This is a genomic window from Planotetraspora mira (genome assembly GCF_016863275.1).
In the GTDB taxonomy this organism is placed as follows: Bacteria; Actinomycetota; Actinomycetes; order Streptosporangiales; family Streptosporangiaceae; genus Planotetraspora; species Planotetraspora mira.
In genome coordinates this window covers 112784-226775 of sequence record NZ_BOOO01000004.1, presented here as the reverse complement: position 1 = coordinate 226775, position 113992 = coordinate 112784, and the positions used below count along the sequence as shown (strand labels likewise).

Annotated in this window: 104 protein-coding genes, 1 pseudogene and 1 riboswitch (2 of these 106 cut by a window edge); of the genes and pseudogenes, 53 read left to right on the top strand and 52 right to left on the bottom strand. The window is 70.0% G+C overall.

All coding sequences use genetic code 11. From position 1 onward, the window contains the following. Positions 1-111 carry the 3' portion of a MarR family winged helix-turn-helix transcriptional regulator gene (locus tag Pmi06nite_RS04580; RefSeq protein ID WP_203951549.1) on the top strand. The gene continues 375 nt to the left of window position 1, outside the view, so only the last 111 of its 486 coding nucleotides appear in the window; the start codon falls outside the window, past its left edge; the stop codon is at positions 109-111. A 22-nt stretch (positions 112-133) separates the two neighbouring features. On the opposite strand, the gene Pmi06nite_RS04575 is transcribed toward Pmi06nite_RS04580, so the two are convergent. After that, the gene (locus Pmi06nite_RS04575) at positions 134-1183 is read right to left on the bottom strand and encodes an NADP-dependent oxidoreductase (protein ID WP_203951548.1); all 1050 of its coding nucleotides are present in this window, start codon (positions 1181-1183) and stop codon (positions 134-136) included. 72 nt (positions 1184-1255) lie between these two features. After that, positions 1256-1993 (bottom strand): SDR family NAD(P)-dependent oxidoreductase, encoded by a 738-nt coding sequence (locus tag Pmi06nite_RS04570; protein WP_239113639.1) that lies wholly within the window; start codon positions 1991-1993, stop codon positions 1256-1258. Positions 1994-2059: 66 nt separating this feature from the next. Here Pmi06nite_RS04570 and Pmi06nite_RS04565 point away from each other — a divergent pair, with 66 nt between their 5' ends. After that, positions 2060-2926, top strand: a complete 867-nt coding sequence (locus Pmi06nite_RS04565) for a LysR family transcriptional regulator (RefSeq protein WP_239113701.1) — start codon at positions 2060-2062, stop codon at positions 2924-2926. A gap of 211 nt (positions 2927-3137) precedes the next feature. Here Pmi06nite_RS04565 and Pmi06nite_RS04560 read toward each other — a convergent pair whose 3' ends face one another. The 4 genes from Pmi06nite_RS04560 to Pmi06nite_RS04545 all read right to left on the bottom strand — a co-directional run bounded on the left by Pmi06nite_RS04560 (position 3138) and on the right by Pmi06nite_RS04545 (position 6444). After that, positions 3138-4373, bottom strand: coding sequence for an RNA polymerase sigma factor (locus tag Pmi06nite_RS04560; protein ID WP_203951547.1), 1236 nt, complete (start codon positions 4371-4373; stop codon positions 3138-3140). Next, positions 4370-4693 (bottom strand): YciI family protein, encoded by a 324-nt coding sequence (locus Pmi06nite_RS04555; RefSeq protein ID WP_203951546.1) that lies wholly within the window; start codon positions 4691-4693, stop codon positions 4370-4372. The genes Pmi06nite_RS04560 and Pmi06nite_RS04555 overlap by 4 nt, the downstream gene beginning before the upstream one ends. A 53-nt stretch (positions 4694-4746) precedes the next feature. Then, positions 4747-5370, bottom strand: a complete 624-nt coding sequence (locus tag Pmi06nite_RS04550) for a dihydrofolate reductase family protein (protein WP_203951545.1) — start codon at positions 5368-5370, stop codon at positions 4747-4749. Positions 5371-5997: 627 nt separating this feature from the next. Beyond that, entirely contained in the window at positions 5998-6444 is a 447-nt protein-coding gene (locus tag Pmi06nite_RS04545; protein WP_203951544.1) for a universal stress protein, read from the bottom strand. A gap of 339 nt (positions 6445-6783) precedes the next feature. Here Pmi06nite_RS04545 and Pmi06nite_RS04540 point away from each other — a divergent pair, with 339 nt between their 5' ends. Beyond that, complete coding sequence (locus Pmi06nite_RS04540; RefSeq protein ID WP_203951543.1) at positions 6784-7053, top strand: hypothetical protein; 270 nt, start codon at positions 6784-6786, stop codon at positions 7051-7053. A gap of 152 nt (positions 7054-7205) precedes the next feature. On the opposite strand, the gene Pmi06nite_RS04535 is transcribed toward Pmi06nite_RS04540, so the two are convergent. Beyond that, complete coding sequence (locus Pmi06nite_RS04535; protein ID WP_203951542.1) at positions 7206-7964, bottom strand: class I SAM-dependent methyltransferase; 759 nt, start codon at positions 7962-7964, stop codon at positions 7206-7208. Between the two features lie 251 nt (positions 7965-8215). Between Pmi06nite_RS04535 and Pmi06nite_RS42930 the strand changes: the two are divergent. The 4 genes and pseudogenes from Pmi06nite_RS42930 to Pmi06nite_RS04520 form a co-directional block, all read left to right on the top strand. Next, positions 8216-8428, top strand: a pseudogene (locus Pmi06nite_RS42930) (class I SAM-dependent methyltransferase); the annotation flags it as partial. A 31-nt stretch (positions 8429-8459) separates the two neighbouring features. Further along, a complete protein-coding gene (locus tag Pmi06nite_RS42525; RefSeq protein WP_203951837.1) occupies positions 8460-8669 on the top strand; it encodes a class I SAM-dependent methyltransferase in 210 nt (69 codons plus the stop codon). 196 nt (positions 8670-8865) lie between these two features. After that, positions 8866-9276: an SgcJ/EcaC family oxidoreductase gene (locus Pmi06nite_RS04525; protein WP_203951541.1), complete on the top strand. Its 411-nt coding sequence runs from the start codon at positions 8866-8868 to the stop codon at positions 9274-9276. 392 nt (positions 9277-9668) lie between these two features. Further along, complete coding sequence (locus Pmi06nite_RS04520) at positions 9669-10133, top strand: hypothetical protein (RefSeq protein ID WP_203951540.1); 465 nt, start codon at positions 9669-9671, stop codon at positions 10131-10133. Positions 10134-10299: 166 nt separating this feature from the next. Here Pmi06nite_RS04520 and Pmi06nite_RS04515 read toward each other — a convergent pair whose 3' ends face one another. Continuing rightward, positions 10300-10764 carry a hypothetical protein gene (locus Pmi06nite_RS04515; RefSeq protein ID WP_203951539.1) on the bottom strand — a complete coding sequence of 155 codons (465 nt, stop codon included), beginning with the start codon at positions 10762-10764 and terminating at the stop codon, positions 10300-10302. A gap of 81 nt (positions 10765-10845) precedes the next feature. Next, positions 10846-11343 (bottom strand): FBP domain-containing protein, encoded by a 498-nt coding sequence (locus Pmi06nite_RS04510; protein WP_203951538.1) that lies wholly within the window; start codon positions 11341-11343, stop codon positions 10846-10848. A gap of 74 nt (positions 11344-11417) precedes the next feature. On the opposite strand from Pmi06nite_RS04510, the gene Pmi06nite_RS04505 reads away from it, so the two are divergent. Further along, positions 11418-11987, top strand: coding sequence for a TetR/AcrR family transcriptional regulator (locus Pmi06nite_RS04505; RefSeq protein WP_203951537.1), 570 nt, complete (start codon positions 11418-11420; stop codon positions 11985-11987). On the opposite strand, the gene Pmi06nite_RS04500 is transcribed toward Pmi06nite_RS04505, so the two are convergent. Further along, positions 11965-12888 (bottom strand): bifunctional 5,10-methylenetetrahydrofolate dehydrogenase/5,10-methenyltetrahydrofolate cyclohydrolase, encoded by a 924-nt coding sequence (locus tag Pmi06nite_RS04500; RefSeq protein ID WP_203951536.1) that lies wholly within the window; start codon positions 12886-12888, stop codon positions 11965-11967. The two genes, Pmi06nite_RS04505 and Pmi06nite_RS04500, sit on opposite strands and share 23 nt — an antisense overlap. A gap of 19 nt (positions 12889-12907) precedes the next feature. After that, positions 12908-12995, bottom strand: a riboswitch (ZMP/ZTP riboswitch). 37 nt (positions 12996-13032) lie between these two features. On the opposite strand from Pmi06nite_RS04500, the gene Pmi06nite_RS04495 reads away from it, so the two are divergent. Next, positions 13033-13509: an HIT family protein gene (locus tag Pmi06nite_RS04495; protein WP_203951535.1), complete on the top strand. Its 477-nt coding sequence runs from the start codon at positions 13033-13035 to the stop codon at positions 13507-13509. A 75-nt stretch (positions 13510-13584) separates the two neighbouring features. Here Pmi06nite_RS04495 and Pmi06nite_RS04490 read toward each other — a convergent pair whose 3' ends face one another. Beyond that, positions 13585-14052, bottom strand: a complete 468-nt coding sequence (locus Pmi06nite_RS04490; RefSeq protein WP_203951534.1) for a MarR family winged helix-turn-helix transcriptional regulator — start codon at positions 14050-14052, stop codon at positions 13585-13587. Positions 14053-14136: 84 nt separating this feature from the next. On the opposite strand from Pmi06nite_RS04490, the gene Pmi06nite_RS04485 reads away from it, so the two are divergent. After that, a complete protein-coding gene (locus tag Pmi06nite_RS04485; RefSeq protein ID WP_203951533.1) occupies positions 14137-14784 on the top strand; it encodes an FMN-dependent NADH-azoreductase in 648 nt (215 codons plus the stop codon). A gap of 203 nt (positions 14785-14987) precedes the next feature. After that, a complete protein-coding gene (locus tag Pmi06nite_RS04480; protein WP_239113638.1) occupies positions 14988-16508 on the top strand; it encodes an MDR family MFS transporter in 1521 nt (506 codons plus the stop codon). A gap of 20 nt (positions 16509-16528) precedes the next feature. Here the strand turns inward: Pmi06nite_RS04480 and atpB are convergent, their stop codons facing one another. Beyond that, the gene (gene atpB / locus Pmi06nite_RS04475; protein ID WP_239113637.1) at positions 16529-17320 is read right to left on the bottom strand and encodes a F0F1 ATP synthase subunit A; all 792 of its coding nucleotides are present in this window, start codon (positions 17318-17320) and stop codon (positions 16529-16531) included. 172 nt (positions 17321-17492) lie between these two features. Between atpB and Pmi06nite_RS04470 the strand changes: the two genes are divergently transcribed. After that, positions 17493-18218 (top strand): TetR/AcrR family transcriptional regulator, encoded by a 726-nt coding sequence (locus tag Pmi06nite_RS04470; RefSeq protein WP_203951530.1) that lies wholly within the window; start codon positions 17493-17495, stop codon positions 18216-18218. A 6-nt stretch (positions 18219-18224) separates the two neighbouring features. On the opposite strand, the gene Pmi06nite_RS04465 is transcribed toward Pmi06nite_RS04470, so the two are convergent. From Pmi06nite_RS04465 to Pmi06nite_RS04445, 5 genes are all read right to left on the bottom strand, one after another. Beyond that, positions 18225-18755, bottom strand: a complete 531-nt coding sequence (locus Pmi06nite_RS04465) for a type II toxin-antitoxin system PemK/MazF family toxin (protein ID WP_203951529.1) — start codon at positions 18753-18755, stop codon at positions 18225-18227. Between the two features lie 25 nt (positions 18756-18780). After that, on the bottom strand, positions 18781-19797 hold the full coding sequence (locus Pmi06nite_RS04460; protein WP_203951528.1) for an NAD-dependent epimerase/dehydratase family protein: 1017 nt from the start codon (positions 19795-19797) through the stop codon (positions 18781-18783). A gap of 85 nt (positions 19798-19882) precedes the next feature. Further along, the gene (locus Pmi06nite_RS04455) at positions 19883-22144 is read right to left on the bottom strand and encodes a SulP family inorganic anion transporter (RefSeq protein ID WP_203951527.1); all 2262 of its coding nucleotides are present in this window, start codon (positions 22142-22144) and stop codon (positions 19883-19885) included. A 52-nt stretch (positions 22145-22196) separates the two neighbouring features. Next, positions 22197-24143: a hypothetical protein gene (locus Pmi06nite_RS04450; protein WP_203951526.1), complete on the bottom strand. Its 1947-nt coding sequence runs from the start codon at positions 24141-24143 to the stop codon at positions 22197-22199. Positions 24144-24326: 183 nt separating this feature from the next. Then, positions 24327-24869 (bottom strand): YbhB/YbcL family Raf kinase inhibitor-like protein, encoded by a 543-nt coding sequence (locus tag Pmi06nite_RS04445; RefSeq protein ID WP_203951525.1) that lies wholly within the window; start codon positions 24867-24869, stop codon positions 24327-24329. Between the two features lie 188 nt (positions 24870-25057). Here Pmi06nite_RS04445 and Pmi06nite_RS04440 point away from each other — a divergent pair, with 188 nt between their 5' ends. Beyond that, positions 25058-28333, top strand: coding sequence for an AfsR/SARP family transcriptional regulator (locus Pmi06nite_RS04440; RefSeq protein WP_203951524.1), 3276 nt, complete (start codon positions 25058-25060; stop codon positions 28331-28333). Between the two features lie 17 nt (positions 28334-28350). Here Pmi06nite_RS04440 and Pmi06nite_RS04435 read toward each other — a convergent pair whose 3' ends face one another. Continuing rightward, the gene (locus Pmi06nite_RS04435) at positions 28351-29163 is read right to left on the bottom strand and encodes an ABC transporter permease (RefSeq protein WP_203951523.1); all 813 of its coding nucleotides are present in this window, start codon (positions 29161-29163) and stop codon (positions 28351-28353) included. Positions 29164-29287: 124 nt separating this feature from the next. Then, on the bottom strand, positions 29288-30250 hold the full coding sequence (locus Pmi06nite_RS04430; protein WP_203951522.1) for an ATP-binding cassette domain-containing protein: 963 nt from the start codon (positions 30248-30250) through the stop codon (positions 29288-29290). A 156-nt stretch (positions 30251-30406) separates the two neighbouring features. On the opposite strand from Pmi06nite_RS04430, the gene Pmi06nite_RS04425 reads away from it, so the two are divergent. Further along, on the top strand, positions 30407-30889 hold the full coding sequence (locus tag Pmi06nite_RS04425; protein ID WP_239113636.1) for a PH domain-containing protein: 483 nt from the start codon (positions 30407-30409) through the stop codon (positions 30887-30889). Then, a complete protein-coding gene (locus Pmi06nite_RS04420) occupies positions 30886-32697 on the top strand; it encodes a PH domain-containing protein (RefSeq protein ID WP_239113635.1) in 1812 nt (603 codons plus the stop codon). Before Pmi06nite_RS04425 ends, Pmi06nite_RS04420 begins: the two co-directional genes overlap by 4 nt. Positions 32698-32929: 232 nt before the next feature. Here Pmi06nite_RS04420 and sepH read toward each other — a convergent pair whose 3' ends face one another. From sepH to Pmi06nite_RS04405, 3 genes are all read right to left on the bottom strand, one after another. Next, positions 32930-34885 carry a septation protein SepH gene (sepH, locus tag Pmi06nite_RS42520; protein WP_203951520.1) on the bottom strand — a complete coding sequence of 652 codons (1956 nt, stop codon included), beginning with the start codon at positions 34883-34885 and terminating at the stop codon, positions 32930-32932. 542 nt (positions 34886-35427) lie between these two features. Then, on the bottom strand, positions 35428-36753 hold the full coding sequence (locus tag Pmi06nite_RS04410; RefSeq protein WP_203951519.1) for a D-arabinono-1,4-lactone oxidase: 1326 nt from the start codon (positions 36751-36753) through the stop codon (positions 35428-35430). Positions 36754-36852: 99 nt separating this feature from the next. Further along, positions 36853-38043 carry an MFS transporter gene (locus tag Pmi06nite_RS04405; RefSeq protein WP_203951518.1) on the bottom strand — a complete coding sequence of 397 codons (1191 nt, stop codon included), beginning with the start codon at positions 38041-38043 and terminating at the stop codon, positions 36853-36855. Positions 38044-38268: 225 nt separating this feature from the next. Between Pmi06nite_RS04405 and Pmi06nite_RS04400 the strand changes: the two genes are divergently transcribed. Then, a complete protein-coding gene (locus Pmi06nite_RS04400) occupies positions 38269-39420 on the top strand; it encodes a lytic transglycosylase domain-containing protein (RefSeq protein WP_239113634.1) in 1152 nt (383 codons plus the stop codon). Positions 39421-39520: 100 nt separating this feature from the next. On the opposite strand, the gene Pmi06nite_RS04395 is transcribed toward Pmi06nite_RS04400, so the two are convergent. Continuing rightward, entirely contained in the window at positions 39521-40492 is a 972-nt protein-coding gene (locus Pmi06nite_RS04395; protein WP_203951517.1) for a ferrochelatase, read from the bottom strand. Between the two features lie 89 nt (positions 40493-40581). Between Pmi06nite_RS04395 and Pmi06nite_RS04390 the strand changes: the two genes are divergently transcribed. Together Pmi06nite_RS04390 and Pmi06nite_RS04385 are read left to right on the top strand one after the other, a co-directional pair. Further along, complete coding sequence (locus Pmi06nite_RS04390; protein WP_203951516.1) at positions 40582-42552, top strand: alpha/beta hydrolase family protein; 1971 nt, start codon at positions 40582-40584, stop codon at positions 42550-42552. 348 nt (positions 42553-42900) lie between these two features. After that, the gene (locus Pmi06nite_RS04385; RefSeq protein WP_275409549.1) at positions 42901-43731 is read left to right on the top strand and encodes an inositol monophosphatase family protein; all 831 of its coding nucleotides are present in this window, start codon (positions 42901-42903) and stop codon (positions 43729-43731) included. A gap of 65 nt (positions 43732-43796) precedes the next feature. Here the strand turns inward: Pmi06nite_RS04385 and Pmi06nite_RS04380 are convergent, their stop codons facing one another. Beyond that, positions 43797-43961 carry a hypothetical protein gene (locus tag Pmi06nite_RS04380; protein ID WP_203951515.1) on the bottom strand — a complete coding sequence of 55 codons (165 nt, stop codon included), beginning with the start codon at positions 43959-43961 and terminating at the stop codon, positions 43797-43799. A 240-nt stretch (positions 43962-44201) separates the two neighbouring features. Between Pmi06nite_RS04380 and Pmi06nite_RS04375 the strand changes: the two genes are divergently transcribed. The 5 genes from Pmi06nite_RS04375 (at position 44202) to Pmi06nite_RS04355 (ending at position 49271) form a co-directional block, all read left to right on the top strand. After that, positions 44202-44855, top strand: coding sequence for a response regulator transcription factor (locus Pmi06nite_RS04375; RefSeq protein WP_203951514.1), 654 nt, complete (start codon positions 44202-44204; stop codon positions 44853-44855). A gap of 52 nt (positions 44856-44907) precedes the next feature. After that, on the top strand, positions 44908-46350 hold the full coding sequence (locus Pmi06nite_RS04370) for a sensor histidine kinase (RefSeq protein WP_308442482.1): 1443 nt from the start codon (positions 44908-44910) through the stop codon (positions 46348-46350). 260 nt (positions 46351-46610) lie between these two features. Continuing rightward, positions 46611-46910 (top strand): DUF4193 domain-containing protein, encoded by a 300-nt coding sequence (locus Pmi06nite_RS04365; protein WP_030505490.1) that lies wholly within the window; start codon positions 46611-46613, stop codon positions 46908-46910. Positions 46911-46931: 21 nt separating this feature from the next. Beyond that, on the top strand, positions 46932-47684 hold the full coding sequence (locus tag Pmi06nite_RS04360) for a hypothetical protein (protein ID WP_239113633.1): 753 nt from the start codon (positions 46932-46934) through the stop codon (positions 47682-47684). Between the two features lie 210 nt (positions 47685-47894). After that, positions 47895-49271 (top strand): alpha,alpha-trehalose-phosphate synthase (UDP-forming), encoded by a 1377-nt coding sequence (locus Pmi06nite_RS04355; protein ID WP_203951513.1) that lies wholly within the window; start codon positions 47895-47897, stop codon positions 49269-49271. Here the strand turns inward: Pmi06nite_RS04355 and Pmi06nite_RS04350 are convergent. Next, the gene (locus tag Pmi06nite_RS04350) at positions 49268-49567 is read right to left on the bottom strand and encodes a DUF4235 domain-containing protein (RefSeq protein WP_203951512.1); all 300 of its coding nucleotides are present in this window, start codon (positions 49565-49567) and stop codon (positions 49268-49270) included. The genes Pmi06nite_RS04355 and Pmi06nite_RS04350 overlap by 4 nt on opposite strands. Before the next feature lie 629 nt (positions 49568-50196). Here Pmi06nite_RS04350 and Pmi06nite_RS04345 point away from each other — a divergent pair. From Pmi06nite_RS04345 to Pmi06nite_RS04325, 5 genes are all read left to right on the top strand, one after another. Then, positions 50197-51465, top strand: a complete 1269-nt coding sequence (locus Pmi06nite_RS04345; RefSeq protein WP_239113631.1) for an AI-2E family transporter — start codon at positions 50197-50199, stop codon at positions 51463-51465. An 11-nt stretch (positions 51466-51476) separates the two neighbouring features. Further along, on the top strand, positions 51477-51914 hold the full coding sequence (gene dut / locus Pmi06nite_RS04340; RefSeq protein ID WP_203951511.1) for a dUTP diphosphatase: 438 nt from the start codon (positions 51477-51479) through the stop codon (positions 51912-51914). A 53-nt stretch (positions 51915-51967) separates the two neighbouring features. Then, positions 51968-52633 (top strand): DUF3710 domain-containing protein, encoded by a 666-nt coding sequence (locus Pmi06nite_RS04335; protein WP_203951510.1) that lies wholly within the window; start codon positions 51968-51970, stop codon positions 52631-52633. Positions 52634-52780: 147 nt separating this feature from the next. Beyond that, entirely contained in the window at positions 52781-53173 is a 393-nt protein-coding gene (locus Pmi06nite_RS04330) for an OB-fold nucleic acid binding domain-containing protein (protein ID WP_203951509.1), read from the top strand. 16 nt (positions 53174-53189) lie between these two features. Next, positions 53190-53873: a DUF3159 domain-containing protein gene (locus Pmi06nite_RS04325; RefSeq protein WP_203951508.1), complete on the top strand. Its 684-nt coding sequence runs from the start codon at positions 53190-53192 to the stop codon at positions 53871-53873. 45 nt (positions 53874-53918) lie between these two features. On the opposite strand, the gene Pmi06nite_RS04320 is transcribed toward Pmi06nite_RS04325, so the two are convergent. Next, positions 53919-54578 carry a potassium channel family protein gene (locus Pmi06nite_RS04320; RefSeq protein ID WP_203951507.1) on the bottom strand — a complete coding sequence of 220 codons (660 nt, stop codon included), beginning with the start codon at positions 54576-54578 and terminating at the stop codon, positions 53919-53921. Beyond that, positions 54578-55246, bottom strand: coding sequence for a potassium channel family protein (locus Pmi06nite_RS04315; RefSeq protein WP_203951506.1), 669 nt, complete (start codon positions 55244-55246; stop codon positions 54578-54580). The genes Pmi06nite_RS04320 and Pmi06nite_RS04315 overlap by 1 nt, the downstream gene beginning before the upstream one ends. Positions 55247-55353: 107 nt before the next feature. Between Pmi06nite_RS04315 and Pmi06nite_RS04310 the strand changes: the two genes are divergently transcribed. Together Pmi06nite_RS04310 and Pmi06nite_RS04305 are read left to right on the top strand one after the other, a co-directional pair. Then, positions 55354-57399, top strand: a complete 2046-nt coding sequence (locus tag Pmi06nite_RS04310) for an APC family permease (protein ID WP_203951505.1) — start codon at positions 55354-55356, stop codon at positions 57397-57399. 30 nt (positions 57400-57429) lie between these two features. Continuing rightward, positions 57430-58671 (top strand): class I SAM-dependent RNA methyltransferase, encoded by a 1242-nt coding sequence (locus tag Pmi06nite_RS04305; protein WP_203951504.1) that lies wholly within the window; start codon positions 57430-57432, stop codon positions 58669-58671. Between the two features lie 68 nt (positions 58672-58739). On the opposite strand, the gene Pmi06nite_RS04300 is transcribed toward Pmi06nite_RS04305, so the two are convergent. Then, positions 58740-59813, bottom strand: coding sequence for a glycoside hydrolase family 18 protein (locus Pmi06nite_RS04300; protein WP_203951503.1), 1074 nt, complete (start codon positions 59811-59813; stop codon positions 58740-58742). A gap of 93 nt (positions 59814-59906) precedes the next feature. Here Pmi06nite_RS04300 and Pmi06nite_RS04295 point away from each other — a divergent pair, with 93 nt between their 5' ends. The 4 genes from Pmi06nite_RS04295 (at position 59907) to mug (ending at position 65988) form a co-directional block, all read left to right on the top strand. Beyond that, entirely contained in the window at positions 59907-60824 is a 918-nt protein-coding gene (locus Pmi06nite_RS04295; protein WP_203951502.1) for an LLM class F420-dependent oxidoreductase, read from the top strand. A 95-nt stretch (positions 60825-60919) separates the two neighbouring features. Then, the gene (locus Pmi06nite_RS04290) at positions 60920-62428 is read left to right on the top strand and encodes a 3' terminal RNA ribose 2'-O-methyltransferase Hen1 (protein WP_203951501.1); all 1509 of its coding nucleotides are present in this window, start codon (positions 60920-60922) and stop codon (positions 62426-62428) included. Positions 62429-62838: 410 nt separating this feature from the next. Then, positions 62839-65322, top strand: a complete 2484-nt coding sequence (locus Pmi06nite_RS04285) for a polynucleotide kinase-phosphatase (RefSeq protein WP_203951500.1) — start codon at positions 62839-62841, stop codon at positions 65320-65322. Between the two features lie 75 nt (positions 65323-65397). After that, entirely contained in the window at positions 65398-65988 is a 591-nt protein-coding gene (gene mug / locus Pmi06nite_RS04280; RefSeq protein WP_203951499.1) for a G/U mismatch-specific DNA glycosylase, read from the top strand. Here mug and Pmi06nite_RS04275 read toward each other — a convergent pair. The 6 genes from Pmi06nite_RS04275 to Pmi06nite_RS04255 form a co-directional block, all read right to left on the bottom strand. Beyond that, positions 65931-66545: a DUF6879 family protein gene (locus Pmi06nite_RS04275; protein ID WP_203951498.1), complete on the bottom strand. Its 615-nt coding sequence runs from the start codon at positions 66543-66545 to the stop codon at positions 65931-65933. The genes mug and Pmi06nite_RS04275 overlap by 58 nt on opposite strands. A gap of 106 nt (positions 66546-66651) precedes the next feature. Beyond that, positions 66652-66777, bottom strand: a complete 126-nt coding sequence (locus Pmi06nite_RS42515) for a hypothetical protein (protein ID WP_275409548.1) — start codon at positions 66775-66777, stop codon at positions 66652-66654. A gap of 103 nt (positions 66778-66880) precedes the next feature. Next, on the bottom strand, positions 66881-67984 hold the full coding sequence (locus tag Pmi06nite_RS04270) for a HesA/MoeB/ThiF family protein (RefSeq protein WP_203951497.1): 1104 nt from the start codon (positions 67982-67984) through the stop codon (positions 66881-66883). A 151-nt stretch (positions 67985-68135) separates the two neighbouring features. Then, positions 68136-68672: a DUF1707 SHOCT-like domain-containing protein gene (locus tag Pmi06nite_RS04265; RefSeq protein ID WP_203951496.1), complete on the bottom strand. Its 537-nt coding sequence runs from the start codon at positions 68670-68672 to the stop codon at positions 68136-68138. A 5-nt stretch (positions 68673-68677) separates the two neighbouring features. Then, the gene (locus Pmi06nite_RS04260; protein ID WP_239113629.1) at positions 68678-69400 is read right to left on the bottom strand and encodes a PadR family transcriptional regulator; all 723 of its coding nucleotides are present in this window, start codon (positions 69398-69400) and stop codon (positions 68678-68680) included. Positions 69401-69499: 99 nt separating this feature from the next. Further along, positions 69500-70036, bottom strand: coding sequence for a CGNR zinc finger domain-containing protein (locus tag Pmi06nite_RS04255; protein WP_203951495.1), 537 nt, complete (start codon positions 70034-70036; stop codon positions 69500-69502). Between the two features lie 87 nt (positions 70037-70123). On the opposite strand from Pmi06nite_RS04255, the gene Pmi06nite_RS04250 reads away from it, so the two are divergent. From Pmi06nite_RS04250 to Pmi06nite_RS04240, 3 genes are all read left to right on the top strand, one after another. Further along, a complete protein-coding gene (locus Pmi06nite_RS04250) occupies positions 70124-71485 on the top strand; it encodes an MFS transporter (protein WP_239113627.1) in 1362 nt (453 codons plus the stop codon). A 190-nt stretch (positions 71486-71675) separates the two neighbouring features. Further along, positions 71676-72392 (top strand): metal-dependent hydrolase, encoded by a 717-nt coding sequence (locus Pmi06nite_RS04245; RefSeq protein WP_239113625.1) that lies wholly within the window; start codon positions 71676-71678, stop codon positions 72390-72392. Between the two features lie 169 nt (positions 72393-72561). Further along, positions 72562-75333, top strand: a complete 2772-nt coding sequence (locus tag Pmi06nite_RS04240) for an aconitate hydratase (protein ID WP_203951493.1) — start codon at positions 72562-72564, stop codon at positions 75331-75333. 52 nt (positions 75334-75385) lie between these two features. On the opposite strand, the gene Pmi06nite_RS04235 is transcribed toward Pmi06nite_RS04240, so the two are convergent. Both Pmi06nite_RS04235 and Pmi06nite_RS04230 read right to left on the bottom strand, forming a co-directional pair. Beyond that, on the bottom strand, positions 75386-75724 hold the full coding sequence (locus Pmi06nite_RS04235) for a type II toxin-antitoxin system PemK/MazF family toxin (protein WP_203951492.1): 339 nt from the start codon (positions 75722-75724) through the stop codon (positions 75386-75388). Continuing rightward, positions 75690-76013 (bottom strand): hypothetical protein, encoded by a 324-nt coding sequence (locus Pmi06nite_RS04230; protein WP_203951491.1) that lies wholly within the window; start codon positions 76011-76013, stop codon positions 75690-75692. The genes Pmi06nite_RS04235 and Pmi06nite_RS04230 overlap by 35 nt, the downstream gene beginning before the upstream one ends. Positions 76014-76178: 165 nt before the next feature. On the opposite strand from Pmi06nite_RS04230, the gene Pmi06nite_RS04225 reads away from it, so the two are divergent. The 7 genes from Pmi06nite_RS04225 to Pmi06nite_RS04195 all read left to right on the top strand — a co-directional run bounded on the left by Pmi06nite_RS04225 (position 76179) and on the right by Pmi06nite_RS04195 (position 85397). After that, on the top strand, positions 76179-76904 hold the full coding sequence (locus Pmi06nite_RS04225; RefSeq protein WP_203951490.1) for a TSUP family transporter: 726 nt from the start codon (positions 76179-76181) through the stop codon (positions 76902-76904). 248 nt (positions 76905-77152) lie between these two features. Next, positions 77153-78268 (top strand): sugar ABC transporter substrate-binding protein, encoded by a 1116-nt coding sequence (locus Pmi06nite_RS04220; RefSeq protein WP_203951489.1) that lies wholly within the window; start codon positions 77153-77155, stop codon positions 78266-78268. 66 nt (positions 78269-78334) lie between these two features. Further along, positions 78335-79111, top strand: a complete 777-nt coding sequence (locus tag Pmi06nite_RS04215; protein WP_239094847.1) for an ATP-binding cassette domain-containing protein — start codon at positions 78335-78337, stop codon at positions 79109-79111. Beyond that, complete coding sequence (locus Pmi06nite_RS04210) at positions 79108-80358, top strand: sugar ABC transporter permease (protein WP_203951488.1); 1251 nt, start codon at positions 79108-79110, stop codon at positions 80356-80358. Before Pmi06nite_RS04215 ends, Pmi06nite_RS04210 begins: the two co-directional genes overlap by 4 nt. Positions 80359-80444: 86 nt before the next feature. Further along, entirely contained in the window at positions 80445-81650 is a 1206-nt protein-coding gene (locus Pmi06nite_RS04205) for an ROK family transcriptional regulator (protein WP_203951827.1), read from the top strand. Positions 81651-81894: 244 nt separating this feature from the next. Beyond that, on the top strand, positions 81895-83799 hold the full coding sequence (gene dxs / locus Pmi06nite_RS04200) for a 1-deoxy-D-xylulose-5-phosphate synthase (protein WP_203951487.1): 1905 nt from the start codon (positions 81895-81897) through the stop codon (positions 83797-83799). A 122-nt stretch (positions 83800-83921) separates the two neighbouring features. After that, on the top strand, positions 83922-85397 hold the full coding sequence (locus Pmi06nite_RS04195) for an amino acid permease (RefSeq protein ID WP_275409547.1): 1476 nt from the start codon (positions 83922-83924) through the stop codon (positions 85395-85397). Here Pmi06nite_RS04195 and Pmi06nite_RS04190 read toward each other — a convergent pair. Then, positions 85369-85983, bottom strand: coding sequence for a LysE family translocator (locus Pmi06nite_RS04190; protein WP_203951486.1), 615 nt, complete (start codon positions 85981-85983; stop codon positions 85369-85371). The genes Pmi06nite_RS04195 and Pmi06nite_RS04190 overlap by 29 nt on opposite strands. Before the next feature lie 85 nt (positions 85984-86068). After that, positions 86069-87499 (bottom strand): sensor histidine kinase, encoded by a 1431-nt coding sequence (locus Pmi06nite_RS04185; RefSeq protein WP_203951485.1) that lies wholly within the window; start codon positions 87497-87499, stop codon positions 86069-86071. Positions 87500-87724: 225 nt separating this feature from the next. Between Pmi06nite_RS04185 and Pmi06nite_RS04180 the strand changes: the two genes are divergently transcribed. Beyond that, positions 87725-90595 (top strand): helix-turn-helix transcriptional regulator, encoded by a 2871-nt coding sequence (locus tag Pmi06nite_RS04180; protein WP_203951484.1) that lies wholly within the window; start codon positions 87725-87727, stop codon positions 90593-90595. Positions 90596-90628: 33 nt separating this feature from the next. Here Pmi06nite_RS04180 and Pmi06nite_RS04175 read toward each other — a convergent pair whose 3' ends face one another. Further along, a complete protein-coding gene (locus Pmi06nite_RS04175) occupies positions 90629-92737 on the bottom strand; it encodes a 3-hydroxyacyl-CoA dehydrogenase NAD-binding domain-containing protein (RefSeq protein WP_203951483.1) in 2109 nt (702 codons plus the stop codon). After that, entirely contained in the window at positions 92734-93918 is a 1185-nt protein-coding gene (locus Pmi06nite_RS04170; protein WP_203951482.1) for a thiolase family protein, read from the bottom strand. The genes Pmi06nite_RS04175 and Pmi06nite_RS04170 overlap by 4 nt, the downstream gene beginning before the upstream one ends. A 133-nt stretch (positions 93919-94051) precedes the next feature. Here Pmi06nite_RS04170 and Pmi06nite_RS04165 point away from each other — a divergent pair, with 133 nt between their 5' ends. Then, entirely contained in the window at positions 94052-95050 is a 999-nt protein-coding gene (locus Pmi06nite_RS04165) for a LacI family DNA-binding transcriptional regulator (RefSeq protein ID WP_203951481.1), read from the top strand. A 54-nt stretch (positions 95051-95104) separates the two neighbouring features. Here Pmi06nite_RS04165 and Pmi06nite_RS04160 read toward each other — a convergent pair whose 3' ends face one another. The 6 genes from Pmi06nite_RS04160 to Pmi06nite_RS04135 all read right to left on the bottom strand — a co-directional run bounded on the left by Pmi06nite_RS04160 (position 95105) and on the right by Pmi06nite_RS04135 (position 101508). Then, a complete protein-coding gene (locus tag Pmi06nite_RS04160; protein WP_203951480.1) occupies positions 95105-95869 on the bottom strand; it encodes a class I SAM-dependent methyltransferase in 765 nt (254 codons plus the stop codon). Between the two features lie 142 nt (positions 95870-96011). Continuing rightward, a complete protein-coding gene (locus Pmi06nite_RS04155; protein ID WP_239113622.1) occupies positions 96012-96878 on the bottom strand; it encodes a sugar phosphate isomerase/epimerase family protein in 867 nt (288 codons plus the stop codon). Positions 96879-97229: 351 nt separating this feature from the next. Beyond that, entirely contained in the window at positions 97230-98405 is a 1176-nt protein-coding gene (locus Pmi06nite_RS04150; protein WP_275409546.1) for a dihydrodipicolinate synthase family protein, read from the bottom strand. Beyond that, on the bottom strand, positions 98402-99547 hold the full coding sequence (locus Pmi06nite_RS04145) for a Gfo/Idh/MocA family protein (protein WP_203951479.1): 1146 nt from the start codon (positions 99545-99547) through the stop codon (positions 98402-98404). Before Pmi06nite_RS04145 ends, Pmi06nite_RS04150 begins: the two co-directional genes overlap by 4 nt. Before the next feature lie 123 nt (positions 99548-99670). After that, positions 99671-100894, bottom strand: a complete 1224-nt coding sequence (locus tag Pmi06nite_RS04140) for an HRDC domain-containing protein (RefSeq protein ID WP_239113620.1) — start codon at positions 100892-100894, stop codon at positions 99671-99673. A gap of 17 nt (positions 100895-100911) precedes the next feature. Further along, positions 100912-101508 (bottom strand): DUF3000 domain-containing protein, encoded by a 597-nt coding sequence (locus Pmi06nite_RS04135; protein WP_203951477.1) that lies wholly within the window; start codon positions 101506-101508, stop codon positions 100912-100914. A 530-nt stretch (positions 101509-102038) separates the two neighbouring features. On the opposite strand from Pmi06nite_RS04135, the gene hemE reads away from it, so the two are divergent. Continuing rightward, a complete protein-coding gene (gene hemE / locus Pmi06nite_RS04130; RefSeq protein ID WP_203951476.1) occupies positions 102039-103076 on the top strand; it encodes a uroporphyrinogen decarboxylase in 1038 nt (345 codons plus the stop codon). A gap of 3 nt (positions 103077-103079) precedes the next feature. Here hemE and Pmi06nite_RS04125 read toward each other — a convergent pair whose 3' ends face one another. Then, positions 103080-104171, bottom strand: a complete 1092-nt coding sequence (locus tag Pmi06nite_RS04125) for a DUF4349 domain-containing protein (RefSeq protein WP_203951475.1) — start codon at positions 104169-104171, stop codon at positions 103080-103082. Positions 104172-104324: 153 nt separating this feature from the next. Here Pmi06nite_RS04125 and hemG point away from each other — a divergent pair, with 153 nt between their 5' ends. From hemG to Pmi06nite_RS04110, 3 genes are all read left to right on the top strand, one after another. Then, on the top strand, positions 104325-105764 hold the full coding sequence (gene hemG, locus Pmi06nite_RS04120; RefSeq protein ID WP_203951474.1) for a protoporphyrinogen oxidase: 1440 nt from the start codon (positions 104325-104327) through the stop codon (positions 105762-105764). An 18-nt stretch (positions 105765-105782) separates the two neighbouring features. Further along, on the top strand, positions 105783-106484 hold the full coding sequence (hemQ, locus tag Pmi06nite_RS04115; RefSeq protein WP_203951473.1) for a hydrogen peroxide-dependent heme synthase: 702 nt from the start codon (positions 105783-105785) through the stop codon (positions 106482-106484). A gap of 79 nt (positions 106485-106563) precedes the next feature. Beyond that, complete coding sequence (locus Pmi06nite_RS04110) at positions 106564-107130, top strand: hypothetical protein (protein ID WP_203951472.1); 567 nt, start codon at positions 106564-106566, stop codon at positions 107128-107130. Between the two features lie 45 nt (positions 107131-107175). Here the strand turns inward: Pmi06nite_RS04110 and msrB are convergent, their stop codons facing one another. Next, the gene (gene msrB / locus Pmi06nite_RS04105) at positions 107176-107577 is read right to left on the bottom strand and encodes a peptide-methionine (R)-S-oxide reductase MsrB (protein WP_203951471.1); all 402 of its coding nucleotides are present in this window, start codon (positions 107575-107577) and stop codon (positions 107176-107178) included. A gap of 431 nt (positions 107578-108008) precedes the next feature. Here msrB and ligD point away from each other — a divergent pair, with 431 nt between their 5' ends. Next, positions 108009-109010, top strand: coding sequence for a non-homologous end-joining DNA ligase (gene ligD / locus Pmi06nite_RS04100; RefSeq protein WP_203951470.1), 1002 nt, complete (start codon positions 108009-108011; stop codon positions 109008-109010). A gap of 18 nt (positions 109011-109028) precedes the next feature. On the opposite strand, the gene Pmi06nite_RS04095 is transcribed toward ligD, so the two are convergent. From Pmi06nite_RS04095 to Pmi06nite_RS04085, 3 genes are all read right to left on the bottom strand, one after another. Then, positions 109029-109265, bottom strand: coding sequence for a hypothetical protein (locus tag Pmi06nite_RS04095; RefSeq protein WP_203951469.1), 237 nt, complete (start codon positions 109263-109265; stop codon positions 109029-109031). 179 nt (positions 109266-109444) lie between these two features. Beyond that, the gene (locus tag Pmi06nite_RS04090; RefSeq protein WP_203951468.1) at positions 109445-111505 is read right to left on the bottom strand and encodes an acyl-CoA dehydrogenase family protein; all 2061 of its coding nucleotides are present in this window, start codon (positions 111503-111505) and stop codon (positions 109445-109447) included. A gap of 32 nt (positions 111506-111537) precedes the next feature. Further along, positions 111538-111939, bottom strand: coding sequence for a hypothetical protein (locus Pmi06nite_RS04085; protein ID WP_203951467.1), 402 nt, complete (start codon positions 111937-111939; stop codon positions 111538-111540). A gap of 140 nt (positions 111940-112079) precedes the next feature. On the opposite strand from Pmi06nite_RS04085, the gene Pmi06nite_RS04080 reads away from it, so the two are divergent. Together Pmi06nite_RS04080 and Pmi06nite_RS04075 are read left to right on the top strand one after the other, a co-directional pair. After that, entirely contained in the window at positions 112080-112817 is a 738-nt protein-coding gene (locus tag Pmi06nite_RS04080) for a pyrimidine reductase family protein (RefSeq protein WP_203951466.1), read from the top strand. Further along, positions 112801-113877 (top strand): ATP-dependent DNA ligase, encoded by a 1077-nt coding sequence (locus Pmi06nite_RS04075; RefSeq protein ID WP_203951465.1) that lies wholly within the window; start codon positions 112801-112803, stop codon positions 113875-113877. The genes Pmi06nite_RS04080 and Pmi06nite_RS04075 overlap by 17 nt, the downstream gene beginning before the upstream one ends. A gap of 5 nt (positions 113878-113882) precedes the next feature. Here the strand turns inward: Pmi06nite_RS04075 and Pmi06nite_RS04070 are convergent, their stop codons facing one another. After that, positions 113883-113992, bottom strand: partial view of an AzlD domain-containing protein gene (locus Pmi06nite_RS04070; protein ID WP_203951464.1) — the final stretch only. 196 nt of this gene lie beyond the right edge of the window; only the last 110 of its 306 coding nucleotides appear in the window; the start codon falls outside the window, past its right edge; the stop codon is at positions 113883-113885.

Genomic DNA, 113992 nt, shown 5'->3' with positions numbered 1-113992 from the left:
TTCTCCGACGCGGAATTGGACACGGTGCGGCGGTTCCTGCTTGCCATGACCGAGGTCGTACTCGCGACCCGACTGGCCCCGAATGTGGGATCGGCAACCAGCCAGGAGTGATCACCGGGAACGGCAGCGGCTGTCACGGGTCTCTACGGCACTGTTCAGGCCGGGCTCGCCGTGACAAAGACCGACGGGACTGCCTCGCCTCTTGCGCCTGCGGAACACCGTGCAGGAAAGGCTTGTCGGAAGGCGAAGTCCTCGTCGGGTCAGGTCTCAGTACGATTTTGCCGTGGGTGTGTCTGCGTTCGAGTTCGGTGTAGGCCTGACGAACCTGCGTCAACGGGTAGACGTTCGCGATCGGGACTTCGAGGTGTCCGTCGGCAATCAGGCCGGCCAGTTCGGCGAGCACCTCGGCGCCCGGCCTGGCCTTGGTCCCGGGTTCAGTCTTGACCCCATACTTTGCGGCTGCTGCGAAATCGGCGATGGTGTCGATCCGCTCGATTGCGACGCCGAGAGCGAGGGCCAGTTCGACGTACCCGCCGCCGTAGGTGTCGATGAAGGCATGGATGCCGTTGGGTGCGGCGGCCTTGATTCGGTCCGTGACGCCGTCACCGTATGCGACGGGGATCACGCTGTGGCTTTGCAGCCACTCGTGGTTGCTGTCGCTCGCCAGTCCGATGACCGTGGCTCCGGCACGGCGCGCGAGCTGAACGGCGAGCGAGCCGACTCCTCCGGCTGCTCCGGAGATGACGACGCTCTCGCCCTTCTCGAGCTGTACGGAATGCACTGCCCCCCATGCAGTCACGCCGGCGACGTATAGGCCGCCCGCCACCTCCCATGAGACGTTCTTCGGTTTGGGTGTGAGGTTGTCGACGTCGACCAGGACCAGCTCGGCCTGGGCGGCCCGCAGCTCGGAGAATCCGATCATCTCGTCGCCGACCGAGAATCGGTCGGCTCCGGCGCCGATCTCGACGACAACTCCGGCGAGATCGCTGCCCTGCCCGGACGGAAAGGTCGAGGGAAAGATGTCCGCCATCGCGCCGGTGCGTATGGCCGCCTCACCGGGGTTGATGCCTGCCGCTCTTACCTGCACGAGGACCTGCCTGTCCTCGGGCACGGGGCGGTTGACCTCGTCGATCCGCAGGACGTCGATTCCGCCGAATTCGTCGTACCTGACTGCCTTTGTCATTGTCTTGCTTCTCCTCCGGCGCGCGATGCGCGGCTGACTTCGAGAACGGGAGTGGTTCGCACGGTGTGCCCGTCACCAGGGCACTGTTCCGGCGTCGTCGAAGAATCCGCCGGTCGGTCCGTCGTCGGGCAGGGTCGCGAGGTGAATCGCGATCGCCGCCCCCTGTTGTGGTGTGCGGACGCCTCGGAAGCCGTTGAGGTCGGTGGCGGTGAAACCGGGGCAGCCGGAGTTGATCAGGATGTTGGTGCCGCTCAGTTCCTTGACGTATTGGATGGTGACGGCGTTGAGGAAGGTCTTCGACGCCAAGTACGCAGCGGGAATCGGGCCCATGTCGATGCCGGGCGTGGTCTGCAGGGCGAGCGAGCCCACGCTGCTGGACATGTTGACGATTCGCGGTGATGCCGAGCCGCGCAGCATGGGCAGCATCACGTTGGTGACCCGGATGACGCCGATCACGTTGGTTTCCACGACAGCTCGCACGGTCGCGGGATCGACCGTGGTGGGTGTCTGTGGCATACCGCCGGTGATCGCGGCATTGTTGACCAGGACGTCGAGCCCTCCGGCATGGTCGGCGATCAGCTCGGCCGCGGCGGCGACACTCGCGTCGTCGTCCACGTCGAGCGGCACGCCGAACGCATCGGTCCCGGCCGCGCGCAGCTTCTCCACCGCCGTCTCGCGGCGTTGTTGATCCCTCGCGCCCACACCGACTCGCCAGCCAAGGGCGCCCAGGCCCGCCGCGATCTCGTATCCGATTCCTTTGTTCGCGCCGGTCACCAGCGCGATCGTCCGATCACTCATGCCGTCGATCATGCTGCGGACTCGGGTGGGGCGTCCAAGATCGATTGGGTGGGCGGCGATACCGTACGGGTATTGTTCGTGGTAAGCGCCGGATACGATGACATGGTGGAGACGCGGGAGTTACGATACTTCGTCGCCGTCGCCGAGGAGTTGCACTTCGGGCGGGCGGCACAACGGCTCGCGATGGCGCAACCACCGCTGTCGCGGGCGATCCAGCAGCTCGAACGGCGGCTCGGAGTCGTTCTGCTGCACCGCACTGCTCGCGCAGTCACCTTGACCGAGGCCGGGTCGGTGCTTCTGCGGGAGGCCCGGGTCGTCCTCGAAGCGGTCGAAGCCGCCGAGCGCCGCACCCGCCGCGCCGCGGCCGACCGGCCCGGTGTGGTGCTGGCCACCAAGGCAGGAGCATCCAGCGAACTGTTGTCGAAGCTGCTGGACGCCTACGCCGCCGACCCCTGCGCTGTCGCAGTCGAGGTGGTGCTATGCGGGCCCGGCGAACCGGAAAGCCTGCTCCGCAACGGGCGTGCCGACGTTGCTCTGCTCCACCGGCCCTACGACTCGACGGCCGGATTCGACACCGAGGACCTGCACACCGAACAGCAGGTCGTGGTCCTGCCCGCGGGGCACCCCCTCGCCAACCGACCCCACATGTCGATGGCCGAGGTCAACGCCCTGACGGACCTGCCCCTGCCGCGCTGGCCTCGACGGGATGGAAGTTATCCGGACGGCCCCGGCCCGCAGGTTCGCGACTATACGCAGTTGACCCAGCTGATCACGCTCGGACGGGCCTGCGCGGTCATGCCCGAGTCGCTCCGAGCCCAACTACGCGACGATCACGCCATCGTGCCGGTGCCGGACGCACCGGCCGTCACGACCGTCATCGCCTGGCCACCACACAGCAGATCCAAGGCCGTCGCCGACCTCGTCCGTACGGCGACACGCCTCTAGCCGATAACATCCGCAGATGCCGCTGACCGGGCGGAGCATGCACAGGTGCGCGACTCTGTCGAGATGAGTGCGGTGCGCGGGCTGTTGCACCAGGGATGCCCGTCGGTATACATGGCCCTGATCCCGATGCTTACCTTCCTCTGGCCCGCGCGAGTGTTCCACCGCGGCCGGCCGCCGCTGCGCGCGGGGTTTCGATCGGGATCCGTGGGCGCTACCGCAGTTGGTCGCGGCGGCGGGTCAGGTAGGCGGTCTCGGCGGTGTTGCCTGCCAGTTCGATGGCCTTGTCGTAGGCCGCGCGTGACTGCTGGCTTTGGCCCAGCCTGCGCAGCAGGTCGGCGCGGGTGGCGTGGTAGGCGTGATAGCCGGCCAGCTTGTCCTGGAGACGGTCGACTGCTGCCAGTGCCACCTGCGGGCCGTCGAGTTCGGCGACCGCGATGGCCCGGTTGAGGGCGATGATCGGTGAGGGGTCGAGGCGGACGAGTTGGTCGTAGAGGGCGAGGACCTGCGACCAGTCGGTGTCGCGCATGTCGCGGGCGGAGGTGTGTACGGCGTTTATCGCGGCGAGGATCTGGTAGCGGCCCGGAGCCACCCCGGCGGCGGCAGCGGCGAGGCGCTCGCGCACCAGCCGGTGGCCTTCAGCGATCAGCGCCGCGTCCCAGGCCCCACGGTCCTGCTCGATGAGCGTGACCAGTTCGCCGCCGGCCGAGACCCGGGCGGTGCGGCGGGCCTCGGTGAGCAGCATCAGCGCCAACAGCCCGGTCACCTCGCCATCGTCCGGTAGGAGGGCACGGATCAGGCGGGTGAGCCGAATCGCTTCGGCGGTCAGGTCGGGCCGTAGGGGATCGGTGTCGGGGCCGGTCGCCAGGTAGCCCTCGTTGAACACCAGGTACAGGACGGCGAGCACGCCGGAGACTCGCGTCGGCAGATCTTCGGCGGACGGCACGCGGTAGGGGATGCGAGCCGCCTTGATCTTGGCCTTCGCGCGGGTGATCCGCCGCTCCAAGGCGGTCTCCCGCACCAGGAAGGCGCGGGCGATCTCGGGCACGGTCAGACCGCCGACCATGCGCAGCGTCAGCGCCACGCGGGTCTCCATCGCCAGCGCCGGGTGACAGCAGGTGAAGATCAGCCGGAGCCGGTCGTCGTCGATGGCGCCGAGAGGCTCGGGCGGTACGCCGTCGTACACCATCTGAGCCTCCTTGTGCTTGTCGTCGCGCTTGTTCTCGCGCCGGATCCGGTCGATGGCCTTGCGGTTGGCCGTGGTGGTCAGCCAGGCGCCGGGGTTGGGCGGTACGCCGTCGGCCGGCCACCGCTGGACAGCGGTAGCGAACGCCTCGGCGGCCGCCTCCTCGGCGATGTCGAGGTCACCGAAACGCCTGGTCAGGGCAGCGACCACCCGTGCCCAGTCCTCGTGGTGGGCGCGGGTGATCGCCTCCTCGACGTCGCTCACTGGAACGGCCGCACCTCGATCTTCCGATCGCAGACCTTCGACGCCTCGGCGGCGAGCTTGAGTGCCACATCCAGATCGGGGGCCTCCCACACCCAGACGCCGGCGAGGTACTCCTTCGACTCCAGGAAAGGCCCGTCGCTGAACACCGCCTGCTCGCCCCGGTTGTCGATGACCGTGGCCGCGTCGGTGTCCGCGAGTCCGCCCGCGAAAACCCAGTAGCCCTCGGCGACAAGTCGTTCGTTGAACGCGCTGATGGCAGGCTGCCTGTCCGTGCTGCCGGGATTGCTCTTGTCATCGATCACGGAAACCAGGTACTGCATCTGAAGATCATCTCCTGTGGTGTCAAGACAGCGTGGTTCGGTGGTCAGGGACTTCAAGCCGTCGGCGCATACTGCGGGCGCCCGGCCGGCCGGTAGACCTGGATCGTCACGCCCTTGGAGTCGACGCACGACTCGACCAGGTCGAGCGCAAGATCCGGGCCCGCGTCGGGGAACAACCGCGCGCCCTGGCCGACGACCACCGGGACGGTGATCAGAGTCATCTCGTCGACCAGATCGTTGTCCAGCAGCCACCGGGTCAGGATGCCACTGCCGTGCACCTGCAGCTCACCCCCCGGCCGGGCCTTCAGTTCTCGGACGGCAGCCGCGACGTCTCCGGACAGGACGGTCGTGTCCGACCACGCCGGATCGGTGAGCGCGGTCGACGCCACGTACTTGGGCCGTGTGTTCAACGCTTCCACGACGCCCTCCCAGCCAGGGGCATCCTGGACCGTCAAGGTCCCCCATGAGCTGGCGAACAGCTCGTAGGTCCGCCGGCCGAACAGGAACGCGTCGGCGCGCTGGTAGGTCTGGTTGATGAACGCGTGGGTCTCGTTGTCACCCTTCCCCCGGGCCCACCCGCCGCGCTCGAATCCGTTCCTGCGGTCCTCGTCCGACGCGCCGCCGTTTCCCTGCATCACGCCATCGATGGTGATCTGAGTCACGGTCGTCAGCTTCATGATCGCGGTTCCTCTGCCTTGGCGCCGCCCCTTGTGGGCGGCCTCACCCCTGCTACGAACACCACCGCCCCGATCCGACACCCCCTCCCGGATTTCTTTAAAGAACTTTCCGAGACGCCGGTCGTCAGCGATCCAGCCATGCGACGGGTTCGGGCGACCGCGCTCCCCCTGCTCATGCGCGCCCAGTGCGGACAAGCTCTTGGACCAGATGGGCAGCGGAGACCCTGACTCGTAGATGCCCGAAACTGTTGGCAACTGCTGGAACGTGAAATCCCAGGTCAGGCCCGGTTTCGGCGGTCAGTCGCAGTCAGAGACACGCCGAGATCAGAACCCGGCCTACAGGCCGCCTCGTCCGCTGTTAAGCCTCTTCGGCAAGTCGGCTCTGGCGACAGCCGCGCGCCGGCATGTCCCGAAATTTGAGGACTCACCGTCCCGGCACCGCATGCTTGGAACTCACGGGCCGCAGCAGTCCGCCGTAGTCGAGCTGGTCCAGCGTCTCGGGAACCGATATGTCGAGGACCGAGTGTGGCCACAATGCGCAGTGTGCGTACGAGGCGGCGTAAACGCTTGAGTGTCGCCCATCCGTGCGCCAAGCCCTGAAATCACAGCACACACGGCGGGGTCGCGTCAGGGTACGACGGTGACGGGCCACCGGCCGGCGCGGACGAGGCGGATCGCCACCGAGCCGATGAAGCGGTGGGCGGCCTGAGTTGACGCGCCCACGACCACTGCGTCGGCCCTGACCTCGTTGCTCACCCTGATCAGGGCGGATGCGGCGTCCCCGCGTTCGGACCTGAAGCTGTACGTGACCGGCTGATAGGCGGACCCGGCCTTCTCTATCCGCTCGCGCAGGTCGGCGAGCACATCCTCGCCGGCCTGGATGGCCAACACGGTCGCGTCGGGCAGCAGCGGCGTCATCGTGCTTGTGCTGACGACCAACACGAAGATCAATCTGAAGCCTTGGCGGCGGGCGAGCCCCCAAGCGTAGGCGACAGCGCGGAGCGAGGTATCCGAGCCGTCGACCCCGACGACGATCACGCCGGGCCCGTCGGCGCCTACCTCGAAGTCGCTCATGGCACGACACTATGGCCGCTCCGGATGTCAACTTCACTCAGGGTGGGCCCGCCGCGTCGGCTGCGAGGACGTCGCTCGCCCGCCGGCGACCCAGGCAGAGTCCACCAGACCGACTCCTCCAGAAGCCCGGCCGTGCACGCAGGACAACCAGCACGCGAGGAAGATCACCGGAACATGGAGCACGCGAGGCCGGGCCTGCCCCTCCGTCGCCGGCCCGCTGCCGCTACGCGATGGGTCGACAGCAGACGAGGGAGCAGGATGGGGAAGAGTGTGCGAGTCCGCGCATGACGGTGAGCGCTGGCATTGGCACGCCTCATCTAGATCAGTACGATCGGCCGCATGGCCGGTATAGGTGCGCCTGAGCTCGTAATCATTGTTTTAGTCCTCGCGTTAGCCGGCTCTTTGGTCGGCTTCGTCATCTTCATGAGTGGGAGGGCCGCGAGAGCGCGCAGACCGTTCGACGGCAGCGTTTCGCACGGCTCTTTCGATCTTGCAACTAAGGTTCGCGGTCTGAAATCTCAGGGACGGTACGAGCAGGCTGTGCTCCTCGTTCGGGGCGAAACCGGCTTTGGTGAAGAGGAGGCGCGCTCGTTCGTGGACCGCGCATAATCGGACGCCTCGGCCGGTCTCCTACGCGTTCAACTCCGCGACAACACCCATGGACACTGGCGAATGTCGGCGGGCCTCTGCCGAGGTCTTCATCATCAAGAAATATGTGCTCACCGCATGGGGCCGCAGCGTGAACGTGGCCTGATGCGGTATCAGCACCGTTCGAGCGTGAGCAGCGCCTCAGAGAACACAGGCGCCGGTGCGCCGGGATCTGCGGCAACAGCCTGCTCCAGGCGGCGGAAGCCGGTCTCCAGTTCGTCGGGACTGAGGTGAGCGAAGAACGAAAGGGTGCGCAGGCGCAGCCGTTCGAGCATGTCACCGCGGGTGCCGGAGGACGGCTCGGTAACCGTGCCGAAGCCGGCGACGCGCCAGCCGGCCGACGTGAACATCGCGATGACCTCGTGCAGCGGCTGAAACAACGAGGCGTCCACCTCAAAGCCGCGGGGGAAGTGCTCCAGCCACCACGGCCTGGGGTGGTGGTCGCTGAAATTCGCGCGCAGTAGCAGCCGCCCGGCGGGCCTGAGCACCCTGGCCAGCTCCCGGGCTGCCCGCGGCTTGTCCTGGACGTGGTGCCAGGACAAGAACATGAGAGCGTAGTCGGCGCTGCCGGACGGCACTGGCATGTCCTCGGCGGAGCCTGCCACGTACCGGACACCGGGATGCTGGGACTGCGCCTGCGCTATCTCGCGCATGCGGACCGACGGCTCGACGCCAGTGACCGGCCCGAACGCTCGCGCCAGCGCGGGAGTGAACCTGCCGGTCCCTGAACCGATGTCCAGCCCCGCCAGCGGGCGCCGCTCGGGGAGCACCGCTCCGAAGGCGCCGATCCATGTCTGCAGCTGCTGCTCGGTGAGCGCACGGCCACGCGCGTAGTCCTGGTACTGCTCCGTGTCGTAGTCGATCCGCCTCATCGCAGCTCCCGCGTTAGCCGGACTATGTATCGGGCTGATATATCGGCACGATAGGCGGCGTCGCGTCATGCCGCAAGAGGCACGGCGGTCTCGGTCGGCTCGGCCGTAACCCACTCCTGATCTGGACCGCTGATGATGGGAGAGCCGGTGGCAAACCTGCGGATGGGCCGGAGGCGGCGTATATTCCGGCGGCCGGTTGAAGACTCCGAGCACGGCTGACGTGCCAACGCCGGCCGGGAAGGTGCGGCTCGATGACCTCCGCCGACCTTGCCGCGGCAAGTGCGTACTGGACGGCCGCGGTGCGCGCCCGCGAGACGGCTCGCCCCGACCACCTGTTTCAGGATCTGTGGGCGGGCGCCCTCGCAGGCGAGCGCGGCCGGGAGTTGTTGCGGCGCAAAGAGGAGCGTGACCGGCGTGAAGACGTGCTGCTTCCACTGCGCACCCGCTGGTTCGACGACGCTGTCGCTGCGGAGTTGACGGGGGCAGACCGGTCAACTGGTCGAACTCGGCTCTGGCCTGGACACACGTCCCTACCGGCTGCAACTGCCCGCCGGTACGCGCGCGTTCGAACTCGATCAACCGTCGGTGCTACGGCACAAGGAAGCGGTGCTGGCCACGATGCCGACACCGCCCCGAAGCGTCACTGATGTCACCATCGACCTGGGCGGCAACTGGTCACCGGATCTGGTCGATGATCGCCCCTGATGGGCCAGACCTGAGCCCTGCCTGTCAATGCAGGCTGGAGGCATATCTGTCGGATTTCGGCCGAAGCTGCGGTCTCTCTGCCGAGCACGCCTCAACACCTCTTTCCCGCGGCGCGATGAGTTCCGACCCCACCGGCGGTATGTAGTGACGAGTTCGCCGGAATACCCCGGGCGAACCGATCACAAGGGAGAATCCGATGTCAGACAGCCGTGTGGAAGACGAGGCCGCCATCCAGGCCGTACTGGTTGACTCCTACAAGGCGTGGGAGGCCGGCGACGCCGACGGCATGGTCGCCAACTACACCGCGGACGCGACCGCCATCATGACCGGTTCGCTCCGCGACAGCCGTGACGTGATCCGCGAGAACATGGCCTTGGCCTTCGAGGGGCCACTCAAGGGCAGCTCGACCTACAACAAGCAGCTCAGCCTCCGCTTCGTCGGCAGGGACGCCGCGATCGTCGTCAGCGAATCCGGCATCCTGTTCGCCGGCGAGACCGAGGTTCCGGACACGGGTACGGTGAACGCGACCTGGGTTTTCGAGAAGCGGGACGGCCAGTGGCTGATCGCCGCCTATCACAACAGCCCGGTGCTGGCGCCTGGACAGTGAACCCCATCCTGTAACCGACAGTGACCGTATGTAGCGGCTCAGGGGTCTGACGTCGTTGGCCTCGATGTTCGGACCCTGCCGTCGAACAGCGTGAAGCCCCTGGTAGAAGTAGGTCTTGACTGGAGATCGACTTCATAGGGGCTTCACGTGGACACCCACGTGACATACACCGCCGTGATCGAGGTCCGGGAGGGCACGTGTTCTTCCTGGCCCCGCTGTTGTGGCTGCGCCGCCGCGAGCTGAGCACCCGCCGTGGCTGTCCCCACGCGGCGCGGCTCGATCAGTCCAGGGCGAACAGAGGGAAAGACGCTACGCGTTCCAGCGCATGCGGCGACTTGGTTGCCGTTCCAGTCCATAGTTGGGGGTATTCGCCTCACGGGGAAAGGTGCAGGATGCGCAGATTCGCTCTGGCCGTTGCGATTACGGCACTCGTGACCGGCTGCTCATCGCCTAGCACCAGGGATTCGGCAACCTCGGCAACCTCAGCGCCGGCAAGCGCTCCCGGTGCCGCGCGGACCACCGCCGCCGTGCCTGTTGAGCTGCCGCAACTGGCCGATCTCACGGAATTCGCCGATGGGAAGACTCTTCTTCGCCACGTCGATGACAAGGCGGAGTTGGCCGGCTGGGGCGGGAAGTTCACGGCTCGGCGCTCTTACCACGTGATCGTCGACTGCGTCGGAGCCGTGGGTGATGTCACGACCGAGGTGAGTGACGGCACCCGGTCGACGGAGCGGTGTTCGAACGGAGCGAACAGTTTCCGCAACGAGACGCTCTCCACGACGGCGAAGGCATTCCGGGTGAAGGTGAAGGTACCGCCGGGTGCCAGGTGGGCCATTCTGGTCTTCCAGCCCTCCTAACTGGCCAGGAAACCGGGAGATCTGGTGCGTGACCAGTCGCCTGTAACGCAGGCGGCAGGTCCTTCACGATGGACGCCGGTTCGCCCCGGGACTCGGCGCTGTAAACCAATTCCAGACGCTCTACTCCGGCCTCGGCCAAGGGGCGGATCTTGATCAGGTCGACGTGCTATGAGTCGAACGCCATCTGCCCGGTGACCCGGCCCGACCCTTGCTTGGTGGTGATGATCATCAGTATTCGACGGCCGCCGAGGGTCTTGGTGACGCCCACTGCGGTCTCTTCGTCAGGTCCGGCCAGTTCCGCGGAACTGTAGGATGCCGGCGCCCACCCCGCCGACATGTACTGATCCGTGACGGTGGCAGCCGACGTGCCATATGGCGTGGCGAACTCCAGCCAAGGGTCGCCTCCGGAGTCGCAGTCCGAATGACTGGTGATCTCCGTGAGCAGCATGGGCTCCGATCGCACGATGCTGCTCCTCAGAGCCTCCGTGTCGCGATCGGCCTGCGTTTCGCAACCAGGCATGGAGTCCACGACTGCGGCGGTCACCGGCACGAGCAGCACGCCGGCCACGACGAGCCCGACCGCACCGATCAGGAGCTTCGTTCTCGTGGTGGGACGGTTTTCACCGTTCACGGATCAGAGCCCACCCATCTCGATCGCGTGGCTCCCGACGGCAGCTGGAAAGCGGGCGGGCACGCCCGCCCGCTCTTTCGCTCATGCGACCACTTTGTCGAGGAAGGACTGCAGGTTGGTCCGGGTGCGGGCGACCTTCTCGTCCAGGGTGAGGGTTTCCTCGATGGCTCCGCTCCCTGCGGCCTCCTTCTTCCCTCGTGTGTAGAGGGAGCAGGCGAGGTCGATGCACAGGTAATGGCCGACCGAGTTGCCCTGGCGGCCGGCCTCGCCGGTTCGGCGCGCGGTCATCAGCGCCACGCCGCCGCTGGTGTGCGTGGTCAGGCACAACGAGCACATGCTGCGCGAGGTGAAGCGGCGCGACCCGCCGGACGCCACCCGGAGCGCGATTCCAACGAGGACGTCGTCGCGTTCGGCGATCAGGTAGGCGCGTTCGGGTGCACCCGGATCTCGCCATCCGAGGAAGTCGAGATCTTTCCAAGGATGGTCTTCGAGGTCTTTGGGGATGCTGAGACGCTTGGCCTCTCCCTTGGAACAGTTGACGAACGACGTGCGGATGTCGTGCTCAGTGACTGGTCTCATGAGCGGGGAGGCTAGTCTGCTTAATAGCATTAGGCAAATACTTATAGGCTGTAAGCAAGCGAGAAGGGTGGCCCATGGCACGCGCGGGACTGACCGCGGAACGCCTGACCCGGGCGGCGGCGGATCTGGCCGACGAGATCGGCTTTCAGAACGTGACCGTTTCTGCGCTCGCGCGCAGCTTCGGCGTCAAGCCCGCGGCCCTGTACTCACACATCAAGGACGTGCAGGACGTGAGGGTCAGGGTGGCGTTGCTGGCCCTGGCGGAGCTCGCCGACAGGGCCGCCGCCGCCTTGGCCGGCCGCGCGGGCAAGGACGCGCTGGTGGCCTTCGCGAACACCTACAGGGACTACGCGAAAGAGCATCCGGGGAGGTACGCCGCGACGCAGATCGAGCTCGACCCGGAGACGGCGGCCACCAGCGCGGCGGGCCGGCACGCGGAGATGACGCGGGCGATACTGCGCGGATACGAACTGGCGGAGCCCGACCAGACGGATGCGATCCGGATGCTGGGCGGCATGTTCCACGGGTATGTGAGCCTGGAGATGGCGGGCGCGTTCCGCCACACCCCCCGCGAGGTGGACGCCTCGTGGTCCAGAACCCTGGACGCCCTCGACGCCGTCCTCAGAAACTGGCCGCCGGCTTGATGACCGCCGCATCACCCTGTGACGACGGAACGAGCTCAGCGGGCACGAGACCCATCTGCAGCGCGGCCGCTTCCGCCGTCTGTGAGAGCAGCATGGCGATGGTCATCGGGCCGACACCGCCGGGCACCGGTGTGATGAGGCTCGCGCGGGTCTTGGCGGTGTCGAAGTCCACATCGCCGATGTTGCCCGGGCTGTAGCCGGCATCGACGACCACAGCGCCGACCTTGATGTCCTCACCGAGGATGAAGTGGGGGCGGCCAACGGCGGCGATCAGGACGTCGGCCTCCCGGATGATCGACCGTAGATCGCGCGTGCGTGAGTGGCAGTACGTCACGGTCGCGTCCCGGGCGAGCAGCAGCATCCCGGCGGGCTTCCCGAGAATCGCGCTTCGGCCGACCACGACCGCGTGTTTGCCCGCCAGGTCGACGTCGTAGGCGTCCAGAAGGCGCATGATGCCGCCCGGAGTGCAGGAAACGAATCCGGGCAGGCCGAAGCTCATCGCGGCGAACGAACGCATCGTGACTCCGTCGACGTCCTTGTGCGGGGCGATGGCCTCGAACGCGGCCCGTTCGTCGATGTGGTCTCCCACCGGGTGCTGCAGCAGGATGCCGTGCACCGCGGGATCTTCCGACAGGGACGTGATGGCGTCGACCAGTTCCGTGGTCGTGGTCGTGGCCGGCAGCGGCAGGTGCCGAGAGGTGATGCCGACCGTTTCGCATCGAGCGCGCTTCATGCGGACATAGGTCGCCGAAGCGGGGTCCTCTCCCACGAGTACGGTCGCCAGGCACGGGGCCTTACCGGTCCGATGCGCGATGGCCGACGACATGGCCGCGGTGTGATCGAGGACGTGGCGGGCAAGGCCGGCGCCGTCCATGAGACGGGCGGTCCGCGTTTGAGGCATGTGCTTCTCCCAGGCGTTCGTGATTCGCCCAGGCGCACGGCATCGACGGGGGTCGCCGGGCCGCTCCCCGGTGGTGCTCCACCTCAGCGCCAGTCACGACCCGGATCAACTGTAGTGTTCGATGTCGGGCGCTATGGTCGCTCCATGAGCGCCGACTGGCGAGCGGACCGGATCGCGGCTGCGTTGAGGGGCGAGAACCCCACCGTGCTGACACGCATGGAGGCGGGGTTCGCGGTAATCGGGGACGTGCAGTTCTTGCCCGGATACTGCGTGCTTCTCATCGACGATCCCGCCATCACCCGGTTGTCGGACCTGCCGGTTCAGCGCCGGATGGCGTTCTTGACGGACATGGAGCGTCTGGCCGAGGCGGTCGAGCGCGTGTGCGGTCGGCGGGACTCCCGGTTTCTCCGGATCAATCTGGAGATCCTCGGCAACACCGATCCGTACCTTCATACTCATGTCTGGCCTCGCTACGCGTGGGAGCCGGAGGAGCTCGTCAGGAGGCCCGTGTGGCTCTACCCGCCAGAGCGCTGGCGCGACCAGGTGCACGCACTCGGCGCCGAACATGATGATCTTCGACTGGAACTGGCCGTGGAGTTGAAGAGGCTCGCGGCATCGTGACCATGCTCTGTGCCGGAGTCGCTTGAGCCGAACACCGGTGACCCGGCGCCTCCCCGAGAGGGTCGAAGCCCGGCGCTAATCGTCGAGGGCGGTCGTGCAGCTTGCGTCGCTGCCGGCGAGCGCCTTCTGGAGCAGGCAGTAGAGCGATTCACGCTGGGCTTCGCTGAGTGCTCCGAGCACTTCGTCCTCGACCGCGGCGAGCGCGAACTCGGCCTTGGCGAGTCGCTTCGCACCGGCGTCCGTGAGTTCGACGACGTGGCGGCGGCGGTCCTCGGGCGAGCGTCGTCTCGCGACCAGATTCTCGGCTTCGAGGTCGTTCAGAAGCCCGACGATGTTCGTCCCGTCCATCTCCAGCGTGGCGGCGAGCGCCTGCTGCGTGCTGCCCGCGCTTTCGCGCAGCACGGTGAGGGCGATGAGGTGGCGAGGCCGAAGACCGAGGGGCGCGAGCACCGTCTCAGAGCGCAGGCGCACACGGCGAGCGAGGTGGTCGAGCAGCGCGCCTGACCGATGCACCGGCTGGTTGGCGACGGGCAGCGAGGTCATGAGCCAAGTCTAGACGAGTTGACGTTTTACCCATGGGCCGCTAATCATTGATGCAACACAAACTATCGATGAGAGGTCATTGAAATGGCTCATCTGCTGCACATCGACGCGAGCATCCAGGGCGATCGATCCGTCAGTCGCAAGCTCAGTGCCCGGGCTGCCGCCGTCTGGCGGACCGCACACCCCGGTGGCACCGTCACCTACCGCGACCTGGGCGGCGAACCCCTGCCGCACCTTGACGTGGCCGGCGGCATGGCCCGGTTGGTGCCGCGGGATCAGCACACCGTCGCCCAGGCGGCGTCCTGGGCGCTGACCGAACGCCTGGTCAACGAGGTGAAGGAAGCCGACGCGGTCGTGCTGGGGCTCCCGCTCTACAACTACGGAGCGCCGAGCAGCGTCAAGGCCTGGGTCGACCACCTCATCGCGCCCGGGCTGTCGTTCGACCCCGAGACCAGGGCCGGTCTGCTCGGTGGGCGCGACTTCGTCGTGGTCGCCAGCCGGGGTGGCGGCTACAGCACGGGCGCGCCCCGGGAAGGGTGGGACCACGCCGAGTCGTGGCTTCCCCACGGTCTGTCGGCCACGGGTCTGGAACCGCGGTTCATCGCAGCCGAACTCACGCTCGCTGAGGTCACGCCCGCCATGGCCGAACTGATCCCGCTGGCCGCCAAGAGCCTCGCCGCGGCGGAGCAGGAGATCGACGGTCTCTGGTCCCCGGCGCCCGCACTGGCCTGAGGCGTGCGCCCGTCTCGCCCCTTCAAGGGCGATCGCGCGGCGTTCGACGTCACCGACGGTTTCACCGGCGGTCGGAGAACCTGACCGGGTGCGGGAATGAGAAAGGGTGGGGCCGCGGTTGCCGGTTGATGGGACTGGTGCGCCTCCCGGCGGGCGAGTCCCATCGTGGTTTCGTGCTCGACCCGCAAGGAGAATTCCCCCACGTGGCAACAACGATCTCGAAGGGCGTCGGTCTCCGGTCGGAGCGTGGTCCGGTGCTCGCCGCCGTCATGCTCTCCACCGGCCTGGTGGCACTGGACAGCACGATCATCGCGACCGCGGTGCCGTCCATCGTCAGCGATCTCGGCGGCTTCTCCCAGTTCCCCTGGCTCTTCTCGATCTATCTGCTGACGCAGGCGGTGACGGTCCCGCTGTACGGCAAGTTCGCCGACATCGCGGGACGTAAGCCGGTGATCCTCCTCGGCATCACCGCCTTCCTCGTCGGGTCGGTGTTGTGCGGGTTCGCCTGGAGCATGCCCGCACTCATCGTCTTCCGCGCGATCCAGGGCATCGGCGCCGGTGCGGTCCAGCCGATCAGCATGACGATGATCGGCGACCTCTACACCGTCGAGGAGCGGGCGCGCGTCCAGGGCTACGTCGCCAGCGTCTGGGGCATCGCCTCGGTGCTCGGCCCCACCCTGGGCGGCGTCTTCTCCGAGTACGTCTCCTGGCGGTGGATCTTCTTCATCAACCTGCCTCTCGGCGCCGTCGCGATCTGGATGATCGCCCGGCGCTTCAAGGAGAACGTCACACCGGGCTCGCATCGCATCGACTACACCGGGGCGGCCCTGCTCACGGCCGGCTCCTCCCTGCTCATCCTCGGCCTGCTCGAAGGGGGAGTGGCGTGGGGCTGGGGCTCGGTCCCGAGCGTCCTCATCTTCGTCGCGGGCGCGGTCATGCTGGCCGCCTTCGTCCTGGTCGAACGGCGCGCGGCCGAACCCGTCCTGCCCCTGTGGGTCTTCCGCAACCGCACGCTCGCGGGCGGCAACCTCGTCGCGCTCGGCGTCGGCGCGCTCCTGATCGGGCTGAGTTCGTACGTCCCGACCTACGTGGAGGGCGTCCTCGGCACCGGAGCGCTGATGGCCGGATTCGCACTGGCCGCGCTGACCATCGGGTGGCCCATCGCCGCCGCCCTGTCGGGACGTGTCTACATGCGCATCGGCTTCCGGGACACCGCGCTGATCGGCAGTCTGCTGATCGTCGTCGGCGCCGTCCTGTGCGCGCTGCTCGCCCAGGACGCCATGGTGTGGCAGGTCGCCGCGGCGTGCTTCGTCGTCGGCGCCGGCCTCGGCCTGTCGTCCAGCCCGACCGTCGTCGCCGTTCAGTCGGTCGTCGGCTGGGAACGGCGCGGAGTGGTCACCGCGACCAACATGTTCTGCCGATCCATCGGCAGCGCGGTGGGCGCGGCCGTCCTGGGCGCCATCTCCAACGCGACGCTGGCCGACCGTTTCGCCCACCCTCCGGCCGGTGTCGCCGGCCACCTGCCGAAGAGCGTCGACGCCACCAGCCTGGTGCTCGGAGGGCAGGGATCGGCGGTCCGGGAGTCGGCCCTCGGGATCTTCGTCCGCCGGTCGCTCTACGACGCGGCACACCACACGTTCCTCGCACTCGTCGTGGTGGCCGTGCTCAGCGTGGGCGCGCTCCTGCTGATGCCCCGCCGCACCGAGCAACTCAGCTTCGACTGACGACGTCCCGCCGGGAGAGGCTAGTGCTCCGGGTGCAGCGAGCCGCCGATGAACATGGCGGCGAGCATGGTGAACAGGAACGCCTGGAGGAACTGGATGAAGATCTCCAGGGCCGTCATCGCGACGGCCATCGCCACGCTCAGAATGCCGATCGACACGCCCGGAACCGTCGGGTGCGCGATCAGGAACCAGAAGCCGACCGCGCTGAAGAACGCCAGCAGCAGATGCCCCGCGAACATGTTGGCGAACAGCCGTACGGCATGGGTGAACGGCGCGGTGACGAAGTTGTAGAGCAGTTCGAGCGGGGCGAACAGCGCGATGGCGAGGGGCTTCGGCAGGCCGGGCGGGAACATCATGTTCTTGAAATAGCCGCCGAGGCCCTGGTGCCTGATGCCCAGATAGATCTTCAGCACGTAGACCACCAGAGCGAAGATCACAGGAAACTCGATGTGCGAGTTCACCGGGAACTGAATGCCGGGGACGACGCCCATGAAGTTCCACAGCAGGATCAGCGCGAACATGCTCAGCAACAACGGCATCCAGCGTTCGGCGTCCTTGCCCAGGAAGGGTCGCGCTATCTGGTCGCGCACGAACTCGTAGGTGTACTCGCCGGCGTTCTGCAGACCGCGCGGCACCAGTTTCGGGCGGGCGAAGGCGCCCCACGCGAGCGCGCACACCAGAACCACGCCGACCCCGGCCATGACGACGGGCTTGTTCAGCCAGTACGGCGCGCCGTCCCAGAGCGGCGGGAAATCGAAGATGCCGAGTCCCGGCGCCTCGAACTCGTCCACGGCGGCAAGTGACACGTTCACCGGCGTCCCCCCGCAAGGCGTCATACCGAGTACGGCGTACTCGGTTTCTGTGGCCGAGATTACTTACTGGATACGGCGTACGCAATATCTGGGCGGGAGGGATCGTTGACATCGCATCGGGTCGTCGACATGTGGTAGCAGTTCAGTCCGGACACAGCGAGAGACGGTGAGGATGACGAGTCACGAGAACCTCTGGATGAGGCCGGAGCACCCTGCCCGGGGGCCGCGGCCGACGTTCAGCCGCGTCAGGCTGACGGAGTCGGCCATCCAGGTGGCCGACTCGGAGGGGCTCGCCGCGATCTCCATGCGCCGTCTCGCGACCGAGATCGGGGCGGGGACGATGTCCCTCTACCGGTACGTCTCGGGCAAGGACGACGTCATCGAGCTGATGATCGACGCCGTCGTGGCGGACTACATCCCGCCGGACCTCGTGCTGTCCGGTGACTGGCGGGCCGACCTGCGCGGGCTCGCCGACCGGGTCCGGCAGGTCATGCTCCGCCACCCGTGGATCGCCCCGTTGTCGGGCACCCGGCAGCAGCCGAGCCCCAACCGGGTGCGGATGCTCGACACGGCACTGCGCATGGTCGACGGTCTCGGTCTGAGCTTCAACGAGATGCTGACGGTCATCGGCACGGTCTTCGCCTACGTCAACGGATTCGTGGAGAGCGAGTTGGCCGAGGCCGAGGCGTTGCGCCGTACGGGCCTCGACCTGATGGAGTGGATGACCCTGCAGGGCCCCTACCTGCAGTCCGTCGTCGCGAGCGGCCGATACCCCATGGTCGCGAGGATGCTGACGGAGGGCGGCCGGGACTACGTCGACGTGGGGGACCGGTTCGCCTATGGGCTCGAGCGCCTGCTCGACGGCATCGCGGCGCGCCTCCCGGAGGCCGGTGCCTGAGCCCGCTCAGCCCCTTCCGGCCGGAAGCCGGTACAGCTCGCATACCTTGCCCCAGATGGCGGCGTCGAGCGTGCCGGCCCTGTTGTCGAAGGAGGCGGCCTTCACCCGGAGCGGACCGGTGAGATCGAGGAAGCTGTTGTGGTCGGCGTCGTGATCCCAGGTCCGCGTGGGGATCTCGACGTGATCGTGACGGTGCCGCCGGTCCTGGCTGGTGATCTTCAGCACCTCGGCGCCGTCGCGGTGGGTCCGCAGAACCACGCACGGCCGGACCTTGGATCCGGGGCCGTCCTCGAACGGGACGTCCGCCCACCAGATCTCACCAGGCCGCGGGCCTGTCCGGGCCGGCCGGCTGAGCGGGCGACGGGCGCGCGGCCGGGCAGCAGGCCGCCGGGACGGCTGCCTCGGCGCCGGACGCCTGGACGCCCGAGCACCGGCCGGGCGCCCGGCCGTCGTCTTCGCGGCCGGGCCGCGTAAGCGCCACGCGACCGCGAAACCGACTCCTGCGAGCACGACCACACCCGCGATCCACCAGTTCATGCCGGCAAGCCTACGACGCTGAAGATCAGGGGCGCGCGTCCCAGTCGGCCAGGATACGGGCCTCCTTCTCCGGGGCGATGCCGTGCCGCAACATCCGGTTGCCGAAGCTGCGCTCCCCTTCGGGGACGTTCTTCAACCAGGCCCAGGTGTCCGCGACGGTTTCGGAGACCGGACGGCAGGTCAGCCCCGCGGCCAGGGCCTTCGCCGACGAGTGCGTCCAGCCGCCCGGGGTCTCCGGGCCCTCGGCCAGCCACAGGGGGAGCTCGGTCCACTGCGCCACCTCGTGGTCGAGCAGGAACCGGTCGTCGGCCCACACCAGTTCGGCGTCGGAGCCGGTGACCTCCACACAGTCGGCCAGCCAACTGCCGAAGGTCGCGTTCGCGGGGACGCCGCCGGTGAGGAACCGCCCCGTGGTGCCCTTCACCGCCTGGTCGACGGTGAAGGCGGCGATGTCCCTGGCGTCGATGAGCTGGATCGGCAGGTCGGGATCTCCCGGTGCGAGCACCCGGCCGCCCTTGGAGATCCGCGTGAGCCACCACGGCAGGCGGCCCACGTTCTCGTACGGCCCGATGATCAGGCCGGGGTTGACGATGAGCGAAGGCCCGTCGAAGTACTCCTCGACCGCCCGTTCGCAGCCCGCCTTCAGCACGCCGTACTCGCCGAAGTCCGCGTCGGCGTCGGGCGGGCACTCATGCCGCGGGAAGGTCTCGTCCACCGCGGGCTTGCCCGGGAAGTCCGGATAGGCCGAGATGCTGGAGATGAACGTGTAGTGGCCGACGCGCCCGGAGAGCCGCTGTACCGCGTCGCGGACGGACGCGGGCGTGTAGCCGCAGACGTCGATGGCGACGTCCCACTCACCCCCGCCGGCCAGCCGGTCGAGGTCCGCGGGGACCTCCCTGTCGCCGTGTACGGCGTGCACGCCCGGCAGGCCGGGTCCGCTCACGCCCCGATTGAACGTCGTGACCTCGTGGCCCTGGGACAGCGCCTCCGCCACGATCGCGCGGCCCAGGAACACCGAACCGCCGATGATCAGAACTCTCATGCGCCCATCCTCAGCGATGCCGAGCGGCCTTGTCGTCGTGGTTTCACGATCAGCGGACGGTCTCCGCTCACAGCGGACGGACGGCTCAGCCGCGGCGCAACTCCGGAACCGCCGAGAAGCGCTCCCGATCGAGCACGTGAACGCGGGCGGCGGCGATGTCGAAGTAGAGCCCCGTGAGCTCCAGCTTCCCCGCGCGCACGAGGTTCTCCACGAGAGGGTGGCTCTCCAGGTTGTCCAACTGCTGGATCACGTTCACCCGGCACAGCCGGTCGAGCGGGCCGGCGTCGGCGTCCTCCTCGGGGAACGCCACGAACCGGGCCAGGCTCTGCCGGCCGTGTCGCAGCCAGTTGCGCAGCGCGGGCAGGTCGGGCGCCTCGCCGAGGAGGGCGGACATCGCACCGCATCCCGAGTGGCCGCACACCGTGATCGTCTGCACCTCGAGCACCTTCAGGGCGTACTCGACGGCCGCTGAGACCGAGTCGTCGGGCGGCGTGTTCGAGGCTCGTGGCACGAGGTTGCCGATGTTGCGCACCGTGAACAGGTCGCCCGGGCCGCTCGCGGTGATGATGTTGGGCACGACCCGCGAGTCGGCGCACGTGATGAACAGGTGAGAGGGAGTCTGCTTGCGGGCCATCCGGTGCAGGAGCGGCCGGACGAGCGGCGCGGTCCTGCGGTGGAACTCCCGCGTCCCCTCCAGCAGGTCCGGTGTGGCCTGCTCGTCGTCAGGTCCGTGGCCGGGTCCGGTCTCGCACATCTCGTCGTAGGCGCACAGGCCGTCGCTTTGGCGCGCGGAATCGACGACGCGCCGGCGGTAGGCCCAGGGCAGCCAGAAGCGCTCGTGCTTGGGCGGGGTCCTGGCCGGCAGCATGCGTGCGCCGCTGACGGCCGCGGCGTACCACTCGCCGTGCATCTCGTCGATGTCGATCGTGCCGCCGCCGCGCTCGTGCTCCAGCCGCCAGGCGTGGAGGGTTTCGAAGGCGGCGTGGTCCATGAAGTCGAGGTTCAGGTCGAGCTCCACCGCCGTGCCCGGCGGGATGGCCGCCAGGGACTCGGTCAGGCGGGGCACGCCGAGGAAGGTGAGAGACCCGGTGACGACGAGCCGCCAGCGGTCGCCCGCCTGCCGCACCACCACGGAGATCCAGGCGAGGCGGCGCAGGGCGAGCAGCGCGGCCAGGCCGAGGCCGAGCGCGACACCCTCCGCGAGGCCGATGACCACGACGCCGGTCATCGTCACGAAGTAGATGGGCATCTCGCGGTGCCCCCGCAGGTTGCGGGCATGCCCGAGGTTGACCATCTGGACGCCGATGAACAGCAGCAGCGCCGCCAGGGCCTCGAGGGGGATGAGCGCGATCATCCAGGCGAAGGCGGCGGTGAACAGGAGCACCCACAGGCCGTGGAGCACGGTCGACCAGCGGCTGCGTGCCCCGGCCCTGACGTTGGTCGTGGTGCGCACGACCACTCCGGACACCGGCAGGCCGCCGAGCGCGCCCGACACCACGTTGGCGACGCCCTGCGCCGCGAGCTCCCTGTCGAGGTCGGCGCGCGGACCGTCGTGTTGCCGGTTCGAGGCCACGCAGGTGAGGAGCGACTCCACTCCGGCGAGGAGGGCGACGAGCAGGACCGCCCCCGCGATGGCGTGCCAGTCGCCCTGCGGCAGCAGCGGGGATTCCAGCGAGGAGAAGCCTCCGGACAGGTCGACCCGCGTCAGGTCCCAGCCGAGCACGGCCGCCGTCATCGCGGCGATGACCAGCGCCGCCAGGGGTGCGGGCACCATGCGGAGCCGGGGCACCCGTGCCCAGACGACCAGGACCCCGATCGTCAGGATGCCGACCATGACGGCGTGGCTGTGGTTGTTCACGATCTGCGACGGCAGCTCCAGGATGTTCCCGAGCGCGGAAGTCTGGGGCTTGCCGCCCAGCACGATGTGGAGCTGCGAGAGCGCGATCACCACGCCCACTCCGGCGAGCATGCCGTGGACGACCGCGGGGGAGACGCCCAGCGCCGCCTTCGCCACCCGGAACGCGCCGAGGAGGAGTTGGAGCAGCCCGGCGAGGAGCGTGATCATGCAGGTGGCGCGCCAGCCGTACGTGTGGACGAGCTCGGCGACGACGAGCGACAGCCCGGCCGCCGGGCCGCTGACCTGGACGACCGATCCGCCCAGCGCGCCGGCGACCACGCCGCCCACGACGGCGGCCACCAGGCCCGCCGCGATCGGTGCTCCGGAGGCTACGGCGATGCCCATGGACAGGGGCACCGCCACGAGGAACACCACGAGAGAAGCCGGCACATCGTGCTGGAGTACCGACCTCCAGTAACGCTGGCGACTCGCCTGACTACTCTGTGTCATGGGGCGACCCTATGACAGGGGCCGCCCGCCCCTCAGGCAAGCCGGCGGAAAATCACCGGTAATAGTCGGGATAGTCAGGCTCATCTTCCGGCTGACGGTGGTTGCCCCTGCGCGCGCTCGTCGACTGCGGGGCGTTCCCGTAGAGCTCGTCGTAGGACGGCCAGCTGCCGCCCGTGTTCTGCTGCTCCGGCCACGACTGCTGGCCGTTGCCGTTGCCGTTGGCCTGGCCCTGTTGCTGGTCGTAGGCGTAGGGGCTCTGTCCTGAGGGGACGTCGTAACCCGCCGACTCGTACGGTGACACCGTACGAGCCGGGCCCGTGTGGGCGCCCGTGGGCCCGGCCGCGGAGTCGGCGTCGTCGATCGTGGCCCACCCCGCGCTCACCTCATAGGAGGAGGACGGGGGGCCCGCGGTGTATCCCGGGTCGTTCGAGTACGAGGGGTAACTCGGCGGCGGGGCGGCCGGCGGCTGGTAGGTCTCGACGCCCGGCCAGGTCGTGCCGCCACGTGCGGGCGGCTCCGGGTCGTCGAGGATGTCACGGACACCCGACCAGGACGGCGAGGTGCCCGGGCCGGGCGAGGCGGCGGGCGGCCAGGAGTTCTCGCCCGGGGCGGGGGGAGTCGGGGAGGAGGGGATCGGGGTGACGGGCGGTGCGGCCGGCGGCATGGTCGGCGGCACCGTGTAGGAAGGCCCCGTGTCCGCGGTCGTGAACAGGCCGGTGGAGCCGGGGGGCAGGTCGTAGGACTCGGTGCTGCGCGGCGCGTCGTAGGCCGTCCAGCTGTCGAACGACCCCGTGCCGGGAGCGGGCGGCGTGGACGGCGTCAGCGGATCGGCGGGAGGGGCCCCGGGCGTCCCGGCCATGGGAAGCACCGCGTCGAACGGGCCCGTGCCGGTGGTGTACAACCCGGGCGCGGGGGCCGTCGACGGCGTCGCGTCGAAGCCGCCGTCCAGCGGACCGGTGCCCAAGGGGGCCTCGAACGACCCGCTCGCGCGGCCGGCTCCGGTGTCGGCCGGACCCGCCGCGGCACGGCGGGCGGACCGCGAGGACCTGCCGGACCTGGGGGACCGGGCCGCGGCCGAGCCGGCCGGGCGGGGCGGAGGGGTGAAGGAGTCGCTTGTCGGGGGCGGGCTGAACATGCCGGTCGCCGGGCTCGCGTCGAACGACCCCGTGGCGGGGCTCGCGTCGAACGATCCGGTCGCCGGGCTCGCGTCGAACGCCCCGGCGGCCGGGATCACGTCGAAGGCCCCTGTGGCGGGACTCACGTCGAACGGGTCCGCGGACGGACGGACGGGTGCGGGTGTTCCGAGAGCGCCCAGGACGTCGGGAGTCGGCGCGGAGAACGCCACGGTCTTCTGGTCGGCGGCGGCCGACGCCGGGGTCACCCGTGAGGACTTGCGGCTGCTCGGGCGGTCGGAACCGGCACGTTGCGGAAGCGGAGCCTGAACGGTCGCGGCGTCGGGGTCGGCCGCGCGGGGCTTGGCCGCCGGCTGCGTGTTCGGCGGCATGTCGCCGGACGGCGCGCCCGAGGGCCGGCCCACAGGACGGGGAGTGGCCATCCGGGCACCGGGCCCGCTGAAGCCGCCGTCGTCGGCGCGCACGCGGCTCCAGTACTCGTCGTCGTAGTCGTCGGACTCGCCCCATTCGTCGACGCCGCGGCGGCCACGTGGAGCGGCGGGCTGCTTACCCGCGCTGCGCTGCGTGGGACGCGTCGCCTGCCGGCCTCCGGGCTTGGCCGCGGGACGGCCGCCGGCGGGCCGCTGCTTGGGCGCGGCCTTCTCCTTCTCGGAGGGGTCTTCGAAGGCGTCGAAACCCTGGGGAAAACTCTCGAAGAACGTCTCCTCGGCGGGACGGCGGGGCTTGGGCCCCTTGTTCTCGGCCATCGCTTTTAACCGCTCGGAAGAAAGAGCGCTCTCCCTGCGGTTCATCGAGCGCATGCCCAGAGCCACGACGACGAGCACCAAGAGCACGACGGCGACGAGGCCCATAATGACCGCGGTCATAGCACCACCTTCAAGGCCATGGCCTGCCAGCGACGCCGGTGAGATCGCGCGGCCATCGACGCGACCTGCCCCCTTTGACCACCTGCGCTCAGCAATTGGATCCGATTCTGCTTGACCACAATGACCGTTGTCACACCCTAGGCGAAGATTGGTGTAGCACGACTACCTCCGGCGTTCAGCATGTCACTCGATGTTGGCCGCCGTGAGGCGACCGCGAGCGATGGTGTGATCAGCGATGTGCTCCAGCGTCTCGGCCAGGGGCGCGCCCTGCTTGAGATCGAGCTTCGTGTCGAGGGCGTAAACAGTGAAACGGTAACGGCCCTCGGTCTGGCACGGAGGCGTATAGCCGACTTTGCCGTTCGACGCCTGGCCCTGCCTCGCGCCTCTCGGGACGCCGTTCTCGGCCAGCTCGGTGGTGTTCGGGTCGATGTTGAACACCACCCAGTTCACCGCGCTGCTCCTCGCACTGTTGTCGTCGACCACTATGGCGACGGACTTGGCACCCGACGTCCCCGACCAGCGGAGGGGAGGATTGCCCAGCCCGCCGCTGCAGGAATAGCCGTGCGGCAGGGGCGCCCCGTCACGGAAGCGCGGGCTCGACACACTGATCACGTCGAGGTTCCTGGGCGATCCGCCGCCCAGGATCCCGCAGCCCGACGCCGCGAGCGTTACCGCCGTGATGATGACGGCACACCGTGCGCCCATGGACTTCGTCGGCGACCCCATGCCCGATGATGCTACGCGGATCGGGATGGTGCACCGACCGAATCGGGCTGATCCGTGCCGCTGTCCCGCTGGGCGTACCGCTCTCACCTGCTGTGTCCCGTCCTTCGATTCGTCCCACTTCAACCATCCGGTCCCGAATGAGGGTACTGACCGCGCGGGGAAGGGTCGTTTTCGGCGACAATCAAGGCATGCAGGGGGTGACGGTGGAAACCGGTGTGAGCTTCGCCGTCCTCGGACCTCTCGAGGTGCGCGACGACGGCCGCCTGATCGAGATAGGCGGCCAGCGGCTGCGCGCGCTGCTGACGCTCCTGCTCCTCGACACCGGTCGCACCGTCCCCACCGACGCCCTGGTCGCCGGCGTGTGGGACGACCATCCGCCGAACGGTGTGGGCAACGCGCTCCAGGCGCTGGTCTCCCGGCTCCGGGCGACGATCGACCGCGCACTCGTGGTGGCCGATCCGTCCGGCTATCGCCTCCTGGTCGCGCCCGATCAGGTCGACCTCCACCGCTTCACCCGGCTGGCCCGCGAGGGAGGCCGCGCCCTGGAGACGGGCGATCCCGGCCTGGCCGTACGGGCGCTCACGGAGGCTCTCGGTCTGTGGCGCGGCGCCCCGCTCACCGACCTGCCCGCGGGTGCGGTCGAGGTGGCCCGGCTCGAGGAGATCAGGATCGCCGCGACCGAGGACAGGATCGACGCGGAGCTCAGGCTGGGACCACGCCCGGACGTCGTATCCGAACTGTCGCGGCTCGTCGCCGTCCACCCGTTGCGGGAGCGGCTGCGCGGGCTGCTGATGCGCGCCCTCTACGGTTCCGGCCGGCAGGTGGAGGCGCTCGCCGCCTATGAGGACGCGCGCGCCACTTTCGCGGACCGGCTCGGCGCCGACCCCTCGCCCGCGCTGGCGGAGCTGCACCTGTCCATCCTGCGCGGCGACTCCGTCCCAAGCGGCGACTCCGTCCCAAGCGGCGACTCCGTCCTGCATGGTGACTCCGTCCTGCGCGGTGACGGTGCGCGCCCCGTGCCTGCCCGGCCGTCGGCCCAGCCGCCCGCGCGGACGCCGGCTCAGCCGCTCGTCGTACGGTCGCCGCCGGTGCGGAAGGGGAACCTGCGCGCCCGCTTGACCAGCTTCGTCGGGAGGGAGGGCGACGTCGAGCAGGTGGGGGAGTCGCTGGCCCGCAACCGTCTCGTCACCCTCCTCGGCCCCGGCGGCGCGGGGAAGACCAGGCTGGCCGTCGAGTCGGCCGAGGCGTTCGCGTCCTCCGTCCCGGACGGCGCGTGGCTCGTGGAACTGGCGTCCGTGCTCGACCCGGCCCAGGTCCCGCACGCCGTGCTGGCGGCGCTCGGCCTCCGGGACATGGGGCTCGTGTCCGTCCGACCGGCGGCAGGCCCGTCCGCCGACGCCGACGCGACCGGCCGCCTGGTCACGGCGCTGTCGGGACGCGCGCAGCTGATCGTGCTGGACAACTGCGAGCACCTCGTGGGCGCCGCGGCCACGCTGGCCGACCGGCTGCTCGCCGACTGCCCCGGCGTCCGGATCCTGGTCACGAGCCGCGAGCCGCTCGGCATCACCGGGGAGGTGCTCTGGCCGGTCCAGCCGCTCGGCCTCGACCACGCCGTACGGCTGTTCGCCGACCGTGCGGCGGCGGCGCGGCCCGGTTACCGGGCACGGGATGACAGGCTCGCGGTCGAGCGCATCTGCAGCGGGCTCGACGGCATGCCCCTGGCCATCGAACTGGCGGCAGCCCGGCTGCGGACGTTGTCCGCGGAGCAGATAGCCGACCGGCTCGGCGACCGTTTCCGCCTGCTGACCAGCGGCAGCCGTACGGCCATGCCGCGCCACCAGACCCTGCGCGCGGTCGTCGAGTGGAGCTGGGACCTGCTCGACGAGGAGGAGCGCACGCTCGCGGCGCGGCTGTCCGTCTTCGCGGGCGGCGGGACGCTGGAGAGCACAGAAGAGGTGTGCCGCGGCGACCTCGACGTGCTCGGCCGTCTTGTCGACAAGTCACTGGTGGTGTTCGACGGCGGGCGCTACAGCATGCTGGAGACGGTCCGCGCCTACGCGGGCGACCGGCTGGCGGAGATGGGCGACGAACGCGAGATCCGGCTGGCCCACGCCCGCTTCTTCGCCCAGATGGCCGAGACCGCCGATCCGCACCTGCGCCGGGCCGAGCAGGTCGAGTGGCTCCCCCGGCTGTGGGCCGAACACGACAACCTGTCGTCGGCCCTGCTCTGGGCCACGGACCAGGGCGAGACCGACATCGCGCTGACGCTCGTCGGCCACCTCGGCTGGTACTGGTGGCTGGTGGGGCACCGGCGGGAGGGCGCGCAGCGCGCAGAGGAGGCCATCCGCTTGGCGGAGGGCGGCGGCCCCGGGGGCGACCCGGTGAAGGTCGCGCTCGCCCACGCGGTGCTCGGCCTCACCTGGGCCGCCGCGGACCTGCAGTGGGACAGGGCGCGGGAGAGTCTGCAGACGGCCATTCAGCTCATGCGGGACAACCAGGTCTCGGGCCCGCCGCATCCGGTGGTGGCGATGGCCGCGCCGATCCTGGCGCTTCTGCTCGGCTCGGACTTCGAGGCCAACGCTCATCTGGAGGACCTGTTCGGTCATCCGGACCCGTGGGTGGCCGCCGCCGCGTACATGTTCCGCGGGAACGTGTATTTCAACACGGGCCGTGTCGCCGAGGGGGAGAGCCACCTGCGGGCCTCGCTCGACCGGTTCAGGGAGGTCGGCGACAGATGGGGGACGGGCAACGCCCTCGCGTCGCTGGCGGAGGCGGGCACGATGCGCGGCACCGGCGAGGCCATCGAGATCCTGCGGGAGGCCATCGCACTCGTCGACGAGGTCGGCGCCGTGGAGGACACGCCGTACATGCGGACCCGTCTGGCGATCGTCCTCAACATCGCCGGTGACCGGGCGGGCGCCGACTCGGTGCTGGAGGAGGCCATGCGCATCTGCGTCGACAACGCCGACCCCATGGGGAAGGCCGGTGTCGAGCACGTCCGCGGCGACTTCGCGCGGGAGAGGGGCGACTTCGACGCCGCCCGCGAGTGTTACCACGAGGCGCTGCGGTTGCTGGGCGGGCCCGAGTTGTCGTCGGCCCGGCAGTTGCACGCCACGCTGAGCTCGTCGCTCGGCATGCTGGCCGCGCAGGAGGGCGACCTCGGAAGGGCCCGCCGCCTCCATGGCGAGGCGCTGGCCCTCGCGGTGGAGTCGCAGGACGGGCCGGTGGTGGCCCATGTGATCGTGGCGTACGCCGGTCTCGCCGCTCTCGAAGGTGATCACGAGCGGGCGGCGGTGCTCCTCGGCGGGGCGACCGCCGTACGCGGAATCGTGGACGTCGTCGGCTACGACCATCTCCGGGCCACGGAGGCGGCCACGGCCGCGCTCGGCCGGGAGGAGTTCTCCCGGCATTACGAGCGCGGCCGGGCGATGACCAGGGAACAGGCCGTGGCCTTCGCGGGCTAGCACCGGCGCCGCCGTCATCAGACGCGGTTGCGGAAGGCCCGGATCGACAGCGGCGCGAACACCACCGCGATGCCGACCGCCCAGAGCAGCGAGATTCCGGCGTGCGAGGCGACGGGACCACCGCTGAGCAGCCCCCGGACCGCGTCCGACAGGTGGCTGACCGGGTTGACCTCGACCCACTTCTGTAGCCAGGAGGGCATCGTGTCGGTCCGCACGAAGGCGTTGCTGGTGAAGGTGATCGGCATCATCAGGGAGAACATCAGGATCTGGACCTTCTCCTGGTCGGACGCCCTGAGGCCGACCAGGACCGCCACCCAGGACATGGCCAGCGCGAAGGCCAGCAGCACCGCGAGCGCACCGGCGACGCCGAGCAGGCCCGTGTGGACGCGGAACCCGAGGACCAGGCCCAGCCCCAGGAAGAGGGCGAACGCCCACACCTGCTTGAGGGTGTCGGCCACGATCCGTCCCGCCAGCGGCGCCGAACGGGCGATCGGCAGGCTTCGCAACCGGTCGAAGACGCCCTTCGTGATGTCGGTGTTCAGCCCGACCGCCGTGGTCATGCTCGCGAACAGCATGTTCTGCGCGACCAGGCCGGGCAGCGCGAACTGCAGGTAGTCGCCGGTCGACCCCGCGATCGCCCCGCCGAAGACATAGGTGAACAGCAGCAGGAACATGACGGGCTGGACGCTCAGGTCGAGCAGCTCCATCGGATTGTGCTTGATCTGGACCAGGCTTCTCCACGACAGCGTCATGGTGTGGCGGAGCGTGGCCGAGGGGCTGATCCTCGGAGCGGCGACGGCGCCCGTCGCGGTCTGGGCGATCGCGGTCATGATGTCTCCTCGTGGTGGCTGTCGCGGGGGCTCGGACGAGCGGCCGGGTCCAGGGCCGTCGGTGTCGTGGCCGGTCGTGCCGGTGCCGGCCGTTCGGGGACCCTTCGGGTCGTGGTCGTGCGGGTCATGCCGCGACCTCCGCGGGTTGCGCCTTCTCCTCGGCCGCGTGGCCGGTGAGAGCGAGGAAGACCTCGTCGAGACTCGACTTGCGCAGGGACAGCTCGGCCGCGATCACGCCGAGGTCGTCGAGGCGCCGGACGATCGCGGGGACGACGGCGGGGTCGCGCACACCGGCCCTGACCATGCCGCCGGACACGGTGGGCGCGAGGTCGAGGATGTCGCCCACCACGCGCGCCACCAGGTCGAGATGGGCGGTCTCCGCCGGGCGGACCTCCAGCACCTGGCCGCCGGTCGTCGCCTTGAGCTCGTCGGACGTGCCTGCGGCGATGACCTTCCCGTGGTCGAACACGACGATGTCGTCGGCCAGTTGGTCGGCCTCCTCGAGATACTGCGTCGTCAGCAGCACGGTCACGCCGTCGCTCTGGAGCCCGCGCACGACGCCCCACAACTCGGTGCGGCTGCGCGGGTCGAGCCCCGTCGTCGGCTCGTCGAGGAACAGCACCTGCGGGCGGCCGATCAGGCTGGCCGCCAGGTCGAGGCGCCGGCGCATGCCGCCCGAGTAGGTCTTCGTCGCGCGGCCTCCGGCGTCGGTCAGGTCGAAGCGCTCGAGCAGTTCGGCGGCGCGCCGCCGGGCGTCGGCCCGCGTCATGTCGAGCAGCCGGCCGATCATCACGAGGTTCTCCACGCCGGTCAGCGTCTCGTCGACCGCGGCGTACTGACCTGTCAGGCCGATCAGTGACCGCACCTGATGCGCCTGCTTCACGACGTCGAACCCGCCCACCTGCGCCCGGCCCCCGTCCGGCCGCAGCAGGGTGGCGAGAATGCGGACGGCGGTGGTCTTCCCCGCGCCGTTGGGCCCCAGCACTCCGAGCAGCCGTCCCTGGGGCACCTCGAGATCGACTCCGTCGAGCGCCCGGGTCTCGCCGTAGTGCTTGGCCAGGCCCTGTGCCTGGATCGCGTATCTCATGGATTTCTTCTCCCTCGTCGTGGACACCATCACTTTGCGGCATGCCACTGACAGTTCACTGAGCGTCGCAATCAGCCGCTGACATATCGCTGACGGCGGGGTCCGATCTCTTAGGGTGGGGTTGTGAAAGGTCCATTACGGGATCCGGCTCATCGGGTGTCACGGCGCGCGATCGCCCTGTGGCTGATCGAGTCGCTGATCGGGTTCGCCATCTTCTTCGGCGGCGCCCTGCTTCTCGCGTTCTGGATCGGCCGGAGCGACTGGGCGGTCCTGCCCGGCTGGCTGTCCGACCACGCGTGGCTGCTGCCGCTCGTCGTCGGCGTCGTGATGGCACCATTGGTGATCATCGAACCGCTGTGGCGCTACGCCGTACATCGGTGGGAGTTGTCGGGCGACGTCGTGTACGCCAGGTCCGGCTGGCTGAGCAGGGAATGGGTGTTCGTCCCCGTCAGCCGGATCCAGACGGTGGACAAGGCGCAGGGCTGGTTCGAGCGCGCGCTCCGCCTGGCCACCGTGGAGATCCGCACGGCGTCTCACGCCGGGTCGTCGACGATCAAGGGACTCGACTACGACGTGGCCGCCGGTTTCGCCGAGGAGTTGGCCCGCCGGGCTCAGGAACTCAGGGACGACGCGACATGACAGAGCCCGGTTCCGCGCAGCCCGATCCCCGGCAGCCGGACCCCGCGCAGTCTGATCCCCGGCAGTTGGGTCCCGCGCAGTCTGATTCCTGGCGCCCGGGTCCCGCACAGCAGGGACCTGGACAGTCGGGAACCGCGCAGCCGGGGCCCGGTCAGCCCGGGGCCTGGCCGTCAGGCCCCGGCGGCCTTCCCGTCCGTCCCGGGGCGACGCCGTACGGCGAGGCGGGGGCGGCCCGGCGGCTGAGCCCTCGCGTCCTGCTGATCGACCCGATCCGGATGTTGCCCACGCTGCTCCTGCCACTCGCCGGTGTCCTGGTGGCGGGCGGATTCTCGCCCGCGTCGTTCGGCTGGGCGGCTCTCGGCGTGGGGGGATCGGTGGTCTACGCGGTCGTCCGCTGGGCGACGTTCACCTACCGCGTGTCCGGCGACCGGCTGGAGCTCACCCGCGCGCTCATCAGCCGGTCGGTACGGACGATCCCCCTGGAACGGGTCCGCGGCATCGACATCACCACTCCGCCCCTGCATCGCCTGCTCCGCCTCGCCGTCCTCAAACTCGACACGGGCGCAGGCGGCGGCGAGCAGGAGGGCGAGCTCGACGCGCTCACGGTGGAGGAGGCCGAGAGCCTCCGGGCGGTGCTGCTGGCCCGCCGTTCGGTGACGCCCCGCCCCCGGCCGGAGGGCTCGGCGGCAGCGGAGGGCACAGCGGTGGACGCCCCCGCACAGGACGGCGTCGCACGGGACGGAATCGCGCTGGACGGCGCCTCGAAGGACGGCACTCCCCGGGACGGTGCGATCTCCGCACGAGGGGCGGCCGCCGGGCGGACCTCCGGCCACCACGACGAGCGGATCATCGGCCGTGTGCCGCGTTCCTGGCTCAGGTACGGCCCGCTGTCCGGCGCGTACCTGCTGACGCCCTTCGCGCTGATCGCCGGAGCGGTCGGCCTGGTCTTCCAGGTGGGCGGCGAGTTGCGCGTCGACGCGCGCAAGGCGAGGGCGGTGTTCACCTGGGTGGAGGGACATCCCGCCCTGCTGGTCGCCGGCGTGGTGCTGCTGATCCTGGCCATGCCCGTGGTCGGGGGCATCATGTACGCCGTCTTCAACTGGGACTTCACCCTGCGCACCCGGGACGGGTACCTCGTGGCGGAGCGCGGCCTGGTCACCCGCCGGGCGGTTTCGCTGGAGCGCCGCCGGATCCGCGGATACGAACTGGTCGACGGACTGATCGAACGCCGGTTCAAGGTCGTGCGGCTGTGGGCGGTGGTCACCGGCCTCGGGGACTCGGAGACCAGAGGCCAACTGCTGCCGGTGACTCCCCGGACGTACGCCGTCGACGTCGCCTCGGACGCCATTGGGCCCTTCGCCACGCCGTTGCGGCCGCACCCGTCCCAGGCACGGCGCCGCAGGTTGTTCCGGGCCGTCACGCCCTGGCTGGTCGTCGCCGCGGCGATGTTCCTGCTGGGATGGGAGGTGGCCGCGTCGGCCGCCCTGGTCCTGGCGCTGCTCGGAATACCGCTCGGGCTGGACCGCTACCGCTCCCTGGGGCACGCCTACGACGGCACGAGACTGTCGGTGCGCAACGGGTCGCTGCGCCGGGGACAGGCCGTCGTCGAGCGTCGCGCGATCGTGGGGTGGACCCTGCGGCAGACGGTGTTCCAGCGGATGTCGGGAGTGCTGACCGTGGTCGCCGGGGTCGGCGCGGGGACCGGCGGCTATCCCGCGGTCGACACCGGAGAGGCTCAGGGCGTGGAGTTCGCCGCGGAGGTCACTCCCGACTGGATCGGCCCGTTCCTCGCCTCGCCGAATCGATAAAAACGGCCCGCACGAGGCGGACCGCACATCGCGACGTTCCGACACGAGGCCGCCGGTCACTCTCACGACGCGAGGCCCCGGCCTGCCGGTCGGGCTTCACTCACGTGCCAAGGCAGCGGCCTGCCGGTCGAGCTCTCTCCGCACCGGCCATGCTCAACGCGCCGGGCCTCGGCCTGCCGGTCGGGCTCTCGCCGCGCCGGTCAGGCTCACATCGGATGTCGCTCGCGCGGGCCTAGTCGGGCTTGCGCGCGCCGAACATGATCTCGTCCCACGTCGGCACGGAGGCCCGACGGCCCCGCGACTTGCGCGGCCGCGCCGGTGCCGGCTTCGGCACGGGCGGTGCGGGCGTCTCCGGCTTCGCGTCCTTGGGCGCTTCCTTGATGGCACCCTGTGCCGGAGCCTTGGCGGCCTCCTTCGCCGCGGGCTCGCCGGCGTCCTTGGCCGCCGAAGCCGCCGCGGCGGCTCTCCCGCCACCGGGACGGTCGCCGTTCGCGGCGGGCGCCCCGGCGCGGGCGGCGGCAGGCGCCTGAGCGGGCACCTCACGGCCGGTCGTGGCAGGTGCGGGTGCCTTGGACGGCGCGGGCGCGGCCTTCTCCGTCCCCTTCGAGCCCGGGACCGGTGAACCGCCGGCCGGTGCCGTACCCGCGGCACGCGGGGGAGCGGGAACCGGCCGCGGAGCAGGCGTCGGCCGAGGAGCGGGAGCAGGCACGGCCGGCGCCTTCACGGGAGCCGCGACAGGGGCCGCGGGGCGGTCGGCGTCGCCGGCCTTGTCGCCTGCCTTGTCCCCGGAGACGGCCGCTGGGGCCGCCTCTCGCCTCTCGCCGACGGCGGCCGTCTCCACGACGGCCTCGGTGACAGGCTTGGTGGCGGGCTCGTCCTGCGTGGCGGCGACCTCGGCGGAAGCCGCCGCGGCATCCTCGGCCGCCGCGGCCTGCCTCGCCGGCGCGTTCTCGTCGCCCGTCTGGTCCTTCGTCTGGTTCACGGTTCCGCCCCCGGCCGTCTCGTGCTCCGCCGTCTCCGGCTCTGTCTCCGTGGCCGTGTCACGCGCGGATGTGTCCTGCGGCTCTTGCGGGCCGTCGAGGACGGGCTCGGGCGCGTCCGGCTCGGAGGGTTCGGTCGTGGAGGGGAGAAGGATGTCGGGGATCGGGGGAGTCGACGCACGTTCCGGCGCGGAAACGGCCGGGTGGTTCACGGGCCTGTCGTCGGCGACCGGGCGCAGCGGCGTCGGAGCCTGCGCGACCGGCGTCGCCTGAGGCAGCCGGAAGGCGGGAGGCTCCTCCACCTCGTCGGGCTCGACCAGCGGCTCCGGCAGCCTGAAGGGCACCGGAGCGGGCTCGGCGCGGTACGCGGCGGGCTCCTCGCGGCGCGGCTCGGGCCGGTAGGCCGGGGGCTCCTCGTGGCGGGGCTCGTGCCACGCCGGCGGTTCCTGGCGCAGCGGGGGGTCGAGACGGGCGGGCGGCTCGTGCCGTACGGCAGGGCGGTCGTAGCCGGGCTCGGCGCGCCCGTATGTGTCCTGCCGGCCGGAACCCGGCAGCGGCGCCACGGGGGCGAGCTTGGCCGCGAGCCTCGGCACGAAGGGACGGACGGTCGAGTCGTCGCTGTCGGGCTCGACGTACTCGGCCGCCGACAGGCGCATGGCCTCGTCGTCGTTCGGGGTGATGTGGCGGCGGCGCGGGTCGAACAGCCACTCGGCGTGCCGGGTGTGCCCGTTCCAGACGAAGCCCAGCTTCACCCGCCACAGGTTGTCGTCGCGCTTGCAGGAGTCCCAGTCGATCTCGTCGGCGGGGACGCCGCGGCGGGTGAGACGCTCGGCGACCAGCTCGCCCAGCGTCGGACCCGGGGTGTTGTCTCCGGGCATGCGGACCGGGGCGCGCTGCGCCTGCTGGGCCATGTACTCGCGCTCCTGGAGAACGGGTCCCTCGAACCAGCGGACGCGTTCCACCGGGATGCCGGCGGTGGCCGCGATCTCCTCCGCCGTCTCACCGGCGCGGATTCGAGCCTGGATCTCCTTGGGGCGCAACGGACTCTCCACTTCGATCTCGTACTGGCCGAGACGGGAGAAGTTGCCGCGGACCGCGGCGCGGAGCCGGTCGTCGACGGGAAGCGTGAACCGCGTGCCCCGTCCGGCCGTGGCCAGGACGAGATACGTGCCGTCCTCACTTACCGCGACGAGACGGAGCTCCTGCATGCGAGTCCCTTCGTCATCGTGCTGCGTCTTCCCCCGGACCCTTGAGTCTCTCGCGTGAGCCGGTTGCCTTCCAGCACCGTACCCGGCATGTCCGAACATCGCCTCGCCCAGGGGTGGGGCAGATGTTGTGACGCCGGTCACATTTTCCGCGCTCACCTTGCTACAGCCCGCCGGGGTACGGCAAGCGGGCAGGTGTCCTCGACGGATTGTCCCGTACGGCGCCGCCCCGCGGGGTGGAGTCGGCTCATGACGCGAGAGAATGATGGGTCGTTCTTCCTGAGGTGATGCGCGCTCACTGTCCGTGGATGCGGCCGTCCCGGCGCCGGCGCGGCGACGGGTGGCGTCGTGGTCGCCGCGGCGGTCGCGGCGGCCCCCGCTGAAGAGGCCGTCAGGCCCCGCCTGCGGGAGGGGTTGATGTGCACTTGCTCCCCCGGGTTCGAGTGGCACGCCGGGCTCAGGCTGCCCGTGCCTCGCAATGTGCCCGTAAGGCGGTCAGGTGAGGCAACCCGACACGCCGGGAAAGCGTCACAAGGGGGTTCTCTTTACGTGGCCGTGGTTTCCGGGCCGTCCGCGGGGGAACTCACGCGTGCCGCTCCGAGCACCTGGTCCAGATAGTCGTTGGCGAACAGCCCGTGGGGGTCGAGCCTGTCACGCAACGCCTGGAAGTCGGCGAACCTCGGATAGACCGTCTGGAGGTATGCCGCGTCCCGCGTGTGCAGCTTGCCCCAGTGCGGGCGGCCCTGGAACCTCGTCATGATCTCCTCGACGCCCGCGAAGTAATCCGGGTTCGGCGTCGGGCGGTAGACGTGGCACGCGATGTACGCCGACGGCCTGCCGTACGCGGTGGAGAGCCACGCGTCGGACGGCGGCGTGACCCTGACCTCGACGGGGAAGGTGATCTTCCAGTCCGATCGCTCGATCAGGTCCCGCGTCTGACGAAGGGCCTCGGCGAGGTGGTGGCGGGGGATGGCGTACTCCATCTCGAGGAAGCGCACCTCCCGGACCGACGTGAAGATCTTGTATGAGGCGTCCGCGCATTCCGACGCGCTCAGCACGCTCGCCGAGAGCCTGTTGATGCGCGGGATGGCACCGGGGGCGCGGGCTCCCACGGCGCACATCGCGCCGAAGAGGGTGTTCTCCAGGAAGACGTTGTCCAGCCAGTGCTTGAACGCGCCCGGCGGCCTGGCCGGACCGGGGGAGCGGTTGTTCCGCTTGACCAGGCAGGTGTCGGTGTGCGGCAACCAGAAGAAGTCGAGGTGCTCGTTGTCTCCCGTGAGCTCGTCGAGCGAGTCCAGGATGCGGCTGAACGGCATCGGCTCGCGGCGCGAGTGGAGGAGGAACGACGGCTCGACCCGGAATGTCACAGCGGTGAGGATGCCGAGGGCGCCCAGGCCGACACGCGCCGCGTCGAACAGATCGCCCTCGCTCACGGTGGTCGCCGAGCCGTCGGCCAGGACGATGTCCATCTCGAGGACCTGGTCGGCGAGACCGCCGATCTCCCGTCCCGTGCCGTGGGTGCCGGTCTGGATGGCCCCGGCGACCGTCTGGGCGGTGATGTCCCCCATGTTGGCCAGGGCCAGTCCGCGTGCCTGCAGTTCCTCGTTGAGCGCGCGGAGCGGTGTGCCGGCGGCGACCTTGACGCGGCCGTCGCCGGTCTCGATGATCCCGGTCAGCCCGTCCGGTCTGAGCAGGATCCCGTCGGTGAGCGCGACCCCGGTGAACGAGTGTCCGGTGCCCAGCATCCGGACCCGCCGCCCACCGCGCGCGGCATCCGTGACGGCCCGCGCCACGTCGGCGGCGGACGTGGGTGTCCGGAACTCCGAGGGAGTGACCGACTGGTTGCGTGCCCAGTTGACGAAGGCGCCCATGTTCCTCCTCGCGCAGTGAAACCGCACGCCCCCGTCGTGGAACATGAACACTACTCATAAAATCGGCGGCTGCCTATGGCCCCGCCGCCGCGCCGCGGGTCAGTTGGTGCGGTGTTCCATCCGGACCAGCGTGGACCCCGCCACGCCGACGACCGCCGCGGCGAGGGCGCAGGCGAAGGTGAATCCGTAGGCGTTCGACGCGCCGTACACGTCGGTCAGGTGGCCGCCCGCCCATGCGCCGATGGCCACGCCGAACCCGATCGACGTCGAGATCCACGACATGCCCTCGGTGAGCTGCGAGGTCGGGACCAGGCGCTCGATGAGGGAGAAGCCCGTGATCAGAGTGGGCGAGATCGCGAGGCCCGCGAAGAACAGGGCCACCGCCATCGGGCGGATGTCGTTCATCAGCAGGACCGGTGTGAGCCCCACCGCGAAGATCGAAAGCCCCCTGATGAACCGGCTGCGCAGGCTGATCTTCCAGTGGCGGGAGCCGTACCAGAGGCCGGAGACCATGCTCCCGCCGGAGAGCGACGCGAGCAGGAACCCCGCCGCCACCTTGCTGCCCTGTTCGTCGGCGAAGGCGACGGTGATGACGTCGACCGAGCCGAACACCGCGCCCATCGCGAGGAAGACGGCCGACAGCAGGGCCACCCCGGGGATCGCGATGGGGGAGCCCGCGTGTTCCCTGTGCCGTACGGCGGGCGGCTCGGTGCCGCGCAACACGGAGAACGCCAGAGTGCCCACGAGCGTGAGGACGATGGCGACGATGATCCCGGCGTACACGTTCACCGTCGTCGCGAGCGCGGTCACGAAGGCAGGGCCGCCGACGAAGATGACCTCGTCGGCCACCGACTCGAACGAGAACGCGGTGTGCAGCTGCGAGGAGTCCTTGAGGACGTGCGACCAGCGGGCGCGCACCATCGAGCCCAGCGACGTGGCGGTGGCCCCCGCGGCGGCGCCTGTCGCGTACAGCGTCCAGATCGGGGCGTTCGCGTGGGCGCACGCCATCAGGCCGGAGAGGGCGACCCCGTGGAGCAGGGCGAACGGCACCAGGACCTTCGCCTGGCCGAACCTGTCCACGAGACGGCCGGACACCGGGGCGGCCATGGCGTAGGCGAGTGAGAAGACGGCCGACACCGCGCCGGCGGTGGCGTAGGAGCCCGTGATCGCGGAGATGAGGAGCACGACGCCGATGCCGAGCATCGACATGGGAATCCGCCCGATGAAGCCGGTGATGACGAAGCCCTTGGCCCCGGGCGTGCCGAACAGGCCTCGGTACGGCCCCACCATGTCGCATCCCTTCAGCACTGTGTCGTCACGCGCTCCCGCTCCGGTCGGGGCCGGCTGTTGAGAGCACGCTGTGCGTCCGGGCACACCGGTTGGGAGCGGCGGCGGCCATGAGCATCTTCCTCATGGCACGCGGACGTGGCTTACGCAGCTCGACCCTCGCGCACAACCCCGGCGTATGGCAAGTGATTTTTACGTCTTTGGGGTGAAGGGATTAACCTGGGCCGGGTGCGCCTTCTTCCCCGGTCCACGCATCTTCGTGCACTTGTGGCCGGGCTGACCGTACTGATCATCGGGGTCATCGCCGGAGGCGTCGTCCTACTGGTCTCCGCTGATGAGGACCGGCAGCCCGTCGCGGCCGACCGTCCGGCCGCGACGACGGTCGTCCCCGATGCGGTGCTCCCCTCGAGCCCGCCCGTCGTCGACGTCGTCAGCGTGCAGGTCACGCCGCCCAGCATGCTGGCCATCACCCCCACTCCTGTGTCCGCCGGGACGTTGCAGGCGATCGCCGGTCTGAAGCACGTGCAGAAGGTGGCGGGCGCCGGCGGAGGCGCGGTGCGCACGGCGGGCCAGGGGCTGCAGTTGCTCGCCGTCGACCCCACCGAATTCCGCTCCTGGACGCCCAAGCCCGTTGCCGACCAGCCCGAGGTCTGGAGCGCGCTCGCGCGCAACGAGGTCGTGGCCGACAGCAAGACGGTCGACCGGACGGGCATGGTCCTCGGAACCGATCTCCAGATCGACGGCGGCCCGCGGGTGCGCCTGGCGGCGTCCGCGCCGCTCGGACTGCCCGGCGTCGACGGCCTGGTCAGCACCGACCTGGGACGGCGACTGGGGCTCGCCGCCGACGTCGTGGTCCTCATCCACGCGGATCGTGGCACGCCCGACAAGCGCGCGGTCGGCCGGCTGCTCGGGCAGAAGGCACAGATCGTGACCGTGGGCGCGAGCCGCGCACCCGCCACCACCCCGGGGAAGACCACCTCGACGTCGGGGCTGGTCGGACGGCCGGGCAGCTACCTGGAGCTCTACCAGCGGGCCGCGACGGTCTGCCCCGGCCTGTCGTGGACCGTCCTCGCCGCCACCGGGCAGGTGGAGAGCGGCCACGGGCGCAACAACGGGCCGTCCTCGGCGGGCGCGCTCGGGCCGATGCAGTTCATGCCCGCCACGTGGAAGTCCTACGGCGTCGACGGCGACGGCGACGGCGAGTCGGACATATGGAGCCCCTACGACGCCGTCCCGGCGGCCGCGAAATACCTCTGCGCGAACGGCGCCGGGCGCGGCGGCGACAAGCTCAGGAAGGCCGTCTGGTTCTACAACCACTCATGGTCGTACGTGGACAGGGTCCTCGGCCTGGCGACGTCGTACGCGCGGAAGTATCCCTGAGCGGCCCGATTCCCGCCCGGTGGCGCTCAGCCCGGTGACGTTCAGCCCCCCGTGGCCCCCAGCCTGGTGGACGCTCAGGGCCGGCGGATCGGTTCCGGCCTCAGGGCCGGCGGATCGGCGCCGGGCAGCAGGTCGCGGCACAGGGGACGGGCTCGGGCTCGGCCAGCAGCTCGCTCACCATGGAGACGAAGCGCGGGTGCGTGCCCGCCGTGGCCGCTCTGCTGAGCGCCATGCCGAGCTTCTCGGCCAGGGTCGTCGCCTCGACGTCGAGGTCGTAGACGACCTCCATGTGATCGGACACGAACCCGATCGGCACCACCACGACCGCGCGGACGCCGTACTCGTGCAGCGCCTCCAGGTGGGCGCAGACGTCCGGCTCCAGCCAGGGGACGCTCGGCGGGCCGCTCCGGCTCTGCCAGACCAGATCCCAGGGCCGGCCGGCGTCCACCTGCTCGGTGACCAGCGCGGCGGCCTTCCTGAGCTGGGCCTCGTACGCCCCGCCCGTGGGGCCCGCGGTCCTCGCCATCGAGACCGGGATGCTGTGCGCGGTGAAGACGAATCGTGCGGTGTCCCGTACGGCCGCGGGAAGGGCGTCGAGGGCGGCGCGGGTGTGGTCGGCCATCGCCGCGATGAAGCCGGGGTGGTCGTAGTAGTGCCGCAGCTTGACGATCTCGGGTGCTCCGGGGACCGCGGCACGCGCGCGGACGATGTCGTCGAGGTACTGGCGGCAACTCGAGTAGGAGCTGTAGGCGGCCGTGACGAACGCCGCCGCCTTCCTGACCCCGTCGGCCTTCATTTGGCGGACGGTGTCCTCCAGAAAGGGGTGCCAGTTCCGGTTGCCCCAGTAGATCGGCAGGTCGACGTCGAGCGCGTCGATCAGGTCACGGCACTGCTGGTTGATCGGGCTGACCCCGCCGAAGCCCTGGTAGTGCGCCTCGACCTCGAGCAGCCGTTCGCGTGGCACTCCCCGGCCGCGCACGACGTTCTCCAGGAACGGCATGACGTCGGCAGGCTTCTCCGGCCCGCCGAACGAGACGACGAGCAAGGCGTCGTAAGGCAAGGTGCTCCCCATGACCGTCCAGCCTACGCAGGATCCGGTCCGGTCTCCTCCGGAGGTGTGCTCCGTTGGGGATCACGTGAAGATCCGGGTAGGTTCGAACGGTGAGCCAATTTCCGGACATCCGTGAATACGTTGCCCTGCCGCGCGTGGTGTCGCTGCGGCTCTCCCCTGATGGGACCAGGCTCGTGTCCGTGGTCCAGTCACTCAGCCCCGACCGCTCGTCGTACGGCACCGCGCTGTGGGAGATCCCCCTCGACGCCGGGGCGGAGCCGTACCGGCTGACGCGGTCCGCGAAGGGAGAGGCGGGCGCGGAGTTCACCGCTGAGGGTGAGTTGCTGTTCGTCTCCCGGCGGCCCGACGAGACCGTCAAGGACAACGACGAGAACGTCCCGGCGTTGTGGCTGCTGCCCGAGCGCGGCGAGCCCCGCCGGATCGCGTCCAGGCCCGGCGGGATCGGCGGCGTGCAGGCCGCGGGCGGCGTGGTGGTCTTCGCCGCCGACGTGCTCCCCGGGGACTCCGCCACGGAGGAGGACCGCCGGAAGGCTCGCAAGGACGCCGGCATCAGCGCGATCCTGCACGAGCAGTACCCCATCCGTTACTGGGACCACGACCTCGGGCCGGCGCAGACCCGCCTGCTCGCCGGTGCCGTACGGGACGGCCTGGACGACGCCGCCGACCTGACGCCGGAGCCGGGACGGGCGCTGGACAGGGCGTCGTTCGCCGTCACCCCCGACGGGGCCTCGGTCATCACGACCTGGCAGGTCTTCCTCCCCAACGGCGAGATGCGGGCCGACCTCGTCGCCATCGACATCGCGACGGGGGCACGGCGCACCCTGGCCACCTCCGAGGGGCACGAGTTCGGCGGCCCCGTGGCGGTGTCGCCGGACGGCCGTCACGTCGCCTGCACGCGGGAGCGACTGGGCGACCGGGAACTCTCGACGTCACTCGACCTGTGGGTCGTCGACCTGGAAACCGGAGAGGGCCGCGCGCTGGGCGGCGAACTGTTCCCGACCGCCGTCGCGTGGGCGCCGTCGTCGGACGCGATCTACATCGTGGCCGATCACCTGGGTCGCCGTCCGGTGTTCCGGATCTCGCTCGATGGTGTCGTCGCCCGGCTGACCTCGGACGACGGGGCGTACCAGGAGCTGTGCCCGGCCCCCGACGGCTCGCTCTACGCCCTGCGCAGCGCCGTCGACTCGGCCCCCCGCCCCGTGCGGATCTCCCCGGACGGCTCCGTCGCCGACCTGCCCTCGCCCACGCCGTCCCTGGACCTGCCCGGCACGCTGACCGAGGTCAGCGCCACCGCCGAGGACGGGACGGAGATCCGGGGCTGGCTCGTCGTGCCCTCCGAGGCCACGGCGGAGAACCCGGCGCCGTTCCTCCTGTGGATCCACGGCGGCCCGGTGTCCAGTTGGAACGACTGGTCCTGGCGCTGGAACCCGTGGCTGATGGCCAAGAACGGCTACGCCGTGCTGCTTCCGGACCCGGCGCTGTCCACCGGATACGGCCAGTCGATGATCGACAGAGGCTGGGGCGACTGGGGACCGGTCACGCACGCCGACCTGATGGCGATCACTGACGAGTGCCTCAAGCGGCCGGAGATCGACGACCAGCGGATCGCGGCCATGGGCGGATCGTTCGGCGGATACATGGCCAACTGGGTCGCCGGGCACACCGACCGGTTCAAGGCCATCGTCACCCACGCCTCCCTGTGGAACCTGGATCAGTTCGCCGGGACCACGGACGCCTCGATGTACTGGCAGCGGGAGTTCGGCGCGCCTGGCTCCGACCGTTACGCACGGCTGTCGCCGCACAACTCGCTGGACAAGATCACCACCCCGATGCTCGTGATCCACGGCGACAAGGACTACCGGGTGCCGATCGGGGAGGGCCTGCGGCTCTGGTGGGACCTCCAGCGGTCGGGCGTCGAGTCGAAGTTCCTCTACTTCCCCGACGAGAACCACTGGGTCCTCAAGCCGGGAAACGCCATCGCCTGGTACGACACCGTGCTGGCCTTCCTGTCCCACCACGTTCTCGGCACCCCCTGGACACCCCCCGAGTCCCTGAGCTGAATTCCCCCTGAACATTTGTGGTGATCATGCACAGGTTCGTGTTCATCTGTCCTGACCTCCCGCCCCTCCGCGCGTGATCATGCACACGTTCGGCCGTATCCCCGGTGACCTGCACCGATGCTGTCCGTGATCATGCACGGGTTCGGGGATCAGTGTCGTGACCTGCGGCGTCGCAGACCGTGATCATGCACGTCCTCGGGCCGGCGGACGCTGGTCTGGGAGGATGTCGTTCGTGACCATGCAGTCCGGAAATATCCGGACTGCATGATCATGCGAGGAGTTCGCGCAGGTGGCGGGGCATGATCTCGAATCTGCGCATGATCACCAAATGTGAGGGGGCAGGTCACCGTGGATGATCGCGAAGGTGTGCATGATCACGGCGAAGGGGTGACGGCGGGGGAGTTGCTGGCGCTGGCGACCGACATCGCCCGTGAGGCGGGGGAGATGCTCCTCGCCAAGCGCCCCGCACGGCCCGAGGTCCTGACGACCAAATCCAGCCCGACCGACGTCGTGACCGCCCTGGACAAGGCCGCGGAGGAGTTGATCCGCGCCCGTATCGCCCAGGCCCGGCCGGGCGACGCCGTACTCGGTGAGGAGGGCGGCGACACCCCTGGCGAGGGCGGTGTCCGCTGGGTCGTGGACCCCATCGACGGCACCGTCAACTTCCTGTACGGCCTGCCCGACTGGGCGGTGAGCATCGGTGTTGAGGTGGACGGCGAGATCGTCGCCGGAGTGGTGAACAACATCCCCCGCGGCCAGTTGTTCAGCGCCTCCAAGGGCGAGGGGGCGTGGCTGGACGGCGAGCGCCTGTGGTGCAACACCGGCGTCCCTCTCGACCGGGCGCTCGTCGCCACCGGTTTCGGCTACGGAGCCGACAGGCGACGCGTACAGGCCGAGGTGCTCGCCCAGGTCATGCCGCGGATCCGGGACATCCGGAGGTCGGGTTCCTGTGCCGTCGACCTGTGCTCCGTCGCCGCCGGCCGGGTCGACGCCTACTTCGAGCGCGGGACCAACTACTGGGACCACGCGGCGGGCGGCCTGATCGCGACCGAGGCCGGCGCCAGGATCGACGGCCTGTACGGCAGGCCGGTCCATCCCGACCTGGTCATGTGTGCCGCACCTGGGCTGTTCGAGGAGTTGCACGACCTGCTGGCCCCGCTCGACCCGGACCACGACTGAGCGCCGGCCGAAGACGGCGAAGGGGGCCCGCCGTACTGGCGAGCCCCCTGAGGTGTGGTGCCGTCCTATCGCTGGATCAGGATGCCGTGATCGTCGGCCAGGCGGCGTAAGTCCTCGATCTCGGCGGTGAGGGCGTCGGCGAGGAAAGCGTCTCCGCTCGACCTGGCTTCCTCGAGACCCTTGTAGGCCTGGTCGAGCCGGGATTCGATCGTGCTGGTGAACTCGCCCATCTCACCTTCTTTCTCGGGGCGAAACATGCCGTGCGCAGACCCCGCAGCGGATCCTGGGGAGGGAAAACCTTCCCCGGCACACGACAATTGGGGTGTAGACCCTCAGTACCCATTGACGGGCTTGCCGCAAACCACCCAATTCATGTGCTCTGCATCACGTGATCGCGGGGAACCGCTTACCGCAGTCTTACGCCGGGTGTTGGGAGAATGAGGACGTCATTCCAGCTGAGGAGGACCAACATGCGCGTGCTTGTGGTGGAAGACGAGCGTGTGCTCGCGGATGCCATCGCGACCGGGCTGCGCCGCGAGGCGATGGCCGTGGACGTGGCGTACGACGGTGCCGCCGCGCTGGAGAAGACCGGCTACATCGACTACGACGTGATCGTTCTCGACCGCGACCTGCCGAAGGTCCACGGTGACCAGGTGGCACGCGAGCTCGTCACCCAGCGGTCGGGGTCGCGGATCATCATGCTGACGGCCGCCGGCGACGTGGACGACAAGGTCGAGGGCCTGGAACTGGGCGCCGACGACTATCTCGCCAAGCCGTTCGCCTTCATGGAGCTGGTCGCCCGGGTGCGGGCGCTGGGCCGCAGGTCCGCGCCGCCTCTGCCCCCCGTGCTCGAGCGGGCGGGGATCCGCCTCGACCCGGGCAAGCGACTCGTCGCGCGGGAGGGCAAGGAGATCGCCCTGACCAAGAAGGAGTTCGCGGTCCTCGAGGAGCTGATGCGCGCCGAGGGCGCGGTCGTGAGCCAGGAGGATCTCCTCGACAAGGCGTGGGACGAGCACATCGACCCGTTCACCAATGTCGTACGGGTGACCATGATGACCCTGCGAAAGAAGCTCGGTGAGCCCCAGGCCATCGAGACCGTCCCAGGGGTGGGATACCGGTTGTGAACGGGCAGGTCGGCGGCAGGGGCTTCCGCGGCCGCCAGGAGTTCGAGGTGACATGGTGAGCGGACCGGATGAGCCCGGTGGCCGCCCGGGGGACAGGACGGAGAGCCCGCCGATGCTCTCCCCGCCCGCCGTGGCGCCGCGCGTGGAGGAACGTCAGCGGACCGAGGAACTGCCCGTCGCGGTAGGCGGCAGGCGGTCCGGGCCAGGCGCCGGTGGGCACTATCGCGGCCAGGTCCCGCCGCCTCCCAGCGGCCCGCCCGCCTGGGACGGACCGCCACCCCTCGTGGCCAACCCCGTGAAGGTGGGCCTCCTCGACCAGATCAAGGCCCTGTCGGACCGCATGAGCATCCGATGGCGGCTGACGATCACATATGCCGCCCTCGTGTTCTTCGCCGGCGCCCTTCTTCTCACGGTCATGTACGTGCTGGTGGGCCAGGCCATCGACGCCGGCTGGCCCAGCAACATCTACGTGGGCAACGTGTCGGCGAGCGTGGCCGACCAGATCAAGGAGCAGTACCTGGAGGTGCAGGCGGAGGCCATCGACGCCGCGAGGGGTGAGCTGCTCAGGAGATCACTGCTCGCGCTCCTGGGTGTCGGCGTGATCGCGCTCATCCTCGGATACGTCGTGGCCGACCGGGCGTTGCGCCCGATCAAGCAGATGACGGCCACGGCGCGGAAGCTCTCCGAGACCTCGATCGCCCACGAGCGCATCGACCTGACCGGCCCCGACGACGAGCTCAAGGAGCTCGCCGACACCTTCGACGCGATGCTGATCAGGCTCAACACCGCCTTCGACGCTCAGCGCAGGTTCGTCGACAACGCCTCCCACGAGCTCCGGACGCCCCTCGCCATCAACCGGACGGTTCTGGAGGTCGCGCTCGCCGATCCCGAGGCGTCCGAGGACCTGAAGGTGCTCGGACGTACTCTTCTGGGGACCACCGCGCGCAACGAGCGTCTGATCGAGGGACTGCTGTTGCTCGCGCGAAGCGATCGGGAGTTGTCCGTACGCAAACCGGTGGACATTCAGGAGGTCGCGAGGACGGCCATCGACCAACTCGCCTCGTTCGCGGCGGAGGAAGAGATCGCCGTCGAATACGACCTTCATCCCGCGCCCACAACGGGCGATCCGGTTCTTCTCGAACGCTGCGTTTCGAACCTGATCGAGAACGGCATCAAGCACAATGCCGGTCCTTCAGGAAAAGTGTGGGTCCGGACGGGAATTGTCGACGGGGGTGCCGTTGTTCAGATCGCGAACACGGGACCGCATGTCCCCGCGTACGAGGTGGACAGTCTGTTCGAGCCGTTCAGGAGACTGAACGCCGACCGGATCCAGTCGGCCAAAGGCGCGGGTCTCGGCCTGTCCATCGTGCGCGGGATCGTCCGTGCGCACGGCGGATCGGTGAGCGCCGTCCCCCGTGACGGCGGAGGACTCGTGATGACGGTGCGTCTGTCGGGGGTCGGGGTGACCACCGGTGGGGTGCAGTCGGCGCGCTGATGGAGCGCCCGCGCCGCACATGTGGTTGGATGTGCCGTCGAAACGCGGTGGGTCATACCGTCGATACTGTGGTTTTCGCCATATTTGGCTAACCAGAGCCTAGTGCGGGATGCCCCTCTCGTGTTGGGAGGTTGAGTGTTCGTCGATGCGGGTACCGATTGCAAATCTCCCGGCGGCGACGGGCACAATTTCCGCCTCCCGAGCGTTGAAGACGCGCGACGTAGGCGCAGACAGATAGATGAGGGGGATGGAGTACGCAAATGGCAACCGACTACGACAGCCCGCGCAAGACTGATGACGACCTGAATGAGGACAGCCTTCAGGAGCTTCAGGCGCGGCGCAGTGACAAGTCGTCGGGCAGCATCGACATCGACGAGACGGATCTTGCCGAGTCGCTGGAGCTGCCGGGGGCTGATCTCTCCAACGAGGAGCTGTCTCTTCGTGTGATTCCGCGGCAGGCGGACGAGTTCACCTGCTCTCGCTGCTTCCTGGTGCATCACCGCAGCCAGCTGGCCTCCGAGAAGAACGGTCAGCAGGTCTGCCGAGAGTGTGCGGCCTAGGAGTCTCTTGAGGAGGGTCCGTTGACTCCCGAAACGGATCGATCGAACGAAGAGGTCGCCGACCTGGTCGGCAAGCTAGTGGCCCCTGAGGAGGCGGACGGGGCCGAGCGGCGTCGGCTGCTCGGCCGCCTCAGCAAGGCGCTCGCGAGGTCTGCGAACAACGCCCGCGGGTCAGGTGCGGGGCGGGGACGATGGTTGGCCGACGTGTTCGTCAACATCGCCCAAAGGCTGCCGATCCGCGACTACGCGACCTTGCAGGAGCACCATTACGGCCTGACGGGAGAGCAACTGGCCGACGATCTGGTCCGTACAGCGGCGAAGGCCACGACGGCCATCGGCGCGGTGGGGGGAGCCCTCGCCGCGGCCGAGTTCGCGGCTCCACCCCTGCTGCTGTCGGCTCCGGCGCAGCTCGTGGCCGAGACGCTGGTCGTCGCCGCGATCGAGGTCAAGCTCCTCGCCGAGTTGCACGAGGTGTACGGCGTGCCGGTCGAGGGCAACGGCTCTCAGCGGGCGGCCGCCTACACCATGGCCTGGTCGAAGCAGCGTGGTGTGAACCCCCTGACTCCCGGCTCCGCCACCTTCGCTCTGGGGGCGGCGGCGAAGACGGCGCTGCGCAACCGCCTGATGCGGACGCTCGGCAGGCACCTCACCACCCTCGGCCCCTTCCTCACCGGCGCGGTCGCCGGCGGCGCGCTCAACCGGGCGGCCACCAAGAGGCTCGCGGAAGCCGTACGCGCGGATCTGCGCCGGCAACGGGCCCTGCCTCCCCCCTGATTTCCGGCCTGTCCCTCGCTTGATCTGGGGCAGGCCCGTGAAGCCCGGTAGCGAAGTATGACCAATTGGTCTAAACCTCTTGGCGGGCGGCTGTGAGCTGCGTGAGATCATCCTCACATCGCTCTTTGCGAATTGTGCACGTCCTTACGGGTATGGGCGATCGCAGTGGCCTTTCATATGGTGGGGCACAGGCGACCCTGGAGGGGCTTCATGCATGGCACCAGCTCGTTTCTGATCGTCGCGAACCGGCTACCCGTGGACCGCGTGGGCGAGAAGGAATGGCGGCGCAGCCCCGGCGGACTCGTCACGGCGATCGCGCCGGTGATGCAGCGGCGCAACGGGGCCTGGCTCGGCTGGACCGGCGCCGCCGAGGAGGAGCTGAAACCCTTCGACGACGACGGCATGCACCTGATCCCGGTGCCGATGTCCGCCCTCGAAGTCGAGCTCTACTACGAGGGCTTCTCCAACGCGACCCTGTGGCCGCTCTACCACGACGTGGTCGCGGCCCCGGTCTACTCGCGCGTGCTGTGGGACGCCTACCGGGCGGTCAACGACAGGTTCGCCCGCGCCGCCGCGGACGCCGCCGCCCCAGGGGCCGTCGTGTGGGTGCAGGACTATCAACTCCAGCTCGTGCCCGCCATGCTGCGCAGGCTGCGCCCCGACCTGAAGATCGGGTTCTTCCTGCACATCCCGTTCCCGCCCGCGGAGCTGTTCTGGCAGCTTCCCTGGCGCAACGAGATCCTCGAGGGCCTGCTGGGCGCCGATCTCGTCGGATTCCAGCGACCCGGTGGCGCCTCGAACTTCATCAGGCTCTGCCGGCGCCTGCTCGGCCTGCAGAACCACCGCAACGAGATCCTCGTCGACGGCCGGACCGTCCGCGCCGACGCGTTCCCGATCTCCGTGGACTTCGGCGAGCTCGACCAGATGGTCCGCGAGCCGCGCATCCAGGCCCGGGCCAAGGAGATCAGGGCGGAACTCGGCGATCCCGAACATGTGCTGCTCGGTGTGGACCGGCTCGACTACACCAAGGGCATCGGCCAGCGGCTCAAGGCGTTCGGCGAGTTGCTCGGCGACGGCACGGTCAAGCCGGGCGAGGCGGCGTTCGTGCAGGTGGCCACGCCCACGCGGGAACGGGTCGCGGAGTACATCCGGTTGCGCAACGACATCGAGCTGAAGGTGGGCCGGATCAACGGCGAGCACGGCATGCTGGGCAGCCAGCCCATCACCTATCTTCACCAGTCGTACAGCAAGGCCGAACTGGCGGCGCTCTACTGCGCTGCCGACGTCATGGTGGTCACCCCGTTGCGTGACGGCATGAACCTGGTGGCCAAGGAGTACGTCGCGTGCCGGCACGACCTGCGGGGCGCGCTGGTGCTGAGCGAGTTCGCCGGGGCGGCGGACGAGCTGCGGCAGGCGTTCCTGGTCAACCCGTACGACATCGAGGGGATGAAACGGGCCATGCTCGCGGCCATGCGGGCGACCCCGCACGAACTGGGCCGCAGGATGCGTTCACTGAGGCGCAGGGTCGCGACGCACAACGTCGACAAGTGGGCCAGCGACTTCCTCACGGCCCTCGACGCCCACTAGGGCTGGATGTCCTTCGCCGCGTCCTTCCACGACCGCCACTTCCTGGCGGCGGCGCGGGTGGCCACGATCCGGGCGACCTCCATGCCGAGGCCCATCACGACGGCATAGGCGATGGCCTCGCCGAGGCTGATCTCCAGCGAGTCGGCGCTCGCCGGGGGTTTCTTGCCCGTGGACTTCTCCCAGGCGTACGAGAGCACCTTGCGTGAGGCGAAGCCCACGGCGAGCCCCACGAGACCGCCCACGATCCGCCACTGCATGTCGGGCTTGTCCGCGTCAGCCCGCGTATTGTCCGCCATGGTTCCTCCTCAGTGATGACCTTAGTGTCTACCCTTCGCAAGCACCCCCACGCCATACGGCGTGATCATGCACACATTCGTAGATCTCCCTGCGGACCAGCCCCTTCCTTGGCCGTGATCATGCACAGGTTCGGGGATGTGCGCTCTGACCTGCGTCGTCACCGGTCGTGATCATGCACAGGTTCGGAAACGTACCCTCCGACCTGCGCAGAAGCCGAGCGTGATCATGCATAGATTCGCGAATACGCCGTCTGAGCTGGTGCGGGCTGCGCCGTGATCTGGCAATCCCGCTGTCATTGCCAGATCACAGAAGGTGTTTATGCACGTCAGGGCACACTTCCGCGAACCTGCGCATGATCACGAAGCGGAAAAGGCCAGGTCGCGGTGCGCTTTTCCGAACCTGTGCATGATCACGCCCGGTGAAGTGGCAGGTCAAGCCATACGTCCACGAACCTGTGCATGATCACGCCGGGGGTTGGGGCTGGTCGGGGCATCACTTCACGAAGGTGTGCATGATCACGCCCGGTGGGGGGTGTGCATTACCTCATGCGGACGCTGCGTTCATGGCAAATGCAGAGCGTGAACAAAAGTCGTGCGCGTTTGGGCGGAGAACATGCCAGGCTTGACGCGTGATCTCGCCTAGTGAGCGTGAAGACGCCGCGGTTCCCCGCGTTCTGGTCACGCTGGCCGCATGGAGTTGGCGCATGCTGCTGCTCGGCGCGATGATCTATGTCTTCGCGTTGATCATCGGGCGGCTGAGCTTCGTCGTCCTGCCGGTGGCCATCGCCTTCCTCCTCACCGCACTGCTGTTCCCGATGACCAGGCGGCTGCGCAGCTTCGGCCTGCGCCCCATCTACGCGACGTGGATCACCATGCTGTTCGGCCTGGCGATCATCGTCGGCGTCGGCTTCATGATCGGCCTGCGGGCCAACGAGGAGTTCCCGCGGCTGGTCGAGCAGATCCAGCTGACCGCCCGCAGCGTGCAGGACTGGTTGCTCCACGGGCCGCTCCAGCTCAAGGAGGCCCAGCTGGCCGACATGGTCGACCAGCTGACCCAGCAGGTCAACGACCAGCGCAGCCGGATCACCGACACCCTGCTCACCGGGGCCACGGCGATCGTCGAGGTGCTCACGTCCATCGTCTTGATGTTGTTCGTGACGTTCTTCCTGCTCAAGGATGGCGACCGCATCTGGGCCTGGTTCCTGCGCGCGTTCGGCAGGACGTCGCCGCGCGTCGACCGCGCCGGGCGCGCCGCCTGGGTCACGATCTCCCACTACGTCCACGGCACCGTGACCGTCGCGGCGATCCACGGCGTCGTCATCGGAGTCGTCCTCGCCGGCATGCAGGTCCCGCTCTGGGCGCCGCTGGCCGTGGTGGTGTTCCTGGCCAGCTTCATTCCGATCGTCGGCATCTTCTTCGCCGGCACCATCGCGACCCTCGTGACGTTCGGCTCGCAGGGCTGGTTGTACGCCCTGATCTTCGTGGGAGTCCTCGTCGTCGAGCAGCAACTGGAGAACCACGTCCTCCAGCCGCTCATCGTCGGGCGGGCACTGGCGTTCCACCCTCTCGCGATCATCCTGGTCCTCGCCGTCGGCGGTGTGCTCGGCGGAATCGCCGGAGCCGCGGTGGCGGTGCCCGTGACGGCCGTGATCTACCGTGCGCTGCCCGAGCTGAGGCGCGGCCGGCCCGAGACCCCGCCGCAATCCGGCCCGTCCTCCGGCGAAGCCACGGGAACCGGCGACACGCCGTCCCCTGAGGTCCCTCCACAGGCCCCGGAACCCTCCTCGGAGCGGACGCGGCCGGACGTGCGGCCGTCGGTTCCCGAACCCACCGCCCCGGATCAGGAGCAACCGTCGTCTAACGCGGGAGGCGCGGTGTCTCCGCAGCACAACGGGTAGGGTCTTGCCTCATGAGCGTTGAGGTCCTGATCCATCGGCTGGACACTGGGCTTCCGTTGCCGTCGTACGCCCATCCGGGTGACGCAGGGGCGGATTTGTGCGCCACGGTGGACGTCGAACTGCTGCCCGGAGAGCGGGCCGTGGTGGGAACCGGGATCGCCATCGCGCTTCCCGACGGCTACGCGGCGTTCGTCCATCCCCGCTCAGGGCTGGCCGCCAAGTTCGGCGTCACGCTCGTGAACGCTCCGGGGACGGTGGACGCGGGGTACCGGGGGGAGATCAAGGTGACCTTGATCAATACCGACGCCAAAGAGGCGGTACGGCTCAAGCGAGGCGACCGGATCGCCCAGTTGGTCGTCCAGCGCGTGGAGAAGGCCGCGTTCCACGAGGTGGAGCGTCTGCCGGGATCGGCGCGCGGGGCCAACGGATTCGGATCCACGGGCAGCTGAGAGCCGTGAATCACGGCAAGGCATATAAAGGCATATAGAGGAGTGTGAAGGACGTGTTCCGACGCAGGCGCAGCGCGGAGGTGGAGGCGGCACCGGCCGTCTCGGAGGACCGGCCCGCTCCCGCGCGGACATCGGGCCCGTGGGACGCCCAGGAGGGCTACCCGGAGGCCGAGCGGGTCGATCTCGGAGGTCTCCACCTCCCCATCGGCCCGGGGTTCGAGGTGCAGCTCAGCCTGGCGGGGGACCAGATCGACGGCGCTCTCGTCCTGGTGAACGAGAGTGCGCTCCAGGTGCACGCGTTCGCGGCCCCCAAGCGCAGCGGCATCTGGGACGAGGTTCGCACCGAGCTCTCCCGTGAGGTCGTGGCCGTGGGCGGCACGGTCCAGGAGCAGGAGGGCCCGTTCGGCACCGAACTGGCGGCCGTGGTCCCGACGCAGGGTCAGGAACCGCAGCCCGTCCGGTACATCGGGATCGACGGCCCTCGCTGGTTCCTCAGGGCGGTCATCAGCGGGCGCGCGGCCGTCGACCCCGCCGTGGCCGAGACCCTGGAGAACGTCGTCAGGGACATCGTGGTGGTCCGGGGTGAGGAGCCCATGGCTCCCAAGGACCCGATCCAGCTCAGGTTGCCGGCCGAGGCCAGGCAGGCGATGGAGGAGCAGGCCGCCCAGCAGCCGAAGTACCCGTTCGAGCGTGGCCCGGAGATCACCGAGACGCGCTGACGGCCCTGTCCGCGGTGCGGAGATCGTCCATTCTTGTCCTTTAGGCTTCGGATGTGCTCAAGTAGTCTGCGATGAGAGCGTCCCCTACGCTTGAAGGCATGATGACGGGTCCTCTTAACTGCGAGCTGGGAAGCTGGTGAGCGACCGATGAGCACGCCGGAGCCTGCCAAACGAGGCGGACTGCGGGGTTTCTTTCAGCGGCTGGCCACCAGCCAGGCCGACCTTGAGGCGGCTGAGCTGCGTGAGGACCTGGGGCGGCAAGGAGCCACCCCCATCGCCGCGTGTGGCGAACGCCGCCGGTTCTGTGTGGCGGGTACGCTACGTACCGTTACGTTGCGGCCGCGCGGGGGTGCGCCTGCTCTGGAGGCCGAGCTGTACGACGGGTCGGATGTGATCGACCTGGTCTGGCTGGGCCGTCGGAAGATCGTCGGAATCGAGCCCGGCCGCGTCGTACGGGCCGAGGGCCTGGTGAGTCTCCAGGACGGCCGCAAGGTCATGTTCAATCCTCGCTACGAGCTGCGCCCTGCTGGTGGCCCTTGATCTTTCAGGAGACGGTATGAGCACAGCGGACACGACGGCCGCGCCGGAGGCGCACGCAACCGTTGAATCGGCCGTCCGTGCCCAGCTGTCGAAGGCGCTGGGCGGCAAGCGGGGAATCGTCGAGGCGGCGGTTCCCACGGTCGCCTTCACCGCGATGTGGATCACGACCAACGAGCTGAAGGCGTCGCTGATCGTCAGCATCGCGGCCTCGGTGGTCCTCCTGGTCGTACGGCTGGTCCAGCGGAGCACACCGCAGTTCGTGCTCAACAGCCTCGTGGGCATCGGCGTCGGCGCCTTCTTCGCGGCCCGCACCGGCGAGGCCAAGGACGTCTTCCTGCCGGGCATCTACTACAACGGCGTCTACGCCGCGGGGATGCTCCTGTCGATCATCGTTCGCTGGCCGATCGTCGGCTTCCTCGTCGGATCGGTCACCGGCGACCCGACGGCGTGGCACAAGGACCCCGGCCTGGTCCGCCTCTGCACTCGGCTGACGTGGCTGCTGATGTTGCCGTGCCTGCTGCGCGTCGTGGTGCAGCTTCCGCTCTACTGGTCGGGCCAGGTGGCCACCCTCGGCATCGCCAAGCTCGCGCTGGGCTGGCCGCTCCAGGTCGCCGGGCTCGCCGCGATGCTCTGGCTGCTCACCCGGGGCCGCACGCCCCTGCAGCCCGCTCAACCCGGTACGGCACGGCCCGCGAGCTGAGCACGGCCGCCGCCGAGACGGCGGCCGTACCCGCGGATCGGCGTGTCAGTGGGACGAGAGCAGGTGGGCGAGCTCGTGCTCGACCTCCTGGTTGGCCACGAAGAGCAGCTCGTCGCCCGCTTCCAGCGGATCGTCGGCCGAGGGGACGAGCACCCGGCCCTCGCGGAGGATGGCGACCAGAGCGGCGTCCTCCGGCCACGGCACGGACCCGGCCCGCTGCCCGACCACGGGTGCGTCCTCGGCGAGGGTGAGCTCGACGAGGTTCGCCTGGCCCTGGCGGAAGGTCATGAGCCGGACCAGGTCTCCGACGCTGACCGCCTCCTCGACCAGCGCGGACAGCAGACGTGGGGTCGAGACCGCGACGTCCACCCCCCATGACTCGTTGAACAGCCACTCGTTCTTCGGGTGGTTGATCCGGGCGACCACGCGGGGCACGCCGTACTCGGTCTTGGCGAGCAGTGAGACCACCAGGTTGACCTTGTCGTCGCCGGAGGCCGCGATCACCACCTGGCAGCCGTTGAGCCCCGCCTCGTCGAGCGAGGAGATCTCGCAGGCGTCGGCGAGGAGCCACTCGGCCCGAGGGACACTGTCGATCTTGATGGCTCTGGGGTCGATGTCGATGAGCAGGACCTCGTGGCCGTTCTCCAGCAGTTCGGCCGCGATGGAGCGGCCCACGGCGCCTGCGCCCGCGATGGTGACGCGCATCAGTGCTCCTCGTCCGACGGCGCGCTGGACAGCACCTTGTTGATCCGCTCCATGTCGTTCTCCGCCGCGATCAGATGGAGGATGTCGCCCTCCTGGACCACGGTGTCGTCCTTGGGCACCAGTGCCTCACCCATGCGGTTGACGAAGGCCACGCGTGCGCCCGCGGCGCTCTCGACGGCCATGCTCCGGAAGCCGATCCACCCGGGGTGGAAGGGCACCTCGGCCAGGATCACCGTGCCCGTGGGGTCGCGCCAGAGCGGCTCCGCGCCCTCGGGAAGGACCCTGCGCAGGATCTGGTCGGCCGTCCAGCGGACGGTGGCGACGGTCGGGATGCCGAGCCGCTGATACACCTCGGCCCGGCGGGAATCGTAGATGCGGGCGACGACGTTCTCGACGCCGAACATCTCCCGCGCGACCCGCGCCGAGATGATGTTGGAGTTGTCGCCGCTGCTGACGGCGACGAAGGCGGCCGCGGACTCGATGCCGGCCTCCCCGAGCACGTCGCGGTCGAAGCCCATGCCGGTCACCCTGCGGCCGCGGAAGCCCGCGCGGAGCCTGCGGAAGGCCTGCGGGTCGCGGTCGATGATGGCGACCGAATGGCCGTTGTCCTCGAGAATGTGGGCAAGGGTCGAGCCGACCCGTCCACACCCCATGATCACGATATGCATACTCTCCCGCCGTGGGTTTGTGGCGGACTCCTGTTGCAGACAGTATGTCGCGCTCTCGTCCAGACCATGTGCGCCGGGAGGGCCGTCGCGTACTAGGCTCAACAGACGTGTCAAAGGTGACGGATCTTGTCAAACGGCTCCTCGTGGGGCGCGCTCTACGAAGCACGCAGCTCCACGATCAGCTGCTGCCCAAACGCGTGGCCCTGCCGGTCTTCGCGAGCGACGCGCTGTCCTCCGTGGCCTACGCGCCGCAGGAGATCCTGGTCATCCTGTCACTGGCAGGCGCCACCTTCTACAGCTACAGCCCGTGGGTGGCGGCCGCCGTCGTCCTCGTGATGCTGGTCGTCGTCGCGTCGTACCGGCAGAACGTCCACGCCTACCCCAGCGGTGGCGGCGACTACGAGGTGGCGACCACGAACCTCGGGGCCAACGCCGGGCTGACGGTGGCGAGCGCGCTGCTCGTCGACTACGTGCTCACGGTCGCGGTGTCGGTGGCCAACGGCGCCGATTACGTGGGCGCCACAATTCCGTTCGTGGCCGAGCACCGTCCGCTGGTGGCGATCGGGATCGTGGTCATCCTGACCGTCATCAACCTGCGCGGCCTGCGCGAGTCCGGTGTCGCGTTCGCCATCCCCACCTACGCCTTCATGATCGCGGTCATCGGCATGGTCCTGTGGGGCATGTTCCGGCTACTCGTGCTCAGGGACGATCTGCGGGCGCCGACGGCCGACTACAAGATCGTGTCCGAGCAGGCGGACCTGGCCGGGTTCGCCCTCGCCTTCCTCGTCCTCCGCGCGTTCTCGTCCGGGTGCGCCGCCCTGACCGGCGTCGAGGCGATCAGCAACGGCGTGCCGGCCTTCCGCAAGCCCAAGAGCCGGAACGCGGCCACGACACTGCTGCTGATGGGCGGCATCGCGGTCACCATGTTCAGCGGGATCATCTTCCTGGGGCTCAAGTCCGGGGTGAAGGTCACCGAGCCCGCCAACGCCGCCAGGGACATCCTGATCAACGGCCACCCGGCCGGCCCGGGCTACTACCAGCAGCCGATCATCGCGCAGGTCGCGTCGGCCGTCTTCGGCGACGGCTCCGCCCTGTTCGTGGTGATCTCGGCGGTGACCGCGCTGATCCTCTTCCTCGCCGCCAACACGGCCTTCAACGGCTTCCCCGTGCTGGGCTCGATCCTCGCCCAGGACCGCTACCTCCCGCGCCAGCTCCACACCCGGGGCGACCGCCTCGCGTTCAGCAACGGCATCGTCCTGCTGGCCGCCGGTGCGGGACTGCTGATCTGGGCCTTCAACGCCGATGTGAGCAAGCTGCTCAACCTCTACATCGTCGGCGTCTTCGTCTCGTTCACGCTCAGCCAGCTCGGCATGGTGCGGCACTGGACCCGCCACCTGAAGACCGAGACCGATCCCAAGGCCCGGTTCCGCATGCTGCGGGCGCGGGTCATCAACGGCTTCGGCGGCATCATGACCGGCATCGTGCTGGTCGTCGTCCTGCTCACCAAGTTCACCCACGGCGCGTACATCGTCTGCATCGCCATGCCCGTCCTGTTCCTGATGATGAAGGGCATCCGCCACCACTACGACCGCGTCGCCGCCGAACTGGCCGCGCCGGAGGAGGGCGAGACCGACGAGTCGATGCTCCCCGCGCGCAACCACGCCGTCGTGCTCGTCTCCAAGATTCACAAGCCGACGTTGCGCGCCCTGGCGTACGCCAAGGCGACCCGCCCCTCGACCCTGGAGGCGGTCACGGTGAGCGTCGACTCCGACGAGGCGGCCAGGCTGCAGGAGGAATGGGACCGTCGGGGCATCCCCGTGCCCCTGAAGATCCTCGACTCGCCCTACCGTGAGATCACCGGCCCGGTGCTCGAGTACGTGAAGTCGCTGCGCCGCCGCTCGCCTCGCGACGTGGTCAGCGTCTACATCCCCGAATACGTCGTGGGCCACTGGTGGGAGCACCTGCTCCACAACCAGAGCGCGCTGCGGCTCAAGGGCCGGCTGCTGTTCAAGCCCGGCGTCATGGTGACCAGCGTGCCGTGGCAGCTGGCCTCCTCCGATCGCCTCAAGGGCCGCCCGGTCGGCCTCGCTCCCGGCGCGGCCCGGCGCTCATACTCGACGCCCGCGCCGAAGGACGATCAGGTCAAGGCATGATTGACCGCATGACATGCGAAGGAGGCCACGGTGCCGGTTGAGCTGACCGTGGAGCGAGTCGCCAACGGCGGCTGGTGCGTGGCCAGGCACGAGGGCCGCGTGGTGTTCGTACGGCACGCCCTGCCAGGGGAGCGGGTCCTGGCCGAGATCACCGAGGAGACCGCCCGGTTCCTCAGAGCCGACGCCGTCGAGATCCTCGAGGCCTCCCCTGACCGGGTGACGCCGCCGTGCCCCTTCAGCGGGCCCGGACGGTGCGGCGGTTGCGACTGGCAACACGCGTCACTCGACGCGCAGCGGCGGATGAAGGCCGACGTCGTCGCCGAGCAGCTTCAGCGGCTGGCCGGACTCGAGTGGAAGGTCGTGGTCGAGGAGGTGCCGGGCGCGCCGGACGGGCTCGGCTGGCGCACGCGCGTGCAGTTCGCCGTCGACACCGACGGCTCCGCGGGCCTCCGCCGCCATCGGTCCCACGACATCGAGCACATCGACCGGTGCCTGATCGCCCATCCCGCCGTCGAGGAGATCGGAGCCGAGACCCTCAACTGGCCCGGGGGCGCGTCGGTCGAAGTGGTCGCGGCGGGGGGCGGCGACCGGGCGGTGATCGTGGAACCCCGGCCTCACCGCCGCGTGGCCGTACCGGACGTGGACGCGTCGGTCCTCCTCGACGAGGGCAAGCGCGGAACACGCGCGCTCCGGGGACAGGCGTCGCTGGTCGAGCGGGTCCGCGACCGGGACTTCCGGGTGACGGCGAGCGGTTTCTGGCAGGTCCACCCCGGGGCGGCGGAGACGCTGCTCGACGCGGTGCTCGACTTCGCGCAGCCGAAGGAGGGGGAGTGGGCCCTCGACCTCTACTGCGGCGCCGGCCTGTTCGCCGCCGGCCTGGCTCGTGCCGTAGGGCCCGAGGGGGCGGTGCTGGGGATCGAGTCGGAGCCGCAGGCCGTCCAGGACGCCCGCTGGAACCTGCGTGACCTGCCACAGGCCACGTTCGAGCGCGGCAAGGTGGAGGAGGCCCTCGACCGGCTGGACCTCGAGGTGGCCGATCTCGTCGTCGCCGACCCACCCAGGGCCGGTCTCGGCCGTCCCGTCGTCGACCGCGTCGCGTCGTTGCGCGCGTCGAGGATCGTCTACGTCTCCTGCGACCCCGCGACGTTGGCGCGTGACATCGCCTGGTTCGCCGGGCACGGCTATCGCGTGGACGGGCTGAGGGCGTTCGACCAGTACCCGATGACCCACCATGTGGAGTGCGTGGCGCTGCTGGTCAAGGAGCCGGTCTAGCGTCGGTGCGGCTCGCCTGAGGGGGGCCGCCCGTCGGCTTGGATCATCTGTTGCTCCGGAGCGGGAGGTCAGGTGGAGGTCGGGGCGCTGAGCAGGCGAAGGACGTCGTCCGCCGGCCGGGCCCCCCGGACCGACAGCCAGGCGAGCCCGGTCCTCGATCGGAACGCCAGGAGCCTCTCCGCCTCGGAGACGCTGAGGTCGTCCGGGCTCACCAGGACGGGGGTGAGCCCCATCCGCTGCCAGCCCGCCCGGCCGCCGACGCCGAGGGCCTGCTCGAGTTGGGCGTGTGCCGACCTGGCGGCGACGGAGAGCCTGCGCAGGTTGTCACGGGAGCCGGGGACGAACCTCATGAGCAGATTGACGGTGTCGATCTCCGCTCCCGCCTCGTGGGTCGCGCGCAACATGTCGGCGTGGGCGGGCGCCAGGCCGTCCTCGGTCACGGGGAGCGTGAAGGTGACACCGAGCGGGCGTCCGGCGTCCTGTGCCTCGTGCTGGAGGGTCGCGATGACCACGCCCCGGCGCTCGACGGTGGCGCCGTCACCCTGGTCGCCGAGTTCGAAGTCGATCGCGATGGGCCGGAAGGCGTCGATCATCTGCTGGTAGGCCTCCGTCAGGCGGGCCTGGCTCGGGCAGGTGGCCGACAGTTCCGGACCGTACGGCCCGCCGAACGCCAGCCCGGCGTCCCCGCCCTGCGCCCTCAGCCGGTCGATGCGATCGGCGACCAGGTCGTCCCTGCCGGGCGCGCCGTCCCAGATGGGGGAGCAGCCGTCGAGGCCCGCCGTGAGATGGCCGACCATGTACCACCGGATCCCGGTGCGCCGTGCGTTGGCCGACAGGTCGAACCTCGGGTTGCGCGTGGCGTCCACGAACCCCACGTAGCCGGAAGGGCGGCTGGTGTGGGCCCGGCCGGGCGTGGGGGCGCCGGAGGGCGGCGCGGAAGGCGTTCCGGGGTCGGCCGTCAGGGGCGGCTGCGCGGCCGCCAGCGACCTCGTGGGCTCCGGCGACGAGCCCCAGTCGGCGCGCATCTGTGCGGGAAGCAGCCAGAGGGCGACCCCCGTGGTCGTGACCAGTGCGACCGCGCCCAGCATCACCAGGAGACGAGGTGGGTTCCCCGCCTCGCGGGTATGCCGTGCCGAGTCCACCGTTCGCCACCCTCAGTCGTCTTGTGACTACGTTGCGCACAGGAGGCTTGCACTTTAGCAATCGCTCTCTGGAGCGGAGGCGATAATGGGCGGATGAAATTGAGGATCTTCACTGAGCCGCAGCAGGGTGCGACCTACGACGATCTCCTCGGGGTCGCCCAGGCGGCCGAGCGGCTGGGTTTCGACGCGTTCTTCAGGTCCGACCACTACCAGCGGATCGGCCCGGGCGACCCGGGTGTCGGCTCGACGGACGCGTGGGTGACGCTGGCGGGCCTCGCGAGGGAGACCTCGCGCATCCGGCTGGGCACGCTGGTCACGCCTGTGACCTTCCGGTTCCCGGGTCCGCTCGCGATCAGCGTCGCCGGGGTCGACCAGATGAGCGGCGGCCGGGTCGAGCTCGGGCTCGGCACCGGCTGGCTCGACGACGAGCATCACTCGTACGGCATCCCGTTCCCCGCGGTGGGTGAGCGGTTCGAGCGGCTGGAGGAGCAGCTGGAGATCATCACCGGTCTCTGGTCCGCCACCAAGCCCTACTCGTTCGAGGGCACCCACTACAGCCTGGTGGACTCTCCAGCGTTGCCCAAGCCTGTCCAGAGCCCGCGCCCGCCGATCATCCTGGGCGGCGCCGGCGCGCGGCGGACACCCCGGCTGGTCGCCCGGTTCGCCGACGAGTACAACGTGCCGTTCCGGAGCGTGGAGGAGACCGGCGCCGCCTACACCCGGGTACGGGCGGCGTGTGAGGAGGCCGGGCGCGACGCCGTGCTGTTGTCGGCCGCCCAGACCGTCTGTGTGGGGACGGACGAGGCCGAGATCGCCCGGCGGGCCGAGGCCATCGGCCAAGACGTGGCGGGGCTGCGCAGGAGTGGGGTGGCCGGGACGCCGGCGGAGGTCATCGACAAGATCGGCGAGTTCGCCGAGCAGGGCGCGGAGCGGATGTACCTCCAGGTGCTCGACCTGGCCGACCTCGACCATCTGGAGCTGCTCGCCGCCGAGGTCATGCCGCACGTCTGAGCGGCGGACGCCGTACCCCGCGTCTGGGGAACGCTCGGCACGTTCTGGGCACAAATCGGTCGCGGACGAAAGGGGCATCCGGCACACTTTGCCGGGTGCTCCTCACCATCTCGACGACCCTGTCGCCGGCCACGGACCTCGGCTTCCTCCTGCACAAGCATCCAGACCGCGTGCAGGAGTTCGGCCAGTCGTTCGGCACGGCCCGCGTCCTGTATCCCGAGGCGAGCGAGCACCGGTGCACGGCCGCGCTGCTGCTGGAGGTCGATCCGATCCGGCTCGTCCGATCCCGGGGGAAGTCGTCGCCCGACTTCTCGCTCGGGCAGTACGTCAACGACCGGCCGTACGCCGCGTCGTCGCTGCTCGCGGTCGCCCTCGCCGACGTGTTCCGTACGGCGAGGACCGGGCGGTGCGCCTCCCGGCAGGAGCTCGCCGACCGGCCGATCCCGCTGGAACTCGGCCTGCCCGCGCTGCCCTGCAGGGGCGGCGCCGATCTCGCGCGCAGGCTGTTCGAGCCCCTCGGCTGGCAGGTGGACGCGACGGCCGTGCCGCTCGATGAGAACTTCCCGGAATGGGGCGACTCGCGCTATGTCCGGCTGACGCTGCGCGGCGAGGTTCGCCTGGCCGACGCGCTCAACCACCTCTACGTGCTGCTTCCTGTGCTGGACGACGCCAAGCACTACTGGATCGCGGGCGACGAGGTGGACAAGCTCATCCGGGCCGGTGGGGGCTGGCTGGGCGCCCATCCGGAGCGCGTGCTGATCACGCGCCGTTACCTCGGCCGCCGCTGGGCCCTGGCCCGTACGGCTTTCGCCCGCTTGGCCGAGATCGGCGACGACGTCGAGGAGTCGCTGGAGCCGCCCTCCGAGGAGGAGGTCACGGAGGCGCCGGCCGTCGACGACGCCGATGGTGTGGCTGAGACGCTTCCGGTCCCCGAGCCGCGTACACCACTGAACACCATTCGGCGTGACGCGGTCGTGTCGGTGCTGGAGGAGATCGGCGCCCGCTCCGTGATCGACCTCGGCTGTGGTCCGGGGCAACTGGTGTCGGCGCTGCTGGGCCGGCCGTCGTTCGCCAAGGTCACAGGAGTGGACGTGTCGGCGCGGGCGCTCGCCATAGCCGCGCGGAAGCTCAGGCTGGAGCGCATGCCGGACGCCAAGCGGGCGCGGCTGGAGCTGTTCCAGGGGTCGCTGACGTACACGGACGCCCGGTTCGCCGGACATGACGCGGCCGTTCTCATGGAGGTCGTCGAGCACGTCGATCCGCCGCGGCTTCCCGCTCTGGAGCGGGTGGTCTTCGGGGTGGCCAGGCCGCCCCACGTCGTCGTGACCACGCCCAACGTGGAGTACAACGTTCGATATGAAGGCCTGGCGGGTACGGATGGCGGGCCCTCGCACAGGCGTCATCCGGACCACCGGTTCGAGTGGACCAGGGCCGAGTTCACCACGTGGGCGGCGGGGGTCTGCGAGGCGTACGGGTACGAGGTGACCTTCAGGCCAGTGGGGGAGGACGACCCAGAAGTGGGCCCGCCCACCCAGATGGCCATATTCCACCTCCCCACCCAACCCCCCAACCCCTTTCGCCGTGATCATGCACAGGTTCGGTGATCATGCCGACGACCTGCCCCTTCATGGGTGGTGATCATGCACGGGTTTGTGGAATCACCCCCTGACCAGCGCGGACGCGGGTCGTGATCATGCGCGGATTCGTGCGCACCCGCTTCTGGCTGCGGAGATGTCCTTCGTGATCTGGCACCGATGGGGTGCGTGCATGATCACGAAATGAGTTCGGCCAGGTGGGACCGCGCGAGAACGAATCCGTGCATGATCACGACGGGGGTTTGGGCTGGTCAGGCCGGGTGCCGCCGAACCTGTGCATGATCACGGGGAGCGTTTGCGCACGTGGGACGGCGTGATCACGAAGGTGTGCATGATCACGGGGGAGGTTGGGGCTGGTGGGTGGGGGATTTGGCGAAGGTGTGCATGATCACCACTAATGGGTTGTGGGAGGGGTTGTCGTGATTGAGATCGGTGTTCCGCGGATGGCACTGGTGGTGCTCGTCGGGATCTCGGGCAGCGGGAAGTCGACATTCGCCGCCCGGCATTTCGCGCCCACTCAGGTCATCTCCTCGGACTACTGCCGTGGCCTGGTCTCCGACGACGAGAACGACCAGTCGGCCACGCCCGACGCCTTCGACGTCCTCCACTACATCGTCGGCACCCGGCTGAGGCGTGGCCTGCTGACGGTCGTCGACGCCACCAACGTCCAGTGGGAGGCCCGCAAGCAGCTCATCGAGCTGGCCAAGAGCCATGACGTGCTGGTCGACGCGATCGTGCTCGACGTCCCTGAGGACGTGGCGATCGCCCGCAACGCCACCAGGGCCGACCGTGCGTTCGGCCCGCACGTCGTCACCCGGCAGAAGAAGGACCTGCGCCGTTCGCTCGGCAAGATCAACAGGGACGGCTTCCGCCGGGTTCACGTGCTGCGCGGCGACGAGATCGACGACGCCGTCATCGCCTACGAGAGGGCGTGGTCGGACCGGACCGAGCTCACCGGTCCCTTCGACATCATCGGCGACGTCCACGGCTGCCGTTCCGAGCTGGAGACCCTGCTGCGGACCCTCGGCTGGACGGTGACGCCCACGGGCGCCGTCCACCCCGAAGGACGGACGGCCGTGTTCGTCGGCGACCTGGTCGACCGCGGCCCCGACACCCCGGGCGTGCTGCGCCTGGTCATGGGTATGGTCGAGGCGGGGACGGCGCTGTGCGTCTCCGGCAACCACGAGCAGAAACTCGTCCGCGCGCTCAACGGGCGCAAGGTCCGGGTCGCCCACGGCCTGGAGCAGTCGCTGGAGCAGCTCGCCGCCGAGCCCGAGGACTTCCGGGACGCCGCGAAGACGTTCATGGACGGCCTCATCAGCCACTACCGGCTCGACGGAGGCGCCCTCGTCGTCGCGCACGCCGGGCTCAAGGAGGCCTACCACGGGCGCGCGTCCGGCCGGGTCCGCTCGTTCGCGCTCTACGGCGACACCACGGGCGAGACCGACGAGTACGGCCTGCCGGTCCGGTACCCGTGGGCGAACGAGTACCGGGGGCGCGCGATGGTCGTCTACGGCCACACGCCGACCACGGAGCCCGAGTGGGTCAACAACACCATCTGCCTGGACACGGGAGCCGTGTTCGGCGGAAGCCTGACCGCGCTCCGCTACCCCGAGCGGCAGATCGTCTCGGTCCCGGCGGAGAAGGTCTGGTACGAGCCGGTCAGGCCGCTCACGTCGCAGTACGCCAGGGACCCCGGAGTCCTCGACATCGGCGACGTGACCGGCACGCGGTACGTGGAGACCAGGTACGGCGGGCGCGTCAAGATCGCGGAGGAGAACTCGGCGGCGGCGCTGGAGATCATGAGCCGGTTCTCCGTGGATCCCCGCTGGCTCGTCTACCTTCCGCCGACCATGGCCCCGCCGGAGACCTCGGCGCTCGACGGCTTCCTCGAGCACCCGGACCAGGCGTTCGAGGAGTACGCCAGGGCCGGAGTGTCCCGCGTCGTGTGCGAGGAGAAGCACATGGGCTCGCGGGCGATAGCCGTACTGGCCAGGACTCCCGAGGCGGCGGCCAAACGGTTCGGCGTCACGGACGGCACGACCGGCAGCGTCTACACGCGCACCGGGCGGCCCTTCTTCGACGCTCTCACCGGAGAGCTCGTCGACCGGCTCCGCGAGGCGGTGAGCCCGCTCTGGGACGAGCTGGGAACCGACTGGCTGGTGCTCGACTGCGAGCTGCTTCCCTGGTCGGCGAAGGCGGAGGGGCTGATCCGCGACCAGTACGCCTCCGTCGGCGCCGCGGCGCGGGTCGCCCTGCCCGAGGCGGTGGCGCTCCTGGAGACGGCGGCCGGGCGCGGCCTGGATGTAGGCGGGTTACTGGACCGCACCCGACGCCGTGCCGACAACGCTGCCCTGTTCCGCGACGCCTATGCGCGGTACTGCTGGCCGGTTTCCGGGCTCGACGGCGTACGGCTCGCGCCGTTCCAGATCCTCGCCTGCGAGGGCCGGGCGACGGCCGTGCTCGAACCACACTCCTGGCACCTCGACGTCCTTGGGCGCCTGAGTTCCGGCATCCTCGCGCCGACCCGGCATGTGTTCGTGTCGCTGGACTCGGAGGAGGAGCGGGCGGCCGCGGTCGCCTGGTGGTCGGAGCTGACCGCAGGTGGGGGAGAGGGCATGGTCGTCAAGCCCGTCGAGCACACGCCCGGCCGGGTGCAGCCGGGGATCAAGGTGCGCGGGCGCGAGTACCTGCGGATCATCTACGGTCCGGACTACACGGAGTCGCTCGGCGACCTGCGGGGGCGCTTCCTCGGCAGGAAGCGGTCGCTGGCGTCGCGCGAGCACGCCCTCGGGCTGGAGGCGCTCACCCGCCTGGCCGAGGGCGACCCGCTGTGGCGCGTGCACGAGACGGTGTTCGCCGTGCTCGCGCTGGAGTCCGAGCCCGTCGACCCGCGCCTGTGACCCGTAGGGGCCGGTGATCGCGGGCCTCACCACCTCGCCCCGCACCGGTGAGGCGGTGAGGCCTACGATCTGGTCATGCCTCCGACCAAGGCCCAGCTCGAGGCGGCCAGGGACGCGACCATCCCCGACGTGATCGGGCCCGGCCTCGACGTGCTGTTCTGCGGGATCAACCCGGGCCTGTACTCCGCGGCGACCGGCCACCACTTCGCCCGCCCGGGTAACCGCTTCTGGCCCGCGCTGCACCTGTCGGGCCTGGTCCCGCGCAGGCTGGCGCCGCACGAGCAGGGACTGCTCCCGTCGTACGGCCTCGGCATCACCAACCTGGTGGCCAGGGCGACCGCACGGGCCGAGGAGCTCACGCCCGAGGAGATCCGCGAGGGCGGCGTGCTGCTCGCGGATCTCGTGCGGGAGCACGGCCCCCGGGTGGTGGCCGTTGCCGGCGTGTCCGCCTACCGCGTCGCCTTCGGCCGGCCCAGGGCGGCGATCGGCCCGCAGGACGACGTGGTCGGCGGCGCGGCCCTGTGGGTCCTGCCCAACCCGAGCGGCCTCAACGCCCACTGGCGGCTGGAGGCCATCGCCGCGGAGATGGCCCGCCTGCGCCCCGGCGCTCAGGAGGAGACCGGGCTGATCACCGGTGGTGGCAACGGGGCGACCTCCCGCTCGTAGTGGTCGAGCAGTTCTTCTGCCGCGCCGTACAGTTCGGCCATGATGCCCACGCACTCCCCGATCACGAGGGGGTCGGTGATCCGCCGCCCTCCGGTGTGGGCGCCCGTCCGGTCGTAGAGCACCTCGTACATGAGATCGGGCCCCAGGACCACCAGTTCGGGGAGCGGGGCGGCGCGCTCCAGCCACCGCACCGCCGGCGCGGGCAGCACCCGGGCCCGCTCACCCGCGCGGGTCCGTGCCGCGAGCAGCACCAACTCCCAGTGCATGTACGGCGTGAGCGGCGTCTCCACGATCCGCAGACGGCGGAGCTGGATCTGGGACGGCAGGTCGCGGGCGAAGCGCATCTCCTCGATCAGCGTCAGGGCGCGGCCCCAGTCGCCCTCCATCATGGCGACCCAGCTCGGCACGTCCGGCTCGTGGAAGTGTTGCGCTCGTTCGAGCTTCCAGACGACTCCCTCGACGTCCTGGAAGCACTCGTAGAATTCCGCGAGGTAGTCGGCGACGGGCAGGATCTCTCCTGGGACCTGTCTGACGCGTTCGATCGCCTCTCCGGGCATGGGGTCTCCTCCGGCATACGCCGAGATCGAGTCGTGGGACCCGCGTCAAGGCCCCAGCCCGGATGTGGAACCTCGCCGCGGTTCGTCCTGACGAACGTGGTGGTCTTCAGTTCCCTGTGGAGTTGCTGCACACGGTCGTCTCCGTCGTGTCCAGCTTTCTGATCAGGATCTTCGTGGTGGCCTGCCGCTCGTTCCGGTCCTCTGGCTCGGGCTCTGCCTCGGTCGGGTGCATCTCGCCCTCCGTTGTTCGGTGTGGCCGCGCCCGTTCCCCCCGAAAGCGACAGGTTGATGTTTCGCCGTGGGCCACGACCGGTCAAGACCCAATTCCGTACCGCTCACGCGGTCAGGCCGGAGGGCGCGCACACGGGGCAGTCGGGGCGCGGCGGGTGGCGGACCCATACGTGGTGTTCGGGGGCGATGAGGTTCAGCCCCAGGAACGTTCCCGTCGTGGGTTGAGGCACGCCGGTGATCAAGGAGATCACGGCGTGGGCGACCAGCTGACCGGAGATTCCGGCTGATATGGCCATCACACCCGGCCCTCCGAGGTCCACGGGAAGATCGGGCCGCCGCCTGCGGGCCTCCCCCTCGATGAGGCACTCGAAGCAGGCTCCGCGCCCGCGTTCGAACGTTCCCACGGTGACCAGTGGGCCGTTGTATCCACCGCCGACCCAGGGAACGCCCAAGCTCGCGCAGATGCGGTTGGCCCAGATGCTGATCCCTTCGGCCAGGCCGCGGCCTCGCGGCTCGTCGGCGCACAACGCGAGCACGTCGCAGTCCTCGAGGAGGCGCCGGAAGCCCGCTTCGCCGTCCACCCTGCGGCTCTCGCCGGTGATCTCGATGTCGGAGTTCAGCTGGCGCAGCCTCTCCATGGCGATGTCGACCTTCATGCGGCCGATGTCGTCCTCGGTGTAGAGGACCTGCCGGTTGAGGTTCGACAACTCCACCACGTCGGCGTCGACGCAGTGGATGCGCCCGACTCCGGTCGCCGCGAGCGCCCACGCGGCGTGGCTGCCGGTGCCGCCGAGACCGAGGACCACGACCCGGGCCTTCTTGAGGCGCAGTTGGGCCTCCCAGGCGTGTGGGCGCGGGGTCAGGTCGACGAGGTGGAAGAACGCCTGGCTCCTGCCGTACCGATCGCGCTCCCGCACGCTGATCTCGTCGGGCACCCGGGCGGACGCGTCCTCCACGTGGCCGGAATCGATCAGGATGCTCACGATCTCCCGAGCTTCCGGCGCCGAGAGGCCGGGCACGGAGCCGCAGATGATCTCGGCGATGTCGTCGGGCGTCCGCGTGCCGTCCATCAGGGACAGCGCGGCCCACGCCCCCCCGAGCGGATCGGTGATCTCCGAGGCGAGCCCGTAGATCTCGCCTCCGATGCGCACGGTGCCGTCGTCGAGCCGGTGCGGCTCGTGCCTCCGCTTGACCCGTGGCAGCAGCACCTGTCCGGTTCCCCTCGCGAGACGGCCGGCGGAGCGGGCGCCCGCTCCGCCGTCTGCTCGGAGGTCACGCGGCCGGAACCGTTGTCGCGACGTGTCTGCAGCCGACCGAGACAGGCCCCGCTCGCCAAGTCATCATCTGGGGCCCGGTTGTTCAAGACCCAATTCCGGACCGCCGGTGGCCGTGACCCCGGCGATGGTGGATCAGGCCTGCCACGGCCATGATCAGCCAGACGAAGAACAGGACCTTGATCACGGCGAACAGCGGCCATGCCGTACCGGTCAGCACCGCGAGGACCACCAGGGCCCCGATGACCATGAACGGGATCGGAGGCCTGCCCCGGTGCGTGTGCCCGCGGTGGGCCCGCCGGCGTGCCGCGGCCAGGTGCACTCCCCAGGTCGCGAGGTCTCCGTGATCCCGGCGCCAGGGCGGCCCGCCCTCCCACGGCATTCCGTGCGGTCCGGGGGCGGGGTCGCGATGCGCGGTGCGCGAGCCGTACGGCACGTAGGCGCCCGGGAGGTCGGCGGTGATCTGCCGGAGGTCGCCCACGGTGCGGGCGGAAAGGGTGGCGTCGAGGCGCTGGTCGAGTTCGTCGCGGGTGATCCGGCCCTGCACGAACGCGTCGTGCAGGCTCCGGGTCACCTCGTCGCGCTCTTTGTCGCCGATCCGCATCTCGTCCTGAGAGGCCATTGCCGTCACTCCCCGGCTGGGTCGCCGTCTGCGAGGATCTGGTAGAGCTTGCGCCGGGTCTCGGTCAGCACCTGCTTGGCCTGCCTGACCTGGCCGTCGGTCCCGGTCTGCGCGAGCTGGAACAGGGCCGAGGCGGCCTGGCGGGACAGGTCGAACAACTCGTGGACGTTGTCCCCGATGTCCGGCGTCATGTCCTCCCAGGGTGCTCGCACCTCGTCCGGGTGGGCCTCGATGTACGCGCGGCCGGCCTCGGTGAGCTGGAAGGTCTTGCGGCCGTCCGTCTCCTCGGTGCGGACCAGGCCCTCGTCGGTGAGCTGCTGGAGAGCCGGGTAGACCGCGCCGGGACTGGGCTTCCAGCCGCCCTCGCTGCGCTCGGCGATCTCCTGGATGATCTGGTATCCGTTGCGGGGCTCCTCGGCGAGCAGCGCGAGGATGGCGGCGCGGACGTCACCGCGCTTGGCCTTCCTGGGCCTGCCGAACCCCCGGCCGAACGGCGTGCCGCCCGGTCCGAACGGTCCTCCCGGTCCGAACGGCCCGCCCGGCCCGAAGCCGCCCCACGGGCCGCGCCCCCGGTGGCCGCCCCTGTGCCGATGCTCGTGCGGACCGGGATTGTGATGCTCGTCCTGCCACATGGCTGCTCCTCTCATGGCGGCACGCAGCGCATGCCGTAACCGGCGGAACTCATCTCGATGGGCCCATGGCCCGTCCATGACGAAAGGCGTTGTCATGGTCGTCCTCCTTCGAACGGTCTCGACTATCTCTTGATGCTTCAAAGATATATCGCGATCGTTCTAAAGAACAACCCCAAATCTCGTGATTGCCCGGATCTAGGTGTCGCGTGCCGCCTTCTGGCGATCGGCGTACGCCCGCGACTTGGCCCGATTGCCGCAGACCCGCATCGTGCACCAGCGCCGGGTGCGGCTCCGGGTGGCGTCCCAGAACACCCACTCGCACGAATGGTCCGGGCACTGCTTGAGGCGCCGCCACTCCCCGCCGGCCACGACGAGCGCCCACGCCGCGCCGATCGCGGCGAGCGGCCCGGCGCCGCGCAAGGGTTCGCCCGGCTCGTGCTCCGTCCCGAGGAGCACCCTGAGCGGGAGTCCGTCCAGGACGGCCTGGGCCGCCTCTATCGCCCGCGGATCGGCCGCCCCGGCGTTGTTGGCCAGCAGCCGGGCCCGCAGGCCGGTGCGCAGGACGATCGCCTGCCGGTGGGCGGACTCGTCCACTCCGCCGGGGGAGAGCCCCTGCTCCCGCAGCCAGGCCGCCAGACCCTCCGGCGACGTGATCGTGTCGGTGCCCTCCTCGACGTCCACCGTGTTGGCGAAGTCGCGGATCAGCGCCGCATGCCGGGACGGCTCGGTCATGTTCATCACCCTGCCTTCATGTCTTCCATCAAACCACTTAGACGGTTAGCCTCTAACCGTCTAAGTGGATAGAAGGTTGGGAGTGCCGTGAGCGACACACCGGCGGGTCAGGCCCTGGTCGCGTCCCCGGGCACGGAGGGAGCGCGCCCCGGCCGCAACGAGGTCGTGCTGGTCGCCTTCACGGCGACGACGAACATGGCCGACGGCGTCCTGAAGATCACGCTGCCGCTGCTGGCCGTCGGGCTCGGCGGCACTCCTGGACAGGTGGCCGTCGTCGGGCTCACGCTCACACTGCCCTGGCTGCTCGTCTCGCTTCCCGTGGGCGTGCTCGCCGACCGGGCGGACCGGCGGCGGTTGATCATCCTCGCCGACCTCGTGCGCCTGGCCGCGGCGCTGGCCCTGCTCGTCGTCGCCACCGGCGACGGGCTGTCCATGGCGGCCCTGTACGCGGCGGGACTGGTCATCGGCGTCGCCGAGGTCGTGGCCAACACGGCCACCGGCGCCATCGTGCCCGCGGCCGTCCCCCGGCGTCGCCGGGCCAGGGCGAACGCGTGGATCGCCGGCGTGGAGACCCTGGCCAACGAGTTCTGCGGGCCCGCGGTCGGCGGGTTGCTCGTGGGCGTCGGGGCCGCGCTCGCCCTCGGGTCCTCGGCCGGGGCGTTCGCCGCGGGGGCCGTGCTGATCGCCCTGCTCGCCGGTTCGTTCCGGCCCGTCCGTCGGGGAGCCGTCGGGCCCACGTCCGGGCCTGAGCCCGGGGCGCGGGAGGGCGTGGCGGGCATGCTCGCCGAGATCGGGGAGGGGCTGCGCTTCCTGTGGCGCGACCGGCTGCTGCGGACCCTCTCCCTGACCATCACCGTTCTCGCGGGAGCGTGGAGCGCGTGGCTGGCGCTCATGCCGTCCTACGCGACCGCGGTGCTGGAGGCCGAGCCTCGCGGATACGGCCTGCTGATCAGCGCCATCGGCCTGGGCGGGCTCGCGGGCGCGGGGCTGGTCGCCGTGGTCAACCGGCTGCTGGGCGTGCGATGGGCGCTGTTCGCCGACCTGGTCGGCACCTTCCTCATGATGGTCGTCCCCGCGGTGTTCCCGGCCGCCTGGGCCGTCGGCGTCGCCGCGTTCGCCGGGGGGATGGGCGGCACCCTCTGGACGGTGAACTCCCGCACGATCGCCCAGGCGCTCGTGCCCGACCACCTCCTCGGCAGGTACGGCTCGGCGGCCCGCCTGCTCGGATGGGGGACGCTGCCCCTCGGCGCGGCGCTTGCCGGAGTGCTCGCCGACGTCTACGGCCTCCGCGTGGCCTTCGCCGTTTTCGCCGTGGCGGTGGCCGCGCTGACCGTACCGTTCCTGTGGAACATCACGGCGGTGCAACTGCGCCGAGCAGCCGAATCGGATAACGAGGGGGATAGTGACGCAGATCACGAGAATATCCGCCCAAACGGGAACAGGACCTGAGACCGGCACGTTATCTCCAGCAGACGGGATTGTTCTGCTCTGAGAGGGCTGGGGGGTGCTCTCGGAGAGGAACAATCCCGTCTGCTGTATCTCCGGGGTCCTCGCCCATATCGGGCGACACGCGGCAAATGACCGGTTCGGTGATTTTGTCGGCCCGGTGCCGTACGATCTCCGCCGTGATCTTGTCATGATGGGGCATTCCCATGCCCTCAGTGGGGCTGTCGTCTGGCTGGCGGTCACGCCGGCACTCATAGCGTTACCTGGTCTGACCTCGCCGGAACTGGCCACGGTGACGGGGACGGTGCTGAGCCCGCCGGAGCTGATCGCGGGCGCCGTCGTCTGTGCGGGCGCGGCCATGTTGCCCGATCTGGACCATCCCAGCGCGACCATCGCGCAGACCTTCGGTCCGGCCACCTGGTTGCTCAGCAAGGGCGTCAACTTCGTCAGCGGGGGGCACCGCCACGCCACTCATTCCCTCTTGTTCGCCGCGTTCGCGGGCGTCGGCGCCCACCTGCTGGGGCAGTACTCCCCGATCGGGCGTGACGTCCTCATCGTGCTGATGATCGGCCTGGCCCTGCGTGCCATCGGCATCGGCGTCCCCGGTCGCACGATCACCTCCGCCGTGGTCAACGTGGCCCTCACCGCCGCGATGTTCATCCTGTTCCACATGCTGGGCGTCACGTACTCCTGGCTGGGATTCGCGATCGGGGTCGGCTGTCTCGCGCACGTGATCGGCGACTGCCTGACCGAGCGGGGGTGCCCCGTGCTCTGGCCCATCAAGACGCGGTGGCTGCTGCCGTTCGACATCGGGATCAAGACCGGGAAGACCTTCGAGAACAAGATTCTCGGCCCGGCCCTGTCCGTGGCGGTGGTCGCCCTGCTCTGTCTTCGCCTGATCCCCGCCTGATCAGGTCCGGCGTACTAGCTAGTAACTTGATGTCGAGATATCTTCCGAGATATCTTGATGTCGAGACATCCAACGCGTAAGGCGCACCTCGTTGCCCGGCGCGTACCGCAGGTGCGGCAGGATGCATACAACGTGAGACAAGCCCGGAAACCTGGGGAGGCGATCCTTCGTGTCCGCGAACAGCTTCGGCAGCCGTGACACGCTCCGCGTCGGTGACGCGTCGTACGAGATCTATCGGCTGGACGCCGTCGAGGGGTCGGCGCGCCTCCCGTACAGCCTGAAGATCCTGCTTGAGAACCTTCTACGCACGGAGGACGGCGCGAACATCACCGCCGACCACGTCCGTGCGATCGCGGGCTGGGACCCGGGGGCCACCCCGAGTGTGGAGATCCAGTTCACCCCGGCCCGCGTGATCATGCAGGACTTCACCGGCGTCCCCTGTGTCGTGGACCTGGCCACCATGCGGGAGGCCGTACGCGACCTGGGCGGCGACCCGGCGAGGATCAACCCCCTCGCACCCGCCGAGATGGTCATCGACCACTCGGTCATCGTCGACTACTTCGGCCACCCCGACTCCTTCGCCCGCAACGTCGAGCGGGAGTACGAGCGCAACCGCGAGCGGTACCAGTTCCTGCGCTGGGGACAGACCGCCTTCGACGAGTTCAAGGTCGTCCCACCGGGCACCGGCATCGTCCACCAGGTGAACATCGAGCACCTGGCCCGTGTGGTCATGACCCGGGACGGCAAGGCGTATCCCGACACCTGTGTCGGCACCGACTCCCACACCACGATGGAGAACGGCATCGGCGTCCTCGGCTGGGGCGTCGGCGGCATCGAGGCGGAGGCCGCGATGCTCGGCCAGCCGATCTCGATGCTGATCCCGCGGGTGGTCGGCTTCAAGCTGACCGGCAAGCTGCCCGCGGGCGCGACCGCCACCGACCTGGTGCTCACGATCACCGAGATCCTGCGCAAGCACGGCGTGGTCGGCAAGTTCGTCGAGTTCTACGGCGAGGGCGTCTCGAGCGTCCCGCTGGCCAACCGGGCCACGATCGGCAACATGAGCCCCGAGTTCGGCTCCACCTGCGCGATCTTCCCGATCGACGAGCAGACGACCGACTACCTCAAGCTGACCGGCCGCTCCGCGGAGCAGGTCGCGCTCGTCGAGGCGTACGCCAAGGAGCAGGGCCTCTGGCTCGACCCGTCGGCCGAGCCCGTCTTCTCGGAGTACATCGAGCTCGACCTGGCGACCGTGGTCCCGTCGATCGCCGGGCCCAAGCGCCCGCAGGACCGCATCGCCCTGACGGACTCGAAGTCGGCGTGGCGGGCGGCCGTCCGCGACTACGTGCAGGGCGACAGCATCCAGGGCCCCACGGACGAGTCCTCCGCGGAGTCGTTCCCGGCCTCGGACTCGCCGGCGATCTCGCACGGCGGCAACGGGGACGTGCCGCACCCCGCCCACCTCAACGGTGAGCGCCCGCACCGGCCGACCCCGGTCACGCTGTCGGACGGCACGACGTTCGAGATCGACCACGGCGTGGTCACGATCGCCGCGATCACCTCGTGCACCAACACCTCCAACCCGTACGTCATGCTCGGCGCGGCGCTGCTCGCCAAGAACGCCGTCGACAAGGGTCTGGTGCGCAAGCCGTGGGTGAAGACCTCGCTCGCCCCCGGCTCCCAGGTCGTCACCGGCTACTTCGAGCGGTCCGGCCTCACGCCGTACCTCGACAAGCTGGGGTTCAACCTCGTCGGCTACGGATGCACCACGTGCATCGGGAACTCGGGCCCGCTGGAGCCGGAGATCTCGGCGGCCGTCCAGGAGTCCGACCTCGCGGTGACCGCGGTGCTCTCGGGCAACCGCAACTTCGAGGGCCGCATCAACCCCGACGTCAAGATGAACTACCTGGCGTCGCCGCCGCTGGTCGTCGCCTACGCGCTGGCCGGCACGATGGACATCGACCTGAACAACGAGCCGCTCGGCACGGGCTCGGACGGCAAGCCGGTGTTCCTCGCCGACATCTGGCCCGCGCCCGAGGATGTCGCCTCGGTGGTGTCGGAGTCGATCGGCCAGGACATGTTCCTGCGGGACTACGCCGACGTCTTCAAGGGCGACGAGAACTGGCAGTCGCTGCCGATCCCGACCGGCAACACCTTCGAGTGGGACCCGGCCTCGACCTACGTCCGCAAGGCGCCGTACTTCGACGGGATGCCCGCGTCCCCGGAGCCGGTGACGGACATCGCCGGCGCGCGGGTGCTGGCGCTGCTCGGCGACTCGGTCACGACCGACCACATCTCGCCCGCCGGCTCGATCAAGGCGGACTCACCGGCCGGTCGCTACCTGCGCGAGCACGGCGTCGAGGTCAAGGACTTCAACTCCTACGGCTCCCGCCGCGGCAACCACGAGGTGATGATCCGGGGCACCTTCGCCAACATCCGGCTGAGGAACCTCCTGCTCAACGGTGTGGAGGGCGGCTTCACCCGCGACTTCACCCAGGGCGGCGAGCAGGCGTTCATCTACGACGCCTCGAGCAACTACCAGGCGGCGGGGATTCCGCTGGTCGTCCTCGCGGGCAAGGAGTACGGCTCCGGGTCGTCCCGTGACTGGGCGGCCAAGGGGACCGCGCTGCTCGGTGTCCGCGCGGTCATCGCGGAGTCCTACGAGCGCATCCACCGGTCGAACCTGATCGGCATGGGCGTGCTGCCCCTCCAGTTCCCCGAGGGGCAGACCGCGGCCTCCCTCGGACTCACCGGTGAGGAGACCTTCGACATCACCGGAGTCGAGGCGCTCAACGACGGGACGACGCCGGCGACCGTGACGGTGAGGGCCGGCGACGTCGAGTTCCAGGCGGTCGTGCGGATCGACACCCCCGGAGAGGCCGACTACTACCGCCACGGCGGCATCATGCAGTACGTCCTGCGGTCGCTGCTCGCCAAGAGCTGACCTCAACCGCCTTGAGCCGCCCGGACCTCCGTCCGGGCGGCTCACTGGTTTGTCACTTCCGCAGCAGGTGCTGGAGAACGCCTTTCAACTGGTCGAAGACCGCGTCGTCCACATGCCCCAGCCGCCGATGGAGCCTGCGCACGGATACGCTCCGCAACTGCTCCAACATGGCCCAACTCGGCTTGTCCAGACCTGTTTCCAGGGTGTCGACCGCGACGTGAAACGGCCAGTCACGCCGCGTCGTGGTGACGGGTGCCGTGATCACGAGGCCGAAGGGGAGACTGTTGAGCGCTGGGCCGCTCATGATCACCGCAGGCCGTGTGCCGGCCTGCTCTCGGCCGAGCGGCCTGCCGTAGTCAGCCAGCCAGATGTCGCCCTGATCGATTCTCATCGTGCTCCTGAGGGGTGAGATGGGAGAAGTCCTCCGGCTCGAGGCCGTCCGCCACGGCGTTGTCGAAGATCGCGGTTTCGGCGAGATAGTCGGCCCAGGCCTCGGGATCCGCCTGAGTGCGCGCGACCGCTGCCGCGGACTCCTGGATGAACTTCTTGTGCTCGTAGTCGGCGACGGCGTCGTCGATCACTGCGGTCATGGGTCTGCCTTCCTGTTCGGCGATGTCCGCGATCTTGTCGCGAGTAACGGTGGTGACCCTGATCGTCGTGTGCTTCTGCTCGCCGTTCATACGAAAGAGGCTACGCCGATGTCTACAGATGGGTCTATGTCGACGTCATCGAGATACAACCATACGAGTCGCCGGTTGGTGTTCGCAAGAGAATTCGATTACTGACGGTGATTGAGGGCTTAACCGGTTGCCGGGGGACGGCGGCGGGCGGCAGGGTTGCCCAGCATGTGGTCTGAGCTGTTCCCGCTGCTCGCGGGTGGTGTGGCGGTCTTCGTGGGTGCGGTGGTCCAGGGAGGGATCGGATTCGGTCTGGGGCTCATGGCCTCACCGCTGATCGCCATCACGAACCCGGGTGTCATGCCGGGCGCCGTCCAGGTCGTCAACGCCACGCTGCCGCTGTTCACGCTGGCCGTCGAGTGGCGCCGGATCGACTGGCGCGGCCTCGGCTTCGCCCTCCTGGGAAGGCTGCCCGGCAGTGTCATCGGGGCCGTCGTCGTGGTCTACGTGAGCACCAGTGCGCTGGGCGTCCTCGTCGGGGTGATGGTGGTGGCCGCGGTCGCGCTGACGGCGCGGGCGCCGGCGGTGCCGCGCAACGGGATCACGGTCACGGCGGCCGGGTTCCTCTCCGGGATCACCGGGACGGCGACCGGCATCGGCGGCCCGCCCATGGGGCTGGTCTACCAGAGTGCCCGGGGGCCGCAGATCAGGGCCACTTTGGCGCTGTTCTTCCTGGTGAGCGCCGTACAGTCGCTGGGCGTCCTCGCCCTCGTCGGCAAGTTGCCCGCCCGCGCGCTCGGGACCGGGGCGGCTCTCATTCCGTTCATGATCCTCGGGTTCGCCGTGTCGGGCCCCCTCCGCCGCCGCCTCGACGGCGGCAGGCTGCGCGTCGCGGTGCTCGCGGTCGCGACCGTGTCCGCGTGCACGCTCATCGGCCAGAGTCTTGCCAGGTGATGACGGCCCGGCCAACTCTCGTTTCTTCATTGTTACCGCGGACAACAAAAGTTACCGTCCTGTGTCTTACCTCCCCCTTTGGTTCTGACTTACGTTGTCCCAAACAACATTCCCTGGAGCGGTGAGTGCCGTGACCCGGCGTTGCCGAACCGGGCGGTCGACCAGCAATCTCAGTGCCGGCTTCTGAGATCGCACGCGTGGTGGGCCGCACCTCTTCATAGACCCCCAGTCAGAAAGGACCCACGCCAATGCGCAAGGGGATCCTCACAATCGGCGCCACCGTGGCGGCGCTCTCCCTTGGTCTCACCGCCTGCGGGGGCGATGACGGTGGCACCTCGGCCTCGGCGAGCGGAGCGCCGTCGGCGACCGCCGCCTCGGTCGGCAAGATCGGCGTCATCCTCCCCGACAGCAAGTCGTCGGCCCGGTGGGAGACCGCCGACCGGAAGTACCTCAAGGAGGCCTTCGACGCGGCCGGTGTCGAGTCGGACATCCAGAACGCCCAGGGCGACAAGACCGCGTTCCAGACGATCGCCGACCAGATGATCACGAACGGCGCCAAGGTCCTGGTGATCGTCAACCTGGACAGCGGCACCGGCAAGGCCGTGCTGGACAAGGCCCAGTCGCAGGGCGTCGCGACGATCGACTACGACCGCCTGACCCTCGGCGGCAGCGCTTCCTACTACGTGTCGTTCGACAACGAGAAGGTCGGCCAGCTGCAGGGTGAGGGCCTGGTGAAGTGCCTCACCGACGACAAGGCCGACAAGCCGATCATCGCCGAGCTGAACGGCTCGCCGACCGACAACAACGCGACGCTGTTCAAGAACGGCTACGACTCCGTCCTCAAGGCGAAGTACGACTCCGGCGACTACGTCAAGGGTCCGGACCAGTCGGTTCCCGACTGGGACAACGCGCAGGCCGGCACCATCTTCGAGACGATGCTGACCCAGGAGCCCAAGATCGCCGGCGTCCTCGCCGCGAACGACGGCCTCGGCAACGCCGCCATCGCGGTGCTGAAGAAGGAGAAGCTCAACGGCAAGGTCCCGGTCACCGGCCAGGACGCGACCGTGCAGGGCCTCCAGAACATCCTCGCCGGCGACCAGTGCATGACGGTCTACAAGGCGATCAAGAAGGAGGCGGACGCCGCCGCGCAGCTGGCCATCGCCCTCGCCAAGGGTGAGAAGCCGGCCGCTCCCGCGAACACCAAGGACCCGGAGTCGGGCCGTGACGTCCCCTCGGTCCTGCTCGACCCGCAGCCGATCTACTTCGACAGCGTCAAGGACGTCGTCGCCGACGGCTACGTGACCAAGGACGAGCTGTGCACCGGCGACTTCGCCGCCAAGTGCACCGAGGCCGGCGTCAGCTAAGTTCCACCCGATCGGGCCGGTACGGCAGCAGCCGTACCGGCCCCTTGAAGTACGGAGTCATCCATCGTGTCCCAGGGACCGGTCCTGGAACTGCGCGGCATCAACAAGAGCTTCGGTGCCGTTCAGGTCCTTCACGACGTCGCCTTCTCGGTGTACTCAGGAGAGGTGACAGCACTTGTCGGCGACAACGGCGCCGGTAAGTCCACGCTGGTGAAATGCATCGGTGGGATCCACCCCATCGACGCCGGCGACTACTTCTTCGAAGGTGAGAAGGTCCACGTCAGCGGGCCCAGGGACGCCGCCGACCTGGGCGTCGAGATCGTCTACCAGGACCTCGCCCTCTGCGACAACCTGGACATCGTCCAGAACATGTTCCTCGGTCGCGAGCGCAAGAGCGGGCTGGTCCTCGACGAGGCCACGATGGAGGAGATGGCGGCCAAGACCCTCGACGGCCTGTCGGTCCGCACGGTCACCTCGCTCCGCCAGTACGTCGCCAGCCTCTCGGGAGGCCAGCGCCAGACCGTCGCGATCGCCAAGGCCGTCCTGTGGAACAGCAAGGTCGTCATCCTCGACGAGCCGACCGCCGCGTTGGGCGTCGCCCAGACGGCGCAGGTGCTCGAACTGGTCCGGCGGCTGGCCGACAACGGGCTGGCCGTGGTGCTCATCTCGCACAACATGAACGACGTGTTCGCCGTCTCCGACCGGATCGCGGCCCTCTATCTGGGACGGATGGCCGCCCAGGTCAAGACCTCCGAGGTGACCCACTCGCAGGTCGTGGAACTCATCACGGCCGGGCGCAGCGGTGAGCTCGGCATCAAGAACGGCAACGGAGCGGCATCATGACGACGGAAACGCTCCCGGAGCAGGCGCACAAAGCCGACGCGTCCATCGGCGGCTATGTGAAGAACTACCTCGACCGGGTCCGCGGCGGCGAGTTGGGCGCCCTGCCCGCGGTCTTCGGCCTCATCGTGCTCTGCGTGTTGTTCTCGATCCTCCGGCCCGCCTTCCTGACGCCGGGGAACTTCGCGAACCTGTTCACCCAGGGCGCGGCGGTCGTGGTCATCGCGATGGGCCTGATCTTCGTTCTCCTCCTCGGTGAGATCGACCTGTCCGCGGGCTACGCCAGCGGCGTCTGCGCGGCCGTCCTGGCCGTGTCGCTCACCAACAACGGCTGGCCCTGGTACACCGCCGTCGCCGCCGCCATGCTGACCGGTGTCGTCATCGGCCTGGTCCTCGGCGCGCTGGTCGCCAAGCTGGGCGTCCCCTCGTTCGTCGTCACGCTGGCCGCGTTCCTGGGCTTCCAGGGCGTACTGCTGCTGCTGGTCAAGGGCGGCACGAACATCTCGATCAGGGACACCACGATCCTGGCGATCGCCAACAAGAACGTGCCGCCGATCGTGAGCTGGATCGTGCTGGTCGTCGGCGTGGTCGTCTACGCGGGCATCCAGCTCTTCAGGGCCCGCCGCCGCATCGGCCGCGGACTGCTGGCCGACCCGCTCGCGCTCATCGCGTTCCGCGTCCTGTCGCTCGCCGTGATCAGCGGTGTGGCGGTCTACGTGCTGAACCTCGAGCGCAGCCGCAACGCCCTCATCGTGTCGCTCAAGGGCGTGCCGATCGTGGTCCCGGTCATCGTGGTGCTGCTGTTCGTGTGGACGTTCGTCCTGCGCCGCACGGCGTACGGCCGGCACATCTACGCCGTCGGCGGCAACGCCGAGGCCTCGCGCCGCGCCGGCATCGACGTGGACCGCATCCGCATCTCGGCGTTCGTCATCTGTTCGTTCATGGCGTCGATCGGCGGCATCATCGCGGCGTCCCGCGCCAACTCGGTCGACCCGAACACGGGCGGCAGCGACGTGCTGCTGTTCGCCGTGGGAGCGGCCGTCATCGGCGGCACCAGCCTGTTCGGCGGCAAGGGCCGGGCCCTCGACGCGGTGCTCGGCGGCGCCGTCGTGGCCGTCATCCAGAACGGCATGGGCCTGATGGGCTACAGCGCGGGTGTGAAGTACGTCGTCACCGGTTCGGTGCTGCTGCTCGCCGCCGGGGTCGACGCCCTGTCCAGGAAGCGGGCGGCCTCGACCGGCCGACGATGAACCCCCTATGAACACAACAAGGTGATCGCCGCCGTAAGGTGATCACCGGTCCCTGACCCCCGAGGAGAACCGAGGCTGTCCAGATGATGCGCGCAGGTCCCTCACAGGAGGAGATCCGCAAGCACAACCTCGGCACACTGCTCCGCCATGTCCACCTGGGAGGGCCCACCTCCCGGGCGGAGCTGACCAGCCTGATGGGGCTGAACCGCAGCACCATCATGGCGCTGACCGCCGACCTGACGGCCGCGGGCCTGGTCAGGGAGGAGCTCCCGAAGGACACCGGCAAGGCGGGGCGCCCGTCGCTGGTCGTCCGGCCGGAGTCGTCAAGGGTCTACGTGCTGGCGTTCGACGTCGGCGTGGACCGGCTCGCCGCGGCCCGCGTCGGCCTCGGCGGGGTGATCCTGGACCGCCGGGTCGCCCTGCGGCAACGCGGGTCGTTCGACATGCCGCAGGTCGTCGCCATCCTGGCGGGGTTCGCCAGGCAGATGCTCCGCAAGACGCGCCCCGACACGATCTGCGTCGGGGCGGCCGCGGCGTTCTGCGGCGCCGTACGGAAGTCGGACGGGGTCGTCAGGATCGGGCCGAACATCGGCCTGGAGGAGATGCCCTTCGGCGAGGAGCTCTCCGGAAAGCTCGCGCTCGGGCTGCCTGTGAACGTCGGGAACGACGCCAACCTCGGTGCGCTCGCCGAGCACACGCGCGGGATCGGCCTGGGCTGCCGCGATCTGGTGTACCTGCACGGCGACGTGGGGATCGGCGGCGGCATCGTGGTGAACGGCCAGCTCCTCGGGGGGTTCGCCGGCTACGGGGGAGAGGTCGGCCACATGATCGTCAACCCCGGCGGCCGGCCGTGCGCCTGCGGCTCCCGGGGCTGCCTCGAAGCCGAGGTGGGGGAGCGGGCGCTGATGGAGCACGCCGGGCGCGACGGCGGTGGGGCGGTCGGCAGGGACGGTGTGCGATCCGTGGTCGACGCCGCCGACCGGGGCGACGTGGTCGCCCAGGAGGCGCTCCACGGGGTGGGCAACTGGCTCGGCCTCGGCGTCGCGAACCTGGTCAACATCTTCAACCCCGAGATGGTGATCTTCGGGGGCACGCTCCGAGAGATGTACCTGGGGTCCGCGGCCCAGGTCCGCAGCCAGATCAACACCGGGACCCTGGGCGCGTCGAGGGAGAACCTGCGGCTGCGCACGTCGGGACTGGGGGACGACGCGCCCCTGCTGGGAGCCGCTGAACTCGCCTTCGGCAAGGTGCTCGCGGACCCTCTCGACGTCCTGTCCCGCCAGACCTCGTGACTTGGGTCACAGGCCCGCGAAGTCGGGCGAAAGCCTAAGACGAAGCGCGAATGGGCATCCCACCCCATATGGAAGCGCCGTACGGGGATGGGGGGACCCCCGATGTCGAGGTGAATGGGTGGTAAAGCACAATTAACGAGAATTCCCTCTCGGGGTGTGAAGGTTCAGTGCGGTTCCTAGAGGGAGAGACGCTCTCGCGAACTACACTCTGGTCTGTTCGAAGACGAGCGAAAGGGATGACTCGGTGGGGATTCTGGAGACGATTAAGGACCCGCTCGATCTGAAGAACCTGGCCGCCGGCGATCTGCCGGAGCTCGCCATGGAGATCCGGGACCTGCTGGTCTCCGCCGTGGCCCGCACAGGCGGCCACCTGGGTCCCAACCTCGGTGTGGTGGAGCTGACCATCGCCCTGCACCGCGTCTTCGACTCGCCGCGCGATCGGATCCTCTTCGACACCGGCCACCAGACGTACGTGCACAAGATGCTGACCGGCCGCGCGGGCGACTTCGGCACGCTGCGGCAGGAGGGCGGGCTGTCCGGCTACCCCAGCCAGGCGGAGTCCGAGCACGACGTGATCGAGAACTCGCACGCCTCCACCGCGTTGTCCTACGCCGACGGCCTGGCCAAGGCGTTCACGCTCCGCGGCGAGACCGACCGCACCGCGGTCGCGGTGATCGGCGACGGCGCGCTGACGGGCGGCATGGCCTGGGAGGCGCTGAACAACATCGCCGCGCGCAAGGACCTGCCCCTGATCATCGTGGTCAACGACAACGGGCGCTCCTACTCCCCGACGATCGGCGGCCTCGCCTCGCACCTTTCGACTCTGCGGATGACCCAGCGGTACGAGCAGGCGCTGGAGCTCGTCAAGAACAACCTCGGCCGGGTGCCCGTCGTCGGCGCGCCTCTGTACGAGACGCTGCACGGGGTCAAGAAGGGGCTGAAGGACATCTTCACCCCTCAGGTCATGTTCGAGGACCTGGGCCTGAAGTACGTCGGCCCGATCGACGGCCATGACGAGCCGGCGGTCGAGGCGGCGCTGCGCCGGGCGAGGGCCTACCGCGGGCCGGTCATCGTCCACGTGCTCACGCACAAGGGACACGGGTACGCGCACGCGGAGAACCACGACGAGGACTGCTTCCACAGCCCGCAGCCCTTCGACGTCGAGACGGGTGAGGAGCGGGCGAGGCCGCACAGCTGGACGAACGTGTTCAGCGAGGAGATGGTGAAGATCGGCGCGCAGCGGGAGGACGTCGTCGCGATCACCGCGGCGATGCTCCACCCGGTCGGGCTCGCCGCCTTCGCCGACGCCTACCCCCAGCGGATCTACGACGTGGGCATCGCGGAGCAGCACGCGCTGACCAGCGCCGCCGGTCTCGCCCTCGGCGGTCTGCACCCCGTGGTCGCGATCTACGCGACCTTCCTCAACAGGGCCTTCGACCAGCTTCTGATGGACGTCGCCCTGCACCGGCTTCCGGTCACGGTCGTGCTCGACCGCGCCGGCGTCACCGGCGACGACGGGCCGAGCCACAACGGCATGTGGGACCTGTCGATGCTCCAGGTGATCCCCGGCCTGTCGATCGCCGTGCCCCGCGACGCCGTACGGCTGCGCGAACTGCTCGCCGAGTCGGTCGCCGTCGAGGGCGGCCCGTCGGTCGTCCGCTTCCCCAAGGGCGCGCTGCCGCGGGAGATCGAGGCCGTCGGCCACCTCGGCGGGATGGACGTGCTGCGCGCGGGCGACCCCGACGTCCTGCTGGTCGCCGTCGGCCCCATGGCCGACATCTGCATGGACGCGGCGACCCTGCTCGACGCCCAGGGCATCTCCGCCACGGTGGTGGACCCCCGCTGGGCCAAGCCGCTCGACGAGGCCCTGGTGCTCGCGGCGGCGGCGCACAAACTGGTCGTGGTCGTCGAGGACGGCGGGCGGTCCGGGGGCGTGGGCGACGCCGTCGCCCGCATGCTGCGCGACGCCGACGTGGACGTGCCGGTGCGGACCTACGGAATCCCCCAGCGGTTCCTCGACCACGCCAAGCGCCAGAAGATCCTCGCCGAGATCGGTCTCACCGGTCAGGACCTCGCCCGGGAGATCACCGAGGCGGTCGCCAAGCGCTCGCCCGTGCTGGAGCGGCATCCCGCGCGCCAGCCGCAGTGACCGGTGTGTGATCCGGCGGCGCCGGACCCGTCCGCCGGGTCCGCGCCCGTCGGCGTGAACCGGGCGTAACACCGGCGATTACGGGAAGTCTGCAGGTCATCGAAGCGATGAGGAGCCTGCGGATGAGCGTGTTCCGGACCAAGACGGTTGAGCAGTCGATCCAGGACGCCGAGGGCGGCGAGCATCGCCTGAAGCGGACCCTGAGCGCCCTCGACCTGACCGTGTTCGGAATCGGCGTCATCGTCGGCACGGGCATCTTCGTCCTGACCGGCGTGGCGGCGCGCAACACGGCCGGTCCGGCCGTGGCGCTGTCGTTCGTCGTCGCCGGCATCGCCTGCGCCCTCGCGGCGCTCTGCTACGCCGAGTTCGCGTCCACCGTGCCCGTCGCCGGGTCGGCCTACACCTTCGCCTACGCGACGATCGGGGAGTTCCCCGCGTGGATCATCGGGTGGGACCTCATGCTCGAGATGGCTCTCGGCGCCGCCGTCGTCGCCTCCGGCTGGTCGGGATACCTCACGTCGCTGCTGAAGAACTTCGGGATCGACCTGCCGGCCTCCCTGGCCGGCGACGCCGCCGTGGTCAACGTGCCCGCGGCGCTGATCGTGCTGGCGCTGACGGGCGTCCTGGTCGCCGGGATCAAGCTCTCGGCGCGCTTCAACGCGACCATGGTGGCGATCAAGATGGCGGTCGTCCTGCTCGTCATCGTCGCCGGGCTCTTCTACGTGAAGGGCGCCAACTACCAGCCGTTCATCCCGCCGTCCCACGCGGTCGAGGGCAAGGGCGGGCTCGCCGCGCCGCTCATCCAGGTGCTGTTCGGCGTGCAGCCGGCGGTCTTCGGCGTATTCGGGATCTTCACGGGCGCGGCGCTGGTCTTCTTCGCCTACATCGGATTCGACGTGGTCGCCACGGCGGCCGAGGAGACCCGCAGGCCCCAGCGCGACCTCCCCATCGGCATCATCGCCTCGCTGGCCGTCTGCACGATCCTCTACGTCGTGGTCTCCCTCGTCGTGGTCGGCATGCAGCACTACTCCTCGCTGAGCGTGTCGGCGCCGCTCGCCGACGCCTTCCGGGCGGTGGGGGCGCCCTGGCTGGCGACGCTGATCAGCGTGGGCGGCATCGCGGGGCTGACCACGGTCGTGATGATCCTCATGCTGGGACAGAGCCGGGTGCTGTTCGCGATGTGCCGGGACAACCTGCTGCCGCGGTCTCTCGCCCGCGTCCACGACAGGTTCCGCACGCCGTACCGGATCACGATCGTCATCGGGGTGGTGACGGCGCTCCTCGCGGCGTTCATCCCGCTCGCGGCGATCGCCGAACTGGTCAACATCGGCACGTTGTTCGCGTTCGTGGTGGTCTCGATCGCGGTGATCATCCTCAGGCGGACCCGGCCGGAGCTGCCGAGGGCCTTCCGGACGCCGTGGGTGCCGTTCGTGCCGGTCCTGGCGGTGCTCTCGTGCGTCTATCTGATGCTGAACCTGCCGGTGGAGACCTGGCTCAGGTTCCTGGTGTGGATGGTCATCGGGGCCGGCGTCTACTTCGGGTACGGCCGCCGCCGCAGCCGGGTGTCGGTCACTGAGGAGCCAGTCCTCGAAAACTGAGGACGGCGCCCGCGGCGGTCAGCAGGAGCCCGCTGCCGCCCAGCAGCAGCCGGTAGCCCCTGAGGCTGAGACGGTGCCTGCCCGCCCCCACCGCCCAGGCGAGGGCCACCTTGGAGCCGCACAGGACCAGGTAGAAACCGCCCACGAAGGCCAGGGCCGACGCGGGGGAGTGCTCCCACGCGGCGTCGAAGGCCGGTGCGCCGACGGCGATCCAGAACAGCCAGGGGTGGGGGTTGAGGAGGTTCACCGCGACCGCGCTCAGGACCTGCCGCGCAGAGGACGGCTCGGCGTCGCCGGGCCGCGGCGGCTCGGCCGTACGGGCCTCGCGGATGGTCGAGACGCCCAGGTAGACGACGTAGAGCCCGCCCACGGCCGACAACACGCGCACGAACGTGCCGGGCATCGCCCCGACGGCGGTGAGGGACAGGAGCACCACGGGGAGGTCCGACAGGAGCGGCACACAGGCCAGGCGCACTCCGGACCGGAAGCCGCCGCGCAGGCTGGCCGCGATCACGAGGCTCAGCAGCGCGCCCGGAGTGACTCCGGCTCCCAGCCCGAGGCTGAGCCCCAGCAGCAACTCCGTCACGCGGCGCCCCTCCAGATAGATGTTCCGGGGGAGGCTATCGAGAGGGCCGCCCGCAGTCGAGCCGGCCCCGTCCGCGGCCGTCCATTCAGACCGGCCGCGGGCCGGGAGTCGTGGGCCGGGCGGATCCGTCGATGGGGATGCGCAGGACGAATCGGGCGCCGCCGAGGGGTGAGTTCCCGACTGTCAGCGTCCCCCAGTGGGCGTGGGCGACGTCGCGGGCGATGGCCAGGCCCAGGCCGCTGCCTCCCCGGTCTCGGCTGCGCGCGGCGTCCAGCCTGGTGAACCGCTCGAAGATCCGGTCTCGCTCCGCTTCTGGGACTCCCGATCCGTCGTCGGAGACCGACAACTCGGCGAAGCGGCCGTCGCGGCGCACCTCGACCTGGACGACGTGCGCCGCGTGCCGCTGGGCGTTGTCGAGCAGATTGGTCAGCACGCGGGTCATCTGGACCCGTGACGCGTGAACGGTCACTCCGGGCTCGAGCCGAAGCCGCGCCGGAATCCGGTCATGGCGTCGGGAGATCTCCTCGCCGACCAATCCGGGCAGGTCCACGAGTTCGCGTGCGGCCGGTGCCCCCGCGTCCACCCGTGCGAGCAGGAGCATGTCACCGGTGATCGCCTGCAGCCTGTCCACGGCGCTCAGAGCATCGCGGATCACCAGGGGCCGCTCCGCCTGACGGGGATGCAGCCGCGCCTCCTCCAGGAGGACGCGCAATCCGGCGAGGGGCGTGCGCAGTTCGTGCGAGGCGTCACCGGCGAACCGGTGCTGCCGCGTCAACTCCTGCTCGGCACGCCCACCGGCCTCCTCCAGCCGGCCGAGAGTCCCGTTGATCGTCTTGGCGAGCCGGGCGACCTCGGTCATCCCCCGTGGCTCGGAAACGCGGCGGCCGAGGTCATCCGCGGTGATCGTGGACAGCTGCGTGCTGATGGCCTCGATCGGGGACAGGAGGCGACCGGTGACGGTCCAGATCGCCCAGGTGGCCACCGTGACCAGCACAGCCGCCTGGACGACGAACAGGAGTCCGCCCATCGAGAGGGAGGCTCCGTCCGGCACCCGCCGGGCCGCGTAGACGACGGCGGAGCCCATGGCGGGATCGACCCTGAAGGCCGCGACGTAGAGGCACCCGAGACGCCGCTGCGCACACGTGCGGACGTCCTGCCGCGGATTGCGTGACGACGGCCACACCTGGGTCAGCGGGGCGAGCCCGCGAGCGGCCGTCGTCGCGGCGAGTATTCGGCGGCGCATGCTGACGACCTGGATCAGGTCGACGCCGAGGACCTCTGGTTGCACCGGATTCCGCAGATGGCCGAAACGGACGGAGTCCGCGGTCAGCACGGCCTGGCGCTGGACGGCCAGCCAGGCGGTCTGCCGCTCCGCCTGACGCGTCAACAGCTCCTTCTGCACACACGCGGGCACCATGAGGAGCACGAACAACACGGTGATCAGCAGGGCCGTGCGAGAGCGTATGGACCGTGGGAACGGCGGTGCGAACGGGGTGGGCAGCGATATCGCGCGCACGAAGACCTCCTCGCCTGATCGTCGGCGTTCTGCCGTGACCACCCTCGTGAGCCCGTACGCCGTGCGACTGCCGGGCCCGCCTGGATCGAGGGCGGCTCTGAGCATCGTGGCCTGGGACGGCGGCCACCACATCGCATGTTCGCGCGACATTGCATACCGCATACAGCTGGCTCACGATGGGGTCGGGAGATCGGACGAAAACCGCCGAACCGTAAGCTCAGGGGTGTGGCGGGCGCTTGTACGCACGAGTGGGCGGCCGCGGGCGGGCTCGACTCCGGATGGTCGTCATGGCCGGAGTGGCGTGGCCGTGCGCGCCAGTGGAACCTCGTGGCGAAGGCGCTGCGGGAGGCCCGCGCCGGCCAAGGAAGCGTCCTGCTGGTCGAGGGCCGGGTGGGGATGGGCAAGAGCAGCCTGCTCGGCGAGGCGGCCGGCGCCGCGGAATGGGCGAGGTTCCCAGTCGGCAGGGGCGCCGCGGACGAGCTGGACCTGGCTCCGCTGGCCCCCCTGAGATCGGCGTTGCAGGAGATCTCCGGCGCTCCACTCGCCATCGGACATACGGACACCCCGGCTTCCGCTGATATGCGGCTCCTGATGGTGAGGCAGTTGGCCGAACCGCTGGAGGGGCTGGTCGCGCAGGGGCCGGCGTTGCTCGTGCTCGACGATCTGCAGTGGGCCGATCCGCTGACCCTGCTGGCGATACGGTCACTGGTGCGAGAGCTCGCCTCCTACCCGCTCGTGTGGATGTTGTCGCGCACCACGGAGGGCGCGCCCGCGTCCCCTCTGGACAATCTGTACGACAGGTTGGAGCGCGACGACGCCACCCGGATCATGCTGGAGGCACTGGACGATCAGGCGGTGGCCGAGGTCGCCGCAGACGTCTTGGGCGCCGTGCCCGCACCTGACGTGCTCGCCGTGGCCGCGCTGGCGGAGGGGCTCCCCTTCCTGCTGGTCGAGTCGCTCGAGCAGCTGAGTTCTGAGGGCTTGGTGGAGGTGGCCGGCGGACACGCGCGGCTGGCGTCGGAACAGCTGCCGCGCGTTCAAATGATCACGCGCAAGCGCATCGACGAGCTGTCCCCGCAGACCCGCAACCTGCTCCAGGTGGCTGCGATCCTGGGCCGCACGGTGCCGGTCCGCGATCTGGCCACGATGCTGGGCAAGCCGATCAGTGGCCTGATCTCGAAGCTGGACGAGGCGATGGCGGCGGGCATCCTGGTGGCCGGTGCGGATCAGCTTGCCTTCCGGCATGAGCTGTTGCAGCACGCGGTGCTCGAGACGCTGACCCCGCCGGTCCGGCTGGCGCTCCACCGTGAGGCGGGGCAGATGTTGCTCGACAGCCGCGGCTCCGCCGTCCCGGCCGCCCCGCACCTCATCAAGAGTGCCCTTCCCGGTGACGCCGGAGCCGTCCGCGGCCTGGACCGCGCGGCGCGGGAGGTGCTCGCGACCTCCCCGCACACCGCTCTCGAGCTGGCGATGCGGGCCGTCGAGATCAGTGATCTCACCGACCCCGATCGGTTCGACCGCATCGCGACGGCGGTGCACGCCCTGACGGTCACCGGACAGGTGCCGGAGGCGATCCAGCTCGCACGCGAAGCGCTCGGCACGGCTTCGCCCGGTCGTGGCCTACGCCTGCGCTGCGCGCTGGCGTACACGCTGCTGCTGAGTGGCCGGCCCGCCGACGCGGTGGCCGAGGCCGAAGACGTGCTCGCCCGGCGAGACGTGTCCGACGATCTTCGCGGCGTCGCGGAGGCAGCCCTCTTCTGGGGACTGTTGTCGCTCTCCGACTTCTGGAAGGGCCGGCGGCGCGCGGAGGCCGTCCTGGCCGACCGCGAGCCGCGCGACGACACGGCCCTGGTCGGGGCCCACATGGTGCTCGGCCAGTTCGCCATGGTCGACGGGAAGGTCTCCGAGTCCTTCAGCCACCTGGAGGAGGCGGTGCGGATCGCGGGCACAGGCGCGGTGGAGGCCATCGAGCGCCCGTTCCCGCGCATGTTGCTGAGCCTGAACCACAAGTTCATGCGGCAGTTCGCGGAGGCCGAGTCCAGCATTGAGACGCTCGCCGAGGAAATCGAGGCGCTCGGGCAGACCGTGCAGGCCGCGCAGCCCGCGTTCTTCCGCAGTTGCCTGAGGCTGGCCGAGGGCCGGTTGGACGACGCCGTGGCCGAGGCCCAGGCCGGGCTGACGATCGCCGAGGAACTGGGCACTCATGGATTCGACCTCGCGGGGCTCTACGTGCTCGCGATCGTCTCCGTACGGCGCGGCGACCTCGAATCCGCGGCCCGGTACATCGACCGCTATCAATGCGAGCGCGGCGACAGCGGGATGATGTACGGCGCGGCATGGGGGAGATGGGCGAGGGCGGTGGTCGCGGAGGGCCAGGGAGAGCCCGATCGGGCGATGGAGGTGATCCGGATCGCCTACACCGATGCGCGGGAAAGGCGTTGGACGCTCCTCGTCGAGCCCGCCGCGGCCGCCTGGATGACCAGGCTGGCGCTGGCCACCGAGAACCGGCGGTACGCGGAGGAGATCGTCGAGGTGGCGGAATCGCTGGCTCGGGACAACGCCGGCTTCCCCGTGCTGGCCGCCGCGGCCGCTCATGCCTGTGGCGTCCTTCATCGGGACACGACGGCTCTGACCAGGGCTGCCGCCGATCTTCCAGACCCGTGGGGCCGGGCGTCGGCCGCCGAAGACCTCGGCGTCGTCCTGCTCGAGGGCCCGGGCCGCCGAAGTCGGCAGGCCGCCGTCGACAGCCTCGAGTGTGCGCTCGACCACTACGACCGGATCGGCGCGTCGCGTGACGCGGCCCGGGTCAGGGCCCGGCTGCGGGAGTTGGGCGTCCGCCGCCGCCACTGGACGCGTGCCGACCGGCCGAACACCGGCTGGGACAGTCTGACCGAAACCGAACGCGCCGTCGCGGCACTGATCGCCAAGGGGCTGACCAACAGGCAGGCGGCCGCGCAGATGTTCCTGTCGCCCCACACGGTGTCCACCCACCTGCGCCATGTCTTCAGCAAGCTCGGCATCGCGTCCCGCGTCGAACTCGCCCGGCTCACCGTCAAAGGACACCTGATCGACTCGCCGGACGGCGGCGACGCGTAGTGCCGCGACCAGGAGGCCGCGGCACGACGCTGATCAGGCCGCGGGGACGGACGCGACGCCGGGGGCCAGGAAGCGGCCGCCGGTGACCTCCTCGGAGATGCCGGTCCTGTCCAGATACGGCGTGACGCCGCCGGTGTGGAACGGCCAGCCGGCCCCGAGGATCATGCACAGGTCGATGTCCTCGGCCGCCGACACGACGCCCTCGTCGAGCATGAGCCTGATCTCCTGAGCCAGCGCCCTGAGCGCGCGGAGCCGTACCTCGTCGCCCGTGGACGGCCGCGTGCCGCCCTCGAACAGCGCCCGCACCTCGGGGTCGATCTGGAAGTCGGCCCCGTAGACGCCCGGCTTGCCCGCCGCCACGAGCCTGGCCAGGTTCGCCGAGACGCCGTAGCGGTCGGGGAAGGCGGCGTGCATGGTCTCCGCCACGTGCAGCGCGACGGCCGGGCCGACGAGTTGGAGCAGGGCGAAGGGGGTCATCGGCAGTCCGAGGCCGTCGAGCGCGTGGTCGGCCGTCTCCAGGGGCGTGCCCTCGTCGGCGGCGGCGATCACCTCGCCCATGAAGCGCGTCAGCAGCCGGTTGACGACGAACGCCGGGGCGTCCTTGACCAGAACCGACGACTTCTTGAGTGACTTGGCGACGGAGAAGGCCGTCGCCAGCGTCGCGTCGTCGGTGGCCGAGCCCCGGACGATCTCCAGCAGCGGCAGCACGGCGACCGGGTTGAAGAAGTGGAAGCCCACGACCCGCTCGGGGTGCCGCAGCCCGGAGGCCATCTCCGTGATGGACAGAGAGGACGTGTTGGTGGCCAGCACGCACGTCTCGGAGACGACGGCCTCGACCTCGGCGAACACCTGCTGCTTGACCTTGAGGTCCTCGAAGACGGCCTCGATGACGAAGTCGGCGTCCGCGAACGCGTCCTTGGTGAGCGAGCCGGTGACCAGGGCCTTCAGCCGATTGGCCTGGTCACCGGAGATCCTGCCCTTGGCCAGCAGCTTGCCGACCTCGGCGTGGACGTAGCCGACGCCCTTGTCGAGGCGGTCCTGATCGAGGTCGGTCAGGACGACGGGGACCTCGAGCCTGCGCGCGAACAACAACGCGAGCTGCGACGCCATCAGTCCGGCGCCCACGACGCCGACCTTGGTGACCTTGCGGGCGAGCGCCCTGTCCGGTGCGCCCGCGGGCCTCTTGGCCCTGCGCTGGACCAGGTCGAACGCGTACAGCCCCGCCCGCAGTTCGTCGCCCATGAGGAGGTCGGCGAGTGCCTCGTCCTCGGCCGCGAAGCCCTCGTCCCGCGACGCCGTACGGGCCAGGGCGATGAGGTCGAGCGCGCGGTAGGGCGCGGGGGAGGCGCCGCGGAGCTTGAGGTCGACCAGCGTGCGCGCCTGGTCGATCACGGGCGTCCAGTCGGCGTCGGTGTGCGGCGCCCGCCGTACGGTGATCTCCCCGCGCAGCACCTGGGCGGCCCAGCGCAGCGACTCCTCCAGGAAGTCCGCAGGTTCGAACATCGCATCGGCGACGCCCAGCTCGAACGCGTCGCGGCCCTTGATCATCCGGTTCTGCGAGAGCGGATTCTCGATGATCAGCTTGATGGCCTTCTCCGGCCCGATGAGGCGGGGGAGGAGCTGGGTTCCGCCCCAGCCGGGCACCAGACCGAGGAAGCACTCGGGGAGCGCGATCGCCGGCATGCCGGACGAGACCGTCCGGTAGACGCAGTGCAGGGCGATCTCCAGGCCGCCGCCCATCGCCGCGCCGTTGACGAAGGCGAACGACGGGACGCCCAGCTCACCGAGCCGGCGGAAGACGTGGTGGCCGAGCGCGCCGATGGCCGCGGCCTCCTCGTGGGAGGTCACCGCGACCGCCCCCTTGAGGTCAGCCCCGACGCCGAAGATGAACGGCTTGCCGGTGACGCCTACGGCCACGACGTCCGTCCGCCCGGCGATGCCGTCGAGGGCCTCGTCGAGGGCGAGGAGGCCGAGCGGGCCGAAGGTGTTCGGCTTGGTGTGGTCGAAGCCGTTGTCCAGCGTGATCAGGGCCATCGTGCCCGCGCCGTACGGCAGGTCGACGTCGCGCACGAGTGCGTCGGTGACGACCTCGTCGGCGTTCTTCCCCGCGAGGAGGGACTTCCACTGCTCGACGTCGCTCATGCCAGGTTCTCCCAGATGACAGTGCCGCCCATGCCCATGCCCACGCACATCGTGGTGATCCCGTACCTGACGTCGGGCCGCTCGGAGAACTCGCGGGCCAGTTGCGTCATCAGCCGCACGCCCGAGGACGCGAGGGGGTGGCCGAACGCGATCGCGCCGCCGTACGGGTTCACGCGGGGGTCGTCGTCGGCGATGCCGAAGTGCTCGAGGAAGGCGAGCACCTGGACGGCGAACGCCTCGTTGATCTCGAACAGGCCGATGTCCCCGATCGACAGCCCGGCGAGGCGCAGCGCCCGCTCGGTGGAGGGGATGGGACCGACACCCATGACCTCGGGGTCCACTCCGGCGAACGCGTAGGAGACCAGCCGCATGCGCGGGGTCAGGCCCAGCTCCCGCGCGACCTCCTCGGCGGCGACCACGCAGCCCGTCGCGCCGTCGTTGATGCCGGAGGCGTTGCCCGCGGTGACCCGGCCGTGCGCGCGGAACGGGGTCTTCAGCGCCCCCAGCCCCTCAAGCGTGGTGCCCGGGCGCGGGGCCTCGTCGACGGTGGCCAGGCCCCAGCCCTCGGCGGCCTTGCGCGTCGCCGTGGGCACCAGGTCGGGCTGGATCTTGCCGTCGGCGTACGCCTTGGCGACCTTCTCCTGCGACGCCACCGCGAACGCGTCGGCGCGGTCCTTGGTGATGGAGGGGAACCGGTCGTGCAGGTTCTCCGCGGTCATCCCCATGACCAGGGCCGAGCCGTCGACGAGCTGCTCGGACAGGAAACGGGGATTGGGGTCGACGCCCTCGCCCATCGGGTGGCGGCCCATGTGCTCGACGCCGCCGGCGATGGCCACGTCGTAGGCGCCGAACGAGATGCCGCCCGCGACGCTGGTGACGGCGGTCATCGCGCCGGCGCACATGCGGTCGATGGCGTAGCCGGGCACCGACTTGGGCAGCCCGGCCAGCACGGCCGCCGACCGGCCGATGGTCAGGCCCTGGTCGCCGATCTGCGTGGTCGCCGCGATGGCGACCTCGTCCACCCGGTCGGGCGGAAGGTTCGGATTGCGCCGCATCAGCTCACGGATGACACGGACGACCAGGTCGTCGGCACGCGTCTCGGCGTACAGGCCCTTGGGGCCCGACTTGCCGAAAGGTGTCCGAACGCCGTCGACGAAGACGACTTCACGGGATGCGGGCACGGGGTTTCGCTCCTACTGCTCGGCAGCTTCCGAAGCCAATGCTACTGGCCAGTAACCAGCGCCCGGATCGGGGGGTCCGCGGACCGCCTTGCCATACTGGAAATCGCTTTCCTGATCGTCGGCGGGAGGTCGTGTGGTCACACTCGAGGACGTGGCCCGGCATGCCGGGGTCTCGCTCGCCACGGCGTCGCGCGTGCTCAACGGCAGCTCGCGCCAGGTCGGGCGGGCGATGCGGGAGCGGGTAGAGAAGGCCGCCGCCGAGCTCGGATACCGGACCAACGTGGCCGCGCAGACCCTCGCCCGCGGCGCGAGCGACGTCATCGGGCTGGTCGTCCACGACCTCGTCGACCCCTACTTCGCGGCCATCGCCGACGGCGCCATGCGGGCCGCCGACGCCCGCGGTCACATGGTCATGGTCGGCACCACCCACCGCGACCCCGAGCGTGAGATCGCCTACGTGTCGACCCTCCACGCGCAGCGGGTGCGGGCGGTCCTGATCGCCGGATCCCGCGTCACCGACGCCGCCGTGACCGACCGGCTGAGGGCCGAGCTCGGCCGTTACCAGGAGACGGGCGGCCGCGTCGCCTGCGTCGGGCAGGATCTGCTCGGCGTGGCGACCGTCGCCCCCGCCAACCGGGAGGGGGCGGCCGACCTGGCGAGGGCCCTGGCCGCGCTCGGGCACACCAGGTTCGCCGTGCTGGCGGGCCCGCCCCATCTGGTCACGGCGGTCGACCGCCGCACCGGCTTCGCCGAGGCGCTCGCGGACCTCGGCCTGCCCGAGCCGCAGATCGTGTACGGCTCGTTCGACCGGGGTGGCGGCTACACCGCGGTCCAGGAGGTCGCGGACGCCACGTGCGTGTTCGCCGTCAACGACGTGATGGCCGTCGGCGCGCTCGCCGCCCTGCGGGAACGGGGAGTGCGGGTGCCGGACGACGTCTCGGTGGCGGGCTTCGACGACATCGCCACCCTGCGGGACCTGACGCCGGCCCTGTCGACCGTACGGCTGCCGCTGGCGGACATGGGGGCCCGGGCGGTCGAACTGGCCCTGTCGGGCGACCACGGTGATCCGCCGGTCGTGGCCGGGGTCGAGGGCCGGGTCGTCCTGCGGGACAGCGTCCGCCACCTGCCCTAGTCTTCTGAGTCTGGAAAGTCCCGTCTGCCCGGCGCTGTGTGGTGCGCACGCTCCCTAGGGCATTCCGGGAGGGAGGGGCTTCGCGGTATCGCGCCGCGCCACGAACACGAACTCCCTGCCCGGCCGGTCGGGTGCGTCGCGTACGTCCTCGACGACGAAGCCGTGCTCGTGCAAGTCCCGCTCGATCTCCGCACGTTCGCGGAAGCGAAGTGTCGATTCCGAGGTCAGTACGTCCCCGTCCACAGCGAACACGTGCGTACCCCGGAAGCTCACCAGCGGCAGGCTCACGTCCGTCAGCTCGGCCCAGGTCTCGACGTGGCCGACGCCCGGGATGTCCGTCATGCGGTACGTGGTCTCGCGCGTCCACTCCGCCCACTCCTCCCACACGCGCTGCGCCGGGTCGCGCGTCTCGAAGACAAGCCGCCCGCCGGGCCGCAGCGCCTCGTACGCGCCGCGCAGCGTCGTACGCCATGCCTGCGGATCGGCGATCGCCTGGGCGACGTTCCCGGTCATCGTCACCAGCTCGATCTGCATGGGCGGCAGGTCCCCCGCGTCGCCGTCGAGCCAGCGCACCCGCTCCGCGCCCGGCTTGCCACGCGCGACGTCGACGGACGCCCGCGCGGGATCGATCCCGGTGACCGCAATCCCGCGCTCGGCGAGCAGCAGCGCGAACACGCCCGTACCGCACCCGATGTCCAGCACGGACCGCGCGCCGAACTCCTCCGCCATCGCGAGATACGCGTCGAGATCGCTGCGGTCCGGATCGAGTGGGTCGTAGATGGCGGCGAGGCGCGGATGCCCGAAAGTTGCGTCAACCATGGAGGCGAACGTATGTGGCCCCGAGCCCGCGCGGCCACTGCCTTTTCGGGTTACGGTGCCACGCGGGCGCGGCGAAGTGCGCCGCTGATCCCGGCGCCCCTATCGGGCACGGCCGTACCGAAGCGAACCTCGGCCAAGCCGCTTACACCCTGCTGACGAGGCTTGCGTAGCGGGCCTTCATCGTGGTCACGACCTCGTCGGGGTCCGCGGCCCAGACGTCCGCGTTGAAGATCTCGACCTCGACGTCGCCCCTGTATCCCGCCGCGGCGACGGCGTCGGTCAGCGGTCCGAAGTCGATCACCCCGTCGCCCATCATGCCGCGGCCGAGCAGCACGTCGGCGGGAAGCGGGCTGAGAAAGTCGCAGACCTGGTAGGAGGCGATGCGCCGCTCCGCCCCCGCCCGCTCGATCTGCTCGAAGACCTGGGGATCCCACCACACGTGGAAGGTGTCGACCACCACCCCGACCGTCTCCGGGGCGTACGGTTCGGCGAGGTCGAGCGCCTGGCCGAGGGTCGACAGGACGGCCCTGTCGGCGCAGTACATGGGATGGAGCGGCTCCAGAGCCAGCCGTACGCCGCGCTCGGCGGCGTAGGGGACGAGCAGGGTGAGAGCTTCTGCGATGTGGTTCCGGGCGGCCGTGAGGTCGCGGGAGATCTCACCGAGGGGTTCGCCGGGGACCACCCCCGGCAGCCCGCCGACCACCATGACGAGGCATGCGGCCTCCAGGGCGGCCGCCTCGTCGATGGCCCGCCGGTTGTCCTCCTCGAAGCCGGGCGCGGTGAGGAACCCGCCCCTGCAGAGGGACGACACGCGCAGGCCCGCGTTCCGGACGAGCGCGATCGTCTCGCCGAGCCCCTGCGCGGCCACGTCCTGCCGCCAGAGCCCGATGGCCTCAAGGCCGTGCCGTACACACCCGTCGACGGCCTCCGCCACCGACCACCGCCTGGTCGTCCACTGGTTCAACGCCAACCGCTTCACCGCCCCCACCCCTCCGGCGTGATCATGCACAGGTTCGTCAACATGGCCCCTCACCAGCCCCTTTCTTTGTGGTGATCATGCACAGGTTCGTGATCAAGCCGCCTGGCCTGGGCGTATCCAATCGGTGATCATGCACAGCTTCGCGATCAGGTCGTCTGAACTGGGCCGACACAAGTGGTGATCATGCAATTGGCCTGATGGACGCCCAGGCCAATTGCATGATCACGGTCGATGTTCCCGCAGGTCGGGTCGGGTGTGCGCGAATCTGCGCATGATCACGGCGGGTGTTTTTGCAGGTCAGGCGTGCCGCACACGAATCTGTGCATGATCACCACCAGGGGAGTGCCTGGTCGAGTGGCATGATCCCGAACCTGTGCATGATCACGCCCGGGTGAGGGTGGTCATTCGGTGGGCGGCCAACTCGGGGTCGGGGAGCAGGCCGGCCTTGTCGGCGAGGCGGAACACCTCGGCGAGATGTTCGATCGACCGGGCCGTCTGGGCGCCGTTCACCATGACGAAGTCGTCCTGGTGCCCCGCCAGCCAGGCGAGGAAGACGATCCCCGTCTTGTAGTGGTAGGTCGGCACCTCGAAGATCTTCCGCGACAACGCCACCGTCGGCCCCAATATCCCCTCATAAATGCCGAAATTCCGGGCTTGAGTGGTCTCATCCGCAGCCGACTCGGCCCGATCCAGCGCCTCCAGCGCGGCCGCGGCCGCCGGCGCGATGGCGTCGAAGATCCCCAGCAGCGCGTCCGACCCCGACCTGATGAGCGAGGGGTAGTTGAAGTCGTCCCCCGTGTACAGCCGCACGCCTTCCGGCAGGGCCGCGCGCAGGCGCACCTCGTGGTCCTCGTCCAGCAGCGACACCTTGACGCCCTCCACCTTGGAGGCGTGCTCGCGGATGAGGGCGAGGAACGACTCGGTGGCCGTCTCCACATCAGGCGACCCCCAATACCCGGCGAGCCGGGGGTCGAACATCTCGCCCAGCCAGTGCAGGATCACCGGCCGGTCCGCCTGGCCGAGCAGCCTGCCGTACACCGTGTGATAGTCCTCGGGCCCCCGCGCGACCCGCGCGAGCTGGCGGCTGGCCATCAGGATGACGCCGGGCCCCGCCGCGCGGACGGTCTCCACCTGCTCGAGATAGGCGGCGGTGATCTCATCGAGCGAGCCGGCGTCCGGTGCGTGGTCGGTCCCCGCGCCGCAGGCCACCAGGTCGGCGGGGTCGCCCAGCGAACGGGCCTCGGCCGCGCTGCGGGCGATCAGCTCGCGCGTCGCCGCCCAGTCGAGGCCCATGTTCCGCTGCGCGGTGTCCATGGCGTCCGCGACGCGGAAGCCGTACGCCCACAGGTGCCGCCGGAAACGCAGCGTGGCGTCCCAGTCGACCGCGGCCGGCCGGCCGGGGCCGTTGCCCCCGTGGACGTCCGCGACCACGTGCGCCGCCGCGTAGGCGACCCGCCGGGCCGGCGGGCCGCCCGGGCGCGTCCAGGTGACGGGTTCCCCCAGTTCGTACGGCTCTCGCACCCCCGGCAGCGAGATGACCGGCCCTCCCGGGCTCACAGGTCCTCCACCTGGAGACGGCGGCCCTCGGCGTGCGAGCGGAGGCCGAGCTCGGCGATCTGCACGCCACGGGCGCCGGCGGCGAACGAATACGGGAAGGGGGCGTCCTCCAGCACGTGCCGGACGAACATCTCCCACTGGATTTTGAAGCCGTTGTCGAAGTCGGTGTTGTCCGGCACCCTCTGCCACTGGTCGCGGAACGACTCGGTGACGGGCAGGTCGGGGTTCCACACCGGCCGGGGCGTGCCCGCGCGGTGCTGGATCCGGCACTCGCGCAGCCCGGCGACCGCGCTGCCGTGGGTTCCGTCCACCTGGAACTCCACCAGTTCGTCGCGGTTCACCCGGACCGCCCAGGAGGAGTTGATCTGGGCCACGATCCCGCCTTCGAGTCCGAAGACGCCGTAGGCCGCGTCGTCGGCGGTCGCCTCGTACGGCTTGCCGCTCTCATCCCAGCGCTCGGAGATGTGCGTGCTGACATGCGCGTACACCGACTCCACCCGGCCGAAGAGGTTCTCCAGCACATAGGCCCAGTGCGGGAACATGTCGAGCACGATGCCGCCGCCGTCCTCGGCCCGGTAGTTCCACGAAGGGCGCTGCGCCGGCTGCCAGTCGCCCTCGAACACCCAGTAGCCGAACTCGCCCCGCACTGAGAGGATCCGGCCGAAGAACCCGCCGTCGATGAGGCGCTTGAGCTTGAGCAGGCCAGGCAGGAAGAGCTTGTCCTGGACGACGCCGTTCTTCACTCCCGCGTCCTGCGCCGCCTGGGCCAGCCGTACGGCGTCGGCGACGGTCTCGGCGGTCGGCTTCTCGGTGTAGACGTGCTTGCCCCGCGCGATCGCCTTGAGCGTCGCGGGAACGCGGGCCTGCGTTACCTGGGCGTCGAAGTAGATCTCGTTGGCCGGGTCGGCCAGGGCGGCGTCGAGGTCGGTGGTGTAGTCGGCGACGCCGTGCCGGGCGGCGATGTCGGCGAGCTTGCCGAGGGTGCGGCCGACGAGCACGGGCCGCAGGCGCACCCGGCTGCCGTCGGACAGGGTCACCCCGCCCTGCTCGTTGATGGCGAGAACGGAGCGGACCAGATGCTGGCGGTATCCCATCCGCCCGGTCACACCGCTCATCACGACGCCGAGAACGCGGTCGCTCATCCGAAGCACTCCTGATCGACGAGGGGAAAGCGCTTTCCCACCGAGAATAACACCGCTGGAAACAGGCATCACACAAGGGGTCAGACCAGGACAAAGCTCACGGACGTACGAGAGAGGAGCCGGTCAGACCTCGCCCTTGATCTCCAGGCGTTCGAGGGACTTGGCCATCGGGTGAGCGGTCAGCGTTATCTGCCACTCCCGGGCTCCGAGCCCGCGCAGCCGGTCGGCGACGGCCTCCTCGGACAGATCGGCGGGCGGCTCCCACGCGAGCCGGCGCACCGCGTCCGGCTGGAGCAGGTTCTCGATCGGCATGCGGTGGGCGTCGGCGAGCGCCGCGACCACCGTGCGAACCGCCGCGAGCCGTCGCGCGGCGGCGGGATCGCGGTCGGCCCACCGGTTGGCGGGGGGCGGGCCGTCTCCCGGCCCGACCGGCTGCGGCAGCTCCGACTCGGCCAGCCCGCGCGCCCGGTTCACGGCGCCGAGCCAGTCGCGCAGGTGCCGCCGGGCGCTGCGGCCCGTGAAGGGGGCGATCTCGGTCAGCGCCTTGGTGGTGCGCGGCTGGTCGAGCGCGGCCTGCACGATCGCCGAGTCCGGCAGCACCCTGCCGGGCGCGAGGTCGGAGGTCCGCGCGATCTCGTCCCTGAGCGTCCACAACTCGCGCACGACGGCGAGCCCGCGCAGCGTGCGCACGCGGTGTATCCCGGAGGTCCGCCGCCACGGATCGCTCCTCGGAGGGTGCGCGGGAGCGGCCACGATGGAGGCGAACTCCTCCAGCGCCCAGTCGAGCTTGCCGGTGGAGCCGAGCTCCGCATACAGGGCGTCGCGAAGCTCGATCAGCACCTCGACGTCGAGCGCGGCGTACCGCAGCCAGGCCTCGGGAAGGGGCCGGGTCGACCAGTCGGCCGCCGAGTGCCCCTTCTCCAGCCGCAGCCCGAGGACGACCTCCACCATCGTGCCGAGCCCGACGCGCTCGTAGCCCAGCAGCCTGCCCGCCAGCTCGGTGTCGAACAGCCGCCGCGGCCGGAAGCCGAGCTCGGACAGGCACGGCAGGTCCTGTGTCGCCGCGTGCAGCACGATCTCGGCGTCCTCGAGGACGTGGTCGAGCCCGCTCAGGTCGGAGCAGCCGATCGGGTCGATGAGCGCGCTGCCCGCGCCCGCACGGCGAAGCTGGACGAGGTAGGCCCGGCCGCTGTAGCGGTAGCCCGACGCGCGCTCGGCGTCGACGGCCACGGGGCCGGTGCCCCCGGCGAAGGCGCGCACGACAGCCTCGAGCGCCGCCGGGTCCTCGATGACGGGCGGGATACCTTCTCGCGGCTCCAACAGGGGCTGGACTTCGGGTTCTGTCACAGGTTCTCGGTCACAGGTCAAGGAACTTTCGGATCATCTCGGCGGGCCGGGCGCGGGTGAAGCGCCGCGACGTCGGGGGGCAGCGGCGGGATGCCCGCCGCGAGGCACATCAGGTCGCACCAGGCGGCGACGTGTGCGGACAGGTCCTCGTCCAGCGGCGACCAGGACGCCCGCAGCTCCAGCTCGGTGGTGACGGGATCCTCGGACTTGTTGCCGAAGCCCTCCGACACCGCGCGCGTGACCGTGCCGCCGGCGGCTGCGTAGTTCGCGCCGTGGGAGTCGAGCGCCTCGGTGAGCCAGCTCCACGCTACCGGCCCGAGCAGCGGATCGGAGGTGATCTCTGGTTCCATGTCGGCGCGGACGTAGGCGACCAGGCGGAACGGGCCTTCCCAGCCTCGCTGGCCGTCCGGGTCGAACAGCATGATCAGGCGGCCGACGGCGAGCTCGTCGTCCTCGCGGTACACGGAGGCTCCGACCGCTCCCGAATAGGGCGCGAGGCGCTGGGGGGCGGGGATGTCCTCCAGTTCGATCTCCGGCCTGACCTCGGCGGGGCGCAGCGTCTCCAGGGCGCGCCGGAAGGCGGCGGGAGGCGCTGGCGGTTCACCGAGGGTCATGACCGAAGAGTAGGTCGGATTCGGGATGGCGCGAAGCAGGGGGGTGGCGATGGGGGGCATGGATGGTCGTCAAGCCGTCGCCGTCACAACCAGCAGCGCGCCCCCGCAGGCCGGGCAGGGCGGGTGCTCGAACGTGCGCTCGGCGTCGTAGCCGGCACAGTGCTCAGTGCGGCGTTCGGGGGAACTCCACATCGAAGTCATCGCTCCGGGCCTCTCGTCGGATCCGCGGTCGTGTCGGTTGCTCAGGACTGCTCCGACGTTGGCACGTCCCGCCGACATTTCCCCGCAACGCGCTCGGCGTGTCTCGAAAGTGGCATTGGAATCGATGCCGGATAGTCGATTGGCGAACATTTTGCCGAGCTGTGAAGGAATTCGCAGGGCGGGGTGGGCCCACCATACCGATCATTGGTGCCCGGCGTGCCGCGCCGTGCCGAGGCCGACGAAGATCATCTCATGAAGATCATCCCGTTGCCGTCCCCAGGTGAGAGGTTGGCGCACCGGCCGGTCGCCCGGCGTGGGACGCTGGAGGAGTGAATCCCCAGCTGGCCGAGTCCGCCTTTCTCCGCGCCTGCCGGCGCGAGCCCGTCCCGCATACGCCCGTCTGGTTCATGCGCCAGGCCGGCCGGTCGCTGCCCGAGTACCGGCGCGTCAGGGAGGGCCACGCGATGCTCACCGCGTGCGCCACACCGGATCTCGTGGTGGAGGTCACCATGCAGCCCGTCCGCCGGTACGGCGTGGACGCGGCGATCTTCTTCAGCGACATCGTGGTGCCCCTGAAGGCCATCGGGGTGGACCTGGACATCAAGCCCGGCGTCGGCCCGGTCGTGGAGTCGCCGATCGGGGACCACGCGGGAGTCGCGCGCCTGCGGGCTCTGGAGCCGGACGACGTCCCTTACATCACCGAGGCGGTGGAGTCGCTCGTCAAGGAACTCGACGGGACCCCGCTCATCGGTTTCGCGGGAGGGCCCTTCACGCTCGCGTCCTACCTGATCGAGGGCGGCCCCTCCAAGAACCACGACCGGACCAAGGCCATGATGTACGGCGAGCCCGAGTTGTGGCACGAGCTGATGGACCGGCTCACCACGATCACCCTGGCGTTCCTGCGCGTTCAGGCCTCCGCGGGCGCCTCCGCGCTGCAGCTGTTCGACTCCTGGGTCGGCGCCGTCGCCCCTGAGGACTACCGCACCTATGTCCTCCCCCACACCGGCCGGATCTTCACCGAGCTGGCCGATCTCGAAGTGCCGCGGATCCACTTCGGCGTCGGGACGGGTGAACTGCTGCGCCTCATGGGCGAGGCCGGGGCCGACGTGGTCGGGGTCGACTGGCGGGTGCCGCTCGACGAGGCGGCCCTGCGGGTCGGCGCGGGCAAGGCGCTCCAGGGCAACCTCGACCCCGCGATCCTGCTCGCCCCGTGGAAGGTGGTCGAGGAGCGCGCACGCGGCGTGGTGGAGCGCGGCCGGGTGGCGGAGGGGCACGTGTTCAACCTCGGACACGGCGTGCTCCCGTCCACCGACCCCGGCCAGCTGGCGCGGCTCACCGACCTCGTTCACGAGGTGTCCGCGCGCTGATTCTCACCGCGGCGGCGGCGGCCCCACGTGCGGGCCACCCGGCTGACCGCCGTGAGGCTGGCCACCGTGCGGCTGACCGCCGTGCGGCGGGCCGACGGGAGTGCCGGGCTCCGGTCCCGCGGGTCCGCCCACCATCGCCGGCACGGGCGGCGTGCCGCCTGGCCCCTTCGGCGTAGTGCCCGACCCCGGAGCCGGCGGCGTACGGCGCCTGACGCGGCGCATCACCGCGATGACGGCCAGCCAGACGAGGCCGGCCACGACCAGCCACGGGAGCAGCGCCCCTATCACGGCGAGGGCGATCTCGGTCGACGCCGCCAGCGTCCCCCAGCCCTTCTTGAGACCTGCGAGGAAGCTCGGATCCTCCGGCTCCGCGGCCTTCGCCGCCTGCGCCGGCGTGGGAGGCAGGGTCACCGTGAGCGTGATGGTCGCCATCGCGGTCTGTGCCGACAGCGCCCTCTGGCGGGCCTGCAGCGACTCGAGGTCGGACTCTCTGCTGGAGATCTCCCGCTCGATGTCCATGATCTCGCCGATCTGCGTGGCCTTCGACAGCAGCAGGCGGAACTGGGCGAGCGAGGACTTGGCGGACTTCACGCGGCTGTCGACGTCGGCGACCTCCCCGGTGACGTCCTCCGTGCTCTGACGTTGCGATGCCCGCTTGCCCAGGTCACGGCCGAGCTGCGCGAGCACGTCCGGGTACTGCGCCGCGGGGACCTTGAAGGTGACGACCGCGATGTCGTTTCCCGGCTGGGAGATGCTCCTCTCGTCGGAGGCGTAGCCGCCGGCCGTGGACACGATCTGCCGGCCCTTGTCGGCGGCGCCCCACACGTCCTTGGCCTGCACGGTCAGCTCCGCCTTGCGGATGACGGATCTGTCCGAGGGCTCGAGCTTGGAGTTGTCCGCCGTCTGGCCCTTGGGGGCGCCGGGATTCCCGGCGGCGTCCTGGCCGGTGCCTCCACCGGTCACCGACTCGGGGGCCGCTGGAGCGGCCGCACCGTCGGCCGTGCCTGACATGCCCGACTCGGAGCCGGCGGCGCACCCCGAGATCAGGAAAGCGGTCGCCGCGACGAGCGCGATGCCGTACCGGATTCGTCTCATGCTCTAGAGACGGACTCCCGTCCGAGCCGGTTTCGGTACCGGCGTCACGATGCCGTCACGTGTCGATCTCGCCGAGTGACCGTCCGGAAGCCGGCTCGTGACCTTGTACGGCGGTGCCGGGACCACCGGGACGGAGCGGTAACTTCTCTCCATATGGACGGGACCTCTGGCCGGCGTGTGGTCGTCGTGGGGGCGGGCATCGCCGGCCTCGCCGCCGCGTGGCATCTCCACCGCGGCGATCCGACGCTGAAGATCACTGTGCTCGACGGCGCGCCGCGTACGGGAGGCAAGCTGTTCTCCTCGGAGGTCGGCGGCGTCGAGATCGACGCCGGGGCCGAGGCCATGCTCGCGCGGCGTCCCGAGGGCAAGGAGCTGGCGCGGCACGTCGGGCTGGGTGACGCGCTCGTGAGCCCCGGCACGACCACGTCGGCCATCCTGTCCAGGGGGGCGCTCCGTCTCCTGCCGAAGGGGCACGTGATGGGCGTGCCGTCCGACGTGGCGGCGCTCGCCCGCTCGGGCATCCTGACGCCCGGCGGCCTGGCCCGCGTGCCGATGGATCAGATCCTTCCTCCGACGCTGGTCACGACCGACGTCTCGGTCGCCGCCTACATCAGGGCCCGCGTCGGAGGCGAGGTCGTGGACCGGATGATCGAGCCGCTGCTCGGCGGGGTCTACGCGGGCCGGGCGGAGACGCTCTCTCTTGAGGCGACGATGCCCGGCGTCGCGGCGGCGGCCCGTACGGAGCGGTCCCTGCTGAAGGCCGCACGGGATCTCGCGGCCAAGGCGCCCAAGGACGCCGGTCCGGTCTTCACCACCCTCAAGGGCGGCCTGGGCGGCCTGCCCGCGGCCGTGGCCGAGGCGTCGGGGGCCGAGGTCCGCACCGGGGTGATGGTCCGCGACCTCGTGCGCACTCCGGACGGCTGGCGGCTGATCACCGGGCCCACCAGGGACGAGCAGGTCGTCGAGGCCGACGCCGTCGTCCTGGCCGTGCCCGCCACCGCCGCCGCGCGGCTGCTGGAGCGGGAGGCGCCGAGGGCGGCGGCGGAGCTGGCCGGGATCGAGTACGCCAGCATGGCGATCGTCACGCTCGCCTCTCCGAGGTCCGCCTTCCCCGAGCCGCCGTCCGGCAGCGGCTACCTCGTGCCGCCGGTCGAGGGCAGGCCGGTCAAGGCCGTGACGTTCAGCACCACCAAGTGGCCGCACCTCGGCGAGGCCGACCCGAACCTGGTCCTCGTGCGCTGCTCGATCGGGCGGCTGGGGGAGGAGGCACTGCTCCAGCGGGACGACGCCGAGCTCGTGGCCTTCGCGATGAACGAGATGACCGAGACCATGGGAGTCCGCGGGCTGCCGATCGACACCCGGGTCACCCGGTGGGGCGGCGCGCTTCCCCAGTACGACGTGGGCCATCTCGACCGTGTGGCCCGCGCCCGCGCGGCCGTGGCGGACCACCCGGGCCTGGCCTTGTGCGGAGCCGCCTACGACGGAGTGGGCATCCCCGCCTGCATCGCCACGGGCCGTACGGCCGCCGCCCGCGTCCTGGAGCACCTGAACGCCCGCCCCGCCGCCGGGCCGAAGGAGGAACCGGACGGCTGAGACGGCAGAATGGGCCTCATGACGGACGGCACCGCGCGGCCCAAGGCGCGCGATCTCAACCAGGTAATCCGCTACACGATGTGGTCGGTCTTCCGGCTCCGTGACCAGCTCCCGCCCGGCCGCGAGGCCGTCGCGGGCGAGGTGGGCGAGCTCCTGGAGCAGTCGGCGGGCAAGGACGTGGTGACCCGCGGCTGCTACGACGTCTCGGGCTTCCGGGCCGACGCCGACTACATGTTCTGGTGGCACGCGCCCTCCGCGGAGGACCTCCAGGAGGTCTACACGCGTTTCCGCCGTACCGCGCTCGGCCGGGCCAGCGAGCCCGTCTGGTCGGCGATGGCCCTCCACCGGCCCGCCGAGTTCAACAAGTCGCACATTCCGGCCTTCCTGGCCGATGAGGAGCCGAAGGGCTTCGTCTGCGTCTACCCGTTCGTCAGGTCCCTGGAGTGGTATCTGCTGGACGACGCCGACCGCAGGCGGATGCTCGCCGAGCACGGGAAGATGGCGCGCGACTACCCCGACGTCCGGGCCAACACCGTCGCCTGCTTCGCGCTGAACGACTACGAGTGGATGCTCGCCTTCGAGGCCGACGAACTCCACCGCATCGTCGACCTGATGCGCCATCTGCGCGGGGCCGAGGCCAGGCTGCACACCCGGATCGAGATCCCCTTCTACACGGGCACCCGCAAGCCGGTGAGCGAACTCGTCGCCGCGTTGCCCTGATGCCGGGAAACCGCCGGTGCGACATTGTCATACTCGGAGGAAATCCCCTACGCAGGTGAGGGCCGCCGTGTCGAGGCACGTGGCACGTTCCAGAGGGCGCCGCCGTAAGACCCGGACCCGGGCCTGGGTCGTCGAGGGGAGTGTGGGCGCGGCGGTCATCGCGACGGCCGTTCTCGTGACGACCGGTCCCGTCCACCTGTGGCCGTCCGGATCCCGTACGGCTCCCGCCTCCGCGGGGCCGGATGAGCCGGAGGTCGCCCGCGTCGGCGTCCGCGCACGATCCGAGGCGCCGGAGACGGCGGTCGGAGTGGAGATGGCGGCGCCGACACGGTCGGACTACACCGACGACAAGGCCGTCGCCTACTTCCGCGCCCGGTGGAGGGACCGCACGTCCGCCCTGGTCCGTGACATCCGGACCACCGGGGGCTATCTCCGGATCTACACCGACCTCCCCGAGGCCGACGACGACTCCGACGCCGCGATCACCTTGTGCGAGCGGGGCCTTGAGTACCTGGCCGCGGAGGGCGACGCCTCACGGGTCGTCTTCGTCCAGGCCGATCTGGGGGAGAACGGGAACCCGGTCCTCGCCAACGTCCTCGGCCCGGACGATCCCGACTGCCGCGTCACCAGCCCCGAACCCCGATGACGCCGTACGGCGTGACGCCTGGGCGGGCACGCCGTACGGAAGGGGTCACTTCTCGGGCAGCAGGGTCAGTGACACCGAGTTGATGCAGTAGCGGTCGTCCGTGGGAGTCGCGTAGCCCTCGCCGTGGAAGACGTGACCGAGGTGGGAGTCGCAGCGGGCGCAGCGGACCTCCACCCTCCTCATGCCGAGGGAGTCGTCCTCGATGAGGGTCACGGCCTCCGACTTCGACGGCTCGAAGAACGACGGCCATCCGCAGTGGGACTCGAACTTCGTGTCCGACCGGAACAACTCGGCGCCGCACGCGCGACACGAGTAGACGCCCGTCGTCTTGGTGTCGACGTACTCACCCGTGAACGGACGCTCCGTCCCCGCCTGCCGGAGGACGCGGAACTCCTCGGGAGACAACTGCACCCGCCACTCGGCGTCGCTCTTGACCACCTTGTCCATGTTCACCAGCCTAAGCGCGGCCGCCCCCTGTGGGGATTACGTACTAAGAACCACACGGAGCCGGGAGATCTTCCCCGCAAGAGTTCTTTCCGGCGAAGCATCCTTTCGCCGGTCTTTTGGCGTCTTCACTGATGAGGGGGCTGATCGTCCACCCGTTCCGGGAGGGGATCGGCCTGTCCCGCCGTCCTGACGGCGAAGCGCCCTACCCGTGCTGGGCGCCGCAGGGCGGCAAGAGGATGCCGCCCGCAGGGGTGGCCCGTCGTGTCCGTCCCGTCGCGGCGACGGCGCTCGCCACACGAGCGTCGTGCACGCCGCGACCACGGGCTCCGCGCCGGGTAGGCGCGGTGGCTCGTGGGTGCTCCCGGTCCGGCCGCCGTTGGCAGCCCGGGACGGACCCTCCTCCCCGGCTCTTCCGGGGTAGTGTCCGAGCCATGGCATCGCCGTACATCGAAATCGACGCCGGTGGACGGACCGTCAAGGTCACGAACCCGGACAAGATCTACTTTCCCGCAGTCGGCGCCACCAAGCGCGACCTGGTGGAGTACTACATCAGCGTCGGCGACGGCGTGCTCCGCGCCCTCAGGGACCGGCCGACGTATCTGAAACGGCATCCGGACGGGGTCGAGGCGGAGGCGATCTACCAGAAGCGGATGCCCAAGCATCCCGACTGGATCGAGACCGTCTCCGTGCGATTCCCCAGCGGCCGCACGGCCGACGCGTTCTGCCCGACCGAGGTCGCCGGTTTCGCGTGGTGCGCCAACCTCGGCACGATCGACTTCCACCCCTGGGCCGCCCGCAGGCCCGACCTGGAGCATCCCGACGAGTTGCGCATCGACATCGACCCGCAGCCGGGGACGGGGTTCGAGGAGGCGAGGAAGGTCGCGTTCACCGCCAGGGAGGTCCTCGGCGAACTGGGCGTCGAAGGTTTCCCGAAGACGTCGGGCAACCGCGGCATCCACATCAACATCCGCCTCGAGCCTCGCTGGTCGTTCGTCGACGTACGGCACGCCGGCATCGCCCTCGCCCGTGAGGTGGAACGCCGCAGGCCGGACCTCGCGACGACCGCCTGGTGGAAGGAGGAGCGTGGCGAGAAGATCTTCATCGACTTCAACCAGAACGCCCTGGACCGCACGGTGGTCGGCTCCTACTCCGTCCGCGCCCGCCCTGACGGTCTGGTCTCCGCCCCGGTGACCTGGGACGAACTGGAGGGTTGCGACCCCCGCGACTTCGACATCAAGACCATGCCGGAGCGGTTCGCGAAGCTGGGCGACGTCCACCGCGCGATCGACGACGAGGCGTTCGCCATCGACACGCTGCTGGAGTGGTACGCCGCGGACGAGCGGGGCGACATGCCCTACCCGCCGAACTATCCCAAGATGCCCGGGGAGCCGATGCGCGTACAACCGTCCAGAGCCAGGCCGTCCACCGGCTGAACGCCGGCCGGGATCCGGTCAGACGTGACGGTCCACCATCGTCGCGATCACGAGCACCAGGGCCGCGACCATCCCGACCCTGATCATCGTCCCGACACCGCCCCAGGCCGTGGAACGGAGCTTGGGGAGGCCCTCGACCGCCTTCCGCCAGTCCCGCCACGCGTTGAGCATGAGCTGGAACTTGCGCCCGGCGACGAACAGAGCGATGCCGATGGCGATGAAGAGCAGGATTCGGCCGTCCGACGAAGCCTCCATCGGCGCTCCTTACGGGGGGCGATCACTTACTCACTCACCGTACGCCTCGGCAGCTCACGTGACCATCGAGTATTCCGAGTCGAGACATCGCCGACGCGTCGCGGGAGAGCCGGACCTGATCTGCCGGCCGTTTCGGCCAGGGCCCCGAGGCCGGAGGTCAGGAGTCGCGGGGGAGGAGGTCAGGGGTCGCGGGGGAGGCCGAGGGCGCGCTCCCCGATGATGTTCAGCTGCACCTCGGTCGTGCCGCCGCCGATCGTGAAGGCCCTCGTGGTGAGGATCATCCTGCTCCAGTGGGGGTCCGAGGGATCCAGCGACCAGCAGAACTCCGAGACCCGCTGCGCCTGCCCCATGCCGAGCAGTTTGCGCACGCTGGAGCCGGCGCCGGAGTCCGTCCCCTCGAGCCGGGCCAGGGTGACCCGCAGGCCGAGGGCGGAGATGGCGTGGCCTTCGGCGTAGAGGCGGCCCGCCTCCTCGAGTTGTGATTCCCGCAGAGCTTCGACCTTGCCGAGATGGCGGACGATGTCGCCGTGCTGAGAGCCGGGGCCCCAGGAGTCGCCGAGGGACACCCGCTCGTGCGACAGGGTGTCCCGCGCGACCCGCCACCCCTGGCCGGGCTCTCCGACCACGAGCGAGTCCGGCACGAAGACGTCGTCGAGGAAGACCTGGTTGAAGATCTCGTCTCCGTTGATCTCCTTGAGCGGGCGGACCTCCACCCCCGGGGATGACATGTCCACCAGGAAGTACGTGATCCCCTCGTGCTTGGGTACGTCCGGGTCGGTCCTGGCCAGGCAGATCGCCCAATGGGCGTGCTGGGCGAGGGACGTCCAGATCTTCTGGCCGGTGATGAGCCAGCCGCCCTCCGCCCGCACCGCCTTCGTCGACAACGACGCCAGGTCGGAGCCGGCTCCCGGTTCGCTGAACAGCTGGCACCAGACGAACTCGCCCCTGAGCGTCCCGGGGATGAACCGGTCCTGCTGCTCACGCGTGCCGTACCGGGCGATGGAGGGGACGGCCCACGCGGCGATGCCGAGGTTGGGCCGGCCGAGATGCCGGAACTCCTGCTGGATGATCACCTGCTCCAGCGGTGAGGCGGCCCTGCCCCACGGCTCGGGCAGGTGGGGGATCATCCAGCCTCCGCTCGCGAACCCGGCACGCCTCTCCGCGGGATCCAGTGCGCCGAGCCGCGCCGCCTCCGCGTGGATCCGCTGCCGCAGCGGCAGGGCCTCGTCGGGCAGGTCGGGCTCGAGCTCCCGGCGCTCGCCCGCCATCGCGAGCCGCGTCACCTGCCCGGCCCACACCCCGGGATCGCCGACCAGCGCGCGGAGGGAGAGGGCCCGCCGGTAGTAGAGGTGGGCGTCGTGCTCGAAGGTGTAGCCGATGCCGCCGAGCACCTGGATCGCGTCGGCCGCGCAGCGCACCGCCGCGTCCGGAGCGAGGACGGCCGCCCCAGCCGCCGCGATCCGCGCCCCGTGGCCGTCCTCGACGGCACGGGCCGCGTCCCACACCGCAGCCCTGGCCTGCTCCAGGGCGACCAGCATCGCGGCGCACCTGTGCTTGACGCCCTGGAACTGCCCGATGGGCCGCCCGAACTGGACACGGGTCCTGGCGTACTCGGCCGCCGTCGTGACGGCCCACGCCGCCACTCCGCAGGCCTCGGCGCCCGCGAGCACGGAGATCACGTCCCGGACGGTCGCGGACGTCACCCCCGGCAGCACGCGGTCCTCGCTCACGGCGTCGGCGGACACGTGGACGAGCCCACGGGTGAGATCGAGGCCGGCGACGGCCCGGACCGTGACGTCCGCTGAGCGGAGGACCGCCCAGTGGCCGTCCACGGGCACGAGGAGGACGCCGGCGTCCGGCTCGCCGAGTGCGAGGCCCTCCTGGGAGGTCTCCGGAAGCGCCACGGCGGCGGTGAGTGAGCCGTCGGCGAGAAGGGGGAGCAGTTCGGCCCGGAGCTTCTCCGTCCCCCACTCGGCGATGACCGCGGACGCGATCACCGTGGGCAGGAAGGGGCCGGGGGTGCAGCGTTCGCCCAGCACCTCCAGGACGACGGCGAGCTCGGGCGGCCCGAACCCCTGGCCGCCGTGCTCCTCGGGCAGGTGCAGGCCGAGCAGCCCCTGCGTGGCCAGGTCGTCCCAGAACTCCCGGTGATCGGCGGCTCTGGCGGAGACCCGCCGCTCCGAGAAGCGCCGTACGGCGGCTGCGAGATCCCGATGGTCGGTGGTCAGCCCGATGCCCATGCGCGCACTGTAGATCGCCTTCCCGCTCGGCGCTACCAGCGGATCGTCGTCGTGATCAGCATGACGAGCACGAAGGTGGACAGCCCCGTCACCCCGTGGAGCAGGATGGCGGCCATCGGGCGGCGTCTTCCCGAGTCTCGCGCGTGACGCCCGCCGCCCAGCCAGCGCGTCAGCATCGTGAAACCGAGCAGCGCGACCGCTGTGATCACGACCAGGGCGGCCCACGCGTAGCCCTCGTCGTGAGTGAGGAGGAAGGCCACCCAGAGGGCGAGCCCGGCGACGGCGAGGGCCGGGTGGCCGACGATCAGAGTGCGGGGGTAGCGGGTGACCTTGGTGACCTGGGGACGCAGACCGCCGTCGGCCAGCCACCGGATCATGAGGTAGAGCCCGGCCAGGGTCGAGACCAGCCAAACTGTGAGCGCGGCGAGTTGCACGGGCCCCTCCGACAGGTTTCCGAACTTTCCTGTGAGGTCTTTTGTCAACTCCGTGCCGTCTCACACGCTGTGACATCGAACCGTTATCGGCTCGTCTCCGCTCTGCCGGTCTGTCGCCCGCGTGTGCCAATGTAGAGACCGTGCGCCGTATCCATCCCGACGTCGAGGACGATCCCGATCTCGTCGCGTCCTACGCCTACCCGCGTGACGAATGGCTGAGGCTCAACATGGTGGCCAGCGCCGACGGGGCGGCCTGGACGAAGGGCCTGTCCGCAGGCCTGTCCGGCGAGGGCGACCGCAGGATCTTCGGCATCATGCGCGGGCTGTCCGACGTGGTCCTCGCGGGAGCGGCGACGGTCCGCACCGAGGGATACGGCCCGGCCCGGCCCCGCGCGTCGTGGTCCGTCCTGCGGGAGGGACGCCCGCCCGCCCCGCCGATCGCCGTCATCACGCGGCGGCTCGACCTCGACCTCGGCGGTCCGCTGTTCACCGAGGCCGAGCCGTACGCGCGGCCCATCGTCATAACGACGGAGGCCGCCCCGCAGGACCGCCGCGAGGAGGCGGCCAAGAACGCCGACGTCGTCATCGCCGGAGACGACAGGGTCGACATGCCGCTCGCCGTGCGCGAACTGCGCGCCAGAGGGCTCGGCAGGATCCTGTGCGAGGGCGGCCCCCGCCTCAACGCCCAGCTCGCGGCCGCCGGGCTGGTCGACGAGCTGTCACTGTCGATCAGCCCCGTGCTCCTCGGCGGGGACGCCGCCCGCATCCTCAACGGCGTGGCGTCGCAGACCCCCCTCGTGCTCGCCCAGGTCCTGGAAGAGGACGGCTTCCTCTTCTGCAGATACGTCAGGGAGGTCCAGGATGGCACTGCCGGTTGAACCGCCGGTCTCGCCGATGCTCGCGAAGGCGGTCAAGGGCATGCCGCCCCAGGACGGCTCGCTCTACTACGAGCCGAAGTGGGACGGCTTCCGCTGCATCGTCTTCCGCGACGGCGACGAGGTCTATCTGGGCAGCCGCAACGAGCGGCCGTTCACGCGCTACTTCCCCGAGCTGGTCGAGGCGGTGAAGAACGAGCTGCCGCCGCGGTGCGTCGTGGACGGCGAGATCATCATCGTCCGCGGCGAGTCGCTCGACTTCGACACCCTCCAGCAGCGCATCCATCCCGCGGCCTCGCGGGTGAAGCTGCTGTCGGAGCAGACGCCCGCGTCGTTCGTGGCCTTCGACCTGCTCGCCCTCGGGTCCGAGAGCCTGATGGACGAGCCGTTCTCGGTGCGCAGGGCCCGGCTGGAGGAGGCCCTGGCCAAGTCCGGCGACTCGGTGCGGCTCACGCCCGTCACGCAGGACGACCGGGTGGCCGGCGAGTGGTTCGACATGTTCGAGGGCGCCGGGCTCGACGGCATCGTGGTCAAGCCGGGAGACCTGCCGTACTCGCCGGACAAGCGGGTCATGTTCAAGGTGAAGCACGAGCGCACGGCCGACTGCGTCGTCGCCGGCTACCGGGAGCACAAGTCCGGTCCGATCGTCGGCTCCCTGCTGCTGGGGCTGTACTCGCCCGACGGGCGTCTGCACCATGTGGGCGTGGCGGCGTCGTTCCCCATGAAGCGGCGGGAGGAGCTCGTGGCGGAGCTCGCGCCGTACCGGCTGGACGATCTGAGCGAACACCCCTGGGGGGCCTGGGCCGAGTTCGCGCAGGGCGGCTCGGAGGGGCAGCGTCTTCCGGGGGCCGTCTCGCGGTGGAACGCGAAGAAGGACCTGTCGTTCATCCCGCTGCGGCCCGACCTGGTGATCGAGGTGGCCTACGACCACATGGAGGGGGACCGGTTCCGGCACACGGCCCAGTTCCGCCGCTGGCGCCCGGACCGCACCCCGTCCTCCTGCACCTATGACCAGCTGGACAGGCCGGTCCGGTACGACCTCGGCGAGATCCTGGCCCGGTAGCCGCCTCAGCCCGTGAGGGCCCTGACGGCGGCGGTGACGACCACGGCGGCCGCCACGACCACGAGGAACGGCGCCCGCAGGAGCAGAGCCGCCGCTGCGGCGGCGAGCCCGGCCG

Coding starts and splice junctions, on each gene's coding strand:
- Pmi06nite_RS04430 (WP_203951522.1), bottom strand. CDS start 30,250: ATGAGATACGCGATCCAGGCACAGGGCCTGGCCAAGCACTACGGCGAG.
- Pmi06nite_RS04550 (WP_203951545.1), bottom strand. CDS start 5,370: ATGAAGCTGACGACCGTGACTCAGATCACCATCGATGGCGTGATGCAG.
- Pmi06nite_RS04205 (WP_203951827.1), top strand. CDS start 80,445: ATGCGCGCAGGTCCCTCACAGGAGGAGATCCGCAAGCACAACCTCGGC.
- Pmi06nite_RS04525 (WP_203951541.1), top strand. CDS start 8,866: ATGTCAGACAGCCGTGTGGAAGACGAGGCCGCCATCCAGGCCGTACTG.
- Pmi06nite_RS04325 (WP_203951508.1), top strand. CDS start 53,190: ATGAGCACAGCGGACACGACGGCCGCGCCGGAGGCGCACGCAACCGTT.
- Pmi06nite_RS04135 (WP_203951477.1), bottom strand. CDS start 101,508: ATGACCCTCGGTGAACCGCCAGCGCCTCCCGCCGCCTTCCGGCGCGCC.
- Pmi06nite_RS04535 (WP_203951542.1), bottom strand. CDS start 7,964: ATGAGGCGGATCGACTACGACACGGAGCAGTACCAGGACTACGCGCGT.
- Pmi06nite_RS04440 (WP_203951524.1), top strand. CDS start 25,058: ATGCAGGGGGTGACGGTGGAAACCGGTGTGAGCTTCGCCGTCCTCGGA.
- hemQ (WP_203951473.1), top strand. CDS start 105,783: ATGACGGACGGCACCGCGCGGCCCAAGGCGCGCGATCTCAACCAGGTA.
- sepH (WP_203951520.1), bottom strand. CDS start 34,885: ATGCAGGAGCTCCGTCTCGTCGCGGTAAGTGAGGACGGCACGTATCTC.
- Pmi06nite_RS04350 (WP_203951512.1), bottom strand. CDS start 49,567: ATGGCGGACAATACGCGGGCTGACGCGGACAAGCCCGACATGCAGTGG.
- Pmi06nite_RS04460 (WP_203951528.1), bottom strand. CDS start 19,797: ATGAGAGTTCTGATCATCGGCGGTTCGGTGTTCCTGGGCCGCGCGATC.
- Pmi06nite_RS04230 (WP_203951491.1), bottom strand. CDS start 76,013: ATGAACGGCGAGCAGAAGCACACGACGATCAGGGTCACCACCGTTACT.
- Pmi06nite_RS04145 (WP_203951479.1), bottom strand. CDS start 99,547: ATGAGCGACCGCGTTCTCGGCGTCGTGATGAGCGGTGTGACCGGGCGG.
- Pmi06nite_RS04555 (WP_203951546.1), bottom strand. CDS start 4,693: ATGCAGTACCTGGTTTCCGTGATCGATGACAAGAGCAATCCCGGCAGC.
- Pmi06nite_RS04510 (WP_203951538.1), bottom strand. CDS start 11,343: ATGAGACCAGTCACTGAGCACGACATCCGCACGTCGTTCGTCAACTGT.
- Pmi06nite_RS04500 (WP_203951536.1), bottom strand. CDS start 12,888: ATGCCTCAAACGCGGACCGCCCGTCTCATGGACGGCGCCGGCCTTGCC.
- Pmi06nite_RS04370 (WP_308442482.1), top strand. CDS start 44,908: ATGGTGAGCGGACCGGATGAGCCCGGTGGCCGCCCGGGGGACAGGACG.
- Pmi06nite_RS04160 (WP_203951480.1), bottom strand. CDS start 95,869: ATGGTTGACGCAACTTTCGGGCATCCGCGCCTCGCCGCCATCTACGAC.
- Pmi06nite_RS04570 (WP_239113639.1), bottom strand. CDS start 1,993: ATGATCGACGGCATGAGTGATCGGACGATCGCGCTGGTGACCGGCGCG.
- Pmi06nite_RS04095 (WP_203951469.1), bottom strand. CDS start 109,265: ATGGAGGCTTCGTCGGACGGCCGAATCCTGCTCTTCATCGCCATCGGC.
- Pmi06nite_RS04295 (WP_203951502.1), top strand. CDS start 59,907: ATGAAATTGAGGATCTTCACTGAGCCGCAGCAGGGTGCGACCTACGAC.
- Pmi06nite_RS04435 (WP_203951523.1), bottom strand. CDS start 29,163: ATGACCGCGATCGCCCAGACCGCGACGGGCGCCGTCGCCGCTCCGAGG.
- Pmi06nite_RS04365 (WP_030505490.1), top strand. CDS start 46,611: ATGGCAACCGACTACGACAGCCCGCGCAAGACTGATGACGACCTGAAT.
- Pmi06nite_RS04315 (WP_203951506.1), bottom strand. CDS start 55,246: ATGCATATCGTGATCATGGGGTGTGGACGGGTCGGCTCGACCCTTGCC.
- Pmi06nite_RS04355 (WP_203951513.1), top strand. CDS start 47,895: ATGCATGGCACCAGCTCGTTTCTGATCGTCGCGAACCGGCTACCCGTG.
- Pmi06nite_RS04220 (WP_203951489.1), top strand. CDS start 77,153: ATGCGCAAGGGGATCCTCACAATCGGCGCCACCGTGGCGGCGCTCTCC.
- Pmi06nite_RS04320 (WP_203951507.1), bottom strand. CDS start 54,578: ATGCGCGTCACCATCGCGGGCGCAGGCGCCGTGGGCCGCTCCATCGCG.
- Pmi06nite_RS04235 (WP_203951492.1), bottom strand. CDS start 75,724: ATGAGAATCGATCAGGGCGACATCTGGCTGGCTGACTACGGCAGGCCG.
- Pmi06nite_RS04330 (WP_203951509.1), top strand. CDS start 52,781: ATGAGCACGCCGGAGCCTGCCAAACGAGGCGGACTGCGGGGTTTCTTT.
- Pmi06nite_RS04405 (WP_203951518.1), bottom strand. CDS start 38,043: ATGGTGGGGCCGTACCGAGGCCTGTTCGGCACGCCCGGGGCCAAGGGC.
- Pmi06nite_RS04275 (WP_203951498.1), bottom strand. CDS start 66,545: ATGCCCGGAGAGGCGATCGAACGCGTCAGACAGGTCCCAGGAGAGATC.
- Pmi06nite_RS04445 (WP_203951525.1), bottom strand. CDS start 24,869: ATGGGGTCGCCGACGAAGTCCATGGGCGCACGGTGTGCCGTCATCATC.
- Pmi06nite_RS04470 (WP_203951530.1), top strand. CDS start 17,493: ATGACGAGTCACGAGAACCTCTGGATGAGGCCGGAGCACCCTGCCCGG.
- Pmi06nite_RS04075 (WP_203951465.1), top strand. CDS start 112,801: ATGGCACTGCCGGTTGAACCGCCGGTCTCGCCGATGCTCGCGAAGGCG.
- ligD (WP_203951470.1), top strand. CDS start 108,009: ATGGCATCGCCGTACATCGAAATCGACGCCGGTGGACGGACCGTCAAG.
- msrB (WP_203951471.1), bottom strand. CDS start 107,577: ATGGACAAGGTGGTCAAGAGCGACGCCGAGTGGCGGGTGCAGTTGTCT.
- Pmi06nite_RS04505 (WP_203951537.1), top strand. CDS start 11,418: ATGGCACGCGCGGGACTGACCGCGGAACGCCTGACCCGGGCGGCGGCG.
- Pmi06nite_RS04125 (WP_203951475.1), bottom strand. CDS start 104,171: ATGAGACGAATCCGGTACGGCATCGCGCTCGTCGCGGCGACCGCTTTC.
- Pmi06nite_RS04265 (WP_203951496.1), bottom strand. CDS start 68,672: ATGGCCTCTCAGGACGAGATGCGGATCGGCGACAAAGAGCGCGACGAG.
- Pmi06nite_RS04395 (WP_203951517.1), bottom strand. CDS start 40,492: ATGGGGAGCACCTTGCCTTACGACGCCTTGCTCGTCGTCTCGTTCGGC.
- Pmi06nite_RS04410 (WP_203951519.1), bottom strand. CDS start 36,753: ATGGGCGCCTTCGTCAACTGGGCACGCAACCAGTCGGTCACTCCCTCG.
- Pmi06nite_RS04245 (WP_239113625.1), top strand. CDS start 71,676: ATGGGGCATTCCCATGCCCTCAGTGGGGCTGTCGTCTGGCTGGCGGTC.
- Pmi06nite_RS04225 (WP_203951490.1), top strand. CDS start 76,179: ATGTGGTCTGAGCTGTTCCCGCTGCTCGCGGGTGGTGTGGCGGTCTTC.
- dut (WP_203951511.1), top strand. CDS start 51,477: ATGAGCGTTGAGGTCCTGATCCATCGGCTGGACACTGGGCTTCCGTTG.
- Pmi06nite_RS04260 (WP_239113629.1), bottom strand. CDS start 69,400: ATGACAACGCCTTTCGTCATGGACGGGCCATGGGCCCATCGAGATGAG.
- Pmi06nite_RS04420 (WP_239113635.1), top strand. CDS start 30,886: ATGACAGAGCCCGGTTCCGCGCAGCCCGATCCCCGGCAGCCGGACCCC.
- Pmi06nite_RS42515 (WP_275409548.1), bottom strand. CDS start 66,777: ATGCACCCGACCGAGGCAGAGCCCGAGCCAGAGGACCGGAACGAGCGG.
- Pmi06nite_RS04455 (WP_203951527.1), bottom strand. CDS start 22,144: ATGACACAGAGTAGTCAGGCGAGTCGCCAGCGTTACTGGAGGTCGGTA.
- Pmi06nite_RS04575 (WP_203951548.1), bottom strand. CDS start 1,183: ATGACAAAGGCAGTCAGGTACGACGAATTCGGCGGAATCGACGTCCTG.
- Pmi06nite_RS04495 (WP_203951535.1), top strand. CDS start 13,033: ATGAGCGCCGACTGGCGAGCGGACCGGATCGCGGCTGCGTTGAGGGGC.
- Pmi06nite_RS04485 (WP_203951533.1), top strand. CDS start 14,137: ATGGCTCATCTGCTGCACATCGACGCGAGCATCCAGGGCGATCGATCC.
- Pmi06nite_RS04210 (WP_203951488.1), top strand. CDS start 79,108: ATGACGACGGAAACGCTCCCGGAGCAGGCGCACAAAGCCGACGCGTCC.
- Pmi06nite_RS04545 (WP_203951544.1), bottom strand. CDS start 6,444: ATGAGCGACTTCGAGGTAGGCGCCGACGGGCCCGGCGTGATCGTCGTC.
- Pmi06nite_RS04490 (WP_203951534.1), bottom strand. CDS start 14,052: ATGACCTCGCTGCCCGTCGCCAACCAGCCGGTGCATCGGTCAGGCGCG.
- Pmi06nite_RS04450 (WP_203951526.1), bottom strand. CDS start 24,143: ATGACCGCGGTCATTATGGGCCTCGTCGCCGTCGTGCTCTTGGTGCTC.
- Pmi06nite_RS04380 (WP_203951515.1), bottom strand. CDS start 43,961: ATGGGCGAGTTCACCAGCACGATCGAATCCCGGCTCGACCAGGCCTAC.
- mug (WP_203951499.1), top strand. CDS start 65,398: ATGCCTCCGACCAAGGCCCAGCTCGAGGCGGCCAGGGACGCGACCATC.
- Pmi06nite_RS04255 (WP_203951495.1), bottom strand. CDS start 70,036: ATGACCGAGCCGTCCCGGCATGCGGCGCTGATCCGCGACTTCGCCAAC.
- Pmi06nite_RS04090 (WP_203951468.1), bottom strand. CDS start 111,505: ATGGGCATCGGGCTGACCACCGACCATCGGGATCTCGCAGCCGCCGTA.
- Pmi06nite_RS04540 (WP_203951543.1), top strand. CDS start 6,784: ATGGCCGGTATAGGTGCGCCTGAGCTCGTAATCATTGTTTTAGTCCTC.
- hemG (WP_203951474.1), top strand. CDS start 104,325: ATGGACGGGACCTCTGGCCGGCGTGTGGTCGTCGTGGGGGCGGGCATC.
- Pmi06nite_RS04465 (WP_203951529.1), bottom strand. CDS start 18,755: ATGAACTGGTGGATCGCGGGTGTGGTCGTGCTCGCAGGAGTCGGTTTC.
- Pmi06nite_RS04195 (WP_275409547.1), top strand. CDS start 83,922: ATGAGCGTGTTCCGGACCAAGACGGTTGAGCAGTCGATCCAGGACGCC.
- Pmi06nite_RS04375 (WP_203951514.1), top strand. CDS start 44,202: ATGCGCGTGCTTGTGGTGGAAGACGAGCGTGTGCTCGCGGATGCCATC.
- Pmi06nite_RS04520 (WP_203951540.1), top strand. CDS start 9,669: ATGCGCAGATTCGCTCTGGCCGTTGCGATTACGGCACTCGTGACCGGC.
- Pmi06nite_RS04175 (WP_203951483.1), bottom strand. CDS start 92,737: ATGAGCGACGTCGAGCAGTGGAAGTCCCTCCTCGCGGGGAAGAACGCC.